Genomic DNA, 113,426 nt, shown 5'->3' with positions numbered 1-113,426 from the left:
GGTCACGATGGGCAGCCTCGCGGTCGAACATCTGGTCGCGCAGATCCAGGGCACGGAAACGGCGCCGAAGGATATCGACACGGGCGTGACAGTCGTGTCGAAGGACAACCTCGGCAGCTACACGAAGTAGTTCGCCAGGCCATCAATCAGTCTGAAACAGGCGCGACAGGACCATGCAGGAACACTTGAAAGGAGCGGCCATGATGCCATTTCTGGAGATGCGCAATATCTCCAAGACGTTTCCAGGCGTCAAGGCGCTCAAGGATGTGAACCTGCAGGTCCACCGCGGTGAAGTGCTTGCGCTTGCCGGCGAGAATGGCGCCGGCAAGAGCACGCTGATGAAGATCCTGACCGGTGTATTCGGGCACGACGGCGACGGCAGTATCCTGATCGACGGCACGCCGGTGGAGCTGCGCAACAACAATCATGCACGCGACCTGGGGATCGGCATCATCTATCAGGAGCTCTCGGTCGTCGAGAATCTGACGGTCGCGGAGAACATCTTTCTCGCGAAGGAGCCGCTCAGCCGCTTCGGGCTGCTCGACATGCGAAAGATGAACGACGAGGCGCGCGCGGTGCTTGCGACGCTCGACATGGACCTCGATCCGACCGCGCGCGTGAGCGAGCTGAGTGTCGGACAGAAGCAGATGATCGAGATCGCCAAGGCGATCTCGTATCAATCGAAAGTCATCATCATGGACGAGCCGACTGCGTCCCTGAGTCATCATGAAACACGTACCCTGCTCGAGATGATCAAGCGCCTGCGCGCGCAGGACATCGGGATCGTCTATATTTCGCACCGTCTCGAGGAAGTGTTCGAGTTGGCGGACCGCGTGGTCATCCTGCGCGACGGCTCAACGGTGGGCACCCACCCGATCGCCGAGATGACGCGTGAGCTGCTCGTGCGGGAGATGGTCGACCGCGAGCTCAGCGAACTCTATGCGGCACCCGTCTCGCACTCGACCACGGAAGTCGTGCTCGAAGTCCGTGATCTCGCGATGCGTCACAAGGTCGCGGCGGACGCGCGCATCCGCGATATCAACTTCAGGCTCCATCGCGGCGAGATTCTTGGTATCGCGGGCCTGGTCGGTTCGGGCCGCACGGAGATCGTCGAAATGATCTTCGGCATGCGGCCCTATACGGGGCAGATCCTCGTCGACGGCAAGCCCGTGACGATTCGCAATCCGCACGACGCGATCGCGCAGGGCATCGGTTTCGTCACGGAAGACCGCAAGGCCCAGGGCCTGGTGCTCGGCATGAGCGTGCGGGAGAATTTCAGCCTCACCCATCTGGAACACTACTCGCCGTTCCAGTTCATCGATCGCGCGGGCGAGGATGAACGTTGCCGTGAGTTCGTCGACACGCTCGGCGTGAAGACGCCGACGCTCGAGCAGAAGGTGGTCAACCTGAGCGGCGGCAACCAGCAGAAGGTCGTGATCGCCAAATGGGTCGCACGCAATCCGCAGGTGCTGATCGTCGACGAGCCGACACGCGGCATCGATATCGGTGCCAAGGCCGAAGTGCATGCGCTGCTCGCGCGCCTTGCGGCCCAGGGGATAGCCGTCATTGTGATTTCGTCTGACCTGCTCGAGGTGCTCGCGGTCAGCGACCGGATTCTCGTCGTGCGCGAGGGGCGCATCAATGGCGAACTGCCGCGCGCCGAGGCCACGCAGGAACGCGTGATGGCCGCGGCGACGGCTTGAGCCGCTCCGCCCGGGACGTGCATCGAAGGTATTTGAATGTTTTCGCCGCGCTGGCAGCCGTCGCGGCACCAGCGAATGGGCACTTACTGGAGTTGTTGAAATGACCACGATTGTCGTAGTTCACACGGGTTCCGTGACGGTGCAGCCGATCAAGGACCAGTTCAAGGAAGTGATGGCCGATGCGCGCATCATCAATATCGTCGACGACAGCCTGCTCAATGACGTGCGCGCCGCGGGCCACCTGACCCCGGAAGTCACGAGCCGGCTCTACACGTATATGTCGAATGCCCAGGCCATGGGCGCCGACATCATCCTGAACGCATGCTCGTCGGTCGGCGAAGCGACCGACCTGCTGCGCGACATGATCCGCACGCCGATCGTCAAGGTTGATGAATCGATGGCCGAGGAAGCCAGCCGGATCGGCTCGCGCATCGGTGTCGTCGCGACCGTGCAGACCACGCTCGAGCCGACCACGCGCCTCATCCAGAAGAAAGCCGCGGAACACGGCCGCTCGATCAGCGTCACCGAACGAATTGCCGAAGGGGCGTTCGAAGCGCTGTTGGCCGGCGACGGCGAACGCCACGACACGATCCTGAAGCAGACCATCATGGCGCTCGCCGAGCAAGTCGACGTCGTCGTCCTGGCCCAGGTCTCGATGGCCCGACTGGTTCCGGCACTCGGCAAGACGCGCGTGCCGGTGCTGTCGAGCCCGCGTAGCGGTGTCGAGGCTGTCAGGCGCGCGCTAGCGGCGCTTTGAGTTGAAGGCCCTGGCCGCCGTTCAGTTCCACGCGCGGCCGGTTGGGCGTCAGGGCGCCGCCGGGGGCAAGCTGATCCGGCGCCCGCATGAGCGCCGGCAGATAGCGCGCGACGAATTTGCGTGTGAGCACCACCTTGCGCTGGTAGATATCGACCATGCCTTCCGCCCGGAGATCCTTGAAATGGCGGTTGACCGATTCGCGCGAGGTGCCGATGAAATCGGCGAGCTTGTCCTGCGTGATCGACAAGTCGATCAGCACCGCGTCGGCATTGCCGTGATGGCTGAATTCGCAGCCAATCTGCTTCGCGAGCATCACGAACATATTGGTCAGCCGCTTGCGCACATCGTGCAGTGACAGGTTCTCGATCAACTGCTGCGCTTCCGTCCAGCGCCGGTAGTGGCTCTTGAGGATGAACTGGTTGATCACGTCGTAGCGGTTCAGCAGATCCCTGAAGTCCGCACGGCGTACATGACAGATCACGCTCGGCCCGAGTGTCTGCGCGTGGTGTGAATAGCGGGCTTCGTTGAGCACGTCGCCGTCGCCGAACATCATGCCGGGCTTGATGAAAGACAGCGTGATCTCCTGGCCGTCCTCGGTGAGACGGTACAGGCGGACGCTGCCGCTCTTGAGCACGTAAACGTAGTTGCTTTGATCGTCGGGCGTATAGACGACGGTGTTCTTGCGAACGGTCCTGTGATCGCTGAAGGCGGGCATTGCCTCGTCAAGGCAATTGCGTTCGATCAGCGACAGCAGCTCGATTTGTCCGGCGAACCACATCGCACATCTCCTTGCATCGTCTGACCGATGCGTGGTTGTACTTCGCTTGCAAGTGCGGGGCGCACTGACTGCACCGCACCGACTCCGTTTCTACGTGCTCACGTCCCTACGTCCTTCACTCCTACCGCGCTATGTCACGACCACGCCTTGAGCCACGCGAGCCCGTCGGACGTCTTGCCGCGCGGGATATATTCACCGCCGACCCAGCCGTCGTAGCCGAGCGTGTCGATCAATTTCATCAGATACGAGAAATTGACTTCGCCTTCATCGGGCTCGTGACGGTCGGGCACTCCCGCGACCTGGATATGGCCGACATCCGGCATGAATTGCCGGAGCTTGACGGCGAGATCCCCCTCGACGATCTGCGCGTGGTACAGGTCGAATTGAACCTTGAGGTTCGCCGCCCCGACTTCGCGGCGGATCTGGTGTGCATCGTCCTGCCGGTTCAGGAAGTAACCCGGCATATTGCGTGTGTTGATTGGCTCGATCACGATCATGAGCTCATGCGCGGCCGCTTCGCCCGCCGCGTAGGCGAGATTGGTCAGATAGATGGCGCGATGTCTCGCGCGATCGCCATCGGGACCGACGATGCCCGCCATCACATGGATTTTCTTGTTGCCGAGCGCGAGCGCATAGCGGATCGCCGTTTCGACGCCGCGCCTGAACTCGTCCTCGCGACCCGGCAAGATGGCGATGCCGCGCTCGCCTTTTGCCCAGTCGCCAGGCGGCGCATTGAACAGCGCCTGCGTCAGGCCATGTTCGCGCAAGCGCGCGGCAAGCTCGCCGGCATCGAACTCATAGGGAAACAGATATTCGACGCCCTTGAAGCCGTCGCGCGCAGCCGCGCCGAAGCGGTCGAGAAACGCGTGTTCCTGGTACATCATCGAAAGATTGGCGGCAAATCTTGGCATGTCGGTGGGGCGCCTGGTCGCTTGGTCAGTTCATCAGATTCGGTTGATCGGGTTCACCAGCGCACCGCGAACACGGTACGCAGTTCTTCGAGCTGTGCCTCGCTCAACGCAGCAGGCCGGGGTTCGGTCATGAGCCACAGCCGCGCGGTTTCCTCGAATTCTTCGATGGCCCATGCGGCCTGCGAAACGCTCGATCCCCACATGACGGGGCCCAGTCTTTCGAGCAGCACGCCGCGGACTTCGCCTGCCAGTTCGCGCACGCGCAGCGCGACAGCCGGGTCGCCGGGCCGGCAATACGGAATCAGCGGGATATGGCCGACTTTCATCACGTAGTAAGGCGTGATCGGCGGGAGTACATCGTTCTCGTGCCAGACGCCCGCAAGCGTCAAGGCGACGAGATGGGTCGAATGGGTATGCACGACGGCCTGCATCGACGGATGGTGATCGTAGACTGCGCGGTGCAGCGCGAGTGTTTTCGACGGCTTGTCGCCGCCGATCCATTCACCGGCCTGATTGACCTTTGAAATCGCCGCCGGGTCGAGGTGGCCGAGGCAGGCATCGGTCGGCGTGATCAGCCAGCCGTCTTCGAGCCGCGCGCTGATATTGCCGGCCGACCCGACGGTGTAGCGGCGTTGGTAAAGATCCGCGCCGGTCCGCGCGATTTCCTCGCGCAGTGCGTTTTCGGTCATGCTTCGCGAAGACATGGTGGTGCTCATCGTACGGACAGCTCGCAAGCCGCGAGTGCCTTGCTGAAGAAATCGGTGGTGCCGAAATTGCCGGACTTCAGTGCGAGGGCGAGGGGGGGAGCGCCGAGCGAAGCGGTCCACGGTACTCCCGGATCGATCTGCGGACCGATCTGCAGCGCATTCACCCCGAGTGCCTTGACGACCGCGCCCGAGGTCTCGCCGCCGGCAATCACGAAGCGGCGCACGCCGAGTTCGCGCAGACCTTGCGCGATCGCCGCAAGCGCATCTTCAACAAGGGCACCCGATGCCGCCGTGCCGAGCTTGTGCTGGACCGCGATCACTTCCTCGGGCGTGCTCGTCGCATAGATCAGCACAGCTTCGTGCGCGATATGCCGCGCGGCGAACGACAGCGCCTCTTCAACGACAGCCGGGTTCGAGGACAGGGCGAGCGGGTCGATCCGGAACGCGGGCCGGCCCGCGTCGGTCCAGTGCGCAACCTGGGCGCGCGTCGCGCGGGAGCAACTGCCCGACAGCACGGCCGAGAGGCCGTCGATCGTGGGCAGGTCTTCGGCGTGCCCGGTTTCGGGCAACAGTCCCGCGCGTGCAAAATTGGCGGGCAGGCCGATCGCGAGGCCCGAGCCGCCGGTCAACAGCAGATCGTCCGCGCAGGCGGCGCCGAGCTTGTACAAGTCGTCGTCGGAGATCGCGTCGGCGATCGCGAGACCGACCTGCTGCGCGACGAGGTCCGCGCGCGCGGCAGCGATCGCTTCTGGACCGCGCTGCACGGTGTCATAGCGCAACAGGCCAACCTTGATCTGTGTCTGCTGCTGCAGCACACGCACGAGATTGGCGTCGGTCATCGGCGTGAGCGGGTGGTTCTGCATGCCCGATTCATTGAGCAACATGTCGCCGACGAACAGGTTGCCGCGATAGATCGTGCGGCCTGTTTCGGGGAACGCCGGGCAGGCGATCGCGAAGCGCGTGCCGAGCGCTGTCATGAGCGCTTCGGCGACGGGCCCGATATTGCCCTCGGCGGTCGAATCGAAGGTCGAGCAGTACTTGAAGTAGAACTGTCGGCAACCCGCGGCGCGCAGCCATTCGAGCGCAGCCAGGGATTCGGCGACCGCGGCTTCGCGCGGCGCCGTGCGCGACTTCAACGCGACTACGACGGCTTGCACCGGCTGGTCGAGGGGCGCTTGCGGTACGCCGATGGTCTGCACCGTGCGCATGCCGCCGCGCACGAGCATGTTCGCAAGATCGGTTGCGCCGGTGAAATCGTCGGCAATGCAGCCGAGCAGGACAGGAGCGGACGTCATGATGAGAAGGAAGGGTTCGGGTTCCAGGAGGGGCGGGTCTGCACCGTCGGCTCAGGCTGCGACGGTGGAAGCGTCGGCGATGAACGCGCGGATCACGCTGTCGAAGCCGTCGTCGTGCACGAAGCCCAGGCTGCGCGCGTAGCGAGCCGAGAAATTGCCGGGCCATGAGTTGACGATCCGCTCGATCGCGGGATCGGGCGTGAAGGCGATGCGTGCGGCAACCTCATCGCCCGCGATACGCCGCAAGGAGGCCACCATGTCGGCGACCGTGATCGACAGACCCGGCATATTGATCACGCGGCCGGCGCTCAACTGCGCGGCGGGGAGTTCGTGGCCATGGATCAGATTGTCGATCGCGCGCAGCGGCGACATCAGCCAGAGCACGGTCCGCGGATCGACCGGACAGACTGCGGGCTCGCCGTTCAGGGGCTCGCGGATGATGCCGCTCGCGAAGCTCGAGGCCGCGCGGTTCGGTTTGCCGGGCCGTACGACGATGGTCGGCATGCGCAGGCTGCGACCATCGACAAAACCGCGCCGGCTGTAGTCAGCCAGCAGGAGATCGGCGAGCGCTTTCTCGGTGCCGTAGGAACTCTGCGGTGCCCAGACCTGACTGTCGTCGACGCAGGCGGGGAGTGCGCCACCGAATACCGCGACCGAACTCGTCATGACGAATTTCGCCCGCTGGCCGAGTGCGCGCAGGCGCTCGAGCAAGGCCCGGGTCGCATCGAAATTGACGCGCATGCCAAGATCGAAATCCTGCTCGGCCTGCCCCGACACGACCGCGGCAAGATGGAACACGCTGTGCGTGCCCGCGTCGACCAGACGTTCGAGATGGGCCGGGTCGGCAAGATCGCCGGTGCTGACCTGCACCCGCGCGTCATCGATGCCCTCGAGCGGCACCACGTCGAAGGCGGCGATGTGTTCGATCGGCCGGCGCTCGCCCGCGCTGTCGGTCATGCTGCCACGCTCCAGCAGGGCACGTATCAAGCGCTTGCCTAGAAAGCCTGCTGCTCCCGTCACCACGATCTTCATGGGCTTGTCTCGCTCCAGAGGGGCGACAGATCTTCGATCCCGTCGGGGCTGATATTGCCTTATTGGGAACGATTGCCATCGCCAAGTTGTATGATGATCTTATATTGTGTTGGCGTGCGTGGCAATAACCTGCGGCATCTCCATCTGAATGAATCTCTTGCGGGCATTCCGATGGGACTGCCGTCCGTGGGGCGGCGCGCGCGAACGTGCGTCGCCTCGTCGCGCGCCACGGGTCGCTCCTTGCCGTGCCGCCCAAGAACACCGCCGATGTGATCCTGATGGCTCGCGCAGGACGAGGCAAGCTGCGTCGTGTTCGGCATGCCGAAGGAGGCGATCAAGCGCGGCGGTGTCGAGCGCACCGTGACGCTCGACACGATCGCACGCGAGATTCTGAAGCAGCTTTGAGGCGGGCTTTGTTTGCAGGCCTAGGCCAGATTCAAAGCAGCCCTCCAATCGTGCGGCCCGCTCTGCGGCTCAGCACATTTCGGAATTTATCGAGAGACAGGGGCTTGGTCAGATGAAAGTCGAAGCCAGCCGCAAGGGCGCGCGATTTGTCCGATTCGGAGCCGTAACCTGTCAGCGCCACGAGCAGGGTCGAGTCGAACTCGGCACGTGCCCGAAGCATATGAGCAAGTTGAAAGCCGTCGATACCCGGCATGCCGATATCGACGAGCGCGACTTCCGGCACGAACTCCCGGGTTATCTCCAGCGCATCGGCGCCGCTGGATGCCGTGCGGACCTCATGCCCGTCGAGTTCGAGCAACATGCCCAATGCCGCGAGTGCGTCAGGGTTGTCGTCGACGAGCAACAGCCGCGTTGGCGGTGCCTCGAGCGTTTCGACCTGCGCGACACGGTCGGGCTTGCGGCTCAGAATCGGCAGCCGCAGCGTAACGAGCGTCCCCTTGTTGGCCCCTTCGCTCACGATTTCGATCGAACCGTCATGCAGGTCCACGATGCGCTTCACCAGCGCGAGCCCAATGCCAAGACCGCCTTCGGCGCGCGCATTGCTTGCGCTCGGACCCTGCGCGAAGAGTTCGAACACCTTGGGCAGCACGTCCGCATCGATGCCCACGCCGTTGTCCCGAACCGTGATGGTCACCACACGGTTCTCCGCCGTCGGCTCGACGTCGTCGGCGAGTTCGCTCGCGCGCGAGTGCACGGCGACTTCAATGCGTCCGCCGGTCGGCGTGTATTTCGCGGCGTTCGACACGAGGTTGCCGATCAGTTGGCTCAGCCGGACATGGTCCGCGAACACGAAGGTCTTGGTTTCAACGCCCTTGAGCACAAGCGTGTGTCGCCGCGCATCAATATGATGCTGCACGCCTGTTAGCGCATCGAACACGACTTCGTTCAATGATGTGTGGCTGCGCTTCAATGCCAGCTTGCCTTGTCGTACCCGTGCGGCGTCGAGCAGATCGTCGACGAGGGTTCGGAGTTGCCGCATCTGCCGTTGGGCAATCGTCAGCGCACGCACAGCGACTTCGTCGGCGGCCACCGAGCGCTTGGCAATCGCAATGGCGTTTTCGATCGGCGACATCGGATTGCGCAGCTCATGACCGAGCATGGAGATGAATTCCTCGCGTCGCGCGTCGGACTGCTCGAGCGCCCGACCCGCGCGATGCGTTTGCTCGGCTTCGACCTCGGCCTGCCTTCTCGATTGGCGCAAGCTCAGCGCAGCACTCGCGAAACGTGCGAGGCTGTCCAACACGCGGCAGTCTTCGCGGTCGAATTGCTTGTCTTCGCTGTGCGAGGCGACCCAGAGGGTCCCGTGGGCTCCCTCACCGGCGGGGATCACGACGACGAGTCCTTCGACGATGTCGGGCCTGGACGTGCTCAGATAAGAGAAATGCTTTCGTGGATAGCTGAAAAGCTGGGGCGCATTTAGCGTGACCGTGATTCCGCTTGCGCTGTCTTCAAATGGAAACGTTGCATGGCGAGAGGGTCGGCACAGGCCCGCCGCAGCAACCCAGTCGAAACAGGGACCCCCTTCGTCCGGCGCGCGCAGCACGCTGACACCCGAACTTTCGGCGTGACAGAGCACGAGCGCGAGTTCGGCGAGGAACTGGAGAAACGATTCGTCAGGGCCAGTCAGCGCTTGAGCGAGCGCCACGAGCGCGGCGTTCTCGGCCGCGAAGTCCGGGTCGCGCGCCGGGCGCATCGTGAGGCGTTCCGTAACCAGCACACCGGCTTCGCGCGCGCGAACTGCCGGACTGGTGGGTGACTCGCCACCTGCGTTCATTCCATTCTCCTCCACGAGGACGCGGGCAGTGCTTCCGAGTGAGCTAGCCGTTTACGATTATAGAACGGGTTGATTGACGTTTCGCTGACGCGTGTCAATGATGCCTGTGGGGGTCGACCCTCCTCATTGGCGAACGTGGCGCGATGGTCTTCGTGCGGCAGCGTGTCGCCGGACGCTTGCGCACAGACACCTGCCCATTTCCGGTTGTCCCTATTTTGGTAGTTTTCGACAAGCCAACAACGCGGGGCCTCGATATCGTTCTTGTTTCCTGTTGAGTCGATGTCTTTGGATTGGGTTGTCACTTGACAACCTTGAGATGGTCACGTACCTTGGAGGGCATGGATGATTCGAGCAAACCACCCGAAGAAAGAGGTTGAACACGCGCTCAGGTATGCCGAGGCCAACAACTGGCGTATTGCGGTGGGTGGTGCTCATGCCTGGGGGAGATCTATTGTCCCTACAAGGACGATGATTGCCGCTGTGGGGAGTTTTGCATCGCTTGCGTGTGGAGTACCCCAAAGAATCCTGGCAATCACGCCCGCGCCTTGAAGCGTGTCGTCGACAACTGCGCTGCCCATCGGAGTCGGCAAGCCCGCCCGAAAACCCTTGTGCCTCAGGAGTAATCAAGTGGAATACACGTTCACCTTCAAATTCCAGCTTTCCGAAGAAGACTGCGACCACGACGAACTCGTGGAGCGCCTGGGTGCGGCAGGCTGTGATGACGCTTTGATCGGGGTGGGCCAGCCCGGTCGCATCGCGCTGGAATTTACCCGGGAGGCCACGAGTGCGGAGGCTGCGCTCGTGAGCGCCTTGTCGGACGTCAAGGGTGTGATCCCCTCGGCCAGGCTGATCGAGGCGGCGCCCGACTTCGTCGGTCTGACCGATGTGGCTGAAGTCGTCGGCGTATCACGACAAAACATGCGCAAGCTCATGCTCACGCATGCCACGAGTTTTCCCGCGCCGATCCATGAGGGGAGTACGACGGTGTGGCATCTGGCAGCCGTGCTTTCCTGGCTGAAGAGCAAAGGCAACTACGAACTGAAGCAGCAGATCTTCGATGTCGCAATGGCCGCCATGCAGATCAATCTTGCCAAGGAAGTCCTGCAAATTACCCCGCGCATTCAGCGCGAGGTGCGGGCATTGGTGGCCTGAACCCGGGACAGCGCAGGTGTGCCCTGGTCGCGCGATGGGCGTTCAGGCAGACGCTTGCACAAGACTGCCGCTCGAGCTGAACGAACCTTGATTGAGCGTGCCCTCGAGCGTCTGCAGGAATGTCTGCAACGATGTTCCTGAAGTTTCGCCGTTCGAACCGAAGAGATTGTTGAAATCCTGCTGGAGCGTCGAGATTGCCGAATTGCTCGACGCGTTCGACGAATCAGCCCCTCCGTCGGAGCCGGACCCCGATTCGTCCTGTGCGTCCGTCGTGCCATTCTGACTGGAGGCCCCCGCGTTCGATCCGACGGCTTGGGCGAGCGCGTTGAGCGCGGTGCTCAGGCTGTTGTATCCGGACATGGGCGAGCTGCTGACTGCATTGCTCGATTGGTTTTGATCGGAGCCCGGTGAATTGCCTTGTGCACCTTGCTGCAAGCTCGAAAGCGCCTGGAAGAGTGCGCCGATGAACTGCTGCATGGCCGGGTTGATGGAATTGGCAGAAGCGGTGGACGACGGGTCGTTCGCGGCGGTCGAATCCACTGGGTCATCGAGGCTGTCCCCCACGGCGCTCGTGGAGGATGAGGCCGCCACACCCGCCGAGCCGCTTGCGTCGGGCGATGGCGTCAGTCCGACCGTGGCAAGGGTTTGTCCGATAGTCTGCAGTAGCGAATTGCCCGATTGCGAGCTGCTCGGGTTTCCAAGCGATACGAGTTGCGTTGTACTGGTAGAGGGAGAAGTCGCCGTCGTGGTGACACCCAGGCTGGCGAGTGTGCTATTTGCGGGTGGCAAACTATGAATGTGCATTCTTATGCTCCAGGAAGGTGATAGAAATATAGGCCTCGCATGCCCGTCCAATCCAACGAATAGACCGTCTTTCGCATTCCATTACAAGCCCGGTAACCGAGCGTAATGGAGTCGGGGCGAATGGGAGTCTATGCAAACGCCGTACTCCACGCTGCCGTGGGCACACCGTGCCTCTCAATCAACCGTGTCGCTGATGCTTTCAAGAACTTGCGGCCGGTCCGAGCGGCAGCAGGCGTTTCGTTTTTGCGGCATGCTTGAGGTTTCCACATCGATGCCTGTTGCGTGAAAGTTCGGTAAACACGCTCGGCTGCGGCGGACGCCCCGTCGAGGCCATGCCTTGCGCAGCGCTGGATCGGGCGACCAAGTACCGGCATCGACTCTCTCTCACAATAAGGAAGCTAACCCATGGCGTCATCATCGTTGCCTGTATGGTTCATTACCGGTTGTTCGACGGGGTTCGGCAAGGAACTGGCGAGGCTCGTCCTCGCGCGCGGCTGGTGCGCAATCGTGACGGCACGCGACAAGACACGAGTCGCCGATCTCGTGACCGGTGCCGAAGATCGCGCCCTGGCGCTCGACCTCGACATCACCGACGCGACTCAGGTTGCCGCCGCCGTCAAAGCCGCACAGGAACGTTTCGGCCGGATCGACGTGCTTGTCAACAATGCCGGCTATGGTTACCAGGCGTCGGTCGAGGAAGGCGAGGAAGCCGAGATTCGTGCGCAGTTCGACGCGAACGTGTTCGGCCTGTTCGCGATTACGCGAGCCGTGCTGCCGCTCATGCGTGCGCAGCGCAAGGGGCATGTGATCAACATCACGTCGGTCGCGGGCCTCGCGGGCTTCCCGGGCTCCGGCTACTACGCGGCGAGCAAGCATGCGGTCGAAGGCTGGTCCGATGCGCTCGCGATCGAATGCAAGCCGCTTGACATCAAGGTGACGTGCATCGAGCCGGGTCCCTTCCGTACCGACTGGGCAGGGCGTTCGCTCAAGCAGACACCGAATCGTATCGAAGACTACGCGGACACCGTCGGCGCACGTATGAAAACCACGGCGCAGAACAGCGGCAAGCAGGCGGGCGACCCCGTGCGCGCCGCCGAGGCCATGATCAAGGTCTATGAGGAAGACAACCCGCCGCGGCACCTCGTGCTCGGGGCCTGGGGAGTCGACGCGGTCAAGACGACACTCAAGCGGCGCCTCGGGGAAATCGAAGCGTGGAGTGCGGTCGGCATTGCCACGGATTTCCCGGCCAACTGAATTTCACACGGCCTCGCCCGCCTCGCCGGAGATCACGCAGCGGACTTGCGCGCTTTCGAGCAAGCTTGGAAAAGGCGGCGGCGGGGGCGCATCCGTGAACAGGCAGTCGATCTGCGAGAGGTCGGCGAGCTGGACCATCGCGGCCCGGTTGAACTTGCTTGCATCGGCGGCCAGCCAGACTTCGCGCGCCTGGGCAATGATCGCCTGAGCGACCTTGACCTCGCGCAGGTCGAAGTCGCGCAGCGAGCCATCGGCTTCGATGCCGGAGATGCCGATCACGGCGATGTCGACCTTGAACTGCCGGATGAAATCGACCGTGGTCTCGCCGACGATGGCCCGATCGCGCGAGCGTACCGAACCTCCTGCGACGATCACCTCGCATGCGGGGTTGTCACTCAGGATCGTCGCGACATTGAGGTTGTTCGTGATGACGCGCAAGCCGCGGTGATGGAGCAGGGCCTTTGCGATCGCCTCGGTCGTGGTGCCAATATTGAGAATCAGCGAACAGTCATTGGGTACTTGCGCGGCGACCGCTCGCGCGATGCGCGCCTTGCCATCCGCGTTGAGTGTTTCACGCTGTTGATAGGCGAGGTTTTCGATGGTCGAGCTAGGTACACGCACGCCGCCATGAAAACGAGCCAGCAACCCCTCGTCCGCAAGACGCTGGACATCGCGGCGCACGGTCTGCAAGGTTACGTCCAACATTTCGGCCAATTGCTCGACCGTGACCGAGCTTCGGGCCCGCACGGTTTCGAGCAGCTTGATCTGGCGAGGATTGGGATTCATGGCGTAGGCGCACAGCGTAGACTGCGCCACTCTACACGAACCCAAACGAATGCGGATAAGGGAAAACTCCGAGATCAAACGCGCGATATCGAAATGCAATGAACGCATACGAAAACGCGTTACGTAAGCGCCCCTTCCGCTGCTCGATCGCCACCTGCGAGGCCGATGAAAAAGCCGCGCTCAGAAATGAGTGCGGCTCTTGATGGCGTTGCTCAGCTGACTGTGTAGCGTTCGAGCCAGTGCGCGTACGGTGCGGGAAGTGTCCACGAAGGACGATCGATTCCGAGATTGCGCGCAGCGCGATACGTCCAATGGGGATCCGCCAGATGCGCGCGCCCGACCATCACGAGATCGAGCTGGCTGTCCTTGACTGAGCGATCGGCGAGTGCAGGCGTATCGATTCCCCAAGCCGATGAAACCGGGAGCTGCGCCTCACGACGTACGCGCTCGGCAATCGGCGCGAGGAATGCGGGCGCCCATGGAATGTTCGCTGCCGGCGTGGAAAAGCCGACGCTCACGCTCAGCATGTCCAGGCCTTCCCGCTTGAAGTTCTTCGCCAGTTCGATGGATTCGGCGAGTGTTTCCTCATCGCGTCCGTCGTACTCGATCACGCCGAAGCGGGCTGTCAAAGGCAGATGCTCGGGCCAGACCTTGCGCACTGCGGCCAAGGTTTCGAGCAAGAAGCGGCTGCGGTTCTCGAGGCTGCCGCCGTAAGCGTCGTTGCGTTGATTGGAGTGTGTCGAGAAAAAGCTCTGACCGAGATAGCCGTGAGCAAAGTGCAGTTCCAGCCATTCGAAGCCGGCATCGAGAGCGCGTTTGGCTGCCGCAACGAAATCCTCACGAACGCGCGCGATGTCCTCGAGAGTCATCGCCTTGGGCACTTTAGGCAGGTGGGCGCCGAAGGCAACGGCCGAGGGCGCAATCGTCTGCCAGCCGCGCGCATCGTCTGCGGCGATATGGTCGTCACCTTCCCACGGCCGGTTGGCGCTGGCCTTGCGCCCGGCGTGGGCGATCTGGATGCCCGGCACCGAACCGGCTGCCTTGATGGAAGCGACGACCGGCGCGAAGGCCTGCGCCTGCTCGTCGCTCCAGATCCCCAAGCAGCCCGGCGTAATGCGACCCTCAGGCGAGACGGCCGTCGCTTCGACGATCACCAACCCTGCGCCACCGCGTGCGAGGCCGGCGATGTGCACACGATGCCAATCGTTGATCAGACCGTCGACAGCGGTGTACTGACACATCGGCGGAATCGCGATGCGGTTGCGCAAAGCAACGTCTTTGAGCTTGTAGGGTTCGAATAGTGCGGACATCAGGCGGCTTCCGTGGATAAGGTCGTTCGATACTTCGATGAAAATCGAACGAACGAGTATCGCAGAAACGACTTACATTTGCAGGATGCCCAACCACTACCATTCCGGCCCCAGGATGTACCCTTGAGCGGATCTTCATGCTCTGTGCCACGCGGTGCGACATCTGTCTCGTGTGAGCGAGGCCCCTTCCGGTGAACTTGGGGCAGGCCGTCCCAAATCGATCATCTCGCGCCACTTCCGCGTACTGCGCGAGGCGGGCCTCGCTGAGCCGCGCGTCGCTCGGGCAGTGCATCAGACACTTTGTGATTCTCTTCGAATTGCGCACGATAAATGACACTCAAGGATTCGCTCCCTTCATTACATGCAGATCCATTCTATTGAGACTGTGCCGATCTCTTTGGGGCATCGATCATGGAGTTGCGTGCTGGAGTCGACGCGTGATTGGCCATTGCTGCGGCGCTTTCCCGGTTCTCTCTAACGTCGCGATTTAGAGGCTTATTTCGGGTGTTCACGTTGTGTTCTTAATCGTGGTTTTGTTTGTCTTTTTAATTGTGCTGATGCTACACTGCCCCGGGGTATCGCAATTCGTTATTGACAAGCCTAACAATCATTATCAGTCAATGGCCTGCAGTAGCGTGACTCTGCGGTCGGTTGGGCCGTTTTCGGCGTATCACTACTGTTCGCATCCGTTGTTTCCAGGTCTTTCGGCCTGCAACTCAAGCAACGGGCAAGCAATGCATAAGCAAATGCCTTGAGTCCACTGCCTGAGGGCGATTTACCAGTATTGGGGAGCCGCCGCGGCAATGCCTTCACGCCATAGCGCTCATATTCGCAAGACGCTGTCCCATCGAAACAATCGTTGTGTAATACCCCTTGGGGAACTACGGTGATGAGCGGTATCTACAACCCTTTAGTGGTTTTTCTCTCTTTTATCATTGCGTTCCTTGCCTCTTACACGGCCTTGGAGCTATCCGGACGACTCGTTTTATTGCCCAATGCAAGGCAACGCTTTTGGTGGCTACTCGGCGGTGCCGCCGCCATGGGCGTGGGCATCTGGTCAATGCACTTTATCGGCATGATTGCCTTCTCGTTGCCCATTCCGGTTGGATACGACCTTTTGACGACGGCAGTTTCGCTTCTGGTCAGTGCTGCGACATCGCTCCTCGCACTAGCCACCGTGAGCGGGAGAGCCGTCTCGCGCATGCGTCTGTGCGTCGCCGGAACCATCATGGGCATGGGCATCGCCGGCATGCACTACATGGGGATGGCCGCGATGCAGATGTGCCCGCCGATTCGTTACACATCCTGGGTCGTGATGGCGTCGGTCGCCATTGCCATTGCGGCGTCGATGACGGCGCTGTGGTTGGCCTTCACGCTACGCACATCCGAGCAACCCAACCTCGTCTTCAAGCGGCTCGGTGCCGCGATCGTCATGGGGTTGGCCATCGGCGGCATGCACTACACGGGAATGGATGCGGCGAACTTTGCTGCGGGAAGTCTCGGTCTTTCCACCCATCAGATCGATGCGGATTGGCTCGCGCTGGCGGTACTGGCGAGTTCAATGGTCGTATTGATCGGCACGCTCATTTTCATCGGACTTCACACGAACCGTTTGTCTGACTCGCTCAAGCACGCACACAGCCAGTTACAGTATCTCGGTACGCACGACCCATTGACCGAGCTGCCAAATCGCCTGCTGCTCACCGGGCGCATTCAGCAGGCGATCGATGCCTGCGCCCACGGCGGACAGATGTTTGCCGTGTTGTTCGTCGACCTCGATGGCTTCAAGTCCATCAACGACTCGCTTGGCCATGCCGTCGGGGACGATCTGCTCAAGACCTGCGGTGACAGGCTGCGGCGGATCTTACGGCACGATGACATGATCGCGCGGATCGGCGGGGATGAATTTGTGATTGTCATGGATCGATTGCTCGAAGCGTCCGCAGCCGGAGCAGTCGCGAATAGCGCCCTGCACGAGCTTTGCCAGGAAATCGAAATCAACGGCGTGCGGCTGCGGGTGAGCGCGAGTATCGGAATTGCAGTGTTTCCGCGCGATGGTCACAACGTCGAGACATTGCTGCATAGCGCGGATGTCGCGATGTACTCTGCCAAACAGAGCGGGCGCAACACCTTCCGGCATTTCGAGCCCTCGATGAATACGTCTGCGCTCAAGACGCTGATCCTTCAGCATGACTTGCAACGCGCGCTGGAGGAGGGGCAACTGAGCGTTTCGTTTCAGCCCAAATTCAGAATCGCTGATCGCTCACTGAGTGGGGCGGAAGCGCTGCTTCGATGGCACCATCCCGATCTCGGTGATATTCCCCCTCTGGAATTCATACCGGTTGCGGAACGCTCCGGGCAAATCATCCAGATTGGCGATTGGGTCATCAAGGAAGTCTGTCGCATGATCTCCGACTTAGATGCGAGCGGACTACCGGCGATCCAGATTGCGATCAACTTGTCGCCGATACAGTTCAACTTGCGTGACCTGGTCGAACGAATCGATGACATCGTCCGATCGGCGGGCATTGCTCCTGAACGCATGATGTTCGAAATCACCGAGAGTGTCGCTATGCAAAACATGGACAAAACGTCCGCGACCATCCAGAAATTCCGGGCATTCGGCTACGATATGGCCATCGACGATTTTGGCACGGGCTATTCGAGTCTGGCGTACCTGCAACAATTCTCGATCAAACAGATCAAAGTGGATCGCATTTTTGTCCAGGGGCTGGATGTACATGAAAGAGAGGGGCTCGCGCTCGTGTCGACGATCGTGAACCTTGCGCGTGCCCTCGATATGGATGTGGTGGCGGAAGGCGTCGAAACGGAAACGCAGATGGAAAGGCTTGCCTCCCTGGATTGCGATCAAATGCAGGGCTTTCTGCTCAGCAAACCGCTGCCTGCCGCGGCCTTTCAACAATTTCTGAGTGGCGTCGCCGGCCTTTCTCATCATGAACTGCAGCCCGCGTGAGAGGTTGATCCCGCGACGCAGACAAGTCGCGCCTGTACCAGACCAACTGGAATGGATAACTGGGAGACCCGCATGAATCAGCCGGATGAGTTGCTGCATACGGTATATGTAAAAGCCGACAGGCTCCTGATTGCCGTCGTTTGGGGCTTGTTCGCGATCTCTTGTGTGCTGGCGACACGCAACTACAACCTGAACGCCGTACTGTGGGTCGGGCTGCCTACCGCCGCGGTCGCGTCGATGCTGACTTACTGGCGCGCAGGTGCACTCGTGACGCGCCTCTTTCTGGCCGCCAGTCTGATGACGTTCGCTACATTGCAGATTCATCAGGAACGCGGCCTGAGCGAATTGCACTTTGGCGTCTTTGTGCTGATGTCGTTCCTGCTGGCCTATCGGGACTGGCGACCGATCCTCTGCGCCACCGGCGTCATCGCGGTGCACCACTTCACGTTCAACTATCTCCAGCTTGCCGGGCTGGATGTCTATTGCCTCACACAGCCGGCGTGGTCGACCGTGCTCTTGCATGCGGCCTACGTTGTCGTCCAGGCCGGGTTGCTGATCTTCATCTCGCTGCATATGAAAGCCGATGCCCAAACGGGCCTGGAACTCGCCGTCCTTGGCGAAAACCTCTCACGGCAAGCAGGCAAATTCGATCTGCGCCTCCCGCCCATGAAGCTCGAAGGGAGCAGCAGCCGCACCTTCAAGGACACCCTCGACGCCATCCACGATACGATGCGCGAAATCACGGCGACGATCGACTGGATGACCGGTTCATCGGACAACATCGCTGCCGAAAACCACACCTTGTCGCAGCAATTCACGACACAAGCCGAAACGCTCAATGCGACCAACACCGCGATGGAGCACATTGCGCAGCGGGTCAGGGAAAGCGCGCAACATGCGGCATCGGCAAACAGCCTCGCGCGGCAAACGTCGATCGTGGTACAGCAAAGCGGACAAGCCGTCGGCGAGGTCGTCGACAAGATGAACGAGATCGATCAGGCCGTGCATCGGATGGGCGACATGATCGCCATGATCGAGAGTATCGCGTTTCAGACCAACCTCCTGGCGCTGAACGCTTCGGTCGAGGCGGCCCGTGCGGGTGGCCACGGACGAGGTTTCGCGGTGGTGGCCCAGGAGGTCCGTACGCTCGCCCATCGAAGCGCGAGCGCCGCACGCGAAATCAAGGACCTGATCGGGGATTCATTGCAGCGCGTCGAGCACGGCTCGACGCTCGCGACACGTGCCGGCGCGGCCGTGCAGCAGGTTGTCGGCCATGTGGAAGACGTCGCCAGGCTGATCGAGCAGATCAGCACGTCAAGTGATGCCCAGAGCCGCGATGTCGATCAGTTCAGTCAGGGCATGGGCAAGATGGACGCGATGCTGGAGCGCGACGTTCAGCACGTCAAGGGCGTGGCTTCGGCATCGGCAGGCTTGCGCGAGAAAGCGCGGACATTGCGCGAGGCGATGTCGATTTTCCTGGTCGAGCACGACACGAACTCATGCAATATGCAATCGGCTCAAGAACCAGACGGTGGTCCTAGGAAGGTGACTTTAGTATAAGGGCCATTGTATGACCGTTCCACTGCGACTTCGTCGTGACGCTCAGCGCGCACTCACTTGACGGCGTCGTGCGACATCTCCTGCGTTCAACATGACGCCTGTCATTGCATCAACCGGTTAAACTCGCACTTGGAACGGCACCACGAGACGATTACGCGAACGTATTGATCATCGTCCCTAGCGTGCCGCCGCTGGCGAGCGAAGTGGATGCAGCCGTCTCGACCAGGGCTAGCGCATCAGTCTGCTGCGTGTTGACCCCGGCACTGAGATGCGCCTGCGCATTTTGCTGTGCGATGACTTGCAGGGCCATGCCGGAGGCGGATGGTGCGACGTTCATGGTTGTTATCCTTTGTTAGAAGGACAAGAGACTATCACGATGGCTGATGCGTTGCTTGGCAGCAGAGTCGTCGTGCGGGACAGGCCCAGAGATATACTTCCTGCATGGAACTCGACCCCCGCGATCTCGACAAGATCAGTGCCGTCACGTTGCAGCACTACGAGGTGCATGCGGAAGATTTTCGCATCGGCACCTGCGACCATGACGTCACGCAGAACATCGCGGCGCTGCTGCGCCATATCGAAGTCGAAACCCCTCTTACGATCCTGGATTTCGGCTGCGGGCCGGGGCGAGATCTCAAGGCCTTCACCACACTGGGCCATCGCGCGATCGGCCTCGATGGCGCCGAGCCCTTCGTTGCGATGGCGCGTGACGCGACGGGCTGTGACGTCTGGCATCAGGATTTCCTGCATCTCGATTTGCCGGCCGAGCACTTTGATGGCGTTTTCGCCAACGCCGCGCTGTTCCATGTCCCGAGTCAGGCATTGCCGCGCGTGTTGCGGCAATTGCACGCGACACTGAAGCCCGGCGGCGTCCTGTTCAGCTCCAACCCGCGCGGCGCGAATCAGGAAGGCTGGAACCAGGGCCGCTACGGTGTCTTCCATGATCTCGAAGCATGGCGCCGATACATGGCGGACGCGGGCTTCGTCGAACTCGAGCACTATTACCGGCCTGCCGGCTTGCCGCGTGAGCGGCAGCCGTGGCTCGCCAGCGTGTGGCGCAAGCCGGTTGCCTGAAACACCCGATCGGATAAGATACGGCTCGCCAAGTAATTTTCCGAACAAGCGGAGTGTTTGCAGTGATTCGACCGAGCAACGTATTCAAGGATAACCTCGCCCAACTGCCTGCCATCGACGGTATCGAGCGTATCGATCTGGTCGACGGCAAGGGCACAGTGGTGTCAAGCATCGAGAATAGGCCGGGCAAGCAGGGCTCATTGGCGGTGTACCACTATCTGCTGCAAGCGTTCGGTACGCTGGACGCCAAGGCAGCCGAGCATGGCCTCGCGGTGTTCGCCGAGCACACGGCCGACGCGCGCAACCGTCCGGGTGCGCATCCGAACGTCGATCGCCTGCTCGCGATCGCAGCCGGTGGGGAAGCGTTGCGCATCGACGTCGTCGTCGCGGCCTGAACGCACAACCGTGCACGGGGGAGCTCGGCTCACGCACGGCGAGCGGAGCCCCCGGAAGTGGCTCAGTTCGCGTGCGATTGACAGCTTGGGTTTGCAACGCTCTCACGCTTGGCTTCGAACGCGGCCTTCACGACGGGGTCACTTCGAGGACATGGTAGCTCCATGGCGGAAGATCCACGTAAAGACCGCGCGCAATGAGGTCCTTACCGTCGCGATCAAAACCGGCCGACCCCATCATGTCCTTCATCCGCACTATACGGCCGGCCACGTCCGAAAACGGGAATCGGACATAACACTGGCTCTGGTTGCCAGCATAGTTGACGATAATGAGTCGCCGCTCGCCCTCGTCTCGCTGCCAGGACCACGCGATGAAACAGTCCCAGGTCCAGTTGCCCTCCCAGGCCGGCACGCGTTCGAGCAAGCTCCACGCGCCGTCTCGAAAGATCGGCTGCCGCAGCACCGCCATGAGGTTCTCATAGAAACCTTTCAAGCTCGCGTCGACAGGCTCAAATGGCGCGCGGACCAGGTGTGGCGAAATGCGTTTCCTGCGACCCTCGAACTGGCCTTGGTGGAACAAGCGCAGGCCGGGTGACAGAAACGTGATGATGGCCGCGGCTTCGTGTCTGCCGGTTTCGAAGGTCGCCGCGGCTCGGGGCTCGTCGTGGTTTTCCAGGAAGCGGGCCAGCTTGTCCTGACAATCGAGCCCGGCTTGCAAATGCTCGCGTAGCGGCACGGCGTACGCATCGCGCAAGCGGTCATACAGTCGCTTGTCATAGGCGTAGTCGAACCCCTGCTGCTGCATCGTCCATTCCAGATCCCAATAGACCTCGGCCATAAACAGGAACTGCGGATGCTTGCGCCGCACCGATTCAATGGCCGTCGGCCAGAAGGGATCGGCTCGGATGCCCCAGGTCCGTTCGAACACGTCGGGCAAGACCAGCATGGCCATGTCGCAGCGCACCGCGTCACATTGCCCGGCAATTCTCTCCAGCTCACCGATCATCGCCTGCTGCAGGTCCGGATTGCCATAGTTGAGCTGCAGCGTGTCGGGCCAGCCATCGAAGTACGGATCTCGGCCATAGGCAAGCAGCAGCGGTCCGGCTCTTGTTTGCACCCTGCAGTAGTTGCGCGGTGAACGAGCCAGGTCAGTCTCGTTGCCATGGACAAAGTAGTCCGGATGCTCGTCGATCCACGGGTGATCCGGAGCCATGTGGTTCGGCACGAAGTCGAGCATCAACTTCAGTCCGCGTTGTTGCATCCGCTCTCGCAATCGTGCCAGCGCAGTAGCGCCGCCCAGATCGCGATGGACAGCGTAGCTCTGAATCGCGAACCCAGAGCCGGCGATGTCTTCTTCCTTGAGGTCCGCTAGCGTTTCGGCAAACTCTCGACACCATTCGGTCTTCGCTCGCGAGATCGCCTGCGCCGCAGGGCCGGTCTGCCAGACGCTCAGCAACCAGATCCAGTCAAAACCCAACTCGGCAAAGTGATCCAGTTCGGTATCCGGAATATCGTCCAGCGTCGCGCTCCTGCCCAGCACGCGAGACAACTCAGTCAACCATACGCGTGTGTTGATTTGGTACAGCACCGGGTAGCGCAGCTCGAACATACTCGCTCCTTCACGACTCGCCTATGCCTTGGCCGTCTACCCGTTCCCTTATGATCCCGGCCATCATGCGCCCGCGATCGGTTTCCAGCACGGTTTTGGCGTCGACACGCCCAAACAAGTCCAGCAGAGGGGCGACGAGACCCGTCCAGCCTGTCTGGTGGCTGGCCCCAAGGCCCGCGCCATTGTCGCCGTGGAAGTACTCGTAAAACAGGAGCAGGTCGCGCCAATGCGGATCATTCTGGAACTTGGCCGTTCCGCCGTAGACCGGTCGTCGCCCGTTGGCATCGCGCAGGAACGTGCCCGTCAACCGGCGGATGAGCTCCTGCGCCACCTCGAACAGCGTCATGTGCTGCCCTGAACCGGTCGGACATTGAACCTTGAACTCATCGCCGAAAAAACTGTAAAGGTTCACCAGCGCCCGGACGATCAGCAAATTGACCGGCATCCACACCGGACCGCGCCAGTTGGAGTTGCCGCCGAACATGCCGGTATTCGATTCGGCCGGCAGGTACTGCACCTTGTACTCTTGTCCCCCGACCTGAATCACAAACGGATGGTCGAGGTGATGGCGAGAGAGCGAACGGATGCCGTGCGGCCCCAGGAACTCGTTCTCGTCGAGCAGGTAGCCGAGCACGCGCTCGAGTTTCCGCTTGTTGAGGATCGATAGAAGCCGCCGTTCCCGATGGCCGATGTAACCCGCATCGGTCGGGGCCACATGGGCAACCAACTCGGGGTAGCGGCGCCGAAACTGTGCGATCAGCTCCATCAGTTTCGGATAGTGAATGACGGAGTCCGCTTCGAACACTGTCGATGCGCACAGCGGCAACAGCCCCACCATCGACCTTATCTTCAAACGCATCGTCTGGCCATCGGGGAGCCGCAGCAGATCATAGAAAAAGCCGTCCTGCTCGTCCCACATCTCGTCTTGATGTTCGCCGCGCCGGTCCATCGCATAGGAAATCCACATGAAATGCTGGACGAACTTGAAGGCGACCTCCTCGTAGACCCGGTCGTGCTCACTCAGAATAATGGCGATCTCCAGCATGCTCTGGCAATAGAACGCCATCCATGCCGTCCCGTCCGCCTGCTCCAGCGATCCGCCGGTCGGAAGCTGCGCGCTGCGGTCGAATACACCGATGTTGTCCAGACCCAAAAAACCTCCGGCGAAGACGTTGCGCCCAGCAGGGTCCTTGCGATTGACCCACCAGTTGAAGTTGAGCATCAATCCCTGAAACGAGCGTTCGAGGAATTTCGGGTCAGCCCGGCCCAACTCTCTCTCGTACTTGTACAGCCAGAGCGTGGCCGCGGCATGCACCGGCGGATTCACATCGCTGAAATTCCACTCGTAGGCGGGTATCTGCCCGCTTGGGTGGAGGTACAGGGTACGCAGCATCAGCAGCAACTGCTCCTTGGCGAAATCGAAATCCACGAGTGCCAGGGAGACCGTGTGGAAAGCCAGGTCCCAAGCCGCGTACCACGGATACTCCCACTTGTCCGGCATGGAGATCACGTCGGCGTTCAGCATATGGAACCACTCCGTATTGCGCACGTCGTGGCGAACGGTGTCGAGCAATGGATGACTCCCGTGCTCGCGCAGCCAGTGCTCCAGGTCGAAGTAGTAGTACTGCTTGCTCCACAGCATTCCCGCCAACGCCTGGCGGTGCACCCGGCGCTGATCTTCGCTCAACGATGGCGGCGCAATCCGCGCGTAGAACTCATCAGCTTCGGCGATACGCCGATTGAATACGTCCTCGAAGTCGCCAAAGGCATTGTCCACTCTGCTTGCACTCAGGCGCAGCCGGATGGTCATGCTGGCACCACCTGGCACGTCACAGACATAGTGGGCCGCAGCCTTGGTTCCCGTCTTGGCGGGATTCACCGCGCCGCTCTGTCCCGAGATGACGTACTCGTGGAACGCATCCTTGACGTAGGCAGACGCGTTGGGCTGACCCGAGAGACGCTGCGCATTGCTCTCGTTTTCGGTGAAGAGCGACTCCGGGGAGCCATCGCAATGGAGCCAGTACTCGCCCAGCTCATGATGGAGAGCCCGAATGGCGCCAGGACCCGCATCGCTCAGCGAGGGCTTGCGATCGTCCTCACCCCACGACCATGTGTTGCGGAACCATAGTGTCGGCAGGACCCGCAGTCGTGCCGCTTCCGGTCCGCGGTTGTGCACGGAAATACGCACGAGGATGTCTTCCGGACCCGCCTTGGCGTATTCGACGAACACGTCAAAATACCGGTCATCATCAAAGATACCCGTGTCGAGCAGTTCGTATTCGGTCGTCTCCCGGGATCGTCCCCGGTTGGTCTCAACCAGGTCCCGGTAAGGATATTCTCGCTGAGGGTACTTATAGAGGTACTTCATATAGGAGTGGGTGGGCGTGCTGTCGAGGTAGAAGTAATACTCCTTGACGTCTTCGCCATGGTTGCCCTCGCTGTTCGTGAGGCCGAAGAGACGCTCCTTCAAGATCGGGTCGTGTTCGTTCCACAACGCCAGTGCAAAGCACAGCCGCTGCTTGTCGTCGCAAAGTCCGCCGAGCCCGTCCTCGCCCCACTTGTAGGCGCGTGAGCGCGCCTGATCATGACTGAAGTAGTTCCAGGCGTCGCCGCCGTCGCTGTAGTCCTCCCGGACCGTCCCCCACTGCCGCTCGCTGAGGTAAGGGCCCCACTTTTTCCACGGTACTTGCGCCTCACGCGCGTCGTTCAGGCGCTTTTGTTCCACTACGTCGACGATTGCAGGGCCCATGCTTTTCCTCCGTCACCGGTGAGAACTCAACTCGACACAAGGCACGCGGACCATTTGCCTTCAGACGCCCGCCCCAAACGTGCGTAACCGGTGAGGCAGAGCGCGCAGATGAGCCATGAGCGATTCGGAGAATTCAAAGGCGACATGGTGTGAGCCTGCCCGCGTCAAATCGGCTTCTGCTCGTCTGGTTCACCACTTGGCGACGGGTCCTCAACCCACTGCCAGAACAACTTGTAGCCCACCGCGAGCACCACTGGACCAATAAACAGGCCAATGACGCCACCGGTGACCATGCCGCCCAGAGCGCCGATGAGCACCACCGGCATTGGCACGTCGACGCCACGGCCCAGCAACAGGGGCTTGAGCACGTTATCGGCCAGCCCCGCGATGAACACATAGATCGAGAAGACGATGGTCGCCACGCTTGCACCCTCCGTGGCAAAGACGAAAATGATCACCGGAATGGTGATCAGCGTCGCCGGCAGCTGGAGGATTCCAAGCAGCAGCACCGCCAAAGCCAGCAGGCCGGCGCCAGGAATACCCTTGATCACGAAGGCGACGCCAATCAACAGCATCTGGATAAAAGCGATGCCTACGACCCCCTGGGCCACCGCGCGAATGGTGGCGGTGCACAGCACGGCGATGCGCGGACCTCTCTCCGGGCTGAAGATGCGCGAGGTAATCTGCACGGCACTGCGAGTGCCCTTCTCGCCATACGCCATGAGGATGCCCGCGATGATCAGGGCGAAGACGAAGATCAGCAGTCCCTTGCCCAGGTTCGCGACGATGCCAAGCAGCACACGGCTGATGTCCTTGATCTGCGGTGCGAGTCTCTGCGCCAGGCCGGTCATGTTGGTGGCGGCTTGCTGCCAGAAGTCATGCAGACGTGGGCCGACCAGCGGCCAAGTGGCGATCGAGTCGGGTGGTGGCGGAATGGGCAAACCTTCGGTCTTGACGATGGCCATGCCATTTGCCACGGATTCGACCATGGCGACGCCCAACAGGTAGGTGGGCACGATGATGATGCCGATCGCGATCAGGACAATCAGCGTGGCGGTGTATCCGTCTTTGTTGCCCAATTTGGGCCTCAGCCTCACCTGCAGCGGGTAAAGGGTGACCGCCAGGATCAAGGACCAGACGAGCAGGTTGAGGAACGGGAGGACGACCTCAAAGCAGAAAATCGCCAGGACAGCGATCAGTCCGGCCCGGATCAGCGCATCGAGCAGTCCACGGGACAGTACCTTCTCGGAAGTGGGCGTGGGCAACATCGATGGGCTCCCTGCACGTCGTCACAACGGTTCACATCGGTAGGCCAGGTAACAGGCTCAACGGGCGGCCGAGGATCGCCCGCAGCGGCGTGCCAAACCGTGGCAAGTCATTGCTTGCCAGTCACCCATGTGCAGGCAACACGATACGTCTGGGTACGTGTCCATCGAGGAGTCCGTTGCCACGCACGGAGTTCGATGAAATCAATATTGGTAGTGACGCTGGTCGAGCGCAATTGGACTTTGGTCCAATGGAGCGTGAGATCTCATGGCGTCACACAAGGAATTGCAAACGCAGATTGATGGGCTCACGCGCCAAGCTGAAGAGGTGAGGGTGGCAGAACCGCACGCCGTAGTCGAGGACGCTAAGCAGAACGCCCAAAGGAGGTTCGCGTCTGATGCGCCCGTCTATATTCGTTGATGCGGAGTTTAGATGACTATAATCAACATAGCAGTGCTACCGGATGGACAGCGCGTTGGCGCACCTCGCCTAGCCGCTGCGTGGTTTTTGGCCGCAACACGCTCATGTCGCGCGGGGGTCTCGTGAAACTCAGCCAATGGAAAGCGCAGGCAAGTCCTCAACAACGCACGCGGGCACGGAACAAGCTGAGGGTTGTGATTGCCGCAATCGGCTCGCTAACGGCTGTTGCCGGCATCGGCATTTGTATAAACGGCCTGGTCGAATTCAATAAAACAAAGGTCGCGGTTGGCGTCTGCATCATGGTCATCTCAACAGTCACCTACATTGTGATGCTCACGAGAGCGAGCTAGATTATCTATCGGCATTTTTTCCGGCTTGACGAAGTAAGCGCGCGTGAAGAGATCCGAAACCCACATGCGCGTGCTGGCTTCGCGGGGAACCGGTGAGGACGCTAATCAAATTCGACCCCTGTGGGCTTAGGTCTCATTCGGAGCGTTCCGTCAAGACCTGCACGGTGATCGTCCGATTTTTCCAGAACATATTGTGTACTCGGGGCTGCAGGCGGCGCAGCGTTTCCGGACCAACCTCCCCGAAGCTCAACAGGACGGCGGGGCGCGAACCCTCGCTCGCGATATGCTGGATGTCATCGAAGGGCGGGAACCCATATGTGCTCAAGAATTCCTTGATCTCCTCATCGGTGGTGTCTGGATCGACATTGCCTATCCATAACTCTGCCATGATGTTCCTCCGAATCCTTTGATTGCAGTCGCCACGCTCATCCGCCGAGTGCAATGATCGCCACGGTCAGCGCGACGCCGAGGGCCACCATCGCCACACCCGCTCTCCACCCGCCGAATCCTGCATGGCGGCCTAGCGCGATGCCAGCACAGAACAACATGACGAACGTCAGCACACGCGAGACAAACAAGGCAGTCGAGGGGTCCCTGAACAGGACGAACGGCAATGCCACCGGGAAGGTCGAGAGCACGATAAGGGCAAAAATCGCCACCGCGCCGATATAGTCATTGCGCCTCAGCCGCGGACGGTGTGGCAGGGTCGTCATGGTGGCAATACGCGCGCGGATAAGCTCCAGTTCACTATCGGCAACGAGCGGCTTCATCGTCTTCGGCAACGCGTCGCGGAGCGCCCGAACCCCGGCGGCCACGGCCGGCTCGTTTTTTACAGTGAGGGCAAGCGTGAGTAGCCTACCGCGATTCGTCAGGGTGCGCACGAGATACATGACAGCGTCGGCCAATCCCCATGCGAGGTTGCAGCCAAGTGCCGTGTACAGCATTTTTCGACCGGCATCTTCTCCTGCCGTGGCAGCCGACACGGCGCCAACGAAAGTCAGCGCCATGAACAATCCGAAGCACGCTTCTGAAACCCGATCGACGGTATCGAGGATCGGCTCGCGTGTTTCGACGTCGTCCAGATGGGTCGGGCCGGTACCGCTCATGAACGCTCCTAGTGCGGACGGACAATCACCGGGTGGTGTGGCTGGAGGACCGATCCATGAAGCGTACGACGCTCGGGGCGGTCACGGTATTGGACCAAGGTCGCATTGCCGCTCTTCGTCCGTGCGCCTAAATTGTGAAAGGACCTTCAAAAAATGCCCATAGGTCAGCGTGCGCAGCATGGAGACGGGAATGGCAAAGACTGAGCTCAGGAAGGACGGGTCCCTGGAAAGCAAGAACCTGTCGTACAAGGACTACAGGAAGGCTCTATTCCAGTTGCATGTGGAACTGGTCAAGCTCCAGGAATGGGTGGTGCAAACCCGCAGCAAGGTTTGCATTGTCTTCGAAGGACGCGACGGTGCGGGCAAGGGCGGCACCATCAAGGCGATCACCGAGCGCGTCAGCCCGCGCATATTCCGCGTGGTCGCGCTGCCCGCGCCTACCGAACGTGAAAAGAGCCAGATGTATGTTCAACGCTACCTGCCGCACTTGCCGGCTGGAGGCGAAGTCGTGATCTTCGACCGCAGTTGGTACAACCGCGCAGGCGTCGAGCGGGTGATGGGCTTCTGCTCCGAGGAGGACGTGCAGCACTTCTTGAGGGCGGTGCCGCTGGTCGAGCAGGCGATCGTCGGGTCCGGTATCGTCCTGCTCAAATACTGGCTGGAAGTCAGCCAGGAGGAGCAGACTCGCCGGCTCGAGGAGCGCATCCATGACGGGCGCAAGGTCTGGAAACTATCCGACATGGACCTGAAATCCTATAGTCGATGGTATGACTACTCGCGTGCACGCGACGCGATGTTCCGCGCTTCCGATAGCGCGATCGCCCCGTGGTTCGTGGCTGTTTCGAACGACAAGCGGCGTGCGAGGCTGAATATCATCAGTGATTTGCTTCAGAAGATTCCCTACGAAGCGATGCCCCGCAAGAAAGTGACTTTGCCCAAGCGGCAAAAGCCAGACGGCTATGAAGAACCCGACTATCCGTTTAAGTACATAGCGGAGAGATTCTGACTCTGGCGAATCACTGCTAACCCCGGGGCACGGAGAGAACGCCATGAATGTTCTTGTGCAACACGGCTTCCTGGTGGTGAGCATTGCAGCAGCGCACCAAAGCTGTACGCGCGAACGATCATGAACGAGACATGCTCGATGGTTTTTGTCGTGGACCACGACGACGACATGCGCGGCGCATTGGCGCGGCCGCTTCGCTCGGCTGGTTATCGGGTCGAGGCATACGATTGTGCGGATACGTTTCTGGGGTATGCCGATCTCGCTCATTGTCCAGCCTGCGCGTTGCTCGACCTTCAATTGCCCGAGCGCAGTGGATTGACCGTGCAGCGCAAATTGCATGCGACACTGCCGATCATTTTCATTTCCGGACATCGGGATGTCAGTGCGGTCGTCGAGGCAATGAAGGACGGCGCGACAGACTTCTTGCTCAAACCGGTGCGCGATAGCCTCCTGCTCGATGCGACCGGGCGTGCACTTGAACGCTCGCGCAGGATGTTGGAATCACGGCGGGAACTGGCTGACATCCAGCATCGTGCAAGCCGGCTGACGCCTCGCGAGCGTGAGGTCATGACGCTTGTCGTGGCAGGGTGCCTGAACAAGCAGGTTGCGAGCGAACTGGGTACGGCGGAGAAGACCATCAAGATACATCGCGCGCGCGTCATGGAAAAAATGAAGGCGAAGTCGCTGCCAGAACTGGTGCGTCTCGCCGACAAGGTCTTCGCAGATACCGATCGGGTTTCATGATAGGGATAGCAGTCGCGCCGCAGACCATCGGTCAACGGTCGAACCCGCGATATTGCGGCGCGAGCGAAATGGGCTATGACGAACTAACGCCGGCCACCGCCACGTCCGCCTCCGCCTCCGCCTCCGCCTCCGCCTCCGCCTCCGCCTCCGCCTCCACCACCACGGGCTGCGCCGCTCCCACGGTTATAGTTCGAGGCCTGCTGGCTGGTTTGTCCGCGATTGTAGTCACGCTGCGTCGCGCCGCCTCCGCCGACGCCCTGGAATGCCGAGTCGCGGCTGCCTCCCGAGTAAGCTTCGCCACTTCTGTGACCGGATTGCGCGTTTGACGAACCGGCACGAGTGGGCGTTTGCGCGCGATTGCTCGCTGCGGCACTTCGGTTGGACGACTGTGCGCGATTGCTCGCTGCGGCACTTCGGTTGGACGACTGTGCGCGATTGCCGGCTTCGGCGTTGCGGTTGGACATCTGTGCACGATCGTTGGCTGAGGCAGTGCGGTTGGACGTCTGTGCTCGATTGCTGGCTGTAGCACCTCGATTGGCCCGGTCGGACCGATCGTTGACACCCGCGGTTCGGCCTGCGCGGTCGGCAGCACTCACGTTGTTCTGGCGACCCGCGCGATTTCCGGCTTCCGCCCGATTGGCGACGCTCGCACGCTCGGTCGCGCCGCCGGTGCGCCCGCGATAGTCGCGTCGCGCGTCGGCGCCCTGCGCACCTCTGGCGTACTTGTCACGCGTCGCGTTGTCGCGGTAGGCGACGCCCTGACGATGACCCGCGTCGTGGTTCCACTTGCCGCCCTCTACCTTGGTACGATCGAAATTGCGGGAGATATTGGCGGCCTTGTTCACGTTGATGTTGACGTCATTGTTGTTCCAGTTGCAATTGCCGAAGATTGCGCCTGCTGCCGCGATGCCGACCCCCCATGCAAATCCGCTCGCGAGTGCGGCGCCGGGGTAGTAGGCCGGATACGGCGGCCAGTAGGTCGGCGGGTAAGCGGGAGCGCTCCAGCCGCCGTAGACGACGCTCGGGTTGTAGGAGGGCACGTAGATCACCTGGGGATTGGATGGCTCGATGCGCACAATGGTTTGCGGCGCCTCGGCCGCCTGGCCGCCCTGGCTCGGGGTAGGTGCTTCGACAACCACCTTCTGTTGCGCGTTGGACGTCAGGTGTCCGGATTTTTGTGCACGCGCCCTCAATCGCTGCACGGCGTCGAGCACGTCCTTTTCATTGGCAAGGAACGCATCTCCGAGCCTCTGGGTCCAGTCGAGCTTGTCGTTCATCGGTTCCAGCACTTGCGGAAATGCCACCAATGACTTGACGCTGACGTCCCACGGCTGGTCCTCCACCGCTTTCACAGCGGCTTCACCCTTCAGGTCCTTGTGCGTTCTCACCCAGCGGGCAGCATGCACGACTTCGAGCGGATAGGTCGACGCCATCAGGATTTGCGATAACAGCGAGTCGGGATAGAGCGCAATCGGCGCGACCAGCGCCTCGATTTCCTCCGGTGGAAATTGCTGGGCCTGAGGCTCGGGCGTCGAGGCCGGAAGTGGCGCAGACGCTGCGTCCGCAACAGAGGCTGCGGCTGGAGCAGGGGCCGGGGCTGCGGCCGGCGCCGCGACAGGCGCCGAAGCGGGCTGAGTCTGAGCCTGCTGATCCTCTTGCTTCGATGGGCAGCCAGCCAATAGGACGACGAAGCCAATGCTTAAGAGTCGTGCAATCCTTATCGTCATGGTCACTCCCCGTTCGTTCCGTCAGGCAGCGAAATGTTCGTGGGCTTCAATCCCACAGGGTCGCATGATGAGGCGGATGAATCCGCTGACCGGTCGAAGCGGCGACGCTGCACTGTGAGCAGATGCTGGAACGCATACTAGATTAGTACTTGCCGTCCGATCGGTACAGTTAGATGTTATGTGATCGAGCATTGCCAGGCTAGAAAAGACCGGACACACAGTGCACTCCATCGAGGTGTTTGCGCGAGTGCGGAATGCCGCAGATCATTTGACGACGCACGACCGTTTGCGTTATTGGACCAAGGTCCAATAACGCCCGGATGACACAGCGCATACACTGAAAAGAGCCCATCAGGTGATTGGAGGGTCACGCTCGCCCTTCATGTCGGATACGTGTGCGCAAAGGCATGAAAGGCTGCGGACCCAGGGCTCATTCCCTGGAGCGCAGAAATGAAGACCAAGGAAATTATCTTCGCGGCCGCCCCTGTGGTGATCTCCTATCCGGCTGATCTGGCGATGGGTGAAAGACCAGCCGCAACCTGAGCGTGTCCAGGAATAGACGCAGCCTTGAGGCTGCGGGGACAAATCCCGTGTTGCCCTTAATGCGCCCATTCGGAATGGCGGTACTGCTCGGGGCAGCTTGCCTGAGCGGATGCATGCAAGTGGGACCGGACTTTCATCCGCAGCATGAGAGCTGGAGCGAGCACTGGAGCAGTACGTCGATCGAGCAGGTCACGCAGCAGGGGACCCAGCCTGACACACGGCAATGGTGGCGGATTTTTGGTGATCAGAATCTCGAACGTCTGATTGCCGAAGCCGATGCGAACAACGGCGACCTGAAGATTGCCGGCCTGCGCGTGATCGAGGCGCGCGCCCAACTGGGCATCGCGCTCGCGGGACGCTACCCACAGTTGCAGCAGGCCAATGCTGATGTGCTGTACTCGGCGCGCAAGCGTTCGGATGGATTCAACCCGCGCTCGGGCGGCTACTGGCAGTACGGGATGAGCTTCAGTATCGGCTGGGAACTGGATTTCTGGGGGCGATTCAGCCGCGCGATCGAGTCGGCCGACGCCACATTCTTTGCCGCGCAAGCCAATCGGGATGACGCTTTGGTCCTACTGCACGCGCAGGTTGCCGATACCTATTTCACGCTGCGTACGGCTGAGGCGCGTTTGCGTATCGCACGCGAAAATGCCCAGTTGCAAAAGCGCAGCTACGATATTGCGCAAAAGCTCTTCAAGAGCGGTGAAAGTGATGAACTCGACCTTCAGCAGGCGAAGACGCAGTACCTCGGCACACTGAGCAGTATCCCCGATTTCGAGAGCCAGATCGTGCTCGCGCGTCATGCGCTGTCCGTGCTGATGGGGCGGCCGCCTGGTCCATTGGCGGAGCTCGATGTGCAAGCGGGCAGGGAAGGCGTGATTCCCCTCGTCGACCGGGCCGTGCTGCAGGACGTCCCGGCCGATCTGCTGCTTCGCCGCCCGGACGTTCGCGCGGCCGAACTGCAGATGGCCGCGCAGTCCGCGCTCATCGGCGTGGCGAAAGCGGATCTGTACCCGTCCGTGTCGCTGTTGGGCTCGCTTTCCTGGAGCGCCAGTTCGCTCACCGGTGCACCGAACACGCTGGCCGTCGTCGGCGGTCCAAGCGTCACGTGGAATCTGTTCGATCACGGCAGGATCACTAACAATGTGCGGGTGCAGGACGCCCGCCTGCAGGAGTTGACCGTTGCCTACCAGAATACCGTGCGCGAGGCGGCCCGCGAGGCCGACGATGCTGCCACGGCACTGATTGCCGCGTTGCAACGGGACACTATCCTGAACGACGCGCAAGGGGCCGCGCGCCGCTCGCTCACGCTCGCGAATACGATCTATCGGGAGGGGTACTCGGACTTCCAGCGGGTCCTCGATGCGCAGCGCGCCTTATTCGCGCAGCAGGACGCGTACGTCGTCAACCGCAGCAATGCGGTGGGCAGTCTCATTGCGCTCTACAAGGCACTCGGCGGAGGCTGGTACACGGAGCAGCCGCTCGTCGATCCCGCGACCCGCCAGCAGATGCAGCGACGCACCGACTGGGGCGAATTGCTGAACGAGCTTGATGCGCCGTCCTCCACCCCCGGCCCGTCAGAAGGTTCGTCCCGATGAGCGACACGCCCGATCCCTCCGCCGCCACGCCATCGTCTGCCGCCGACCCTTCGGGCAAGGCGGTGAAGTGGGTCGTCGGCCTGATCATCGTGAGCCTCACCTGGTACTTGCTCGCCGATCGCTTTACGCCTTACACGCAACAGGGACGGGTGCAGGCCTATGTCGTGCCCGTCGCCGCGGAAGTATCGGGACGCGTGATTCGCGTCCTCGTGCACAACAACCAGGATGTCAACGCAGGTGATGTGCTGTTCGAGGTGGACGGCGAGCAGTACCGGATCGCCGTCGATCGCACGCGGGCCGATCTCGAGTCGACGCGCCGACAGATCGGCGCGAGCACAGCGGGTATCGATTCGGCGCTCGCATCGTTGCGCGCGTCGATCGCGAACGAACTCAAGGCGCGCCAGGACAGCGAACGCCTCGAAAGGTTGTACCGGGAAGATGAGGGCACCGTCTCGCTGCGGCGCCTCGAAGTGGCGCGTGCGACGCGCGAACAGGCACAGAGTCAGGTTGCGGCAGCTCGTGCCGAGGTGGTACGCGCGCGCGAACAACAGGGCGGCAGCGAGAGTGAGAATGCGCAGTTGCGCAGTGCCACCGCTGCATTGGAAAAGGCGGAGCTCGATCTTGCGAATACCCGGACAAGGGCGCGCTCGGCGGGCGTCGTCACGGATCTGCGCACCGAAGTCGGCCAGTTCGCGGCGGCGGGCAACCCGGTCATGACGCTGATCGCGATCCGCGATGTGTGGGTCAGCGCGGATATGACCGAGAACAACCTTGGCCACCTTCAGCCGGGCACGCCCGTGGCCATCGCCCTGGACGCGCTGCCAGGCGAGATATTCGAAGGGCGGATCCGCAGTATCGGCTACGGCGTGAGCGTGGGCCAGAGCACGCCGCCCGGCAGTCTGCCGAGCGTGCAGAACAGCCGCGACTGGCTGCGCCCCGCTCAACGCTTTCCGGTGATCGTCGAGTTTGAACAAAGCGAGCGTGCGCGTCTTCGCAACGTTCGTGTAGGCGGGCAGGCCGAGGTGATGGCATTTCCAGGTCCGGGCAATCCGCTCAATCCACTCGGCCGCATCTTCTTTCGTGTGATGAGCTGGCTTTCCTATCTTTACTGAGACGACCATGCAACCCGATTCCCAGCGCCTCAGTTATCGTGCGCTTCGCATTGCTGTCGGTACGGCGCTTTGCCTCGCAGTCAGTTTTGCGCTGGACCTGCCGATTCCGGTCGTCTCGCCGGTGTTTGCCGTCTTCTTGCTCGCGACGCAGAACCGGCCGTTGTCGCTCAAGGCAGGCTTGGCTTTCACGCTGGTCGTGGCGTTGACAACGGGCAGTGGCCTGTTGCTCGTCCCGGTGCTTCGCTATTACCCGGTTGCCGGCGTGTTGCTGATCGGTATCACACTCTTTCTCGCTTTTCGCTATGGTTTGCGCAGCGGGAATAATCTGGTCGCCACCTTTCTGGTGGCCGGGCTGACGATGGTTTCCGCAGCGGGTACGGCTGACTTCCAGTTGGCCGTGACCGTCGTCGGCGCGCTGGTGAAGGGGCTGTTGCTCGCCGTGCTGGTATCGGGATTGACTCACGGACTGTTTCCCGAACCCGTGAGCGCACGGCCGGAGCCTGCCGCCCGCATCATGCCGGATAACCAGACTAGCCGGATCGCGCTACGCGCTGCGCTCGTCGTCATGCCCGCGTGGCTGCTTGCCATGAGCGACCCCGCTGCTTACATGCCCATCATCATGAAATCCGTGAGCCTCGGCAGACAGAGCTGCGCAACGACGGCCCGGGGTGCGGCGCGCGAGCTGCTCGGCTCTACGTTGCTCGGCGGTTTGCTCGCCATTGTGTTCTGGTTTGCACTCAGGTTCTTCGTGGATCTGTGGATGTTCTTTTTGTGGATGCTGCTATTCGGCTTGCTGGTCGGGCGCAAGTTGTATGGCATCAGCCCGAGCCGATATTCGCCCGGCTTCTGGCTCAACAGCCTCGTCACGATGATTATCCTGCTGGGCCAATCCGTACAGGACAGTGTGGCGGGGAAGGATGTCTACAGGGCGTTTGCAGTGCGAATGGGGCTCTTTCTGGCGGTCACGGTCTACGCGTGTCTGATGCTCCAGATTTTTGAGAACCGGCAACGCGTACGATGACGTCGCACACACTCGTTGTGCAACGTCATGAGATGTCTAAGTGGTCCAGCACATTCTGGTCTGGACGACCGGAAATGTGACGGGCGACGCCAGTCGGATGTCGGTCATCAACCTGGGAAGCAACCTACGCGTCAATTGACAGGAGCGAATGATGCGGCTTCGGACCATTGAGTCGGCTTGCAGTCGACACGGCGATCGGCGAGGACTCCAGGAGAGGACCACCCTCCGGCGGCAGCGGTGGCGTTGCACATTCTGTTGGGGGATGAGTGTGGGTCTGCTCCTTACCTCGTTGCCGTTTCAGGCTCACGCCCAGGGAACACCGGGTCAACTGTCGAGCCGCACCATTGTCGGCGGCAACGTGAAGCAGCACGCCGACGCTGTGCTTGCTGTCATGACCTACACGACAGTCCCCGATGTCACCACCAGTTCGCTCTCGATCAACAATGGTGCCACCGACAACCCAGCCTTCGGTCAGTCGCAACTGGGAGGCGGATTCGCACTCAGCAAGTCCTTTCCGTTATATGTTGAGGGCACGCTTGCCTATAGCCGCTATGACCCGACGTTCATTGCCACGGACGGTGCCGAGCAGCGTCCGTTGCCGACCCGATGGAACACCTTGAGTGGCACGGTCGGTATCGGCTGGGATTTCCGGGTCACCGATGAACTCGTGTTCCGTCCGATTCTCAACGGTACGATCGGACGCGTTTCGAGCGATCTGAAAGTAGGGCAGTCGATCATCAACCGTGTGACGGACAGCGACCTCCAGTTCCTCGAGAACGGGTCGCTGGACGCATATGGCTATGGTGGCTCGCTGATGCTCGACTATGAACACTACCGCGAAGCATACGAAATTGACGCTGAATTGCGCGCGACCGATATCTACCTGCGCAGCTTCGGTGGCTCTTCCGACGCCGTTCAGGGTTCGGCCATGGCGCAGCAGGTGAGCCTGTGGACGCGCTGGCGCGCGCCTACAGGCTGGCACGCCCTGGACCGGCCGATCCGCTATGTGCTGGAATTCGCCTACTCCCGTTACTTCGGTGACAGCGCGGGGGTACTCGGTTTCAACGATCTCACGTCGTTGGGCGTAGGTCTGGAACTGGATAGCAGCACCTATCCCATCGTCATCACCCGCACGCGTGCAGTCATGAGATACGTCTTTGGACACAATGTGCACGGTGTGTCGTTTGGATTTGCCGTGAGTTTTTGAGTCCAGGGAAAGGTCGATCACGACCGCTGTCCGTGGGGGAGAGCCTCTTCGGATGCACTGCCATATTTGTCGAGGTAGTCATCGACTGCACTTCCCACGGTAGGATGGAAGCGCTCATCGCCGATGACGTCGATCAGCCCAAAACGTCTGAGCTTGTCGCGCACGGGATCCTTCATTTCGGCGAAATGAAACGCGATGCTGCGCTCATTCAGTATGCGGCTCAGCTCCCGCAACATGTCGGCGGACGTAACGTCCACGCTGGTCACGGGTTCGGCCGCGACCACCACCCACTTTACGGGCGATGGCGATTCCTCCACGGCTTCCAGTAGGCGCTCCTGGAAGAGTTCGGCGTTGGCGAAGAATAGAGGGGCATCCCAGCGAAACAGCAGGAGCCCCGGGATTCTCGTGGCGTGCGGATAGCGCTTGATGTCGTGATATCCGCGCAAACCTTCGACGCGACCGAGAACGGCGAAATGAGGCCGCCAGCCGTCCCACAGAAATTCGATGATCGCGATCGCCACCGCCATGCCGATGCCCGGAATCGCGCCGAAAACCGCGACACCGGCGAAGCAGGCGAGCGAGAGCCAGAACTCCCATTGCTGGATGCGATAGATGCGCTTGAGGTCCGCGATTTCAAACAGGCCGAGGGCCGCGGCTATGACGACGGCAGCCAATGCACTATTGGGCAGATACCGCATCAGATTCGGCGCTGCCATCAGAAGGGTCGCCACCGCCAACGCGCCGACCACGCCCGTCAATTGCGTCTTCGCACCTGCTGCTTCGGCCACGGGTGTTCGCGAGGAGCTGCTGCTGATCGGGAAGCCCTGAAAGAACCCTGCCGCCAGGTTGGCCGCCCCCAAACCTACCATCTCCTGGTTAGGATCGACGCGACTATGAAAACGTGCCGCGAAGGTTCGCGACAGCACGCTGGTGTCCGCGAACGATATCAGTGCGACCGCGCAGCCACCGAGCAGTATCTTCACCAGATCAGCATCACTCGCCCATGGCAACGCAAAAGTTGGCAGGCCCTGCGGAATCTTTCCGAGCACTTTCACGCCAACGCTATCCAGGTTGAACACGGTGACGCACAGCGTCGCCAGGACGACCGCGATCAGGATAGATGGCAGCTTCTCGAATCGCTTGAGCAACAGGATCAGTACAAGACTCCCCGCGCCCACCGCGAAGCTGTACCAGTTGGCTTTCCCGTCAGCAATGGCATTGACGAGACTCAGGAGGTCTCGCAGCGGTCCCTGCTCGTCAATCGAAATAGCGAAGAGCTTGGGCAACTGGCTGATCAGGACGGCTAACGCGATTCCATTCATATAGCCGTAGCGAATCGGCTTGGACAACAGTTCCGTAATAAAGCCGAGTCGCAATAGTCCCATCACGATACAGAACAGGCCGGAAACAATCGCCATCATGCTGGCCACAGCAATAGCACGCGATGGATCGTTGCTCGCGACTTGTACGACGATGGCAAGTATCGGTGCTGCAAGTGCGGAGTCCGGACCCAGGACGAGAATTCGGCTGGGACCAAAAATGGCATAGGCGAGCAGCGGAACGATCGTCGCGTAGAGGCCATAGACGCCGGGCACTCCCGATGCCTCTGCATAGGCAATGCCGACGGGTACCAGCATGGTGGTCAATACCAGGCCGGCAGCCAGATCCTTTGGCAGCCAACTGGCTTGATACGTCTTGAGCATCCCCAGGCCCGGCAGCCAGCGGAACCATCCCGGCGCCGTGTTTGCCGCTTGCCTGCCTTCAGGGGTTGGCCGATCGGATGACATGTGTCTGATGGAACGCGTGAAAGGATGGGGGCCATCGGCCGGAGGGGCCAGCTTCTCGCACCCGTGCTTATGTGACGGCGTACGATGGACTTTCAGCCATCGGCTTGTGCCTCGATCCGACCTTCCCTGATCGCCCTGATGAATGCCCGATAGTCGCTCCGGTTCTGAGAACTGTATTCAGTCGCGAATTCGCCGACCGCATCGTCGAAGGTCTGCCCGGAACCCATATAGCCGGCAATCATCGGAGCATCACCGGAGCGGGCATGGGCGCGAGCCAGCGCATGCGCGCACATCCTCGCGTATTGTCGTAACAGTCCCGTATCCCAGTCCTCGATGATCGCGGACATCTTCATGTCGCGAAGCTGACGAACGTAGAAATCGCGGCCGTTCATGCCGCGGGTCCATCCGAGAAACACGTCGCTCGCGGACTGCATCATGCGTTGGCCCACGACGACGCGCTGGCCATGATTCGGATGCAGGCTCTTTCCGGCATACGGCTCGAGAACCGAGGCCCGAGCCTCCTTCACTTGAAGGAATAGCGGATCGTTGTCCGAGGCCATGAACAGGCCCACGCCGCACATCGTCCCGACGCTTCCCACGCCGACGACCTTGATTGCGAGGTCGGCCAGGTGGAAGCGGTCAAACAGCGTCCGGATATGTTCGGGCAGGCTCTCGCGATACACGGCGAGGGCTTCCGAATAACCCGACTCAAGTCCGGGAGCCAGGTCCGGAGTCGGGTGGAAAATCAGCGGGGGCTCGTCCTTGATTCTGGGCCGTATTCCTTCGTCGGAGACGAACTTTGGATACACATGCTCAGGTGCCGTTTTGCGCTTTTCCGCTTCGATCCGTTCCGCTATCCGCCTGCGCATCTCCGCCATGACGACAGGATCGGCAGACCGATCCTCGTATTTTTGGATATCGATCCTGTCGTACCAGACCTCGAGCACGCGCATCGATGCGTAGTCGACCATCCGTTCGCGGTATTCGCGCACGAGGTCAGTGGCCACACGTCCGGCGTCGCTGCGCGGAAGCTCCAGGTGTTGCGCCGCAATCACGACACTCGCAGCAAGCCGCTTCAGGTCCCATTCAAAAGGTGCCGGCAATGTCTCATCCAGATCGTTGATGTCGAAGATCACATTGCGCTCCGGCGTGGCGAACCCGCCGAAATTCATCAGGTGGGCGTCGCCGCACGCCTGCACACGAATTCCGCTCGTGGGCGTCGTCGCGAGGTCCGCCGCCATCAGCGAGGCCGAACCACGGTAGAACGCGAAGGGTGACGCCGACATGCGTCCGAGGCGGATGGGGATCAACTGGAGCATACGGCCCGCATTCGCCTCGCAGATGAGTTCGACCGGATCGCGGCGATCCTCCCGCGGCTTCCATCCGGCGTGGGACGTACGCGGCACTTGGTCGCGGAGCGCTCGCCCTTTGGCAGCACGTTCGTCAGCGGATAACTTCGGAATCACGGTTCCGGGCGCAGCGCCCGGGTGCTTCCGCGAAACTGTCTTGTCCATACCGATCCCCTTGGTCCCTTCGTACGGCGCGGACCGACGCGTCCCGAACCGAGCGGCGGATGGTTCGCCCGAACGACAATGCCAGATTCGTCATCGAGTAGTGTAGGCGGCGATCTGCCGGAATGTTGTCTTCATCGCCGCGTCTCGCGCGAGTGATAAAGGTCGAGGCGTTCGCTCTGGATCTATCGGACCAAAGTCCTATTGTCGCGTGACAAGTCGTAAGCCATCCTTTGAGCATGCATATCCATCGGCTGTCGAGTCTGGTCAACGAAAAAGCGAAGGATTGCCGCCAGGTGACACACGCCAGTCTCATCCGGACAAGGTTTCGTATTCCTTCATACGGCGCCGAAAAATAAAGTGAGTTAATGATTCATTTACAGATACCTCTCACATTCTGTGTGATCGGGGGTAACCACAGACGAGGGCTACCATGTCCTGGCTAGCAGACACATTACGGCAGTATCCCGAGATTGCAATATTTCTGTCTCTTGGCATCGGCTACTGGGTTGGCGGGAAGAGCTTCAAGGGTTTCAGTCTGGGTGCCGTGACGGCAACCCTGTTGGTGGCCATTGCGATCGGGCAGCTTCACATCACGGTTTCGCCCAATGTCAAATCGGTTTTCTTCCTGATGTTCCTGTTCGCCGTGGGCTACGGGGTCGGCCCACAGTTTGTGCGTGGTATCGCGAAAGACGGCCTGCCACAGGCACTGTTTGCTGTCGTTCAATGTCTGCTGTGTTTGGCCGCCCCGATTGTCGCGGCGAAGCTGGCAGGCTATGACATAGGATCGGCCGCGGGACTCTTTGCCGGCTCGCAGACGATTTCGGCCTCGATGGGACTGGCGACAGACGCCATCAACCGGCTCGCGCTGCCCCCCGAGCAGGCCAAGGCCTTGCTGGATGCGATGCCCACCGCCTATGCCGTGTCGTATATCTTCGGCACGATAGGCTCGGCGGTGATCCTTGCGACGATCGGACCGAAGCTGCTGCGCATCGACCTGGTCGCAGCATGCAAGGAGTACGAGGCCAGTCTGGGCGGTACCACGGAACTGGGTGGTGTGGGCCAGGCCTGGCACCGGTATGAGCTGCGCGCCTATCGGGTTCAGCCAGAAAGCGTCGTGTGCGGCAAGACGGTGAGCCAGGTTGAAGCACTTCGGCCCGAAGGGACGCGGCTGTTTATTGAGCGCATCAGGCGCGGGGGCGTTATCCACGAGGCAAGCCTGGATTTCGTGCTGCAGTCTGATGATCTGGTTGCGGTAGCCGGCCCCCGCGAGCAGCTGCTTTCGGCGCTCGGGGCAGGGGGCACGACTTCCGGCAACGGCGGTGACTCGTTCGTCCCGGTCCGCAAGGGGAGAGCGGTGGAAGTCGACGACCCGGAACTGCTGGCAGTACCGGTAGAAGGGGTGGACGTGTATGTGACCAGCAAGGAAGTGGAGGGAAAGACCTTGCAGGAACTCGCCGGCTTGCCGCTTGCGCGAGGCGTCTTTCTCAGGAAGATCAAGCGAGGCCCCACGGAAACGCAGATTCCCATTTTGCCAAGCACAAAGCTGCAACGGGGCGACACGATAACGATCGTCGGACGCACGCAGGACACGAGCGCCGCCGCGAAAGTGCTCGGTGTACTGGATCGACCGACCAACCTGACAGACGTGGCGTTCGTCAGCCTGGCAATTACCGTTGGCGCGATGGTGGGCGCCATCGTCATCCATGTCGCCGGCATTCCGATCACGCTGTCGACTGCCGGTGGCGCACTGATAGCGGGCATCGTGTTTGGCTGGCTGCGGGCGATACACCCCACCTTCGGCCGTATCCCGGAGCCTACGGTCTGGTTCATGAACTCGGTCGGACTCAATGTGTTCATCGCCGTGGTCGGCCTCACCGCGGGACCCGGCTTCGTTGCCGGCCTGCAGAACCTCGGTGTCAGCCTGTTCTTGTGGGGCATCTTCGCCACCACCATTCCACTGATCCTTGGCATGTTCATCGCGCGCTATGTGTTCCGCTTCCATCCCGCCATCCTGCTGGGCGTGTGTGCCGGAGCGAGAACCACGACGGCGGCATTGGGGATGATCTGTGACTCTGCGAAGAGTCAGATCCCGGGACTGGGATACACCGTGACCTACGCAGTCGGCAACACGCTCCTGACTATCTGGGGCATGGTGGTCGTGATGATTCTGAGTTAGCCCGCAGGCATCGGTGCCGCCGAGGTCCGGCCGCAAAACCAAGTTCTGGAGGAAGCACATGTCCAAGTCGGAAAAGATGGAGGCCGGGAAGGCCGCAAGGCTCGCGGCACTCAGTCCGTTTGAGTTCAAAGACGAATTGATCAAGGCGGCGGGCGGTGGCGCGGTTCAGCGACCGGCGAACCTTTCGATGCTCAATGCCGGCCGCGGCAATCCGAACTTCGTCGCGACCATTCCGCGCCATGGCTTCTGGCAACTCGGTCTGTTTGCGATGCGCGAAGCGGAGCGTTCGTTTGCCTATATGCCGGAAGGGCTCGGCGGCTTTCCGAAGCGCGACGGGCTGGCCGAGCGGTTCGAACTGTTCCTGCGCGAGAACAAAGGCGTGCCGGGCATCGACTTCCTGGCGAGCGCCGTGTCGTATGTGCGCGATCAGCTCGGATTGTCAGAGGGCGACTTCCTGTATGAGATGTGCGAGGGCATTCTCGCCTCGAACTATCCGGTGCCGGACCGGATGCTGAAATTGTCCGAGATCATCGTCGGGCAATATCTGCGGCGGGAGATGATCGGCAGGCATCCGTTCGTCGGCGAATTCGACCTCTTCGCCGTTGAGGGCGGTACCGCGGCGATGACCTATATCTTCAACACGATGCGTGAAAACCGGCTGATCAAGCCCGGCGACACGATCGCGCTCGGCATGCCGATCTTCACGCCATACATCGAGATTCCGCGGCTCAACGACTATCAACTGAATGTCGTGAATCTGAACGCCGGCGTCGAAAGCAACTGGCAGTACTCGAAGAAGGAACTGGACAAGCTGCGCGACCCGAAGGTGAAGGCGTTCTTCCTCGTGAATCCCAGCAATCCGCCGTCGGTGAGAATCAGCGATGAAAGTCTTCAGCAGATCGCGGATATCGTCAAGGAACGACCTGATCTGATTCTGCTGACCGACGACGTATACGGCACCTTCGCCGATGACTTCGTTTCGCTCTTCGCGCTCGCGCCGAAGAATACGATTCTCGTGTACTCGTTTTCGAAGTACTTCGGCGCGACCGGCTGGCGACTCGGCACGATTGCGACGCATCGCGACAACGTGCTCGATCGCCTGATCGCCGAATTGCCGAAGGACGTGAAGAAGGAACTGCACACGCGATACGAGTCGATCACGACGGAGCCGGACGAGCTCAAGTTCATCGACCGGCTCGTCGCCGACAGTCGCACGGTCGCGCTGAACCATACGGCCGGCCTGTCGACGCCGCAACAGGTGCAGATGGTGCTGTTTTCGCTGTTCTCGCTGATGGACACGCCCGATTCGTACAAGTGTGCGTTAAAGCGCCTGATCCGCAATCGCAAGCGCGTGCTCTATGAAGAGATCGGCATTTCCTTCGAGGACGACGATCCCAATCAGGTCGATTACTACACGATCCTGGACATGGAGTTCCTCAGCGAGCGCGCGTACGGCCGCGAATTTGTCGAGTGGATCATCAAGAATACCGAGCCATCGGAGTTGCTCTTCAGGCTGGCCCGCGAAGCGCGCGTCGTACTCCTGCCCGGACGCGGATTCGGCACGCCGCATCCGTCCGGACGTGTGTCGCTCGCCAATCTGAACGAGTCGGATTACCGAAAGATCGGGCAAGCCATCCGGACACTGCTTGCCGACTATGTCGATCGTTACAACAACGCGACCGGCAAGAAACTCGACAAGAACAAGGTCTTATAGACATCAGGCCCTGGATAGTCTGGCGATCCTGCCAACTGCTCACGCCTTCGTAAGAAACTTCTTTTCACGATGAGGAGCGCCGGATGAGTACGCCAATCGAGAAGATCACGCCTTATGACGAATTCAACTACTCGATCCCGGAGGACGAGTTTCCGAAAGACGGAATGTCCGCACGTGCAGCGGCAGCAGTTGCCATCAGCGCCGAATGGACCGATGCGAACCCCATGCTGAACATGTCATCGTTCGTGACCACGTGGGCTGAACCGGAGGCCGCGGAGACGGCAAAGCGAAACATATTCAAGAACTACATCGACCACGACATGTATCCGCAGGTGTTCGCGATGGAAACGCGGATGGTGAAGTGGCTGCATCAGCTCTGGAACGGCCCCAAGGGCGTGGAGCCCTACGGTACGGCAACGGTGGGCTCCTCCGAGGCGTGCATGCTGGCCGGTCTTGCGCACAAGTGGAACTGGCGGCAGAAGCGGGAAAGGGAAGGAAAGGACGCGAGCAAGCCCAATATGGTGACGGGCGGAAACGTGCAGATCGTATGGAAAAAATTCTTTCGCTATTTCGACGTCGAGCCGCGCATCGTGCCTTTGCGGCCGGGGAACTATCGATTGACGGCGGAAGAGCTCGACAAGTACGTCGATGAAAACACAATCGCCGTCGTGGCGATTGCCGGGCAGACCTTCACTGGCGAGGACGACGACATCCAGGGCATTCATGACTGGCTTGACGCCTACGAGAAGAAAACCGGCATCGCGATTCCCATGCATATCGACGGCGCATCGGGCGGCTTTGTCAATCCGTTTCTGTACCCCGACTACAAATGGGACTTCCGGTTGCCGCGCGTGCAGTCGATCAATGCCTCGGGACACAAGTATGGCCTTGTGCCACCCGGCCTTGGGTGGGTCATTTTCCGCGAACGCAAGGTGTTCAACGAGGACCTTGTCTTCTATGTCAATTATCTGGGCGGCGAAATGCCAACCGCGACGCTGAACTTCAGTCGCAACGCCTTTCAGGTCGCTGTTCAGTACTACATGTTCCTTCGGCTCGGCTTCGAAGGCTACAGGAGAGTCATGCAGCATACGCTGGACAATGCGATCGCGTTACGAGAGATCCTTGTCAAGAGCGAGTACTTCACTGTCATGAACGAGGCGCAGCGGATACCCGTGGTAGCGGTGACGCTCGCCAAGAGAATCAAGAATTTCAACGAATTCGATGTATCGAACAAGGTACGCGAGAAAGGCTGGGTGCTCTCGGCTTACTCTATGCCGCCAAACGCCGAGGAGGTGACGAGCCTGCGGGTGGTGGTCCGGCCGCACATCAACCGCAATGTGGCGGAGCTTCTCGCGAACGACATTGTCAATGCCTGCGACTTCCTCCAGACACACGGCGGAAACGCTACGCCGCCGGCGTTGCACGCGCATGCGGAGGAGAAGACTACGGCAACTAAATGTTGAGAACTTTTATCGTCCCATACGACGGTCGTAGCTGCGCGAGATGCGCTGAAGCAATGTCGGGTCGCGTCCGTCACTGGAGTCGAACTGCACCCGTACGCTGCCATCGGTCTGCTGGCGCACGCTGGCCGTCACGATGCTTCTGTCGAAATTTCCAACGACGGTGCCGTTCGCCGGGTCCTGGACGGTGATAGCCAGTCCTTCGTCGCGCATGGCACCTGCCGCGGCGGCGAACGAGCGATCGTAGCTGGCTGGCGTCATCACGACGGTGCCGGCCGGGGCGGTGTAGTAAGTGCATGCCGATAGCGCGACGAGGGCGCCGCAGGCAGCGGCGAGCAGAAGGCGCATCAAGGTGACACCTTTGCCCACCCGGGGCCGGGGTCGAATGACTTCATCGCCGCCGCCTTCGCCGCGCCGTCGGGGCCAAGATCACGCTCGTAGACCTGCCCCACGTGACTGACCATGAAGCTCTTGATGCCGGTATCCCCATAGCGAACTGGCCAGGCAATGACGGCGAAGCCGCCAAAGAGCTTGCCGTCTGCGATATAGCTGTACGCCCCGCCAGGGGCGTGAGGGCCTTGCGAGGTGAGCAGCTTGTAATGGTAGCCGTAGTAGCCGGCCTGCCCGGCCTTCGCGCCCGCCGTCACGAAGGCGGCCCCAAGCGGGCTTGGCTTTTCATCAGGACCAGTCGGCCAGTACAGGCCGTCCCGCTTGCCAGGCGAACTCGATAGCTTCTTCGCATAGGCGAGCACGCCACTGCCGTCGTGGTCGGTCTCGGCATATTCGCGCTGCGCATCGTAGACCGCCAGCATCGTCTGCATGACGGCAAGCTCGTTGCGTCCGATGCGGCGCAAGCGCATTTCCTCGGCTCCGGCGCGCGTGTCGAAATGCCAGCCTTTGGCCGATTTCACGAGAGGGATGGGAAGCGTCCAGCCATCGTTGCCCACCGTGATATCGGCACGTTCGCTGTCCGTCGCCTGAACGGCATGTGATGTGTTCCAGGCCGTCAGAAAGCGGCTCCGGGCCTCGGCACCCACGGGCGGGATGAGTGTCCGAAAGTCGGCACCCAGCAATTCCTTCAATGTTGCCTCGTCGTCTTTCGCAACAGCATTGCCGAGCGAAGTCATGGCTTCTTCAGGCGACTTGAAGTCCTTCTGCGCCCAGGCAGCAAGCGGCGACCCGAGGCTGAGTGCCAGCGCAACGGCGACCGAACTGCTGATAGCGGCGTACCGGGCCGCCGGAAATCGTAGTAGTGATTTCATGCTCGTGCCTCCCTAGCGCCTGCCACGTCCGCCACCGCCCGAGCGCATCCCGCCCCCGCCGCTCGGTCTGCTGAAGCTCGAAGACTGCGCGCTGGATTGTCCTCGGTTGAAGTCCCGCTGCGAGGCACCCCCGCCGCCTACACCCTGGAAGGCATTGTCGCGGCCGCCTCCGGTACTCGCGCGGTCTGCTCCCGCGCGATTGCTGACACCGGCGGTATTCGCTCCACCAGCGCGATTGCTGACGCCGGCTGCATTCCCTCCACCGCCGCGGTCGCCCATACCGGCGTTGTTCGCTACACCACCGCGGTCGCCTACACCGCCTCGGTCGCCTACGCCGCCTCGGTCGCCTACACCACCTCGGTCGCCTACACCACCTCGGTCGCCTGCGTCACCGGTGCGGCCACGGAAGTCACCGCGCGCGTCGGCGCCGGAGACATTCTTTGCATACTTCTCGCGGGACGCGTTGTCGCGGTAGGCGACACCCTGGCGATGGCTCGCGTCATGCTGCCACTTGCCACCCTGAACATTGGTGCGATCAAAGTTGCGATCGATATTGACGGCCTTGTTGACGTTGATATTCACGTCCCCACCCCCCCAGTTGCAGTTGCCGAAGACGGCTCCCGCTGCGGCGAGGCCAACGCCCCAGGCAAATCCGGTGGCGAGCGCGGCGCCGGGATAATAAGCCGGGTACGGTGCCCAGTAGTATGGAGGATAGGTCGGATAGCTCCACGCGCCGTACACGACCGTCGGGTTATAGGCTGGCACGTAGATCACCTCCGGGTTCGCCGGTTCGATGCGTACGATGGTCTGTGTGGCCTGCCCGCCAGCCGGCGCAGGTTCCGTGATCACTTTCTGTTGCTCATTGGACTTCAGGTTGCCCGATTGCTCAGCACGCGCGCGCAGTCGCTGCACCGCAGCGAGCACGTCGCTTTCCTGCGCGAGGAAGGCGTCGCCAAGCTTCTGGGTCCAGTCGAGCTTGTCATTCATGGGCTCGAGCACCTGCGGAAAGGCGACAAGCGATTTCACGCTGATATCCCAGGGCTGGTCCTGTACTGCCTTCACCGCGGCATCGCCTTTGATGTTCGGATTGGCCTTGACCCAACGCGCGGCATGCACGATTTCGAGCGGATAGGTCGAGGCCATCAGAACCTGAGACAAGACCGAGTCCGGATAGAGCGCGATCGGTGCAACCAGCGCCTCGAGCTCCTCTGGCTTGAAGGTCGGCTGCTGCGGTGGACTCTGGGCGCTCACGCCGCTCGAAACCATCATCGCTACAACAAGGAACCCCATGCACACCGCTTGCGACAGTCTTTCACTCCACCGTTTCATGACTGCTCCTTCCAACTGATCACGATGCCAGGTGGTGCGCCGATTTCTTATTGCCGGTGGCGGGTCCCTGCTGGTGACTGCGCCTGTCCCGTCGTGGCGCTGCCGCACTACCTGCGATAGCGTACGACGGTCAGGGCGGTCACGATATTGGACCAAGGTCGCATTGCTGGTCTTCGTCCCGACGCCTAAATTATGAAAGGATCTTCAAAAAATGCCTTAGGTCAGCATGCGCAGCATGGAGTCGGGAATGGCTATCCGTTTAAGTATATAGCCGCGAGTCCTGACCCTGGCCGCTCCCGTCGACAAGCTCCATGAAGCCAGAATGCGCTAGACGTCAACGAAGGCTTCCTAGCCAGTTGGACCGCCGGCCGCTGCGATTTTCGACGGGCAGTATCCGCATGCCTTTCCCGGAGTGGCTTCGCGATTACAAGAGCGCGTGGTTCAGGCCGGATATCGTCGCGGGGCTGACCGTGGCCGCGGTCGTCATCCCGAAGGCGCTCGCCTATGCGACGATCGCTGGCCTACCGGTTCAGGTCGGTCTGTACACCGCCTTCGTACCGATGCTGATCTATGCCTTGCTGGGAACGTCGCGCGTCCTCAGCGTGAGCACGACGACAACGATCGCGATCCTGGTCGCGAGTGCGCTTGACGGCGTGGCGTCCGCGAACGATACGGCCCGTCTGATGACGGCTTCGGCGACACTGACATGCGTGGTGGGCGCGATCCTGATCGTCGCGAGACTGTTGCGGCTGGGCTTTGTCGCGAATTTCATTTCCGAACCGGTGCTGATCGGCTTCAAAGCAGGCGTCGGGATCGTCATAGTCGTGGACCAGGTGCCGAAACTGCTTGGCATCCATTTTCACAAAGGCTCGTTTCTACACAACCTGCTCGCCATCGTGCAGGGGGTTCCGCAAGCGTCATGGGCCACTGTGGCTGTCGGCGCCGTCATGATCGGCCTTCTGATCGCCATGGAGCGTTTACTCCCGCGTGCGCCTGCGCCATTGATCGCGGTGGCGGCCGGGATTGCCTGCGTGGACCTGTTCGGCCTGTCGGCGTACGGGGTGGAGACGGTGGGCCATGTCCCGACGGGACTGCCTGCGCTCACGTTGCCGGATCTTCCGATGATGATGGCGCTTTGGCCGCCGGCGCTAGGCATCGCTCTGATGAGCTTTACCGAAACCATCGCGGCCGGACGCGCGTTCGCGAAGCGTGGCGAGCCGGTGCCACAGCCAAACGAAGAGTTGCTGGCGACGGGGCTGGCGAATCTTGGTGGCGCGTTTCTGGGCGCCATGGCCGCCGGCGGAGGGACCACGCAGACTGCTGTGAGCCGCTTGTCGGGCGCACGATCTCAACTGTCCGGACTGTTCACCTCGTTAGCCGCGCTTGGCACGATGTTGTTGCTGGCACCTCTCATCGGGCTGATGCCGGAAGCCACGCTGGCCGCAGTGGTCATCGTGTACTCGGTCGGGTTGATCCAGCCGTCGGAGTTCCGGGATATCCTGAAAGTCCGACGCACGGAGTTCATCTGGGCGGTGGTCGCGCTGGTCGGTGTGGTGCTCGTCGGTACACTGGAAGGGATTGTCGTCGCGATCATTCTGTCGCTGGTGGCGCTCGCTCACCAGGTGTCGGATCCACCGGTTCATATTCTTGGCAGGAAGCCCGGCACGAATGTGTTCCGTCCGCAGTCGGGCGAGCATCCCGAGGATGAAACCTTTCCCGGCCTGCTGATGCTGAGGCCGGAGGGGCGAATTTTCTTTGCCAATGCGCAGCGTATCGGCCAGAAGATTAGGTCGCCGATTACCGCGGTGAGGCCGAAGGTGGTGGTGCTCGATCTCGCGGGAGTCTTCGATCTGGAGTACACCGCATTGAAGATGCTGATTGAAGCGGAGAAGAAGTTGCGCGAGGACGAGGGAATCACGGTCTGGCTCGTCGGCCTGAATCCCGGCGTACTGGTGATGGTCCGGCGCTCTCCCTTGGGAGAAACGCTCGGGCACGATCGGATGTTCTTCAGCATGAGCCATGCGGTTGCCAAGTATCACGCCGGTGAGACGGGTGGTTGACGCCACAAGCGCATGTCAACGGAGTCGACGTGAACGGGCGGACGCTATACGATCGGGATCGAGATAAAGCGCGCATGCGTGAATGACAGGAGCTTTCACACCGCTCACCCCTTCGTCGCGCCGAAAGTCAGACCGGCGACGAAATGGCGCTGCATGGCCCAAAAGATCGCGACGGAGGGCAGTGCCGCGAGGATCGACCCCGCCGAGACGAGATTCCATGCAGTGGTCCATTGCCCCTTGAGCGCGGCGACACCGACTGTGATCGGGGCAGCTTCATCACCCTGTGTCAGACACAGCGCCCAGAAGTAGTCATTCCACACGAACGTGAACACCAGCACGGCCAGCGCCGCGAGTGCGGGACGAATCAGCGGCAGCACGATCGTATGGAACACGCGCCATTCACTCGCACCTTCGATGCGCGCCGACTCGACCAGCTCGAAGGGCAACTGCTTGATGAAGTTGCGCAGGAACAGCGTGCAGAACCCGGTCTGGAACGCGGTGTGAAACAGCACGAGCGCCCACACGGTGTTGTAAAGTCCGAGTTGCAGCGACAGATTGCGCACCGGAATCATCAGGATTTGCACTGGCACGAAGTTGCCCGCCACGAAAATGGCAAACAGCAGCGCATTTCCGCGGAATCGGTAGATCGCCAGCGCAAAGCCAGCCATCGACGCCAGCGCGATCGAGGCGAGCACGGACGGCACCGTGATCAGCACGCTGTTCCAGAAGTAGTGCAGCACGGGCGACGTGGTCAGCGCGTCGCGATAATTGGCGATCAGCGAGAGATGCTCGGGCCAGCCCCAATAGTTGCCGCGCGCAAGTTCGTCGGCCGAACGCAGGGAGGTCACGAGCACCGCGAGCATCGGCAGCAGCCAGATGAACAGGGCGATCGGCAAGGAGATCCTGTAGAGCGTGCGGCTCGCCGGCGTCCATTTTTCAATTGGCAGCGGATACATTCTGCATTCTCCTTCAGCGTTCGTTCCGCAACATCCGGCGCAGGTGGTAGACGATATAGACGAGCATGATCGCGAACAGCACGACGGCGATCGCCGCCGAGTAGCCGATCCGGTAGTACTTGATCGCCTGGTCGTACATGAAATAGGCGAGCACGGTCGAACTCTCGTATGGGCCGCCGCCGCTCATCACCGCAATCAGGTCGAAGCTGCGCAAGGCGCCGATGATCGTCACGACGATCGCCATGAAGGTCGCCGGCCGCAACTCAGGCAGCACGACATGCCAGAGCATCTTCCAGCGTTGCGCACCATCGATGCGCGCGGCTTCGAGCACTTCGTTGTTGATCGACGTCAGGCCGGTCAGATAGAGAATCATGCAGTAAGCAGTCTGCGGCCAGAGCGCGGCGAAGATGATCCCGAAGTTCACGTAGCGCGCATCGCCGAGCACCGGTATGCCATGGCCGAGGATTTTCGCGAGCAGGCCGAAGGTGGGATCGTAAAACCAACTGAAGATCAAGCCGACGACCACGCCCGACAGTACGAATGGTGCGAAGAACAGCGATTTGACCACGCGCATGCCGCGAACTTTCTGGTTCAGGTACAGGGCGACGGCCAGACCCGCGGGCGGGGCGAGCAGGAAACACACGAGCCACAGCACATTGTTCCTGAGCGCGGTGTAGAAGGTCGGCGCGCGGAACAGTTCGACATAGTTGCCGAGCCCGACGAAGGTCTTGTCGGCCATGCCGTCCCAGTCGTAGAAGCTGAGCCAGATCGATGAAAGGATCGGATAGACGACATAGACCGCCACCATCAGGCAGGCCGGCAACAGAAACAGGAAGGCGGCGCGACGGTGGCTGCCGGCATAACGATCGCGTCGACGGGCGGGTTCTCGGCCCGGCGCGTGCGCCAGCGTATGCGGGATGGTCGGCATGTATCCTCCTGAAGCCCTGCCGGGTGCACGCGCGTGAACGCGGCAACCGGCAGGCAATGCGGATGCCGCTCAGGACTTGTGGTAAATCCGCTTGCGGGTCACTTCGAGCTGGGCGAGCAAGGCATCGATCTTGGTCGGATCGGCGATGAACTGTTGCATGGCCTTCATGCCTTCGTCCGCCATTTCCTTGGTCATGTCGCGATCGTAGAACTGCGCGATGCCGCCCTTCGTACCGGACAGGATCTGGAAACCGATCTTGTTGATCGGATCGGCCGGCGCAGGCGACTTGCTGTTCGCCGGCAAGGAGCCGAGCCCTTCGGCAAGCCGTGCACTGATTTCAGGCGTACCCACGAAGGCGATGAACTTGCGTGCCTCGGCCTTGTGCTTGGCCTTCGACGGAATGTTCAGGCACTCGATGGGACCGTCTTCCGCGGTCGGCACTTTCGAATCGATGATCGGAAACTGGAAATAGCCCATCTGCTCCTTCACGCTTGCCGGAAAACCCGCCGAGATGAAGGTGCCCATCAGCATCATCGCCGCCTTGCCCTGGAACAGGAAAGGCTGGGCGGCATCGAGATCGTACGACAGCGAGTTGTCGATGAAGTCCTTGTCGTCGATGAGTTGCTTCCATGTGGTGTAGACCTTCTTCACACGCGCATCGGTGTAGGGCACGTCGCCGGCCATCAGCTCCTGGTGGAATGCGTTGCCGTTGAGTCGCAGATCGAGATAGTCGAACCAGCCCGCAAGTGTCCATGCATCCCGGCCCGCGACGGCGATCGGCGTGATACCGGCGGCCTTGAGTTTTTTCGCGGCGTCGAGGAATTCATCCCATGTCTTCGGCTCGGCTGCGATGCCGGCCTTCTGGAACAAGTCCTTGCGATAGAACATGCCCCACGAGTAGTAGACCGTCGGCAAGGCGTATTGCTTGCCATTGAACGTCGAGGCCTCCTTGGTCGACGCGTATGCGTCGCTCCAGCCGTTCTTTGCCCAGTCGGTGCTCAGGTCCTCGAGCAGGTTGCGCCGAGCGTAATACTTCATGCGTTCGCCGTTGTGCCAGTTGACGATGTCCGGTGCGACGGTCGACAGCCACTGCGGCAGCTGGACCTTGTACGCTTCCTCGTCGATATACGAAGCCTTGACCTCGATATCGGGGTTGGCCTTGTGAAAATCATCGAACACCGACTGCCAGACAGCGCGCTGACTGGCCCCCTTGAACGCGACATTCACGTCGAGTTCACCCGCATGCACAGCGCTTGCCAGACCCACTGCGGCGAACGTCGCGGCAATGACCGCCAACCGAAACTTCCTCATGCTCGTGTCTCCTGTCAATGTTTTTGTCGATGTTCGCGTCACGACGCTGCGGCGGCTGTCGCCTCCTTCACTTGTCCGGGCTGGCCAAGCGCGGCCGGCCGGAATACCGTCACCTGCTGCGGGCCGACCTGGGCTTCTCCGAACAGCAACGTCGCGTCGGGCGGCACGGCATAAGTCGAATCGCCATAGTTGAAGACAAACGTCAGGCCCGCACGGCGCGCGAGGCGCACGCCCTCGTCGAGCCTTTCGACCTGCAGGCCCGCGGCGCGCGCGGCATCGCGCATCACGGCGCGCGTGGTCGCTTCATCGAAGAGACTGCCGAGGTAGAAACAGTGGGAATGGCGGATCACCGCGGCGCCGCCGTCCGGGTAGGTCGACAGTACGGCGGCCTCGACCGGCACCTCGATGAACTCGCGCCAGTGATGAGCCGTGCCGGGTTTGCCCTGGTACATCAACTCGAGCGCGGTATTCGGCCGCAACGATTCGACCCGCCAGATGCGCAAGGGCAGGAGGGCGGTGAGGGGGCCTGGCGGCAGGTTCGAGGGAATCGACAATACGTCGGTCTTCGAGCCGGTCCGCGGCCCGAAAACGAGCTGCGCACCGCTTTGGCCGAGACGCGTGACGAAGTCGTCGCTGACGATTGCCATCGACGGAACGACGATCAGGCGATAGCCGTCGAACGAGGCCTCCTTCGAAACGATATCGACATCGAGCCCGAGCGAACGTAGCGCCGAGTAGTATTCGAACGCGAAGCGCGTGTAGTTGAAGTCGATGCCTTGCGGCTGGATGTCCAGCAGCCATTTCGACTGATAGTCGAACACGAGCGCGACTTTCGAGTGAGGCTGCTCGAGCGTCGCCGGCAATACGGCGATCTCGCTTGCGACCTGACGCGCTTCGCCGGCCCCGATGTCGGGCTGGTTGTCAGGTGTGTTCAGGCCCGCATGCATCTGTTCCTGTGCGAACGGCACTTGCCGCCAGCGAAAATATGAGACGCAGCCCGCGCCGTGCGCGAACGCTTCCCAGCTCCAGGTCCGGACCATGCCCGGCAGCGGTGCCGGATTCCAGCGCGCCCAGTTCACCGGGCCCGGCTGCTGCTCCATGACCCAGAACGGTTGCCTGGACATGCCGCGATAGAGATCATGGTTGAAGGAGGTGTAGTCGGGATGGCCGGTGCGCAGCCAGCGCGCCTTGGTCGGCGCATCGAACCACGCTTCTTCGAGGCCACCGAGCGGATAGCTGTCCCACGCGGCCACATCGAGGTCCGCCGCGACGCGGTAGTGATCGAACTCGGAGAATAGCTGCATGAAGTTATGCACGACCGGGCGGCCCGGCGAATGCTCGCGGACGATCTCGACCTGCATCCGGTTGAAGCGCACGACCTCGTCCGAAGCGAAACGGCGGTAGTCGAGACGATGGGCGGGATGCGCCTCGGTGACTGTGCCGACCGGGGCATCGATCTCGTCGAACGTGCGGTACTCCATGCTCCAGAACACCGTGCCCCACGCTTCGTTGAGTGCCTGGATCGTTCCGTAACGCGTGGCAAGCCATTGCCGAAAGCGCGTGACTGCATGCTTCGAATACGACAGCACCGTGGAGTGGCAGCCGAACTCATTGTCGATTTGCCAGGCCGAGACAGCCGGATGCTGGCCGTAGCGTTGGGCAACCTGGCGCGCGATCTTGCCGGCCGCCTCAAAGTATTCAGGCGACGAGAAATCGTAGTGACGGCGCGAACCGAATGCCCGGGTATGTCCGTCGGCGCCGACCGGGAGGATCTGCGGGTGGGCGTCGATCAGCCATTTAGGGGGCGTGGCGGTCGGCGTGCACATCACGATCTTGAGACCGGCTCCGGCAAGCCTCTCGATCGCGCGATCGAGCCAGGCCCAGTCGTACTGGCCGGGCGAGGGCTCCATGCGGCTCCAGGCGAACTCCGCGATGCGGACCTGCTCGATGCCGAGCTCGCGCATGCGTTGCGCATCGGCTTGCCAAATTGATTCGGGCCATTGCTCGGGGTAATAGCAGACGCCGAGACGCAGATCGGACATGAGGGGAGTTCTCCAGGACGATGCGCTAAATCTGTGGCGCAGAATGTAGCCCAAGCGTTAAACGCGGCTCAAGAACAATTAGGTAGGGCGCACGCCTTTACGATGGTGCAGAGCCGTACTATTTCGAGAATATGACCTCACTGATCGAAGCCGCTTGCCATGCCGGGGGTTACGCCGGCGACTGTTTCGAACGCGATGCGCGATCGTGGTAAGGTCGGTGCGACGATGCGCAAGCGTGTACTTGCGGCAGTTGCAGAGAATTCGGCCACCGGCCGAAGCTGGCCATGCGCCGTACCTCCAATTTTTGCGACATTTTTTCTTGCGACGCACAAACGGTGAACCCTACACTGGGCGTGGAAAGATTGCACCGAGAGTGTCATGTCGAAATCGCTCGAACTCGTCAAAACCCTTGTGTGGGCCGCACACGGCTGTCGCGGTATGGATCGCCTGGTGTTGCGTCGCTTCGATCCGGCTCGTGATTCGCTCGATGAACTGACTGAGATACTGCACCGATCGTTCGCCCGACTTGGGGCGATGGGGCTCAATTGCACCTGTGTGGATCAGTCTTGTCGAACGACGCTTGAGCGGCTCACACGCGGCGACTGCTATGTCGCCGTATGTGACGATCGCCTCGTCGGGACCATGACATTGAACGAGCCCGATGAAAACGCGCGCTGTGAGCTTTACAGGCGCAAGGACGTCGCCAGCATCCATCAGTTAGGCGTCGATCCAGCGTATCAGGGCAGGGGAATCGGCAAGTCGCTGCTCGCACTCGCCGAGGGCTGGGCAGCGATACGCGGCTACAAAGTGCTTGCACTCGACACACCGTCGCCCGCATCCCACCTGATCTCGTTTTACGAAGGCAGGGGTTTCGGCATCGCCGGCTCGGCCCATTTCGAAGGCAAGCACTATGTCAGTGCGATCCTGAGCAAGACGGTCGCGTCCACGCGCGGGCTGGCACTGGCTACCTACGTGCCCGATGCCGAAAAATCGCAGGCGAGCGACATGCGCGCCGCATGACAATGAACGACAAAACTCCCCTCAAAGACCACTCGCGCAAATACCTCACGCTGATCGTGCCATCCAGAACAGTCATGCGACTGAGGGGAATGCTGAAGGTCATTCTTGCCTCGATCATCGCCAACGAGATTCTGATGACGGCGTTCCTGTACCTCGCGGGGATGATCGACCCGAACGTACCGCACAGGGTCGTGTCGGTGTTCAGTTTTGTCACGTGCTTCCTCGTCGGCTCGTGGCTCCAGTCGGATGCGCGACGCGCGTACTCCATGGCTCGCGAGAAGGGCCTCATCGCACCGGTCGACGATACCCACCGGTCACTGGGCATCACCGCGGATTGCCCTAAGCGATGGCTGGTGATCCTGCACATCGAATTGAACCCCGCGGCAGTCGGCCTTTGATGCGCGCTGCCTCGATCTCCAGGCCAGGTTTGGGCAGGCGCGCTTGCTCGTGAGACACGAGAGGCAGGTTACACTTCGGTCTTCGGAAAGGCCCGACGCGGCATTTCCGAAATGACGAGAGCGATCGGCAACGACCGGCGCCTGAAGAAGTACAGACCAATGCTACGAGAACATCATGAAGAAAATACTTTTCACCGGGGTTGTGATGGGTATGGTCGCGGCTGTTTACGCACAGTCGTCGGACGACGGACAGTCGGGAACGCAACAGCACGGCTGGGGCGCGAGTACCCAGTCATCGGATTCCGGTCCGCATGGTTGGAGCGACAGTAAAGCGAGCGCCGAGAATGGACGTATGACAGAGCACGGTTGGGTTCCGCCGGTCAAGAAAGACTGCTCGTTCAACGGTGCCGAGATCTCGGGGAGCGCGCAACTGCGTTGCATGAAATAGCGGCATCTGATGCCGACTGCCGCGGGTTCTTACGCGGCGCCGCAGCCGGCAACTGCGCCTTGCAGGATGCCGGCCGCCTCAACGCAGGATCAATGCGTGCGGAAGACCCCCACGGCAGTCCGCAACTCGCGGGACTGCTGGTCGAGCGACAGCGCTGCTGTTGACGTTTGTTCCACAAGTGCCGCGTTTTGCTGCGTCGTCTCATCCATATGAGCGACGGCGCGGCCGACCTCGTCGACACCCGAGGCCTGTTCGATCGATGCCTGCGCAATCTCGTTGACGATGCCGTTGACGCGGCGCACGGAAGTCAGGATCTGCGACATCGCACCCGCCGCACCCTCGATTTCGGCCGCACCTTCATGGACACGCTTCACCGAGTTGCCGATCAATACCTTGATCTCCTTCGCCGCGCTCGACGAACGCTGGGCCAGCGAGCGTACCTCGGTCGCCACCACCGCGAAGCCGCGCCCTTGCTCGCCCGCCCGCGCAGCTTCGACCGCCGCGTTGAGCGCGAGAATATTCGTCTGGAACGCGATGCCCTCGATCACCGACGTGATGTCCGCGATCTTGTTCGATTCCGCCGTGATGCCGCTCATGGTTTGCACGATTCCTTGAACCATGTCACTGCCACGCTCGACTTCGGTGGCCGTCGTCGAAGCGAGCGTGCTCGCCTGCTGCGCATTGGCCGCGTTGTTGCGCACGGTGCCGGTGACCTGTTCCATCGATGCCGCGGTCTGTTGCAGCGATTGCGCCTGGCTTTCCGTGCGCTGCGAGAGATCGGCGCTACCTAGCGCGATCTGTTGGCTTGCCGACGACACACCGTCGGCATGGTGCAGTACGTCGTTCACTACCGTGCGAAGCGCGGCCTGCATGCGGCTCAGCGATGCCAGGATGCTGTCGGTGTCGCCGGCGCGCAGGGTGACCGGTACGGCAAGATTGCCGTCGCCGATTGCATTCGTGATTCGCTTGACGTCGTCCGGCTCGCCGCCGAGCGCGCGCGTAATGCTGCGAGTGATCGTCCAGGCGACCATCGCACCGAATGCGATCGCCACGGCGGTCAAGGTCAGCATCAGGAATTCGAAGTGCACGCCGATGGAGCGTGCCTTCTTGCCCTGAATTTCGTTCAGGGTTTCTTCCATGTCGATAAAGCCGTTGACCGCGGCGAGCCAATCGACGAAGGCAGGGCGCGCTTTCTCGAGTACCTCCTGCCTCGCCCCGTCCGTGTCGCCGGCTTTTTGCAGGGCGATCACGTCATGCATGAGCGGCATCGCTTTCGCTTCGGCAGCCTTGATCTTCGCGAGCTGCTGGCGTTCCTCGTCAGACACGGGCATGCTGGAATTGAAGAACTTGTCCAAAGGCTCGGCGGATGCCTGGTAGTCCGCTTCGAGCCGCGCGACGTGTGCGATCACCGATGGCAGTTCGGCGGCCGAGACCAGCGTCAGGTCACGAACCGCGATCGACCGGTCATGGACGCTGCCGCGAAAATTGATCGCGTAGCGTTCCTTGACGCTGTTCACGTCGTTGATTGTCGTCAGGCTTGAATTAATGTGGTTGACCTGAACGATGCCGACCGTTGTGAGGATCACCAGGGCGAGGAGCAAGACAGAGAAGCCGCCTGCGATCCGTGTTCCGACTGAAGTTGTTTTCATGAGGTGGGGGGGTAGGGACTTCGGCGCTTGCGACGCAACGGGAATCTGTTTGTGTTATCGGCCGGTTACGGGAAAACTTTAGGGAAAACCCTTAAAACGGGCGTCCAGTGGGCTGTGGCGGCGCACTGAAGGCGCCGCGATGGGTGACTCGTGTGTCCGTCCCTCATTCGAAGGTGGCGTCGATGCTCAGCAGACCGCCGGTCCCCTTCGGCCGATTCTGGTTATTGGCGTATTAATTTATCGGTTTGGCTCAACATCTTCCGGGCAATCAAAGAGATTTGATGCCCGTTCGCCAATTTGGTTACGAAGCGGTCATCTGGGACATTTTTGCCAATCTGGTGCTTTCCTTCCTGATGCCGGACAAGATGGCATCCGCAAGTTCATCAGGGAAGCCCGAAGGCAAATGAGCTTCTACGGAACCGATTACCTTATCCGTCGAGTCGACGACGTCTTCCATGATTTCCTTGGCAATGCCGTCCCCAAGCTTCACCTGACGCGCTTGCGCGATCCAGTGGCGAGGCTGGATTTTGTCGATCAGATAGTGATGGCTGCTGCCGCGTACCGCCATCGCGAGCTTCGCTTTCTGCCGGGCTATCCGGTTTCGACCGCTGCCGATGATCGGGTGCGCGGAAAGTACGTCATAGAGCGGGGTAGATCGATAGAGGCCGCCCGGCAGATGGGCAATACTGAAATTCTTGGCGTGGCCATCGGTTGCGGCAAGCAGCCAGAACACCATCTGTGCCTTGAAAAAATGACGTCTGTCCTGATTCGCGTTTTCCGATCCGAGCAGCAGATCCATGATTGCGGCGATGCCAGGCCCTCCATCCGCTTGGTACTTGTGCAAAGGAGACGTACCTGTGGCCTGGCACATGTCCTCCTGCGGAAGGCGAACAATCCAGCTTCCATCAACGGACAACCTGCGGTCGAAGCGTTCGACGATGAGTACCTTCTGATCTTCGAAACTGGCGATTTCGCAGGGAGCAACAGGTAGGCCGTATGCGGCTACGATTCTCGAGCAAAGCCACTCGTTTTCGACGGAGGTTCGCATGTCCGCCTGCATGTTGCCTACCAGGCCGAGCGGCAGCTTGAAGATATGGGTGGTCGGCGTGCTGCCTGCCGGAAGGAGCCACTGCCCGTCATGCCGCAGAAGCGCCGTTTTCTCCTGTGCGCCGGCAATCGATATTCGCAAATCTTCGTCATGATCATATTGTCCGAGCGGCGCCGCGCTCGTCGCATTGCGCAGTAGACGCGCGATGTCAGCTTCGGCCAACGGCTCTCCCGCAATGCCATAGAGATCCGCCGGACTATCTTCTGGAGCGAGCAGTTGTATGGCGCCGACGCAGTCCCGGCCCAGGGCGGCCAGGAGGTCGAAGGGCCGGGTGCTTCCCGTCTGGTGACGTTGCGCCAGCCGGCGCCGGATTGCATCACTGTCCGGCAGCAGGTTGTCGAAGAAGGCGGTGACAAGCTCGCCGCGATAAGGCTGATTGCCGGGGGTAAAGGGAAGCGACAGCGAGAGGGGGCGGCCTTGATCGTCGGCGATCCATTCGTCGAAATAGCCTAGACCTTCCCCGTCCCGGCCTTTTTCCCAGTAGCCCACTGGAATGCCGTTCATCCAGAGATTGAGTCGCTGCGTACGAGATTGACGGCGCATGCTTACCAATTTTCCTTCTTCTTCATTGCGACGACGACGGGGGGAGGCCGGGTCGGGGCGGCCGCTTTTGCGGCTTGTGTCTTGACCCCGGTCGTCCGGGGCTGGCGGTTTTCCTTCTTCCGACTCACCCGTGTCTGATCGGCGCTACTAGCGCGTTTTGCCACGAGTTTGGCAGCGGGTTCGGCCTTGGACTGCGGAGATGCCGCATACGATAGCTGTATGTCAACATCCAGCAGACGCAGGATCTTGAACAGCCGCTCCACGCTCGCAGATGCCGGTTTGGCCTCCAGTTGGGCATAGCTTTGCTGGGTGATTCCCAAGCGCTCCGCCATCGCCGCCTGGGTCAGGCCGGCCGCCTTGCGAAAACCCTGCAGGATGGGGCGAAGCTGGCTTAGCGTCTTGACGGGATAGTCCATTGCCTCCTCCGGCCACGTCTTTTCATTGATACAGTCTATGATCTGTATAGAGAAAATACAATACATGGCCTGTATTAGGACATTACAGGCGTTGGGCTGTAAAGTGAATTTACAGACCACGACTTGTATAAGAAGCATTTCCAACCTGGCTGCCGACCGGAAACCCGCAAGCTTCCGGCCCGGACCGACTTTTGCTGAGAACGTGGATCAAGCGCGGGCGCGACACGCTCACCTCGGTCAAACCCGCTCGCGCGGCGGAGGCATCATGCGGCCCCTATTCGATCCGTTCTTCCGGAATGTGGCGGAGCATCCCTTTCAATTCCTGATGCAAACCCTGAAAGCCTTTCGTGCCAATCAGGGCATGCTGCTCGCGGGTGCCGTGGCCTACTACGCGCTCCTGTCCATTGTCCCTTTGCTGATCCTCATCGTGATCGGCCTGTCGGGGCTCGTCGAACAGCAAGTCCTGCTCGACTCGCTCGCCCGGCTACTCGAATGGCTGGTTCCCGGGCAGGCCAAGGCCGTAGCCGGCGAACTCGCGAATTTCGTGGCACATCGCGCCGTGATCGGTTGGGTGCTGCTCGTGACGATGATCTTCTTCAGTTCGCTCGCCTTTACGGTGCTGGAAAACGCGATGTCGATCATTTTTGTCCATCGCGTTGCAATACGGCGGCGCCATTTCCTGGTGTCGGCCTTGCTGCCGTACTGCTATTGCCTGTCGCTCGGTGTCGGGGTGCTGGTCGTTACGCTCGTGTCGAGCTTCCTGCACGCGGTGGGCGCCGAGAGCATCGATGTATTCGGATGGCACATGCCCTTGAGCGGGCTGGCGCGCGTGCTGCTCTATTTTCTCGGCGTCGCCGGGGAAATCTTCGTACTGACTTCGATCTACCTGGTGATCCCAGTCGGCCGTCCGGCGCTCAAACATGCGCTGGTCGGTGCAATCATAGCGGCGATCTTGTGGGAAATCACCCGGCACGTGCTGGTGTGGTACTTCGCCACGCTGTCACAAGTCAGTGTCGTGTACGGCTCGCTGACGACGGCCATCGTGGTTCTGTTCAGCCTGGAGGCGCTGGCCGCGTTCCTGTTGTTCGGCGCCCAGGTTATCTCTGAGTATGAGCGGCAAGCCGCCCACCCCGGGGATGTACGTCCTAAACCGTTCCATGTCGGCTAAGTCCGACGAACCGGTGGACTTGGCCGGCAGTATCGAAGTCGCACCCGTGAACGCACCGTTCGGTTTCCGGCCCGTCTACTTCTTCGGCCGGCAGCGTCACGACAGCAAGATCTGGTCGTCGGCGCAATTCATCAGCTTTGAAGGGGAGCAATAGCGAGCAATCAACCCAACACACGTCGTTTGGCAGCGACAAATGCGGCCAGGCAGCGGTCGCGCCATGCGCGCCGCGCGGCGAGGCCGCTTGCCTGGGTGCGCTCGCGCCGTTGCCGTTCGATGGACTGGACCAGTTCGGCACTCCATTCACGCGGGTCGGCCTGTTCCCGGGCGAGACCGTAGTACATGGGGCCGAGGTTCTTGCAGTATTCGGCGATACCATTGGGCGCGTTCAGGTCGATGGTCTCGAACGGGCCCATGAAGAACCATCGAAGTCCCAGTCCATCCGAGATGGCCTTGTCGACATCGGCAGCACTGCAAATGCCGTCTTCGACCAGTCGGAATGCCTCGCCCAGCAAGGCGCTCTGCAGCCGGTTGACGACGAAGCCGTTGATCTCGCGAGCCAGCCTGATCGGAGCCTGGCCGACGCGTTCCATCAGCGCGGCCGCGCGTTCGACCACGGCGGCATCGGTCCACGGCGCAGGCACCAGTTCCACGAGAGGGACGAGGTGCGGCGGGTTGATCGGATGCACGACCAGGCATCGTGCCCGATTCGGCAGGTGGTCTGTAAAGGAGGAGGCCGGCAGCCCGGAGGTCGAGCTCGCGAGAATCGTCTCCGGCGAGGCGATGGCGTCGAGCCGCACATACAGTTCACGTTTGATCTCGACCCGCTCGGGTGCGCTCTCCTGCACATAGCTGGCACCCTCGAGCGCTGCTTCGAGCGAATGCGCGGGCTTCAGCCGCGCGCATACGGTCTGCACATCCTCATCGCCACCCAGACCCTGTGCGGCGAGATCCTCGAGCGCTGCGCGCACGAACGTCAGCGTACTTTGTACGGCCGCCGGCGACGCGTCGTACACGGACACCTCGAAACCGGCACGCGCGAACACGAGCGACCACGAGGAACCCACCACACCACATCCCACTACAGCGATACGAAACATACCTGTACGACTCCAATGAATAAGTAGTTACGATCGACCCAGTATCTCAAGCCGTGCTCGTGCAGGTCAGCGATAAAAATCCGAGGCGTGCCTACGTGCGCCGGTCTGCCAGTTCCGCTCCCTGGCGCAATGCTTCGAGCAGGCTGCGTTCATCGGCTATGCCTTTGCCCGCGATATCGAAGGCGGTGCCGTGGTCGACCGAGGTGCGGATCACTTCGAGTCCCACCGTGATGTTGACGCCGGCCTCGAGGCCGAGCACCTTGACGGGGCCATGCCCCTGGTCGTGATACATCGCGACCACGAGATCGAAATCGCCGCGGCCCGCGCGGTAGAACAAGGTATCCGCGGGCAGCGGACCCGTTATGTCGAGGCCGCGTGCCTGCAGTATCGCGATCGCCGGAACGATCTTCTCTTCTTCCTCGCCATAGCCGAACAGGCCGTTTTCGCCCGCATGCGGATTGATGCCGCACACGCCGATCCGCGGTCGTTCGATACCGGCTTTCATCAGCGTCGCGTTACCGCGCTCAATGGTGCGTTGGACGAGGCCCGGTTCGATCTTGCGAATCGCGTCGATGATGCCGATATGCGTCGTCACGTGGATCACGCGCAACTGCGGCGCGACGAGCATCATCGACACTTCGGGTACGCCGGTCAGTTCGGCAAGCAATTCAGTGTGCCCCGGGTATTTGTGGCCCCCTGCGTGCAGCGCTTCCTTGTTCAGTGGGGCGGTGCAGATCGCGTCGATCTTCCGCGCCTGGGCGAGCTCCACCGCGCGTGCGATGTACTGGTAGGCTGCATCGCCGGCCACGGCCGACAGCTTGCCGAACGGCAGGCCGTCGGGGATCAGGTCGAGATCGATGCAGTCGATCGTGCCCGGCTGCGCATGCGCTTCCGATGCATCGCGGATGCGCCGGACCTTCATGCCTGCTCCGACAATGGCGTTGGCCTCTTCGAGCCGGCGTGCATCGCCGATCACGAGCGGACGGCATTGCTTGAACACGATGTCGTGCGTGAGGCTCTTGACGATGATTTCCGGACCGACGCCCGTGGCGTCGCCCATCGTGATACCGATTATGGGAAGTTGGTTGCTCATGATGTGATGCCTCGTTTCCTTTGCTTCCTGTCGCCGGCGCGCCCGAGGTTCGGCCGCGACCCGGCATGAGTCGGGTGGGTGTGGGGTGGGTGCGTGCTACGCGCGCTTACACATAGGTCGAATCACGCAGGTGCCGCCATGCCGCATGCAGCGATTGCGCGGTGCCGAAGGCCCCCGCCTTGGTCACGATGCAGGGGCGATGCGCGTGGCCCTCGCGAGTGCGCGCATCGAGGGGTCTGCCGATTGCGACACCGGGTTCGACTTCCGCGACGAGTTCGAGGCTGTCGATGCCCGTCGCATGGAGTGCCGCGCGCGCGGTTTCGCCGCCGGTGGCGATCAGGCCGCCGATCTTGCCGAAGTGCGGCGCGATCAGGTGGCCGAGCGCGGTGCTCAGGTGCGCGCCCTGGGCCGGGTCGAACAAGTCGTCGCGGCCGATGCGCAGCAGCAGATCGGCCTGTGACGCCAGATGCGCACCGATGCGCGCCTGCAGGGCGGGCCATTGCATATGTTCGGGGCCGGCGCGAAGGACCGCGGGCGCCACCACGAGTTCGGCAATCCCGGCAGCGTCGCGCAACATCGCGCACTGCGCATCGGACACCGCCGACAAGGTTCCGACCAGAACCAGGATCGGGCCGCTTTGCTGCAATGCGGACGGTGCGGGCGACGCGGGCGATACGTGAGAGGCGGCGTGCCCGTTCGCGGACGCGCCGAACAGGTCGGGCAATAACGCCATTTCGCGCGCCAGGCCGGCCGACCCGACCCAGAACAGCGCCTCGTCCATCGCGGCGCTCGCTTGTGCGAGCAGCGCCAAATCCTTGCTTGTCTGGGTATCGACGATCAAGGCCTGGATTCCGCGCATCGCGTGCATCGCAACCGCGCGGACCAGCGACTCGCGTGTGTCCCGGGCCGCATCGAGCGCGAGCACGGCGGTCGAAAGCCCCGCGTTGCCCAGCCGTTCAGCGATATCCGCTCGTTGGCCCGCATTCTCGAGTTGCCACGTGTCCGTGGTCTCGAGCGGCGAGCCGTTGACGAACACGCGCGCACCGCGTGTCGTGCGCCCGGTCGCGGGAAACGCGGGTGCGACGATCGCGAGTCCCGCAAATGGCTGCAACGCGGCGACTTCGGCGGCCCAGTTGCCACGTAGTGTCGAATCGATCTTCTTGTAGAGTCGGCGGCCGGGCGTATGCAGCGTCCGCCACGCGTCGACGGTATGACGAGCCGCGGCCTCCGGGCTCGATCGGCGCGTATCCGTGTCGGTCGCGATGACGTCGATCGCGGCGTGCGTGTTGGGTGCGCGCGTGCTGTCGAGCGTCACGACCGTGCGATGCCCCGCGCTCGCGAAACCGATCGCGCAATCGGCGGCGCCGGACAGATCGTCGGCAATGATCAGCAGGCTCGTCGCGCTGTTTTTTTCGTCGCTGGCTGGCTGGATGATTCTCATGCGGTCAATGCGTTCTTCATGCGTTCTAGCCTGCTTGATGATACCGATCGTGGGCGAGGGCCCGCGCGCGATCTCGATGCATTTCCATTGCCCAAGGTTGAGTCGCCGGATCGCGGTGGCGTCAGCTCGCTGAAATGCTGGTGACGATCGCGGATGTCTGTCGAAGTCTGAGACGAGAGTTTAAGGCAAAATGATTGAATCGATCATTAAGTAGTTAACCTAGCGCTTGGATCGGTCAATTTTTGCTGGGGTTTTGCTTCGCTTTAGAGGGGAGCGGTCCCCGCAGCCCCTTCCACGCCCAGCCAAGCGGCCAGAGCGGGGCCGCTCGCCCTCCGCGGAACATGCTGCGGGCGACCGGCCCCGCTCCGTCCACTCTCTCAGCCCCATTTCGGGTTGGAAGCTGGATTTGGCCTCGCGGTGGGTTTGGCGTGAGTGCCGGGTTTCGCCCGAGTGTCGAGCTCGGCCTGCCTGCCGGCTTTGAACTGCCTACGCCGCGGTATCGATCGTTATTTCGTTGCGCAACGCAAATGTCACCAGCTCGGGAGCATTTGGGGCGGCGTCGGTGATCAACGTCCAATGACGTTCGAGCGGGGTCCAGTGCTGTTGGCTCGCGTGATCGAGTTTGTGCGAGGTCACGAGCACGAAGACGTTCGCGGCCTGCCGAATCACGCATTCCTTGAGCCATGCCTGTTCTGCGCTCGCTTCGCATAAGCCTCGCCCGGCTACGACGCCGTCGGCGCCCAGGAAGGCTTTGTCGAAAGATACGCGGCTCAGCGCGACTTCGGCCAAAGGGCCGAGGGTGCTCAGGCTGCTCGGCCGCACGTCGCCCCCCACGAGGGTCACGCGGACTTCGCTCGGGGCAAGGATGCCGACGGCAAGCAGGTTGTTGGTGACGACATGGACGTCGCGCCGCGCGACAAGATAGCGGGCAAGGGCGGCGGTGGTGGTGCCGCCGTCGAGGAAGATGGTGTCGCCGTCCTTGATGTGCAGGACGGCGGCGCGCGCAATGGCTTCTTTTTGCGCGCGAAAGCTTTCTCGGCGGATGTCGAGGGATTCCTCGGGCTCGTGGGTGCCCACGGAAGGGGCGGCACCGCCGTAGGTTCGCAAGATTCGCCGTTCGTCGGCCAAGGCGCGCAGGTCGCGCCGGACGGTGGCCTCGGACATGCCAAAGTGTTCGCACAAAGCGCTGACGTCGCTGGTGCCGGACAACACGGCTTTGAGCATGGCCTCACGGCGTTTTGCAACTTTCATGGTGATTGGGGCGGGTGGGGTGGGCCGGCTGCGCTGCGATCGAAGGGCGCGGGTATGCGCATAGTGTATCGAATCAGAAGTGGGTGGGGTTTATTTTGCGCGTTTCGATCATTTTAGAGGGCGGCAAGTCGGGCACGAATTCGGGAAGCGGCTGAAGTGATCGGCATGGACTCGAGGGCGACGGTAGCCATTTCGGGCAGGGCTTCGCTCGCGAGTAGTGTGAGGGTTCGGCCAGGGGGCATTTCCACGAGCACGCGCATGCCGAGTTCGCTGAGTGCGATGGTCGATTCGTGCCATCGGACGGGGTAGCGAAGGTTGGTGGCGAGGTCTTCGCGAATGGCGTCGGCTTCGCGTAGTACGCGTGCGCCGCGATTGCCGATGTACGGGATGCGAGGCTTGTTGAAGGTGATCTCGCTCGCGGCCCGGCTCAATTCCTGGGCGGCTTTGTCGAGCAGTATGCAGTGCGATGGGACGTTCATCGCCAAACGCTCGGCTTTGCGTGCGCCCTGCTCGAGGGCTCGTTGACGTACGCGTGCGAGGCTTGTGTCGCTGCCTGCAACGACGATCTGGCGGGGGGCGTTCAGGTTGCCGAGGTAGGCATCGTCGCCGAGTAGACGTCCGACTTGTTGTTCGCTCAGGCCGACGATGGCGAGCATGCCGTAGCCGGAGGGATAGGCGGCTTCCATCAATTGGGCGCGGAGCTGTACCAGGTTCAGCGCATCGGCGAACGCGATGGCGCCGCTGGCCACCGCGGCGCCATAGGCACCGACGGACAGGCCGGCGACTGCGTCGGCTTCGATGCCTTCCTTGCTGAGTGCCCTCGCGGTTGCGACGCCGGCGACGACGAGTGTGATCTGCACGGCGACGGTGGAGCGCAGGGTCTCTTCGTTGTCGAGCGCGAGGATGTCCTGTTTGAGGATGTCGGACGCTTCACTGATCGCCGCCACGGCCTCGGGATGGTCGAGTGCATGCAGGAAGCCGGCACGCTGGGCGCCTTGGCCGGGAAACAGGTAGGCGATCATGGGGTGGTCTGACGGGCGTTCTGGCGATTGGCGATCACGGGGCGGTCTGCCGGGTGTCATGGCTGTCGGCGATATCGCGCGTCGTCGTGCCATGGGTCGGCGACGAGCCGGGGGCCGTCGGTATGGCGCAGCAGTATGTGTCGGTGGGGACGGGCATATTCGGCGAGAGAAAAGGCGCCGTTCGGTGTCTCGGCCTGGATGTCGATCCGGATGTGCTGGGTGCGCGCGGCCTGGGTCAATGTGTCGAAGAGCGCGGTGGCATCGGTTTCACGCATGGGGGTCGGCATGCGTATCACGAGATCGAGATCGCTCGTCTCGCTCAGGGTCGGCATGCCGCTTGCCAGTTCGAAGCCCGCGCTCCCCGTAGGGCCCCATGGGAGGGCGGTGGCGCTGCAGATCGGGATGATCTGCCTGAGCAGGGCAAAGGCGGGAAGGTCGCGCCGTGGCTCGATTGCGAGAAGGTCTTCGGGCTTGGTCGTGTTCAAGACCTGGTTCTCGTCAACCCATGTGCCGAAGCGTTCGCTTCGGGTCGAGCCTCGCAGGCCGATGGGTATCCGGCCGTTCGAGAAAAGAGCCCGGCGTACGACGGCAAAAGGGGCGCGTATCAGCGCTGCTTCGACCCACGCGGGCGCATCGCTCCATGAGGACGGCGCGATGCGCAGCAGGTCGTGCAGTTTCAAGGCGCATTCCATTGTTCGGCAAGACGCCGGCGCACTTCGATGGATGCGGCACGCATGCGCTGGGCGTCGGGCGATCGCAGGCGGTTCGACAAGTCGTTCGGGCCGTTGCGTGCGTCTTCGATCGCGGCGATCAGGGCGCGGCGTACGCGTTCGATCCCGGTGGCTCCCGGCTGGTCGGCGTCGATGCCTTCGATCAGTTCGTGCAGCAGGCCGAGTTTTGCGTAGGCGCTCATCTTGTAGGACATGGGCAGCACGGTGTCGCCGAGTGCGTCGAGGCCTTCGACGCTGCGTCGCGTGACGCGGGCAGCCGCCTCCTTGCCCATCGCATGCACGCTGATGCCGGGGGCGTCGAGGGCGAGGATGCGATTGGCCTGGTAGCCATGCGCGAGGTAGGCGCCGGACATCGCGGGGCCGACGATCAGGCCGATCACGGGATGACCTGCCAGACGCGCGCTCGCGTAGGCGTCGACGGGAGCCGCGCATGCGAGATGAATGCCGAGCAGTTCTTCCCGGCGTCCGTAGGCCTGGCTCTTGAGGTCGATGATCGCGATGAGGGGGCGTTTCACAGGGGCATCGCGATCGGCATCGATTGCCTCGCGAACGGCGCGTGCGAGGAGCCATCCTTGTTCGAGGCCCATGACGTTGTCGGTCGCACGGGGGAAGCGATTCTGCGGATCCGGTACGACGGCCAGGTAGCGCACTTTCGAATCGCCCAGGGTTGCGTCGGCATGGCGGATCGGTCCGCTCTGGTTTGTCTGGCATGCGCTCAGGGCATCGAACCAGATCTGGCCACGAGAGAGGGAGGGCGTTGTCATCGTGCGGCTCCATGCCAGAGGTCGCGCAGTATCGCGGGATCGATCGCGGCCGGGTTCACTTGGGCGAGGCGTTCGAGTTGCTGTTGTACCTGTGCGCTTCGGTGTTGTTCGGGTACGCCTCGTTCAAAGGCGGCGATGGCTGCGGCGCGGACCTGTCCGGCGTCGTCTTCGACGAGGGTATCGGCGAGTCCCGTGCTCACGCGTTGTTCGCCACCGATCATGGACCAGATCAGGCGGCGATCTGCCGCATCGAGTTCTTCGAGGCCGGCTTCCTGCTCGATCACTTCGGGTCCGTTCATGCCGAGGCGTGCCTGACGCGTCATGACGAGTTCGGTACACAGAGCGGCGGCGAGCGACATGCCGCCGAAGCAGCCGACCATCCCGCCGATGATGCCGATCACGGGGACGTGGCGCCGAAGCGCGACGATGGCTGCGTGGATTTCGGCGATGACGGCGAGACCGAGATTCGCTTCCTGCAATCGCACGCCACCGGTTTCGAACAGGATCATCGGGCGAATGTCGCGCCCTGCTTCGAATTCGAGCAGAGCGAGTTCGAGTGCGCCGGCGATCTTCGCACCGGACACTTCGCCGATGCTGCCACCCTGGAAGGCGGGTTCGATCGCGGCGATCACGGCCGCCTGGCCATCGAGCTGACCGCGTGCGACCACGACGCCGTCGTCGGATTGGCAGACGATGTCCTGCATGGCGAGCCACGGGGATTCGAGCCGGTCGAAGGGACCGAGCAATTCACGAAAGGTACCGGGATCGAGAAGGGAGCGGGCGCGTTCGCGCGCACCCATTTCGATGAAGCTGTGCTGGGCGATGAAGGTGTCGTGCGCGTTCATGGGGTATCGCCCTCGCTGGCTTCGACAGCCTCGGCCAGACGCAGCATGACGATGCCGGGCGTCGCGCCGAAATCATTCAGTTCGAGCCGAACGGCACCGTCGTAGCGAGTAAAGAACCGGTCGAGCACGCTTTTCCAGACATGTGCATACCCGTCGACGCTCGTGCGAATCACGACTTCGGCGTCGGCGGAGCCGGACGGAGACAGGAGGACTTCGAGATCCCCCGAGCCGACCACGCCGACATGGGCACGCCGGGTGACGGGGCGCGTAGCGGGATAGTCGTAGCGTAACTGTTCCATGGTGTGTTTCCTCGCGTGTGTTTATTGCGTCAGAGCGAATCGACAAACAGTGTGGCGGCGAGCAGGTCGGCCGAGCCGCCGGGCGATGCGTTCAGGACGAGCAGCCGGCGGTCGAGATCGGCGTAGGCGGTGCGGCCCGCATCGGTGGCGAGACCGCCTTCGCCGAAGACCTGTGACGCGCCCTGCTGTGCGGCTTCGAGGGCGGGGTGCCCGCCACGATGCAGAAGGCAGGTGTCCTCGAGTCTTGCCATGATCGAGAGCAAGGCTTCGAGGCGTGCGTCATTTTCGTTCAGGCCCGCATCGCGTGCGCGTTGCAGGGCGGGCAAGCCGACCTCCGTCACATGCGGGAAGCCGTCGTGCGCTTCTCCGCGCGCGCCTTTTGCGCCGTACTGCCGGGCGACGCGCGCACCGTTGCTGCTGGAGACGACGGCCGGCGCATGGCGGTCGTCGAAGCGGGCAATGTGGGCGGCCGTGGAGAACAGCGCTGCGCGGTTGCCGGACGCGGATGCGCTGTCGTTCATACAGTAGGCGGCGCCGGCGCACAGCAAGCCGACGATCCAGATTGCGCCACGGTGTGCGTTGCTGCGGCCCGTTGCACGCAGCATCGCGGCTTCGCCGTCGCGGCCTATCTGCGCCAGGCGTTCGCGCAGTGACTGGGATGGCGGTTCGTGTGCGCTGGCTTGGGCAATGGCGTTGAAAGTGGGATGCAGCGAGCGCGCCGAGCGCAACATCGTATCGAGATCGAGATCGCGATGTGCGCCGCTGCCGCGCTGATCGACCAGTCCGGGTTTCGGTGTCAGGCAGGCTTCATCGATCAAGGCGCGCACGGCGTGATCAGCGAGATTCGAAATACTCACAAAGGCGCCTCGATGAGGTGAACGCGGTATCGAAGCATCGACGCGGTCGGCTCGAGGCGTCCCGGAAGGAACCGGGGCGTCGGAGCGGGCGGCTTTGGCATTGGCGAGAGCGGGCATGAGGTTCACCAGCTCCTGAAGCGTGCCGGCGGCTCGTACAGACCGCCCGACCATGCGACGAGGTCGTCGATGCTGCGCGCGGCGAGCATCGAACGTTTGGCTTCGCCGCGCCGCACGCCGAGATCCTCGGGAAAGGCAACGATGCCGCGCCGTCTGAGTTCGGCTGTCTTCGCAGGGTCGGCACGCATGCCGACCGGGGTCACGCCGGCGACGGCCGACAGCGCCGCCCGCCGTTCTTCCTGCCCTTGCGCCGCATGCAGATACGCAATGCCTTCCTCGGTGACGACATGGCTGACGTCGTCCCCGTAGATCATCACGGGTGCGATCGGCATGCCGCTCTTCTCGCCGACGGCAATCGCGTCGAGGGTGTCGACGATGGTCGGTTCGCCACCTTTCTTATAGGTCTCGGCGGTTTGCACCACGAGCTTGTGGCCACGGCTGACAGGCCCGGTGTCTTTCATCAACGCGAGCCATGCTTCGCTCGAATGACGTCGCCCGCGCGGATCGTGGCCCATGTTCGGCGCGCCGCCGAAACCCGCGAGCCGGCCGAGCGTGACGGTCGACGAATTCGCGTCGGCATCCATTTGCAGCGTCGAACCGATGAACAGGTCGACACCGTATTGCCCGGCCAGTTGACATAACACGCGATTGGACCGAAGGCTGCCGTCGCGTCCCGTGAAGAAGACATCCGAACGCGCCGCGATGTAGTTCTCCATGCCGACTTCGCTGCCAAAGCAATGCACGCTGTCGACCCAGCCGCTTTCGATCGCGGGAATCAGTGTCGGGTGGGGGTTGAGTGCCCAGTTGGTGCAGATTTTTCCCTTGAGCCCGAGCGAAGCGCCATAGGTCGGCAGTAACAGCTCGATGGCGGCCGTATCGAAGCCGATGCCGTGATTGAGTGTCTTGACGCCGTAGCGCTCGTAGATGCCGCGCAGGGTCATCATCCCCATCAGGATCTGCAGTTCGCCGATATGCCGCGGATCGCGCGTAAAGAGCGGCTCGACCGCGAAGGGCTGGTCTGCCTGAACCACGACATCGACCCACGAAGCCGGGATGTCGACACGCGGCAGCTCGTCGACGATTTCGTTGACCTGCGCCACCACGATGCCGTGCCGGAACGCGGTTGCCTCGACGATCGTCGGGGTGTCCTCGGTGTTCGGGCCTGTGTAGAGGTTGCCGTGCCGGTCGGCCTGCACGGCGCAGATCAGCGCGACTTGCGGGGTCAGGTCGATGAACATGCGTGCATACAACTCGACGTAGGTGTAGATCGCCCCGATCTCGAGCAGCCCGTCTTCGAGCAGTTGCGCGACGCGCAGGCTTTGCGGTCCCGCAAATGAAAAATCGACCTTCCGCGCGATGCCGCGTTCGAACAGACTCAGATGCTCGGGGCGACTGATGCTCGAGATCAGTAGATGGACATCGTGCACGCGCGACGGATCGACTTTCGCAAAGGCGCGCGACAGGAAGTCCGCCTGCTTCTGGTTGTTGCCCTCGAGGGCGACGCGGTCGCCGGGCGCGATCAGGGCTTCGAGTGCATCGACGATGCGTTCGCTTTTCAGCGCACCCTCGTCGAGCCAGCCTTCGATCTGTTTGAGGCGGCGCGCTTTTTCGAGCGCTCGGGTGTTCCACTGCCGGGGTGACGCTGAGGGGGATGAATGCATCGTTGGCCTTGGCCTCATTTGGAGAGCGCGCGGCGTTTTCTTGCCCGCTTGGGTGGCGTGAGGATCTGCGCTTCGTTGAGAAAGCGATAGATCAGCTCGCCCGTCGCGAGCAAATGCCGCGCGACAAGTGTCTGCGCCGCTTCGATGTCGTGTGCGACCAGCGCTTCGAGGATCGCCGCATGTTCGCCGTCGGATTCGCCCTTGAACGAAGGGACGACGAGCTTGAGGCGCAGATAGCGTTCGCCGCGCCGATGCATGCTGCCGAGCAGTTCCATCAGGCGAGGGCGGTTGACGGGGGCGTACAGGCTCATGTGGAACTGCTCGTTGCGCACCACGTAAAGGGTGGGGTCGGGCTCGTTCGCCGCGGCGTCGAGCAGCGCGCGGCATTGCGCGAGGGTCTGCGGGGTATGCTGATCGATGGCGATGCCGATCGCGAGACTCTCGAGCGACGCACGGATCTCATAGATCTCGCGCGCTTCGTCGGCCGATTGCAGACTGACCGAGGCGCCGCGATTCGGCTCGGTCGTGACCCAGCCCTCGCTTTCGAGTTGGCGGAACGCCTCGCGAACCGGTATCGCGCTGACCGAGAACTGCCGTGCGATGGCGTCTTGCCGCAGCGGCTCGCCCGGCAGCAGCGAGCCTTCGACAATGGCGTTGCGCAGGGCATCGGCGATATAGCGCGAGGTGCTCTGACGGGGCTCGAAACGGGCCTCATGAAACGTCGCGGACTCTGCCGCGCCCACGGAGTCGATTGACATGGACTTGACGATAGTAGGTAGAAGTGCGGAGTGGCCGCTGCTCGATGTTCAAATATTATATATAAAAATGCACTAGCACAAGCTGCGCGATGTCCGGCTCGCCCGAACATGATCAGTACAGCGAAAGGTGCGTTGACATTTTTGCCTACTGGAGAGCAATGCCATGCCGAGCGCACCCGATCACATCGCAACGACCGCGCGATCTGCGCGCACGCCCCTGAACCGCTCGCAGATTACCGGCTTCTGGGGTGCGTGGACGGGCTGGACGCTCGATGGCATGGATTCGTTCATCTATGCGCTCGTGCTGGCCCCCGCCCTGACGGAACTACTGCCGAAATCCGGCTACGCAGCGACACCCGCCAATGTCGGCCTGGCGGGATCGATCCTGTTCGCCTTGTTCCTCGTCGGATGGGGCCTGTCGTTTATCTGGGGGCCGCTTGCGGATCGGTTCGGGCGCACCAAGGTGCTGGCGGCGACGATTTTCACTTTTGCGATCTTCACGGGGCTCGCGGCCACTTCGCAGTCCGTATGGGCGCTCGGGATCTATCGTTTTCTCGCGGGCATCGGCATCGGCGGAGAGTGGGCCCTGGCGGGAACCTATGTTGCCGAAGCGTGGCCCGAGGACCGCCGCAAGATGGGCGCCGGGTATCTTCAGACGGGTTACTACGCTGGCTTCTTCCTCGCCGCGGCGTTGAACTACACGATCGGCGCGACCTATGGATGGCGTGCGATGTTCCTGGTCGGCGTGCTGCCCGTGATCGTGTCGATCGTCGTGCTCCTGCGCGTGAAGGAAACGGAGAAGTGGGAGCGCAACGTGGCCCATGCGGTCAGGCAGGTGAGCCCTCTGCGCGCGATATTCTCCAGGCAATACAGGCGGCGCACGCTGGTTGCGGCGACCTTGCTGACGGTGGCCATCATCGGATTGTGGGCGGGCGCCGTCTATGAGCCCTCAGCCGTGATACAGCTTGCGACGAAGGCCGGGATGGCGAAACCCGATGCGGTGCGTATGGCATCGATTGCGACGGGCCTGTTGTCGATCGGCACGATCATCGGTTGTCTTGCCTTGCCGCCGATCGCGGAGCGTATCGGGCGGCGATGGACTCTCGCCGTGTACTTCATCGGCATGGCGGTATCGATCGCGCTTGCGTTCGGCTGGGCGTTCTATTTGTCCAACGGGCTTTATCCATTCATCGCGCTGTTGTTCGTGCTTGGATTCTTCGGCGGCAACTTCGCGCTCTTCAGCCTGTGGCTGCCCGAGCAGTTCGAGACACGTGTGCGGGCAACGGCGTTCGCATTCTGTACCTCGGTGGGGCGATTCTTCGGCGCGATCGTCAACTTCGGGATCGGTGCCATGGTGCTTCACATGAAGACGCTCGGCGTGCCGATCGCGCTGACGGCGATTGCGTTCATCATCGGTCTTGCCGTGATTCCGTTTGCGCCGGAGACGAAGGGCGAAGAGTTGCCGTCGTAGGCGCGGGTAATCGAGGGGCGCTTAGGAATGCCGGATCATTTTCCGGACCGCCTCGCGCCTTCCGGGCCGACGTTGAACAAGTGCGCGGCAGTCCTTCTTCAGAGGGAGGAAGGACAGCGCGGACGGCATCGCCGACCTTTCTGACGCTCAATGCGGCGTTCGCTGTTGCTCACCGTACTTTGCCTGCCGGCTTCGGAAACAGGGGATAGGCGATCAGCGGGCAGGCGGCTGCCGCAAACCATACCAGCGCCCAGGATCCAGCGGCAAGCAGATGCGGAATCAGCAGCGGCGTCAGGAACAGGCCGAAATACACCGTCGTGTTTGCCATACCGAGTGCTGTGCCGGCTCGCTCCTTGCCGGCCAGGGTGGCAAGTTCCTTCGATCTCGCTTCGTTGCGCACGTTTGTCGTGGGCATAAAGCTCGGCAGCTTCGCCAAGGCTGCCGACCGTGTCGGCCGGTCGACGTCGGCCGTGAGTGCGCAGATCAAGAAACTCGAGGAGCAGGCGGGCGCGCCGCTCTTTGTGAAGGCGGGCCGCAATCTCGCGTTGACCGAAGCGGGCGAGACGATGCTCGGCTTTGCACGCAGGCTGGTTGAGCTCAATGACGACGCGGCTGGGGCGATGCGTCGCCCCGTTCTTGAGGGCTGGGTCCGACTCGGGCTTCAGGAGGATTTTGGCGAGGCGATGCTGCCCGATGTGCTGGGACGATTCACGCGTGCCCATCCCAAGGTCCGGATCGAGGCAAGGGTTGCGCGCAATCAGGAGCTGATCGAGCGGATCGATACGAACGATCTCGAGCTTGCGCTGGTCTGGGGCAGCACCGATCCGGCCGGGCTCGAGGCGAGGGCGGCGGGTCGTAACGAACAGTTGATTGCCAATCCGCCGATGTGCTGGATCGTCTCGTCGTCGTTGTCGTGGCGCGTGGATGCGGGTGAACCGTTACCACTGGTCGGATTCGACAGGCCCTGTGTGTTCTTCAGCGCGGCGACGGCGGCAGTTGATCGCAAGGGTATTGCGTGGCGGCTCGCGTTCACGAGCCCGAGTTTGTCGGGCTTATGGGCGGCGACGGCGGCTGGGCTCGGTTTGACCGTGCGCACGCGCTATGGCTTGCCGCCAGCCGTGCGGGCGCTCGATGCGCGTACGTATGGACTTTCCACACTACCCTCGTTGCCGCTCTCGCTCGTGCGTGGCTCGGCGGTCATGGCACCGCCTGTGGAGGAACTGGCTTCGATCATGCTGGAATGCGTGCGTCGCGGGTCGGCGGACTGGACGCGGCTCGCGGCGTGAAGATGGCTCGACCCTCCAGGCAACCTGTACTAATATACTCGGTGAGTATATTTCAGGAGATCCGTGTGCCGACCATCAGCGCGTTTTTCGGAATCGTCATCAGCATGTACTGGCGAGACCACAACCCTGCATTTTCACGCCCGATACGGGGACTTCGAGGCGTTGATCCGCATAGACACGCTAGAAGTCATCCGGGGTTCACTGCCAAAACGGGCACTCGCGCTGGTCTTGGAATGGGCCTCGGAACACCGGGCCGAACTCAACGAGGATTGGGAACTGTGCCGCGCGCTGGCGACACCGAAACCTATCTCCCCCTTGGAGTGAGCATCATGATTGCATGGAACGTGACGGCGTTGACGGTGTTGCCTGGTCATCGCCTCGAAGTCGGCTTTGCAGACGGATTAAGGGGCGTCGTGGATATGTCGAAGGACGATTTCAGGGGCGTGTTTGCCCCGCTGGCCGACGAGTCCTATTTTGCGCTGGCGACGATCCGCGATGGGGTGGTGGTCTGGCCGAACGGCGTCGATATCGCGCCAGATGCGATGTATGACGAAGTTTGTGGGCACAAGTCGGGGGTCGTAGCGTGAAGAGGGGTATGCCACAAACGCAGCAGGAGTTTTTGCGTCATGCGATGAGCGAGCTGGGCATGACGCGTGAGCAGTTCGCGGAGCGGATCGGAACGAAGAAGCGCACGCTGGATAACTGGCTGCTTTCGCCTGATTCGAGCGAGTTTCGGAGCATGCCAGATATGGCTTGGAAGTTCGTCCGAGAGATTCTTGAGAATCGAAGTGAAAGCGCTTGACGCTACTCATTGAGTACATTCAAAGGAAGGGCGACATCAATAAGGCACAAGAACTTGGCGCAGAAGGTCGGCGCTCATCAGAAACGCCGCTACGGGGAAGGCAACGCTGTTTCCATTGAACAGGACAGCAAGCCCAACACGACGGTCAATCGGAACCCTGACGGTAGCGCCATCAAGTGCGTTGGCGCTGTCCTCGCTGCCGCCTGGTCATTCACACGGAAAAGTACTTGGCGCGAGAGCGCCCCGTATGTCGGCCGGCACCTGGGACTGGACGCGGCTCGCGGCGTGACGGTGCTGCTGAGGTTCCCCCCGATAAAGTGCAAAGAGTCGCACCACAAAAACCAGTTGACCACCTCCTGAAACAACCTTAAATGTACATACCACGTGCATGTACATAGGAGTATGGAAATGGCTGCTGCAACGGAGCGGATTGTCGTGCAGGTAACGGCGGTTCAAAAGCGCGCAATCGTGAGTACCGCAAAGCGTCTCGGCCTGGACGTGAGTGAGTTGATGCGCCAGGCTGCGCAGGGATTTACCCCATCAGACGACGAACAGGAAATCAATGCGCCGATCGAGCGCGTGAATGCCTCCACCAAAGAGGCGAACGACGCACTGGATGATGCACTGTCGTTCGTCGCGGAATCGAACAAGCGTATTGCCGCTATGGCTGAAGGGAAGCACTGATTGGCGTCACTGACAAGGTGTGGGACGCAAAAAACAGGTTAGGACATCATAGGAAGACCGTAGCCCTTTCCATAGTGGGATAACGAGGAGAGCGACATGAAGACGATGCGAAGGTTGGAGGTAGCGAGTGGTGCGTTCCTTTTCGCGATATCGCTTCACGTACAGGCACAGTCCGCGGCAGATCAAGCGGTCAGCGAAGCCCCTTCGAAACAAGCTTCCGAGGCGGCGCAGGCTGCCAACTGCGCACTCGCGAAAGAAGTACTTTATGCCGTGGTGAGGGACGGTGCCATTGATGCGGTACAGGTTTATGTGACGGCGCGCGACGGAGCGGTCGTTCTCATGGGCGCTGTCCCCGAAGCGTCGCAGGCGGAAAGAGCCGCGCAGATCGCAAAACGCGTACCCGGTGTGCAGTCGGTAAAAATCTTTCTCACGCTTCGTATGGAGGCCTAGTTAGGCAACAGAAAACGCATGGCGAAACTTTATTGACAGAGCAAGGCGCGGAAACTGACCTCGGTGGTGGCTGAAGTCGCTCCCTCTGTCGTGACGACTTCTCCGGGCCTTAAAGTCGATTGGCTCGACAACGAGAACGGCGACCTGCGCATCGCGGCCGACGTCGACATGAGGGACCCGCTCAGCGCGCTTCGCCTGACTTGGCGATCAGCATCTGCACGAGTTCGATATGCACCTGTGCTGGCAGGCGGTCTTGAATTTTCGAGTGCCAGTCGTCCTTGACGATGCGCTTGGCGGCCGGCGCGTACCAGCTCGTCTCGGTGACCTCACCCGAGCTGGTCTGGCCGGCGGACTTGACCGTTCCCGAGCCCTCGATACGATAGGCCTTGAATGTACCGGCCCGGGTCTGTACCTCTTCGAATCCCACTACTTGACGATTGAACGTGAAGTGAAGCGGGCCGAGATCATAGTCAACCGTCCAGCGCATGCCCACCGACATCGGAAACTTGAGCCGGCGGTCAGTCGGATTCGGAAGATAGTTGAGCGAGCGCACGGTATTGCCATCCGCATCCAGCGCTTTTTGCCAGGTGTGGCCTGCCGCGTCATCGACCCGGAGATCGGCACCATCGGGTGTGCGATGTGTGATCGTCTCCGTGAATCGTATATTGCGGGCAGGGGAAAGCGCGTCGACGGAAACGAAGGACCACGCGTCCCCGATCCTGTACCGGGGCGCAGCAGTTTCTTCTGCGCAGGCGGAATGCATGCTCAGGCTCACGGCGAAGACCGCGAGCAAAAACCGACCGAAGTATTTCATTACCGAGGTCCCGGATATTTGCAGCGCGGAAGCCGTGCAATGACCGGCCCCGCCTAATCCAGTATCGGCTTCTTTTCACGTAAACGAAACCTGGAGGTCACGACCCGGGTGGCCGTATTTCGAACTGTCGTTCAACCCACAGAATCTCTTCGTGGAAACTGATGGTGAGGGTGTAGGCAAACCACAGCAAATACATTCCGGCCAGGCGGATGAAGATTGGCGTTATTCGCACGCCTTTGCGGACCGCGGGGAGAAGCGCGAAGTTCGAGTGAATGAAATGCTGCAGATGCTTCGGCCTCGCCACGGACCATAGGCCAACAGCGAATAAAACGAGACAAACAAAAAGCTGAAAAAACAGAATGACCAGACCGAACATGACCCCTGCCTTTGACCTTATCCGGACCGGCCTTCGGTCGGCAAGTCCACAAGAATGTTAGTCGAAGCGGCGGGGGCGAGCTGTCAAGAACGCGTAAAAACAGCGCATAAAAAAGGAATCGGTAAAACGAGCTCAAAGCTCAAACGGAGTCCCGCGGCGCAGCATCCGGCTTGTCCGGCGCGAGGCGAGCGCGTCGCCTCGCCGGGATATCCGCCAGGCGAATCCCCTTCGGGAAAGCGAAGTGCTTTGGCTGCCCGAGCCGCTGTGCGCGGTAAATGCCGGTATGGCCGGAGAACAGATACGCCACGATGCAGGCCGTACCGGCATAGACTCCGATATGGCCGCCAAAAAGCTCGATGGCCATAATCGTCGAGGCAATGGGCGTGTTGGCCGCACCCGCGAATACGGCAACAAATCCCAGGCCCGCAAGGACCGGAAACGGCAGTGAAAGCACATAGCCGAGTGCGTTCCCCAGGGTGGCGCCGATATAGAACAGCGGCGTGACCTCGCCGCCCTTGAAGCCGGATGCCAGCGTCACGACGGTAAAGCCGAACTTCCCGAGAAAATCATAGGCGGGCAGGGGGTGCTGAAATGAACTGACGATGGTGGGAATGCCGAGCCCGAGGTATTGCGGGGTATCGAGCGCAAGCGCGAAGGCGACTACGACGATGCCGCCGACGACAGGCCGAAACGGCGGGTACGTGATCCGCTTCTTGATGAAGCCGGAAAGGAAGTGTGTCGTATCGGCGAACAGCATCCCGACGATGCCGCAGGCGATACCGGCGAGCGTGGCCGACACGAGGCCCATCGCCGAAACCTCGGGAATGAATGGAATCGTATAGAGCGTGTGATGAACACCCCAGAGTCGCGTGACCTGATCAGCGACGACGGCAGACATGAAGCAGGCGAGCAAGGCGTCATAGCGGAGCCGGCCGATTGCGAGCACCTCGAGTCCGAAAATCGCTCCGGCCAACGGGGTGCCGAAGACAGAAGAGAAGCCGGCTGCAATACCGGCCATCAACAAGGTGCGACGGTCTTCACGATTGAGCCGCAATGTGTGCGTGATGCGGTCGGCGAGTGCACCGCCCATCTGGACTGCGGTGCCTTCTCGACCGGCCGAGCCGCCGAAAAGATGGGTCACGACAGTGGCCGCGAGCACGAGCGGGCCCATGCGTTTCGGTACCACCTTCTTGGGGTCGTGAATCTCATCGATGAGCAGGTTGTTGCCGCCTTCGACGCTTTGACCAACACGGTAGTACACCCATCCGGTCACGAAGCCCGCCACGGGTAATAGCCATAGGAGCCACGCGTGAGAAACACGCGTATCGGTCGCCCATTCGAGCGCGACGAGAAAAAATGCGGAGGCAGAGCCGGACAAGCCACCGAGGAGAACAGACAACGCAAGCCAGCGCACAAAATGCGGTAGCAGCGCGACCTGTTCGATAGTCGCGAGACGTTTCATGGAATCAGAGGTTTGAGGAAACAAACCTGGGCAGCAGAACGCCGCAGAAAAATGCCTACGGCTCCCGTCCAGGGATACGTAGGCATCATCAGCCGGCTTGCGCCGGCGGTTAATGGAGGAATGCCATCTCCGTGGCACGCATTTTAACCGTGTCTGACCTGAACGTCCAATCGCAAGCAAATCAAGGCATTCGATATGAGCAGGGCGCACAGTTTCTGTACAAAAGCCTTGTGCACGGGATTGGATGCCTGTCGCGAAGCGGTAACGCCAGTCTCGCGAGTGTCCCCGCCTTAGTGCTTGCGGCCGAAGTACGCCTGAGCGGCTTCGGCGGGAGACAGACCGACATTGAAGTAACCCCGAAGACGCTCCAGGCCATCGGCGTCGGCGTGATAGGGCGGCTGGATGAATTCCGCCTGGACGGCTTGCTCATACCAGGCCTTTGTCCACTGCTCCAGTCCCTGCATGTCCCATGCGCACGAGAAGGACAGGAGTATCGAGTCGTCAAACATAGTGCTCTCCAATTTTCAGCCGGTCTCAGAGGGGGCAATCTTCTCAGCCATCGGAAGAGACGTTGCTTCGCTTGATGGTCTCGCGTATCAATACCAACACGAATGCGAGAATGATGAGAAAGCACAGCATGCCGGCATCAGGATGGTCGTCATAGTCTCCTCCGGGATAAAAAACCTATACAAAAGGATCCTTCGTGCGGCAGGTAGCTCATTGCCGTAAGCTGGCAAAAGAATCACTGGCGTCTTTGGTGATTCCGTCCTTTGATAACCGCATGAACCGTGCCATCTCTTGCAGGCTCGGTATTTTCTGCCAAACGTTTGATTGGGTTGATGTTTTGTGCAATGTGCGCGAGTTGCGCAATGCAATCGAGGGTGCCGTGCTCATCGCCCTCGATGGGACGATCGCGATGGATGACCTGCCGCCCGAAATCCGGGCGGCAGCAGGCGATGTCAATGGCCGAGATGCTTGTCGAAGAACTCGGTGATCTCACCGAATGCTTCCCGGTCCTCGGGAATGCGGTCATCAACCTGGTATTGGGCGTGCGACATGCCCTCGAACACTTCGAGTTGCGCGTCGACGCCGGCCTCGCGAAGCTTGCGGTGCACACGCACCGTGTTGCTCAGCAGCAGGTCGCGAGTCCCAGTGGTCAGGATGGCGGGCGGAAAGCCGTGCATGTCGCCATAGACAGGCGACAGCAGAGGATCCTTGAGATCATGACCGTGCGCGTAGACGACCGCTGCGGCATCGCAGAACCCATCCCGGGATACCAGGACGTTGTCGACTTTCTCATTCGTATAAAACGAATCGCCCGTCTTCGTGATGTCCGACATGGGAGTGCCCGGTGCAATCGCGCCCGGCATCCGCAGCCCTTCTTGCTTTGCCCGCAGCATCATCTCGAGCACCAAGGCACCGCCGGCGGAGGTGCCGAAGACACCGAGGTTCTTCGGATCGGTTGTCGTCAGCGATGCCTTGTAGACCTTCATCGCATCGTCAAGGGCCGCGGGGAAGTACGCTTCAGGAGGCATCCGGTAGTCGACGGAGATCACCTTGTAATGGCCAAGTCCCGCCATCAAGATCGCCTCGGTCGTTCCCGACGCGCCGGGAAACAGCTCGTAGCAGCCACCGTGAACATGAATGAGCAGCTTGTCGCGGTGTTCAGGCGGAATGAAATCGGGTGTGACCTCATAGACCTTGACCCCGTCGATCGTCTCGGACTTCTCGGTGACATGCAGGCGTTTGAGCATGGCCGGAAGGGTCGTGACGACCTTGGCGGCCTGCGCATTGGCTGCGGTTCTCCATTGCTCACCCGTCGTCCACAAGTCGTTCCAGGCGGGGTTGAGCGGTGCCGCTATGAGCTTTTGCAACTCAGGACTGACATCCGTTGGCACAGGCAGCGACTTCGCCGGTACCTGCAAGGTTGCAGGCGCGCCATTGTCGGCCATTGCGATGCCCTGGGCCGCCGCAAACATGGCGCACGCTAACACAAAAGACTGGGTGAATTTCATTGATAAAGTCGTTTTCGTCGTTCTTGTTGAGGTGAATCGAGCGGGGACGCGCCGGCTGACTCGGCTTGAGCGTTTGCTCAGGAGGACTTGCCGAGATCCCAAGTTGCGTCGCCCAGTCTACAAGTGGGAGCTTACGTACAGCTTGATGCACTTGTGGCAAGCGGAACCGGACGTCGGCGTTGCCCTCGAATGCTCCCGTCAGGTGCGTGAGTTGAATTGAAAGTGTCTGATCCGCGCTCACAGTGCAGAGGCTCATGCGCACGCCAGCATGACGCGCTTGTAATCCGAGCGTCACGTCGCCGACCGTTCGTGCGTCCCAGAATGACTCCGTGGGAAAACGCGACTCGGACCGTTTTCCGACCGTTGACAGAAGGAAGCAGATGGGCACTAGAGCAGTTGCACGTGCGGCGGATTTGACCGTGTTGCCGGATCGCAAAAGCCGGCGCGAAGAGCCGCGCAAAGCGTCCAGATCGTTGCCCGCGTTGGAACGGGTCGCCAACCTCGTTCTCAGGACGGCGCAAGAAGGTATCGCGCAGGTTCGCACCACGCCGATCCGTGCAATCTCGCGGCAACAGAGTGCCGCGAATGCAACGGCTGACGGGAAAGTTCGGTTGGACTCGGATGGCAATCCCAGTACGGCTGTGATCACGGTCGTCGAGCGCCAGAGCAGTTCGACCGTGCTGGTCTCGTGGCGTGACTCGACCTTCTGCCACTATGTCGAGCAAACCTGGAGATTGGGCGTTGCTCGCTGCGAGGGCATATGCGCGTTGTCAGGATCTCCCATACGACTAGGGGATTCGATCTATCGTCCGCGCAGTGGCGGGGCGGAACAACCGATCAATGCCAATGCGATGATTCTCGACGCCGCAATCCGCGCTAGCCTGGACTGACTACATGAAGTTGCGGGTATGTAGCGACGTAAGCTCTCTTGCCTTGTCGCGCTCGAAACCGAGCCTGACCAGTCTCGCATAGCGACCATCGGCCATATCGAGCATCAATCTCTGCACGCGCGCATAGCCGCGCGCGACGGCGGCCGGTGCGAGTTCACCGGCCGCCACGAGAATCAGCGCATCGAATACCTCTTCGTTGAGACCACCACTTGACCAGCAGATGCGCACCGGAATCGAAGCCGAGGGCCTCAATATCGATAAGCGGGGTTGGCAATGCGGCCTTGGTCGTCATAGAAGTTCTCGTCCGTCACCGCGCGTTCGAGCAGGGCGTAGCCGCTCGCGCGCCCGGGCTGCCAGGCCTTGAGGCCTTCCAGTTCGAGCAGCGGGCGCACCTGTGCCTCGTTCCAGTCCATCGCGAGCAGAATGTCGCCGAAGCGGCGGATGTCTTCCTGCGCCACGCCCGGGCTCACCGTCATGTTGCAGTGATCGAACGCTGCGGTGGTGGCGACGATTCGCGTGCCGCCCGCCGGCAGTGTGCCTTCGTTCGCAAACAGCCGGTAGTTGCCTGCGATCATCCACGCCGCATCGATCTCGCCCCGCATGAGCGCGGCCGCTGCATCGCGTTCACCGCCGATATGATCCCCGTGCTTGCCACCCAGGGCATCGAAATTTTGCGCCGCATAGTCGCGTCCGGCAACGAGTCCGCCGGCATGGCGCAGATGATCCAGCGGTATCAGCGTGGCCTGCGGTGAATCGATCGCGCCGAAACCGATGGTCGTGCCGCGCAATCCGGCGAGGTCTTGCACGGCACTTCCGGCAGATACCACGAGTATCGAATGCAGGTCGATGTCGCTGTCGCGCATCGCAAGCGGCAGGACGGTTTTGCCACGCGCGCGTGCGATGCGTTCGGCCCGTACCCAGGCGAGTGGCGAGTTCCACGCGAAGGCGATGTCACCCGCGAACTGGGCTTCGACCTGTCGTTCGTAATTCGAATAAAGAAGATAGTCGAAGGCGCAGCCGCGTTCTGCGAAAAAAGCCTTGAAGCCTTCCCAGATCGTGACGACCTTGGGCGCATAGGCGACCGCACCCAGCATGAGGGGGACATGTTTGGACATAGCGTGTTTTTCCAGGTCAGGCGAGCGGCATATCGCAGAGCACACGGCCGATGAAGTCGTACAGCACGTCCGAGGTCGGCGCCATGATGGAGGCGGCGCGCGCGTCGCGGAACAGACGCTCGATGCCGACTTCCTTGCGAAAGGCCGCCCCGCCGCAGATACGCATGGCGGTGTCGGTGACTTCGAGCGTCGCTTCCGCAGCCGATGCTTTCACTTCAAGCACGCGCAGCATCGTATCGGGTCGGCCCGCTGCCATCGCGGCCAGCGTATCGTCGCGCAGGGTGCGCACCGCAGGCGGAGCAATTATTGCACGGGTGTGCTTTTCAGGGAGGGCGGGGCTTGCGAGATCGGCGTGCGGATCGGGTGGCGAACCGGGTCGCGCGGGAAGACCTCCCGCGCTTGACTCAATCAGGCGTCGCCTTCATGCGAACGGCGCATTGCTGAGTGCTGTCTTTCGTCCAAAGCTGGCGAGCGCGGCAAGCGCCAGCAGAGCGAGGGTGCCGCCCAAGATGAAATCGGCGGGAATGCCGATTTCGTCGACCACGGTGCCGCCAACCAGGGAGCCGACGGCAATGGCGACCTGGATCGTGCCGATGAAAAGCGCCGAACTCGCTTCCGGAAGATCGGGCGTCGAACGCTGGGTCCATACGCTGAACACCAGCGGAAGCGCACCAAACGAAGCGCCCCATGCCAGGACGACGAGTGTCACCCCCAATGGCGAATGCCGGATGAGCGGCATCGACAACAGCGCGAGCAACATGAGCGAAAGGATGACCGCGATCGACGCCTTCAGGCTCCGGTCGACCGTCATGGAAGCGGCAAAGTTCGAGACAAAGCCAATGATGCCGAATCCAAGCAGCACCCACGTGATGGTGGACATGCCGAAGTCCGCGTTGTGCAACAGGAACGGCGTGATGTACGTGTAGGTCGAGAAATGCGCACCGAACGCAAGCACCACCATGAGCATGCTTTTGCGGGAATGCGGTTGCCTCATGAGCGAGGCAAGATCGGAGAAGCGCAGAGCGGCGCTCGATGGCAGTGGCGGAACGAAGCAGAGCTGCGCCACGAGCGCGACGGCCACGAGTACACCGGTCGCCATGAAGGACAGGCGCCAGGATGCGAAACCTGCAATGAAAGTACCGAGAGGAACCCCGATCACCGTCGCACAGGTCACGCCGGCCAGTATCGCAGCCGTCGCCTTGGCGGCGTCTCTGGGCTGGACGAGCCGCCCGACCGCAGCCGTTGCGAGGGTCCAGAAACCACCGAGGGAGGCACCGAGCAGCGCACGCCCCAATAGCATCAGCGGGAAATTCGGCGCGAACGCCGATAGCAGATTGGAAGCCAGCAGCAGGGCCATCAGCCACAGAAAGACCTGTCGACGGTCCATGCGTCCTGCTCCGAGCATCAACCCCGGCGCAGAGAGGGCTGCAATGATGCCGGGTACCGTGACCATCAAACCGGCTGTGCCCGGTGAAACGTCCAGCGATTTGGCGATATACGGCAACAGACCGACCGGGAGGAATTCGGTGGTGACAAACGCGAATGCACCTACTGTGACTGCTCCGACTGCCAACCATTGGCGTAGAGACGACGTGTCTCCACCGTCCGGCGCGGGCGTGGCCGCCGGCAAGTTACTGTCCATCAACATGGCTTTGCTTCTATTTAATCGAACAACATGGAAAATAAGGCGGGCTTGCCGGACTGATCGATGCGTTGGGTCAGACTCGCATTAAAAACTGTCGGCACAGTGGCCCCTACGCGGTGCTGAGCCGAATCGGAATGTCCTCGAGCTCAGAAGAGGCGACACCATACCATTGCATTCATTCTTACGCTGACGCGCTCATAAAGGCGCATACATCGTAGGGGTATGGGCTTCGCATTCGTTCTGTTCGCTGTGCTTGGGTGCACGAAGCTTAAACGAAGAATATGACACTCTGTTTCGAGTACGGCGATGATCCCGTTGATGTCGCAGGCGCCTTGAAACGGTAGGTAGGCCGGACCTCGGTTCGGTCCGGCGATCAATTCAAAGGGTCAATTCAAAGGGTCAAGCCAAAAGGGGCGAGCCGACAAGGCTACTTGACATCGACCCGCGGCGCGCGCGCTCCCGCATGTGGCTGCTTTGCCTGCCGGCTCAACATCAATGTCGCCACCGCGGAGACAGCCAGCGTCGCACCGACGACATATAAGCCCGCGGCGTACCCGCCCGTCACGTTCTTGAGCCAGCCGATCGCGAACGGGCCGACGAAGCCACCCAGGTTGCCGACAGAATTGATCATGGCGATGCCGGCCGCCGCCCCGGCGCCCGACAGGAACATGCTTGGCATGGCCCAAAGCGGCGCTTTGGCGGCGCTGATACCGATGTTCACGATGACCAGTGCCAAGACGATCAGCAAAGCCGTGTTGGCCTCACCGGCAAAGACAAAGCCGAGGCAGGCCACGACACACGGTATGACCACGTGCCATGTGCGTTCCTCCGTGCGGTCGGAGTGCTTTGCCCAGAGGATCATGACAACCACGGCCAGCACGCTGGGAATGCCCGCGATAAGGCCGGTTTCAAACGAGCCGAATCCATATTGGCGAATGATCAGCGGAGCCCAGAGGCCGAGCGTATAAAGACCGGCCGAGGTGCCGAAATAGATCAGCGCAAGCGCCAGGACCCGCGGGTCCCGCAATGCGCTCAACGCGCCTGCGGTATGACCGGCGTGCGATGCTCGCGCGTCCGCTTCCGCCTTCAGCCTGGCAATCAGCCACTCGCGTTCGTCGGGCCGCATCCAGCGGGCTTGCGACGGTGCGTCCGTCATGTACCGCAGGACCACGAAGCCGAGAACGACGGCGGGTATCGCTTCCAGGATGTACAGCATTTGCCAGTCGGCCAATCCGGCGATCGGCGTGAGCTTCATGATCGCGCCCGAAATCGGCGAGCCGATCGCGGTGGAGAGGGGCGCTGCCGCCATGAACCACGCTGCCGCCGCTGCGCGCTGCCGGATTGGAAACCACAAGCTCAGGTACAGGATGATGCCGGGAAAGAAGCCCGCTTCCGCGATGCCGAGCACGAAGCGTAGCGCGTAGAAGCTTTGGGGACCGACGACGAAAGCCGAGGCCGCGGAGACGATGCCCCAGGTGATCATGACGCGAGCGATCCACAGTCGCGCTCCGACTCGATGAAGGATCAGGTTCGACGGTACCTCGAACAGGAAGTAGCCGATAAAGAACAATCCACCACCCAGACCAAACGCTGTCGGGGAGAGTCCAATGGCCTTGTTCATCGTCAGCGCAGCGAATCCCACATTGACGCGATCGAGGAAGCTCACAAAATACAGCAGCATCACGAACGGAATGATCCGCAACATGAGCTTGCGGGAGACCCGGGCTTCGATATCGGCAATCATTGTCTCCTCCTTGGAGCCTTCAGCCGTGCCCATCAAAAGTGGAACAAGACTGGGTGGACGCGATGACCGTTCGGTCCGGTCTTTTTATTTTTTGGCGCGCCCGCCGTCGGGCGGGCGCGTGGTGCGAACGGCGGTCCGAAAGCGGGCCTATCGCGCTTGCTTGACCTTCACGTTACTTTCACGCCGCGCGACTCGCGGCAACCGTTGCTTTTGCGAGCTGCGCGCAAACAGCCGCCGTCACTTGTGCCGTCGTCGCCGTGCCACCAAGGTCCCCGGTATGCAGCGAGGTATCGGCCGTGATGGTTTCGATCGCCTGCATGACACGTTTCGCGGCCTCGCGTTCGCCGAGATGCTCGAGCAGCATGACGACCGACCAGAAGGTACCGACCGGGTTGGCCAGTCCTTTGCCCATGATGTCGAAGGCGGAGCCGTGGATCGGCTCGAACATCGACGGATAGCGACGCTCAGGATCGATATTGCCGGTGGGCGCGATGCCGAGGCTGCCGGCAAGCGCGGCAGCCAGGTCGCTAAGAATGTCGGCATGCAGGTTGGTCGCGACGATCGTGTCCAGGGTGGCGGGGCGATTGACCATGCGCGCGGTCGCTGCGTCGACGAGCTCCTTGTCCCACTGGACGTCCGGGAATTCCTTCGAGATTTCGAGCGCGATCTGGTCCCACATCACCATCGCGTGGCGTTGCGCATTGCTCTTCGTGATCACGGTCAGGAGCTTGCGCGGACGGGATTGCGCGAGGCGGAACGCGAAGCGCATGATCCGCTCGACGCCGGCGCGGGTCATGATCGAGACGTCCGTCGCGGCTTCGATGGGGTGCCCCTGATGGACCCGGCCGCCCACACCGGAGTATTCGCCTTCGGAGTTCTCGCGGACGATGATCCAGTCGAGGTCTGCCGGCTTGCAACGTTTGAGCGGCGCATCGATGCCCGGCAGAATGCGGGTCGGCCGGACGTTCGCATATTGATCGAAGCCCTGGCAAATCTTCAGGCGCAAACCCCAGAGCGTGATGTGGTCGGGAATGTCCGGGTCGCCTGCCGAGCCGAACAGGATGGCGTCCTTCTCGCGCAGGGAGTCGAGTCCACGCTCCGGCATCATCACGCCGTGCTTGCGGTAATAATCGCCGCCCCAATCAAAGTCTTCGAATTCGAATGCGAACGCCGGGTCCGCCTTGGCGAGCGCTTCGAGGACCTGGCGGCCGGCGGGAATGACCTCTTTGCCGATGCCGTCGCCGGGAATGGTTGCGATGCGATAAGTTTTCATGCGTGTCTCTGGAGTGCGGTGAGAATGCCAGAACTTTACCTGCCCGCTGGTGTGGAAACTGGTGCTAGACTCAAAGCATCCTTAACTTTGATTCACAAGTGAGGACCATGCGGCCCATTGTCCAGCCATCCGATCTGAGTTTCTTTTCGACCCTTGCCGCTTCAGGCAGTCTGAGCGCCGCCGCGCGCGAACTGGGCCTGACGGCCGCCGCCGTCAGCAAGCACTTGACGCAGATGGAGACGCGCGCCGGCGTGACGCTCGTCAACCGGACGACGCGCCGCATGACGCTGACCCCGGAGGGTGATCTGTATCTGGCACATGCGCGCCGGATTCTCGACGACATGGACGAACTCGCCGAGCTGCTGGGAAGTGCGAAGAAGAATCCGAAGGGGTTGCTGCGTGTCAATGCGACACTCGGCTTCGGGCGCAGCCATGTCGCTCCGGTGCTTGCGCGGTTTGTCGCGACCTACCCGCAAGTGTCCGCGCAACTTCAGTTGTCCGTCACGCCGCCGCCTTTCACCGATGACACGTTCGATGTGTGCATCCGATTTGGCGAACCCCCTGACACTCGGGTGATCGCTCGTCGCCTTGCCGCGAACCGCAGGGTGCTGTGCGCCGCGCCTTCGTACATCGCATCACGCGGGATGCCGTTGACTCCACACGATTTGACCCGGCACAACTGCATCGGCATTCGACAGGGTGACGAGGCGTATGGGGTATGGCGTTTGACGTCGGGGCGGGGCGCGTCCCGCAAGACGGAGGCTGTGCGAATCAACGGCAGTCTGACCACCAATGATGGCGAGATCGCGGTGAAGTGGGCTCTCGAGGGACATGGCATCCTGATGCGGGCCGAGTGGGACATCAAACAGTATCTGGCAGAGGGCACCCTGGTCCCGGTACTGCCCGAACACGACACGCCGAACGCTGATATCTACGCTGTGTATTCCCAGCGGCACCAGATGTCCAACCGGGTCCGTGCATTCGTCGATTTCATTGCACTCGATCTCCGCACCGAATCGGACGAGCTCGGCCTGCCTGCGCAGGGCGGTTCATCTCAGCCCGCTTCGACGTGACCAGGGAACGACACTTCGACTGTGAGCCCGCGCCCAGCGATGCCCGTGCCGAGGTTCAGTCTTGCATCGAAATGCTCCGCGATCCGCGCGACGATCGAGAGGCCCAGGCCGCTGCCCGTAGCCTGAGTGCCGGGTGCACGGAAAAACCGGTTCGTCAGATAGCTGAGGTCGCCTGGCGCGACGCCGGGTCCGTCGTCGCGGACCGTGATCCGCACGCGGTCGTCAGCATGGTGGACAGCGACTTCGACGCTACCGTTCGCGCGCCCGTACTTGATCGCGTTATCGAGCAGATTGTCGAGCAGGATGCCGATCAGCACCGGTTCGGCGTTGATCTCGGCGTGTGGGTCGCCGCTCAGCGTCACACGAATGTTCTTCTGCCGCGCGTTTCGCTCGTTGGCCAGTAGCGCATCTTTTGCGACCATGACGGGCTTGAGTGGGGTGGCCGACATGCTCTCCTGCACATCGAGACGCGCGAGCAGCAGCAACTGTTCCGCCAGCCGCGCGCTCCGATCGACGCCTTGCACCACACGCTCCATCGCCAATTGCTTTAACGCGGCGTCCGGTTCGGCCAGCGCGACCTGTGCCTGGACCTTGATTGCGGCGAGCGGCGTCTTCAGTTCGTGCGCGGCGTCGGCGGTAAATGCGCGTTCGCGTTCGACCGAGTGCCGCAAGCGTGAAAGCACCAGATTGATCGCATCGACGAGTGGCCGCACCTCGATTGGCACGTGGCCGATGTCGACCGGTTCCAGCCGGTTGATGTCGCGCACGCGGATCGCGCCTGAAAGGGTCTTGAGTGGCGCCAGACTCCAGCCGATGCTGAACCACACCAGCAGAGCCAGCACGGGTAGCGCGATCAGGGTGGGCCGGGCGATCCGGCTCGCGACGCCGCTCACCAGGTCGCTACGCGTATTGGCCAGTTCGAACACGCGGACGGTGTGGCCGAGCGCGGTGTCGCGCAAGGTGAACGAATGCCATCTCTGGCCGCCCAGTGTGATGTCTTGCGTCCCGCTTTTGGGCGGCACCGGCAGATCCCACGCATGCAAAGTATGCAATTGCGGGCTGCCTGCCAGCACGTCGCCGTGCGCGCCTCGTACCTGGAAGAGTGCGTCACGAGGCAGCGTGTCGTCGTCGTCGCTGTCGCTCGCGCCGGGGTCACCGCCTTTTTCTTCTTCCCGAACGTCGATGCGCGCATTGGCGAGCGTGTTCAGGTTGGTTTGGTCGAGCAGCGCGAGGATTTGAGCAAGCTCCGCGAGGCGCGCTTCTTCCCATTCGCCGACTTCGCGCGTGGCCTGGCCGTAGCTTGACAGGAGCGTCATGCCCCATATCAGCACGATGCTGGCGAGGACCAGCAGCACCAGGCGCCAGCGGATCGAAGCCGACATCAAGCTTTCTCCATCATGTAGCCGATATTGCGCAGCGTTCTGATCAATTTGGCACCGAGCTTTTTGCGCAGGTTGGACACGTGCACCTCGATCGCATTGCTCTCGATTTCCTCCTGCCAGCCGTACAAACTCTCTTCGAGACGAGCACGCGATTGAGGAATCCCCTGGTTGGTCAGCAATTGCATCAGGATCGCCCATTCCCGCGCGGTGAGGGATACACGTGCCCCGCCGTTGTCGACGGTTTGCGCAGCTGTGTTGACAGTCAGATGCTGATAGCGGATCAGATCGACACTGCGACCTTGTGCGCGGCGCAGCAGGGCCCGGCAACGCGCGATCAGTTCAGTCAGGTCGAAGGGCTTGCCAAGATAGTCGTCGGCCCCGGCTTCGAGGCCGCCCACGCGATCGACGACGGTGCCCTTCGCCGTCAGGATCAGCACCGGTACCTCCTTGCCTGAGTCACGCAAGCGCTTCAGGATCTCCATGCCCGATATCCTGGGCAAACCGAGATCCAGTATCACCAGCGCGTAGGCGGTGGTGCCGAGTGCGAGTTCGGTCTCGTTGCCGTCATGAGCCCAGTCGACCGTAAAACCGGCTTGTCGAAGCCCCGCTTCGATGCCACAGCCGATCAGGTCGTCGTCTTCTGCAAGAAGTACACGCATGGGGTCAGAGGTTCCATCCAAAATGTGTTCAGGGCAGCCGCTGCGATCAGGCGATTGCCGGGACGCAGACTCGAAATGTAGCCGCAATGTTTACGGTCCGCTTTCTATCCGGCGTTCCTTAAGGTTTCCTTCAGGTCGAATCGCTATTATCACCGCTCATAAGCCAACTGTCGGAGCGCAGCATCGTCGCTCGAAACATGCGCTTGCAGCCAGGTTCTCGAAATTCTAACGTTAGTACGTCGATGCAATGCACGTCCGGTGCTGTACAAAAATGAATCGCGCCACCCATCATCTCATCAGATCACGAGGCCAAGCGATGAAGCCGGTCATCGTCGACATGCTGCGAGCCCATTTGATGGCGGCTTCGATCACGGCCGTGGTCCTCGAGGCCCTGGTATCCCTGGCGCTGCTGGTCTTGCCGATTTCCGAACAAGTCTTCGCTTCAACCTCGTTCCGGCTAATCGCGCTTGCAGCGATCATCAGCGGCGTGCTTGTGCTGCGCGAATGGGCATACGCCGCATTCGAATTCGCCGTCAAGAGCCACCACGCAAGCTCTGAAAGCTTGCCCACGCGCCCCGTCTCGGTCGCTGCGAACTGCCCGCGACGCTGGCTTGTCATTCTTCATCTGCGCTTTACAGGCAGGCCGTTCGTGCTCGCCGTGCGTTGAGGGAACCAGGCGATGTCGATGCACGTACTGACGGGATACCAGTGGGCTTTGCTAGCCGGCTGCGGTGCCGTTTCGCTTTACGCAATGCTGGCGGCGGTGGCCATGCCGTTTTTCGCGGCACGACGGGAGAAGGTTGCCACGCGTGCGGCGCATCCGATTTTGCCTGTCGGTGTCAGCGTACTCAAGCCCCTCTGTGGCGCTGAACCCCGTCTCTACGAAAACCTCCGAACCTTTTGCGAGCAGCGGCACCCGCATTTTCAACTCGTGCTCGGCGTGTCATCGCCGGACGATCCGGCCATCGCCGTGGTGCGCCGTTTGCAGGCCGCCTATCCATCGCACGACATCGAGCTTGCAATTGACTCGCGCGTACACGGCAGCAATCTAAAGGTCAGCAATCTGATCAATATGGCGGGGCGAGCGCGCCATGATGTGATCGTCATTGCCGATAGTGACATCGCCGTCGAAGCAGATTATCTCGAAACCGTAGCCGCGCCGCTCGCCGATCCGCAGGTGGGGGTGGTCACCTGTCTTTACGTGGCGCGAGGAGTCGGTGGATTCTGGCCGCGCGTCGGGGCCTTGTTCGTCAACGAGTGGTTCGCTCCATCCGTGCGGGTCGCGCACGCGGTCGGTTCGCGACGCTTCGGATTCGGCGCGACCCTGGCGTTGAGCCGTGCGACCCTCGGGCGCATCGGCGGCTTTGAAGCACTGAAAAATTGTCTCGCCGACGACTACTGGCTCGCCGAACACGTGCGCGCGCTCGGACTGCGTACGGTGCTCTCGCGCGTGATGGTGGTCACGGATGTCGTCGAGCCGAATTTCTCCGACTTGTGGCAGCGTGAAACGCGCTGGCTCCGCACGATTCGCTCGGTGAATCCGCTGGGCTTCGCGTTTCTGTTCATCACTTTCCCGTCGCCCTGGCTCTTTGCCGGGGCGTGGCTGACAGATCGCCTCGCGACGGGTCCGTCCGCCGGCTTGCATCCGTGGGCGACGCTGGCGAGCGGCGCCACCATAATGTGTGGCTTTGCCGGGCGCATGCTGCTGCATCTACGTGCCGCGCGTCGTGATCGCACATTCTGGCGCGACTTGCCGCTCACGCCGCTGCGCGATACGTTGCTGGCCTTGCAGTGGCTCGCGGCCGCATTCGGATCGCATGTGGTGTGGCGTGGCGCGCGCGTGCCAGTGGGGGCCTCCACGTCCGTGACACGTGGCAGGGACGCGCCGCCGGGTGCGATGGAGACATCCGATGGAGCCTAAGTCGGGCGGACTGATCATTACCGCAGACGATTTCGGCCTGCATCGACGGGTCAATCTGGCGGTCGAGCGGGCGCATCGGCACGGCGTGCTGACAACTGCGAGCTTGATGGTCGGCGCGCCAGCGGCCGCCGATGCGGTGGCGCGGGCGCACGCCTTGCCGGAATTGCGGGTCGGCCTACATCTGGTGCTGGCAGATGGCGATGCCGTCACCCCGCGTGCTGAAATCGCGGCGCTGCTCGACGAGCATGGCCGTTTCGGCAGCAATATGGCGCGTGACGGCGTACGGTTCTTCTTTTTACCGCACGTGCGAAAGCAGCTCGAGCGCGAGATTCGGGCGCAGTTCGACGCCTTTGCGAAGACCGGATTGACACTCGATCACGTCAACACGCACAAGCACTTTCATATGCATCCTACCGTGCTGGGGTTGATCCTGAAGATCGGCCGCGACTATGGGATGCGCGCCATGCGTCTGCCGTTCGAGATGAGCGCGCCGCTGTGGCTGAGGCCATGGATAGCGATGATGCGAGCCCGACTGGACCGCGAAGGCATTGCGCACAATGACTATGTCGTTGGCATCGCAGGGACCGGACAGATGGATGAAGCGACCTTGCTGGCCGCGCTGGCGGAGTTGCCTGCTGGCGTGGGGGAGCTTTATTGCCATCCCGCTGTGGATGGGGATCTCCCCTTGAGCCAAGGGATGCGGTTCTATCGCCACGCGGATGAACTGCAGGCGTTGATGTCGCCAAGGGTAGCGGCAGCGATTGCTAGTGCGAATGTCAGCGTTGGGGGTTTTTCTGATCTGCTGCGCATGCCTTTGCCACCGCCCCGGCATCCGCTTGAACGCGATCGGGGCTAGCTTGAAGGACAGCTCGGCATTTTGAGTTCATGCATAGGGTCTTCAAGGGGAAAATGAAGTGTGCTCGCGGCACTCACGCTTCCGCAGATAGATCCCCCTCATGGGATCATCAGTGATCCAAGTATTCGCGCCGAAGCGAGCCGCCCGCTGCCACAACTGCAGCACCCTATTGAGATACTGTTTTTCCGCGCGTGCCAAGTGCGTAGGCGGGGCCCAGGCGTGATTCGACAATCCGTTTCAGATCAACGGGAGTCGAAGCGGATTCGGCCAACTGCTCCAGCAAATCCGTGGCTCTCTTTTCGTCTTTCGGTCCACCGTCGCCAAGCGCCAAACTGGTCGACAGGTTGAGTATCGACCGGGGCAGTCCTCGCGAGGCCAAAGCCTCGAGGAGGCGACGAGCCACTTCGGGTTCTCGGTTTCGATTGCCGCTTAGCAACTCATCCGTAATCGCTTCCGCATGTTTCAGCAAGCTTTCGTTTTCTGTTCTGTGTATGCCTGTGATGAGCGCGTGCTCGAAGTCGCCAACCGGATGGTGCACGGCTTCAGCCAAGGTGCTTAGCGCCTCGTGAAAACTCAGATCTTCCTTTGAGCCGGCAAACGGCGTTGCTGTCGAGCCCCCGCCCAGTTCCAGCGGATGCGCGGCCGATGGTTGCCACCACTGGACAAAGTCATCTGAGGACTCACCGTGAAGATCAACTGACGATGCAAGCAATTGCGACGCCTGATATTTGCGTCTCTCGGCCAGAGTCGCGCTGTCACACGCCTCGTCAAGCGCGGAAGCTGCCTTGCTGCCCAGTTCGTTGTGGAGGTCCGTCCAGTCTCTATAGCCGAAGACTTCGGAGGTGATCTGTCGTGCTTGGGATTCCTTAAGAGAAAGCCGCTGTTTTAGCCGCTTGACGGCCCGCGTCGGGATAGAGGCGTCGTGGAAGGAGATACGCATGGCTTCGGTCCGAGGTTCTGTGCCGACAAGCCTCCACAGCCGGCACGGAATCAAAAGGGACTGTAAGGCGGCGTGGGGGACATGGTACCCCGCGAGAAAAGATACCGCCGGTACCTCATGCAGTCAATCCCATTCCACGAGGTCGTGCCCAGGCAATTTCCACATCTGAGGACTGCCTACCCATTGGAGGGGGCGGCTTAAGGTTTCTCCTAGACATTTGTCGGGAGTTCCCCCTTCCAATTGCATCAACGCTTGTGCAGATCATGGATAACACCTTCACCGACGACGAGCCGCGCGCCTGGGGCCACCAAGCGAGCGGCTGCATTCGCGCGTATCCTCTTCCATTCCCTTCCAACCCAGCATCGTAAGCAAAGAAAGAATGCAAAAACACACCATCGGAACCTCGAACCTTCAAGTTGCCCCCCTCGTCTTCGGCGGCAACGTTTTCGGCTGGACGGCCGATGAGCGCGCGTCGTTCTCCATCCTCGACGCGTTCGTCGACAACGGCTTGAACTTCATCGATACCGCCGACTGCTACTCGCAGTGGGCCGAGGGCCATCCGGGCGGCGAATCCGAAACGATCATCGGCAAGTGGTTCAAGGAAAGTGGCAAGCGCGACAAGATCGTGCTCGCGACCAAGGTTGGCATGTGGCGTACGCGGCCGGGGCTGTCGGCCGCCAACATCGAGGCAGCCGTCAACGATTCGCTGCGCCGGCTGCAGACGGATTACATTGACGTCTATTTCTCCCATCTCGACGACGACAAGACGCCGTTCGAAGAGACGCTCGGCGCGTATCAGAAGCTGGTCAAGGCGGGCAAGGTGCGAGTGATCGGTGCGTCGAACTACACGGGCAAACGGCTCGAGGCAGCACTGAAGGTATCGAAGGAGTCAGGCTTGCCGGCGTATGAGGTGCTTCAGCCCGAGTACAACCTCTACGATCGGGAGGGTTATGAGACCGATCTCGAACCGGTTGTGCAGGCGCATGAACTGACGGTGGTCACGTATTTCAGTCTGGCGAGCGGTTTCCTGAGCGGGAAATACCGTTCGGCGGCGGACATGGCGAAGGCTGCGCGCAGTGCGTTGGTGGAAAAATATCTCAACGACCGCGGGCTGCGGATCGTCGACAAGCTCATCGAGGTGGCAAAGCGCAACGACACGACGCCCGCGACCGTGGCTCTCGCCTGGATCATCGCGCGGCCGAGCGTGGCGGCGCCGATTGCGAGCGCAACCTCGGTGGAACAACTGGAGACCCTGGTGGCGGCGACGCGCCTGCAACTGTCTCCGGAAGACCTGAAGCTGCTTGACCAAGCCAGCGCCCTGGCGAAATAACCGGGTCGCGCAGAACGGTGGGCGGGCCGCTATCTTGACGACTTCCTGTCAACGGAACGTTGGCACGGTAGCTGCCGGCCTTATCTGCTTCACACGCTGACCCTGCCGTTTCACTCGACTTTCAGCTTGTGCCTTGCCCGCAACACGAAGCTCGCGATACGGCGGTGCTTCTTGGGCGGCAGGCCCGATGCCACGCGCGCGGGGCCCACCGCGCTCAGGTCGATGGACACGGCGTCCACGCACCATTGGCCGTGCAGATCCCTGCGCATCACCCATTTCTGCCCGTGGCAACGGATCACCAACACATCGTCGCCGGCATATTCGAGAACCGAGGCGTGCCAGCCATCCTGCACTTTCAGGCCAGGACGGTATTTGAAGCTGTCGACGGTCGCCTTGCATCGATTGCAATAGGGTGCGCTGCCATCGTTCGGGATCACGCCGGGAAATGCGCTCCGCTTTTGGGTCGTCGTCATTCGATTGCCCTTGCTTCGGCGCTCGTCGCGCCATGCTGCCACTACGATTAACCTGCCGTATTAAGCAATTTACGCTACACCGACATGACTGCGCCACCCCCTCCCTCAGGGACGCAGCCGGCGCGGGCAGAATCGACCGCGGAGACGGGGGCCGGGACGTTTGCTATTCTCCCGATCATTTCCTCGTTTGCGATCGCGTCGACCTATGCAGACCCAGTATTCGATTCGCCGTGCGCTCGCGTCCGACTTGCCCGTGGTCTACATCGGCGAGCTGGATTCGATCCGGCAAAGCGAACCGCAGATCGAAGTGCCCTGGAAGGACGCCATGCGCGTCCATCTCGCGCAATGGATGGCTGCGCTCGACCGCATGTTCATCATCGAATCCGGATCGGAGGCCGCCGGCTATTGCTTCTGGGTCGCCCAGGGGCGCGCGGCGGTGCTGACGTCGATCTACGTGCTGCCGGAACGGCGCCGCAACGGCCTTGGCCGCCGGCTCCTTGACTATTGCATCACCGATGCCCGCGCGCAGGGTTTCGACAAGCTGATTCTCGGCGTCCGGCCCGACAGCTTCGCCCGGCTGCTCTGCGAGAAGGTGGGCTTTGTTCACACGCACGATGTGGGCCACTATCGGCACTATGCCTATTCCATGACTGAATGACGTCATAAAGGGTGCCTCTTGTCATGCCAAGGGGCGAGCCGACCCTCTGAGGATGATGTCGCAGTCGAGAATGATCGCGCGGCTCGCCCTCGGGTCCGGCCGGGCGAGCCGCGCGGCGATCACGTTGGCCATGGCTTCGGCAATACCTTCCACCGGCTGGGCGACGGCGGTAATTCCTGGCTCGTGTAGACCGAACAACGGCACGTCGTCGAAGGAGACCAGGGAAATCTCGCCCGGCACCTTGCGGCCCTGTTCTTTCAAACACCTCAGTGCACCGACGGTCATCGGATAGTTTGCCGAGAAAATCGCGGTCGGCGGTTCCTCGAGTTCCAACAGCCGTTTGACGCCGTCGGCACCCCCCAGCATCGTCCAGCCTCCCTGCACGACGTATTGCGGATCTACGGGAATCCCACGTTCCCCGAGTGCATCGACATACCCAAGATATCGCTCCAGCCCAGAGCTGTCATGCTGATCGCCCGACAGGATCGCAATACGGCGGTGGCCCAGGTCGAGGAGGTGGCGCACGGCGCGCTGGCTTGCCTTGCGGTTTTCGACAAACACACGGTCCGCGGGCAAGCCCTTCAGGTCGTTGTTGTAGAACACGACAGGCAGCCCGCTGCCGATCAACTCGTCGACGCGGTCATAGACCTCCTCGGCACCGGCCATGATCAGCGCGTCGATGCGCTGGGTCGCGAAATAATCGAGCGCTTCCCTCATGATCTTCGGATCCGCGCCGTGGCAATAGATAAGCAACGCTCTTCCGTCGCGGCGAATTGCCCGCGACAGGTGCTCGAGCAGCACGCCGTGGAACTCATCGAAGGTCGGCACGAGCAGGCCGACAAGATGGCTCAGCTCCGACTTCATGGCCGCTGCTACCGCATTGCGCTTATAGTTGAGCGCTTCGATCGCCGCTTCGATCTGTTCGCGATTGCCGCGCCGGATCGTATATCCGTTCAAATACCGCGACACCGTGCCGACTGCGACATTCGCTGTCTTCGCGACATCGAGAATAGTTGCGGGACGTCGCTTCGCGGCGTCACCGCCAAGTTCTTCGATCATAAAACATTGCCTGCCTGCAAGCCTTCCAATGACCCGTGCCACCGCTTTTTCAAGGCCGCATTATGCACTTTCGAAAACCACTGCCGCGTGGATGTGAAGGCGCGGCAGAGTGACACTGACCCTCCCATCCTCGCCGCGTGTCCAGGTGAGGTCCCTGCCGGTCAGCGCATCGTAGACCCGGGAAGGTGCCCCATCCAGCCGTACGGCCGCCGTTACCGGACCGATCGCCGGTACGTCCTCGATCATCTCCATCACGCGTGAGCTGCCGTCGTCACCCCGCACGTCCTTGCCGCGTATCTGCGGCGTCGCATAGAGCAGATGCAGGATGTGACGGTTTTTGCCGGCCTGGCGCATCAGTGTCGCGCGACCCGCCGACGGCAGGTCGGTGGTCAGTGCGGTGTCGGGCAGCAGGCGGTCCAGCAGACCTCGCACGACGTATTTATAGAGCGGCTGTCCCATCGCGCGATAGAGTCGGAACACCGGATGAGCGAGATAACCGATACCTTTGTACTCGGTGACGGCCGCGCCCAAAGCGGCTGCGCAGGGGTCGTCGGGGGCATGCTGGTGCGAAGCGTAATGCTTGAACGTACGATTGAAGTAGGAAGGGTGGATTTCGGCCAGAACGGTTGCGCCGGCCGCCGTGACGGTCTCTGCTTCGTCATAGAACACGAAGGCGCTTTCAGGCATTGCGCTGTCGAGTTCCGGGCTTGCCTTCACGTAGTTGGGCCGGTAGGCGACAGCCTGTGCGCCACGAACGATGCCGGCATCGATCGCGAACGCGCCGCTGGCATTGAGTCCGGAATGCCAGGAGGCAATCAGCTTGCCGCCCGCCGCGACGAAGTCCGCCAGGCGGAGGGCAAGCGCAGGGTCGACGGGAATGACGTCAGGCAGGATGATCAGGCGATATCGCGCGAACGGTGCGCTCAAATCGATGACATCGAAAGGGCGTTTCAGTTCGAGCAGCATCTGCACCGCGCCGTCGTCGCTTGGATGATTGCGTGCGCCGACCGGGTTCATGTGTTCGGCTGACAGGATGGCGATCTCCGCGACTTGCGTCGCGCCTTCGAGAAACGGTTCGAGTGCCTTGACGCGAGCATAGGCCGGCGCGATGCTCCGATAGGTATCGTGGTTGATCGCGCCGTTCGGATGGAGCTGGTCGCCGACAAGACATTTCGAACCGAGCGCGACCATCTGCGCGCACTCGTAGTCGAGCGCCTGCGGATGCTTGAACCCGCCGAATTCGCCCCAGCTCGTGTGAAATTTCCCCGTATGGGCGAGGAAGTCGATGCCAAGTGTCGCGGCGTAGCGCGCACTCGACGGAAAGTGATCATAGCCCCAGCCACCCGTCGGCAAGCTCTCGAGTTCGAGATGGGTATAGGTCTTGAAACGGTCCGGCCCCTGCTTGCCGATGTGGCCGGCGTTGTAGAAGATCCGCAATGCGGGGAATTCCGCGAGCAACGTGTCGCTGATCTCGCGGCGGAAGTGCTCGTTGACCGCCTCGTCGTTCCTGCGGCGATCGAGCGGGTTCTCGGGATCGAGTCCGTGCGCGTCCATGCGGGCGAGACAGGCGGCACAGACGCAGTCCGGGGTCTGGATGATGTCGAAGAAGAAGCCTTGCGTCGTGTAGCGCGTGGCGACTTCTCGTGCCTGGCCGAGGATATAGTGTCGGAAACCCGCGTGGTTGAGACACATCGTGTGCCATGCGGGACTCAGTTGCCTGCTGCTCGACGTGTCGCCGGGCATCGCATGCTGAAAACGGTTGGTCGCGCTCATCACACGCCATTCCGGATGTTCGCGCGCGCTCAGCTCGTCCCACTGGACCGAGATGTAGACGGGACTCTCGATGCCCGCGTCAGCGAGGGCTTTCAGCATGTCGCCCATCAGGTCGGGGCGGCGCAGGTGCGGATGCGGCTTGCCGACCTCGGTCGGATAGTACGACCAGCCGTGATGACACTTTGCGAACACGGTAACCGAGTCGACATTGGCCGCCTTGAACGTGGCGGCGAAGTCGGCCGCATCGAAGTCGGCGCCGACGTCCGGGATGTGTTCCGAAGTATGAAAGTCGAGATGGATGTGTCGGTAGCGCAGCGGGGTGGTTTGTCGATCAGGCATCACTATTCCTTAGTGCCGCTTCGGCTGGTCGAGCCGCCGGCAAATTGACGTTGAAAGATAATGAAGATGATGAGCGGCACGATCGTGGTCACGATGGCCGCGACGGCGCGCAGGTTCCAGTTGGAATCGAACGTCCCGGAGATCTGGGCGAACACCACCGGAAGCGGAATCTGCGAGCGCAGGTAGAGCAGGGGTAACAGCAGCGAATTCCAGGTCCAAAGGAATTGCAGGATGCCAACGGCGAAGATCGGCGCAACTGCGTTGGGCAGCACGATATGAAAGAACGTCGCGAGCGGCCCACAACCATCGATCTTCGAGGCCTCGATCAGCTCGCGCGGGAAATCCTCGAGGAAATTCTTGACGAGGAAGATTGACCACGCGAACGACAGGCCCACATACGGAATGAGCACGGACAGGCTGTTGTCGATCAGCCCCCAGTCGCGCCACAACTGGAACAGCGGAATGATCACGACCTGCTGCGGCAGGACGAAAGCGTTGATGATGATGATCAGCAGAAACCGGCGCAGCGGGAACCTGAGAAAGTGAAACGCATAGGCCGCCGCCGGTGTCAGAATCATCGTTGCAAGGGTCGCGGTGCCGGCGAGCTTCAGCGTGACCCAGAACGCTTGGGCGAGCGGATATTGCTTCCAGACCGTGACCCACGCATCGAACGTGAAGCTGATCTTCTGCATGGACCACCAGCCGAGTACGACTTCGTCGACCGGCCGCAAGGACGTGATGATCACGCCGATGATCGGAATGACCCAGATGAACGCAACGACGCCCGCCGTGACTGGAACCCATCGAGGTGCGCGAATGATCATCTTGCTCCCGCCGTGCGCTGGATGATCGCCGGGATCGACACGACGAGCACGGCAATCAGCAGCACCACCGTAGAGGCCGCGCCGTAGCCGAGCTTGAATTGCGTCATCGACTCGCGAAACATGAAGAAGCCGACCGTTTCGGTCGAACGCACGGGGCCGCCGCCCGTCATGACGAAAATCGTATCGAATGCGCGAAGGCTGCCGAGCAGGTTGATGAAGATCGCGACGCGTACGCCGGGAAGTGACAGGGGCATGACGATGTGGCGCATGACGGAGAGTGTCTTCGCACCATCCATATAGGCCGCTTCGATGATCGATTGCGGAATGGCCTGCGTCGCGGCGAAGCACAGCATCAGTGGCAAGCCGACTTGCGCCCACGAGTAGGCGACGATAAGCGCGCCGAGCGCGGTCGACGGATCGCCGAGCCAGGCATGTGAGAGCCCGCCTAGACCGGTGGCGGTGAGCATCGCATTGAGCAGACCTCCGGCGTCGGGCCGGAAGATGCCCAGCCAGATAAAGCCGGTCACCGTCTCGGCAATGCCGTAGGCCGCGAAGATCAGGACGCGCGGCAGGGCAGTCGCGAGCGGCGCGAACGAGCAAATGATCGCGAGAAACCAGCCGATGCCGACGGTCAGCGCAGTTGTCGCGAGCGTCCAGACCAACGTCGTGGACAAGGACTGCCGGAAATTGACGTCCCGGAACAGCGTGGTGTAGTTGCCGAACCCGAAGAAGCGAGGCCGGCCGAGGCCCTTGATGTCGTAGAAACTCAGGCGGATGGTGTCGAGCAAGGGATACACCACGGCGAACGCGAACAGCACGAGTACGGGCGCGAGCAGCAGGTAAGCGGCCGGCGTTTCACCGAGCCGCCACCCGTGCATGCTGCGGCGGCGCGCGGTGTCGTGCGTTTGCTGCGTGCCGGAGGCGGCCGTGGCGGTCTTGCCCACGGCATCGGCCTCGCTTTCGCCGCTCGCCCGCCGCCCGCTATCTGGCCCGCCGTGCCGGTCATGAGCGGGGCCCGTCATTTGTATGACTCGGCCGCCTTTGCTTCGATGGCCGCAAGGACCTTGTCGATATTGGCATCCGACGGGTCCTGCAGGAAGCGCTGTAACTGCACCCGGTACTCATCGACGAGATCGCCGGGCAGCAGATCGCCGAGCACGAACTGGGTCTTCGACGATTCGACCGCCTTGATCGAAGTTGCGATGACCGGGCCATAGAGCGAGGGGTTGGTCTTCTTGCTTGGCGATGCCGCGCCGTGCTTTGCAAGAATGGTCACCGCCTCGGCACCGGTCACCCAGCCAAGAAACGCCTCTGCGGCCGCCTGGTTCGAGCCGGAATTGAGCTCGAGGAATTCCTTCGTGTCGACGCTCGTCGTGTCGTCATGACCGAGGCCCATTGCGGGGAACTGGAAGAGTGCGTAGTCGGTGCCTTCCTTGAGCTTGTAGTCGGCCTGCGCGCGTGTGTTGACCCACATCCCGATCAGGTCGTAGCCATGCGTGCCGGACTTGAGCACCTCGTCGGCGGCGTTGTCCCAGTCGGTCGCAAGCATCTGGTTCGCCGTCCCGCAGCAATTGGCCTTGAGCATTTCTGCAAATCGCTGGAGCGCCTTCTTGACCACTGGATCGGTCCACGCGATCTTGTGCGCGGCCAGTTTCGAGGCGGTCTCGACTCCGCCCGTGCGCAGCAGCAGGGTTTCGAACCAGTCGGCATGCGCCCAGACCTTGCCCGGCATCGCGATCGGCGTGACGCCGACCGCGTTGAGCTTTTTGAACGAGGCGAGGAAATCGGCCCAATTGGCTGGCGGAGTCGCGATGCCGGCTTTCTTGAGGACATCGGGCCGATAGAAGATGCCGCTGCGGTCGCCGTATGTGTAGGTGACGCCATACGTCACGCCATTTGATTGACCGAGACGCCGCCAGCCGTCCGCGAGATTATCGCTCCACTTGTTGGCGTCCCATGGCTTGTCTATGGGCCGCAGCATGCCGGCGCCGGCCAGTTCGGCGCGGAATGCGGGCCATGTGTTGATCAGGAGATCGGCTTTTTCGCCGCCCATCAGCGAGGTGCGAATCGCTCCGCGCGCATCGCCTTGCACGGTAAGACTGATTTCGCGGAACTTTACACCGGGGTGCGCCTTGACGAAGGTCGCTTCGAGGTCGCTGATCAGATCACGCTCGGAACCCGATGTGTAGTCGATGACGACAAGCTCGCCCCTCACGTCCGCAGCGACGGCCGGTGGCGACCACGCAAGCACCGCGGCGAGGCTGACACTGGCGAGCAAAGCTCGCTGGCAATGGATCGGCACGGCTTCGCTGAGGACAGTCATACCCTTGTCTCCGTTGACGATGACGCTTAAGGGTCGTTCTTATCTTCAATTGGTGTTGAAACATTATCAACTAAGTTGGTTGATCGCAAGCAAGCAAATCACCTAGACGGCGTGCCGACGTCCAGGGAGGCAGACGCATAAGGGATTCAGGAACCATGACCGCTCACGCCGCCAGCTTGCCGCGCAATGTCTTCGCGGCCTGCACCATATTGGCGAGCGCGGCTTCCGTTTCCGGCCAGCCCCGCGTCTTCAGGCCGCAGTCCGGGTTGACCCAGAGGCGTTCCGCGGGGATGACTTCGCATGCACGCAGGAGCAGCCGCTCGATCGCCTCGACACTCGGCACGCGCGGAGAGTGGATGTCGTAGACGCCGGGTCCAATTTCATTCGGATAGTCGAATTCACCGAATCCGTCGAGCAATTCCATGGCTGAACGCGACGTTTCGATCGTGATGACGTCTGCATCCATCGCGGCGATCGACGGCAGAATGTCGTTGAACTCCGAATAGCACATATGCGTATGGATCTGCGTTTCGTCGGCGACCGACGCGGCGGAGATTCTGAACGCGCGGACTGCCCATAGCAGATAAGCCGCCCAGTCGCCCTTGCGCAAGGGCAAGCCTTCGCGGAAGGCGGGCTCGTCGATCTGGATCACCCGAATGCCCGCGGCCTCGAGGTCGCGGACTTCGCTGCGAATCGCCAGCGCCAGTTGCAGCGCGGTGGTCGAACGCGGTTGATCGTCGCGCACGAAAGACCATTGCAACATGGTCACCGGGCCGGTCAACATGCCCTTCATGTGCTTGCGTGTCAGTGACTGGGCATAGCGTGTCGTTTCGACGGTCATCGGTTCCGGCCGATAGACGTCGCCGTAGATGATCGGCGGCTTGACGCAGCGCGATCCATAGCTCTGCACCCAGCCGTTCTCGGTGAACGCATAGCCCCACAATTGCTCGCCGAAATACTCGACCATATCGTTGCGTTCGGCCTCGCCATGCACGAGCACATCGAGCCCGAGCGCTTCCTGCCGGCGCACGGTCGTTTCGATTTCGGCACGGATGCGTTCGAGATACTCGAGCGCGCTCAGCTCGCCGCGCTTGTATGCGGCACGGGTCTGCCGGATCGCCGGCGTCTGCGGAAACGAGCCGATCGTGGTGGTCGGCAGCGCAGGCAGTTGCAGTGCGTCGCGCTGGCGGCGGTTGCGTTCGGCAAAGCCACTCTTGCGGGTGGCCATGTCGTCTGTCACCGCAGCCAATGTTCGCTGCACCAGTTGATTGACGACCCGGCTCGATGTCCTGCGGGCGAAGCGTGCCGCATCCGAAGCCGACAATTGCGACTCGACGGCAGCTTCGCCTTCGTTCACGGCGCGGGCGATCACGCTGAGCTCGTCGAGTTTTTCGGTCGCGAAGGCAAGCCAGGACTTGATCTCGGCATCGAGCTTGCGTTCCGCCCCGAGCGAGACCGGTGTGTGCAACAACGAGCAGGAAGGCGCGATCCACAGGCGCTCGCCGAGCTCCGCCTGCAGCGAGGCGAGCGATCTTGCAATCTTGCGCAGATCGGAGCGCCATATGTTGCGTCCGTCCACCACGCCGACCGACAGGATGGTCTGTGCGGGCAATACGGCCCGCCACGCATCCAGCTGTCCCGCGGCACGAACAAGATCGATATGGACGCCCTGGACGGGCAGCTTCGCGACGAGCCCGGCATGGTCGGCGGCCGTTTCGAAGTAGCTTGCCAGGAGGATCTTGAGACCAGCGGCATCGAGCGCTTCATACGCCGCGGTGAAGGCATCGAGCCATTGCGGCTCGAGATCGAGGCATAAGGCGGGCTCGTCGAGCTGAACCCACTCGATGCCGCGTTCCTTCAGCCGCTGCAGGACGCGCGAATACCCGGCGACGAGCGCGGGCAGCAAGGTCAGCCGGTCAAAGCCGGTCACGTGCGATTTCGACAACCGCAGATAGGTCACGGGTCCGATCAGCACCGGCTTGACGGGCAGGCCCAGCGCGAGGGCTTCGTCGATCTCCTCGAACAGCCAGTCGACACCGTGGTCGAAGGTCGTTTCCGCGTCGAGTTCCGGCACGAGATAGTGGTAGTTCGTGTCGAACCACTTCGTCATCTCCATGGCGGGCTGCGCCTTGTTGCCGCGGGCGAGCTCGTAGTACTGCGCAAGCGACAGTTCGGCCGGGTCGAAGCCGAAGCGCGCGGGCAGGGCACCCAGCAAGGCACTCGTGCTGAGCACCTGGTCATAGTAAGCAAAGTCGCCTGCCGCGACGAAGTCGAGCCCGGCGGCGCGTTGCAGTTCCCAATGGCGCCGACGCAGTTCCTTCGCGACGCCGAGCAGGCCGGCTTCATCGGACTCGCCGCGCCAGAACGACTCCTGGGCGAACTTGAGCTCACGGTTCGCGCCGATGCGAGGAAAACCGAGTAGATGGGTGCGGGCCATGTGCATCTCCAGAGATTGAATGGCGTGCAGTGTGTGGTTCACGCTACTATTCATCAAGCGACATGTTTTCATCCTGGTATGAATGTGGTTCATATCAAGGATAGGCGCCTTCACTGTATCTGCCTCCACTGCATCGATCATCGAAAGCGACCCTCATGCTTGAACTTCGCCATTTGCGTTCGCTCGTGGCCATCGCCGAATCGGGCAAATTGGTCATGGCCGCCGAGCGCGTCAATCTGAGCCAGTCCGCGCTCTCGCATCAGATCAAGGACATCGAGACGCACTACGACGTCTCGCTGTTCGAACGGACACGGCAGGGGCTTCGCTTCACGATCGCGGGTGAGCGTTTTCTGGCGCTCGCGCGAGAGACCATGGCCGCGTTCAGCGCGGCGGAGCGGGATATCGCACGGCTCAAGGGCGACACGCGCGGCGAGTTGCGCATCGTGCTCGAGTGCCACACCTGCTTCGACTGGCTGATGCCGGTCATGGACGAGTTTCGCAGCCGCTGGCCCGAAGTCGAAGTCGATCTCGTCGCGGGTTTTCATGCGGACCCGATCAGACTGCTGGCCGACGGCAAGGCCGACGTGGTGATCGGATCCCTGCCGGACACGAAGAAAAGCATTCACGTTTCACCGCTGTTTCGTTTTGAGATCCTTGCGGTCATGGCGAATGAACACCGGCTGCGCGGCAAGCGGCGACTGGTGGCGGAGGATTTTCGCGGCGAGACGCTGATCACCTATCCGGTGCCGGAAATGCGCATCGACCTGATCCGCGATGTGCTGGAGCCTGCCGGCATCAAGCTGGAAAGACGGACAGCGGAATTGACCATCGCGATCATGCAGCTGGTTGCCAGTCGTCGCGGCATCGCGGCGTTGCCCAATTGGGGGGTGAAGAACTATGTCGGCCACGACTATGTGCTTGCCAAGCGGATCGGTGCACGAGGCTTATGGAGCGAGCTGTATGCGACGGGCACGAAGAGCTTTGCGAACCGGCCTTTCTTCCGCGACTTCGTTTCGATCGTGCGGGACACTTGTGCCGCACAGCTCGATGGTATTGAACTACTCTGAGGGTAAGAACCTTTCGAGGACCCTACCATGACGATCTCCCCTCATCACCGAGGCAACGATCTGCTTGTCCGGCTCGGCATTGCGGTGCCGATCATCCAGGCGCCGATGGCCGGTGTCGGCACGCCCGCGCTGGCCGCGGCGGTTTCGAACGCGGGTGCGCTCGGCTCGCTCGGGGTCGGTGCGATGAACGCCGACGGCGCCCGGGCCGCCATTCACGAGATCCGCGCAGCGAGCAACAGGCCGTTCAATGTCAATGTCTTTACCCATGTACCCGCGGTAGCCGATCCGGCGCGCGAGGCACGTTGGCTTCAGTACCTTGCGCCGCACTTCGCGCGCTTCGGCGTGACTGCGCCGGCTTCGCTGCGCGAGATCTACACGAGCTTCGTCGCGGACGAGGCGATGTTCGAGATGTTTTTGGATGAGCGTCCCGCAGTGGTCAGTTTTCATTTTGGATTGCCATCCGCGAAGAAAATCGCGGCACTGAAGGACGCAGGCATCGTGCTGCTGGCGAGTGCGACCAATCTCGACGATGCGGCACAGATCGCGGCGGCGGGCATCGACGGCATTGTCGCGCAGGGCGTCGAAGCCGGCGGTCATCGCGGCACGTTCGATCCTGCCTTGCGCGATGAAGCACTCGGCACGATGGCGCTCGTGCGGCTGATCGTGCGGGAAAGTCCACTACCGGTGATCGCTTCGGGCGGCATCATGGACGGCGCAGGCATTGCAGCCGCGCTCGCGCTGGGTGCGCAGGCGGCACAACTTGGCACCGCGTTTGTCGCGTCACCGGAATCCGGCGCCGATGCCGCCTATCGTGCGGCGCTCGTCGATCCGCACAGTCGCACTACATTCATCGAGGCGATCTCGGGACGTGCCGCGCGCGGCATCGAGAACCGCATCAGCGAACTCGACCACGATCCGCAACGCCCCGCAGTACCGGACTACCCGATCGCATACGACGCCGGCAAGGCGCTGCACGCAGCCGCAAAGGCGCAAGGCAATTCAGAATATGCGGCACAGTGGGCCGGCCAGGCCGTGCGGCTGTCACGTGCATTGCCCGCCGCGGAATTGGTCGCCGCGCTCATGCGCGAGACCGTCGAGACGATCGAGGGCTTGAACAGCCGCTTCGCTCCATCGGGCCTCGCTATCCCCGGGATTTGATCAATCAATGTGACGTGTGCTTGCCCATTTGTGACAATCGGGGCAACACACTCACACAGGGGATCATCATGGAACGCAAGAGCCACGATCAAGGCGTGCGCATCGAACCGGCCGGCTCGGGCAGCAACTGGTCGACCCTGCGCACACTCTTCGTCGAATTGCTTGCGTATCACGCTTGCTCGGCATGATGGGCAGGCGCATCACATCCACTAAGTCCCGCTTTTCGCCACGCTGACGAGACGTTCAGCGGCGAACCGGTGCTCCGGCGTGAACAGTCGAAGATAGGTCAGCATCACCGCGCCGACCGTTCCGAGTCCGGTGGATGCGGCCAGCAGGAACATGACGACGATCTGATACCGCACGGCCTGCAAAGGGGATTGGCCGGCCAGTACCTGGCCCGTCATCATGCCCGGCAGGCTGACGATGCCGACTACGGCCATCTGGTTCAAGGTCGGAATGAGGCCGGCTCGCACCGCCTGCCGCATCGCGTCCTGGGCTGCCTCCCAGCGCGTGGCACCGAGGGCGAGCGACATCTCCACCAGGCCGCGCCCGGCCGTCAGTTCCTGCGTCATCCTCTCGATGCCGAGTGAGACGCCGGTCAGCGTGTTGCCGAGAATCATGCCGAGCAGGGGGATCGCGTACTGCGCCTCGTACCAGGGGTGCACGCGAATGATGACGAACAGGCAGATCGCCCCGACCAGCCACGAACTCCCCCAGATCGAGGCGATGCTATCGACGCGCTGGCCCCGGTACGTGCGCTTGCCGCGGTTCGAAGCGGTCAAACCCGCGATCAGCGTCATGATAGCGATGACAGGCAACACGACATACCATCGGTCGAAGGCAAAGATGCGGTCAAGCAGGTAGCCGATCAGGAGCAATTGCGCGACCGTGCGGACCGCCGCCCAGGCGAGCTTGCGTTCGAGATCGAGCTTCAGCGCAATCGACAACGCGCCGTTCACAAGAATCAGCGATGCGGCGATAGCCAGGTCAAGGAGGCTCAGGTTCTGATATCCGCTCATCGTGGGCTCGCCTCGACGGATTCCCGCAGAACGCCGCCGTTCATGAACAGATGGCGCCGGCCTACGCGCTGTGCCTGCGCGTCGTTGTGCGAGATCCAGATGGCCGCGCGTCCGCTGCCGCCTTCGAGCCATGTGTCGATCAGGGCCTCGATGTCCCGCGTCGAGGCGGGATCGAGCGCGGCCGTTGGCTCGTCGAGCAGCAGCACTTCGGGATCGAGCTGGAGGACCCGGATCAACGCGGTGATCTGGGCCTCGCCCCCCGAGAGGTCGCCCGCGGGCTTGCCGAGGAAATCCGCGCCACGGCCCGCGGCGGCTACGAGCCCGATCGTGGCTTCGTGCCGGAACGCCAGGTCGCGATATACCTTCAGGGAAAACGGATAGCGCAAATTGTCTTCGACGGAGCCGTCGATCATGGCCGGTCGTTGCGCGATATAGCTCACGCGGCGGCGAAAGGCCGGGATGTCGTGGTGCCCGACGGGTGCGTGGCGCCAGGCGACGACACCGCCATCGAGCCGGTCGAGCAGGGCGAGCGTACGCATGAACACGCTCTTGCCCGAGCCGGCCGGGCCGGCGATGACGACGCGGTCGCCTTCGCACAGCGTGAAGTCGGTGGGCGACAGCAGGGTCCGGTCGCCCTCGGTGCTGCGGCGCGTGACGCCGGAGGTGGAGAGAAGTACGTTGTCGGTATGGGGCATGGGGTTCGCCGCAGCGGGTGTGTTCACTCTGAACGCTCGACGGCGCGCAGTCCTTCGACTCTTACAACAAGCCCTCCCGCGTGGCTGCGCTTGCGAATCGACAACGTGGCCCGATGGCGCAGGGCGATCTGCCTCGCGATCGCGAGACCGAGGCCCGAACCCAGCTGCGTCACGCCTTCGCCTCGATAAAAGCGGTCGAATACGCGCTCGATTTCGCCCTCTTCGATGCCGGGGCCGTTGTCCGATACCTCGATGCAGACGCCGTGACCGTCGCGCTCGATCGATACGTCGACCTTGCCGCCGCGCGGGGTGTAACGGATGGCATTATCGACGAGATTGCCGAGCAGCACACCGATGGCATGGCTTTCGCCATCGATCTGGCAAGATGCCGTGTCGGCGGCCAGCCCCGAGGGCTCGAGCCCGAGGTCGATCTGCTTTTGCTCGGCGAGGATCGAAGCGTCCGCGACGATCTGGGCAGCCAGCGCATGAAGATCGAATGATGCCGTCAGCGCGTTCATGGCGGCATCTTCACGGGCCAGCGTGAGCAGCTGATTGACGAGGTGGATGGTCCGCTTGAGGCGTTCGTCGAGTTTCGCGAGCACGGCCGGGTCGCCGCTCACCGTCCCGGCGCGCACGGCGAGTTGAAGCTGCAACTGCAGCGCGGTCAGCGGCGAACGGAGTTCATGGGCGGCATCGGCGATGAAAGTGCGCTGGCCCTGGAGTGCGAGGTCGAGCCGCCTGAGCAGGTCGTTGAGGCCGTCGACGAGGGGGCGCAGTTCGACGGGCACGTGTTCGGGCGGATCGATCGGATGAAGCACATTCGCCGAGCGCGCGCCAAGCGCGCGCGAGAGGGCGTGCACGGGGCGCAGCCCACGGCTCACGACAACCAGCACGAGGATCAGCGCACCGGGCAATAGCAGCGCAAGCGGCCACAAGGTCCGCGCGGCGAGCCGCAGGCCGAGGTCGTTGCGCACCGAGATGGGTTGCGCGACCTGGACGAAG

At 61.8% G+C, this 113,426-nt stretch carries 109 protein-coding genes, 2 pseudogenes and 1 riboswitch (1 of these 112 running past the window's edge); of the genes and pseudogenes, 46 read left to right on the top strand and 65 right to left on the bottom strand.

Features of this window, described 5'->3' with window-relative positions; genetic code table 11:
- The 3 genes from HV670_RS14030 to HV670_RS14020 all read left to right on the top strand — a co-directional run.
- On the top strand, positions 1-130 hold the final stretch of the coding sequence (locus HV670_RS14030) for a sugar-binding protein (RefSeq protein WP_425511425.1). It extends 770 nt beyond the left edge of the window; 130 of the gene's 900 nt are visible here — the last part of the coding sequence; its start codon lies beyond the left edge, outside the window; it ends in the stop codon at positions 128-130.
- Positions 131-200: 70 nt separating this feature from the next.
- Positions 201-1,703 carry a sugar ABC transporter ATP-binding protein gene (locus tag HV670_RS14025; protein ID WP_175105392.1) on the top strand — a complete coding sequence of 501 codons (1,503 nt, stop codon included), beginning with the start codon at positions 201-203 and terminating at the stop codon, positions 1,701-1,703.
- 100 nt (positions 1,704-1,803) lie between these two features.
- A complete protein-coding gene (locus HV670_RS14020; RefSeq protein WP_175105391.1) occupies positions 1,804-2,460 on the top strand; it encodes an aspartate/glutamate racemase family protein in 657 nt (218 codons plus the stop codon).
- On the opposite strand, the gene HV670_RS14015 is transcribed toward HV670_RS14020, so the two are convergent.
- From HV670_RS14015 to denD, 5 genes are all read right to left on the bottom strand, one after another.
- Positions 2,435-3,238, bottom strand: a complete 804-nt coding sequence (locus HV670_RS14015) for a Crp/Fnr family transcriptional regulator (protein WP_175105390.1) — start codon at positions 3,236-3,238, stop codon at positions 2,435-2,437. The genes HV670_RS14020 and HV670_RS14015 overlap by 26 nt on opposite strands.
- A 134-nt stretch (positions 3,239-3,372) precedes the next feature.
- Positions 3,373-4,149: a 2-oxo-tetronate isomerase gene (gene otnI / locus HV670_RS14010; protein ID WP_175105389.1), complete on the bottom strand. Its 777-nt coding sequence runs from the start codon at positions 4,147-4,149 to the stop codon at positions 3,373-3,375.
- A gap of 53 nt (positions 4,150-4,202) precedes the next feature.
- Positions 4,203-4,853, bottom strand: coding sequence for a 3-oxo-tetronate 4-phosphate decarboxylase (gene otnC, locus HV670_RS14005; RefSeq protein ID WP_246257387.1), 651 nt, complete (start codon positions 4,851-4,853; stop codon positions 4,203-4,205).
- 8 nt (positions 4,854-4,861) lie between these two features.
- Positions 4,862-6,151 (bottom strand): 3-oxo-tetronate kinase, encoded by a 1,290-nt coding sequence (gene otnK / locus HV670_RS14000; protein ID WP_175105387.1) that lies wholly within the window; start codon positions 6,149-6,151, stop codon positions 4,862-4,864.
- A gap of 51 nt (positions 6,152-6,202) precedes the next feature.
- Positions 6,203-7,183, bottom strand: a complete 981-nt coding sequence (denD, locus tag HV670_RS13995) for a D-erythronate dehydrogenase (protein WP_175105386.1) — start codon at positions 7,181-7,183, stop codon at positions 6,203-6,205.
- Between the two features lie 282 nt (positions 7,184-7,465).
- On the opposite strand from denD, the pseudogene HV670_RS13990 reads away from it, so the two are divergent.
- A pseudogene (locus HV670_RS13990) lies at positions 7,466-7,588 on the top strand (chemotaxis protein CheB); the annotation flags it as partial.
- A gap of 31 nt (positions 7,589-7,619) precedes the next feature.
- Here the strand turns inward: HV670_RS13990 and HV670_RS13985 are convergent.
- Positions 7,620-9,422: a hybrid sensor histidine kinase/response regulator gene (locus tag HV670_RS13985; RefSeq protein ID WP_175105385.1), complete on the bottom strand. Its 1,803-nt coding sequence runs from the start codon at positions 9,420-9,422 to the stop codon at positions 7,620-7,622.
- 342 nt (positions 9,423-9,764) lie between these two features.
- Between HV670_RS13985 and HV670_RS30990 the strand changes: the two are divergent.
- A pseudogene (locus HV670_RS30990) lies at positions 9,765-10,045 on the top strand (hypothetical protein).
- Positions 10,046-10,049: 4 nt separating this feature from the next.
- Complete coding sequence (locus HV670_RS13980) at positions 10,050-10,574, top strand: helix-turn-helix transcriptional regulator (protein WP_175105384.1); 525 nt, start codon at positions 10,050-10,052, stop codon at positions 10,572-10,574.
- 42 nt (positions 10,575-10,616) lie between these two features.
- On the opposite strand, the gene HV670_RS13975 is transcribed toward HV670_RS13980, so the two are convergent.
- The gene (locus tag HV670_RS13975) at positions 10,617-11,378 is read right to left on the bottom strand and encodes a hypothetical protein (protein WP_175105383.1); all 762 of its coding nucleotides are present in this window, start codon (positions 11,376-11,378) and stop codon (positions 10,617-10,619) included.
- 405 nt (positions 11,379-11,783) lie between these two features.
- Between HV670_RS13975 and HV670_RS13970 the strand changes: the two genes are divergently transcribed.
- Entirely contained in the window at positions 11,784-12,632 is an 849-nt protein-coding gene (locus HV670_RS13970; RefSeq protein WP_175105382.1) for an oxidoreductase, read from the top strand.
- Positions 12,633-12,635: 3 nt separating this feature from the next.
- Here HV670_RS13970 and HV670_RS13965 read toward each other — a convergent pair whose 3' ends face one another.
- Together HV670_RS13965 and HV670_RS13960 are read right to left on the bottom strand one after the other, a co-directional pair.
- Positions 12,636-13,418 (bottom strand): DeoR/GlpR family DNA-binding transcription regulator, encoded by a 783-nt coding sequence (locus tag HV670_RS13965; protein WP_175105381.1) that lies wholly within the window; start codon positions 13,416-13,418, stop codon positions 12,636-12,638.
- A gap of 212 nt (positions 13,419-13,630) precedes the next feature.
- The gene (locus HV670_RS13960) at positions 13,631-14,728 is read right to left on the bottom strand and encodes an NADH:flavin oxidoreductase/NADH oxidase (RefSeq protein WP_175105380.1); all 1,098 of its coding nucleotides are present in this window, start codon (positions 14,726-14,728) and stop codon (positions 13,631-13,633) included.
- A gap of 889 nt (positions 14,729-15,617) precedes the next feature.
- On the opposite strand from HV670_RS13960, the gene HV670_RS13950 reads away from it, so the two are divergent.
- On the top strand, positions 15,618-17,702 hold the full coding sequence (locus HV670_RS13950; RefSeq protein WP_175105379.1) for a putative bifunctional diguanylate cyclase/phosphodiesterase: 2,085 nt from the start codon (positions 15,618-15,620) through the stop codon (positions 17,700-17,702).
- Positions 17,703-17,774: 72 nt separating this feature from the next.
- The gene (locus HV670_RS13945; RefSeq protein WP_175105378.1) at positions 17,775-19,262 is read left to right on the top strand and encodes a methyl-accepting chemotaxis protein; all 1,488 of its coding nucleotides are present in this window, start codon (positions 17,775-17,777) and stop codon (positions 19,260-19,262) included.
- Positions 19,263-19,413: 151 nt separating this feature from the next.
- Here HV670_RS13945 and HV670_RS13940 read toward each other — a convergent pair whose 3' ends face one another.
- Entirely contained in the window at positions 19,414-19,599 is a 186-nt protein-coding gene (locus HV670_RS13940) for a hypothetical protein (RefSeq protein ID WP_175105377.1), read from the bottom strand.
- A gap of 104 nt (positions 19,600-19,703) precedes the next feature.
- Between HV670_RS13940 and HV670_RS13935 the strand changes: the two genes are divergently transcribed.
- Positions 19,704-20,336, top strand: coding sequence for a class I SAM-dependent methyltransferase (locus tag HV670_RS13935; RefSeq protein WP_175105376.1), 633 nt, complete (start codon positions 19,704-19,706; stop codon positions 20,334-20,336).
- Between the two features lie 62 nt (positions 20,337-20,398).
- Positions 20,399-20,731 (top strand): DUF2322 family protein, encoded by a 333-nt coding sequence (locus tag HV670_RS13930; protein ID WP_175105375.1) that lies wholly within the window; start codon positions 20,399-20,401, stop codon positions 20,729-20,731.
- A 127-nt stretch (positions 20,732-20,858) separates the two neighbouring features.
- Here the strand turns inward: HV670_RS13930 and HV670_RS13925 are convergent, their stop codons facing one another.
- From HV670_RS13925 to HV670_RS13915, 3 genes are all read right to left on the bottom strand, one after another.
- The gene (locus HV670_RS13925) at positions 20,859-22,337 is read right to left on the bottom strand and encodes an alpha-amylase family glycosyl hydrolase (RefSeq protein ID WP_175105374.1); all 1,479 of its coding nucleotides are present in this window, start codon (positions 22,335-22,337) and stop codon (positions 20,859-20,861) included.
- Between the two features lie 10 nt (positions 22,338-22,347).
- Positions 22,348-25,086 carry an MGH1-like glycoside hydrolase domain-containing protein gene (locus HV670_RS13920; RefSeq protein WP_175105373.1) on the bottom strand — a complete coding sequence of 913 codons (2,739 nt, stop codon included), beginning with the start codon at positions 25,084-25,086 and terminating at the stop codon, positions 22,348-22,350.
- A 164-nt stretch (positions 25,087-25,250) separates the two neighbouring features.
- Positions 25,251-26,354, bottom strand: coding sequence for an AI-2E family transporter (locus HV670_RS13915; protein ID WP_175105372.1), 1,104 nt, complete (start codon positions 26,352-26,354; stop codon positions 25,251-25,253).
- 540 nt (positions 26,355-26,894) lie between these two features.
- Here HV670_RS13915 and HV670_RS13910 point away from each other — a divergent pair.
- On the top strand, positions 26,895-27,122 hold the full coding sequence (locus HV670_RS13910) for a DUF2964 family protein (protein ID WP_246257385.1): 228 nt from the start codon (positions 26,895-26,897) through the stop codon (positions 27,120-27,122).
- Between the two features lie 133 nt (positions 27,123-27,255).
- Here HV670_RS13910 and HV670_RS13905 read toward each other — a convergent pair whose 3' ends face one another.
- A complete protein-coding gene (locus tag HV670_RS13905; protein WP_175105370.1) occupies positions 27,256-27,510 on the bottom strand; it encodes an RNA recognition motif domain-containing protein in 255 nt (84 codons plus the stop codon).
- A gap of 37 nt (positions 27,511-27,547) precedes the next feature.
- Positions 27,548-28,228 (bottom strand): VIT1/CCC1 transporter family protein, encoded by a 681-nt coding sequence (locus HV670_RS13900; protein WP_175105369.1) that lies wholly within the window; start codon positions 28,226-28,228, stop codon positions 27,548-27,550.
- A 190-nt stretch (positions 28,229-28,418) separates the two neighbouring features.
- On the opposite strand from HV670_RS13900, the gene ppk2 reads away from it, so the two are divergent.
- Together ppk2 and HV670_RS13890 are read left to right on the top strand one after the other, a co-directional pair.
- Positions 28,419-29,234, top strand: coding sequence for a polyphosphate kinase 2 (gene ppk2 / locus HV670_RS13895; protein ID WP_175105368.1), 816 nt, complete (start codon positions 28,419-28,421; stop codon positions 29,232-29,234).
- A gap of 120 nt (positions 29,235-29,354) precedes the next feature.
- Positions 29,355-29,978: a response regulator transcription factor gene (locus HV670_RS13890; protein ID WP_175105367.1), complete on the top strand. Its 624-nt coding sequence runs from the start codon at positions 29,355-29,357 to the stop codon at positions 29,976-29,978.
- 83 nt (positions 29,979-30,061) lie between these two features.
- Here the strand turns inward: HV670_RS13890 and HV670_RS13885 are convergent, their stop codons facing one another.
- Positions 30,062-31,705, bottom strand: a complete 1,644-nt coding sequence (locus HV670_RS13885) for a DUF3300 domain-containing protein (protein WP_246257383.1) — start codon at positions 31,703-31,705, stop codon at positions 30,062-30,064.
- A 602-nt stretch (positions 31,706-32,307) separates the two neighbouring features.
- On the opposite strand from HV670_RS13885, the gene HV670_RS13880 reads away from it, so the two are divergent.
- The 4 genes from HV670_RS13880 to HV670_RS13865 all read left to right on the top strand — a co-directional run bounded on the left by HV670_RS13880 (position 32,308) and on the right by HV670_RS13865 (position 37,186).
- A complete protein-coding gene (locus HV670_RS13880) occupies positions 32,308-33,846 on the top strand; it encodes a TolC family protein (RefSeq protein WP_175105425.1) in 1,539 nt (512 codons plus the stop codon).
- The gene (locus HV670_RS13875) at positions 33,843-34,958 is read left to right on the top strand and encodes an HlyD family secretion protein (protein ID WP_175105366.1); all 1,116 of its coding nucleotides are present in this window, start codon (positions 33,843-33,845) and stop codon (positions 34,956-34,958) included. Before HV670_RS13880 ends, HV670_RS13875 begins: the two co-directional genes overlap by 4 nt.
- A gap of 7 nt (positions 34,959-34,965) precedes the next feature.
- Positions 34,966-35,979 carry a DUF2955 domain-containing protein gene (locus tag HV670_RS13870; RefSeq protein WP_175105365.1) on the top strand — a complete coding sequence of 338 codons (1,014 nt, stop codon included), beginning with the start codon at positions 34,966-34,968 and terminating at the stop codon, positions 35,977-35,979.
- A gap of 262 nt (positions 35,980-36,241) precedes the next feature.
- Positions 36,242-37,186 carry a hypothetical protein gene (locus tag HV670_RS13865; RefSeq protein ID WP_175105364.1) on the top strand — a complete coding sequence of 315 codons (945 nt, stop codon included), beginning with the start codon at positions 36,242-36,244 and terminating at the stop codon, positions 37,184-37,186.
- A 17-nt stretch (positions 37,187-37,203) separates the two neighbouring features.
- On the opposite strand, the gene HV670_RS13860 is transcribed toward HV670_RS13865, so the two are convergent.
- Both HV670_RS13860 and HV670_RS13855 read right to left on the bottom strand, forming a co-directional pair.
- On the bottom strand, positions 37,204-38,973 hold the full coding sequence (locus HV670_RS13860; RefSeq protein ID WP_175105363.1) for a SulP family inorganic anion transporter: 1,770 nt from the start codon (positions 38,971-38,973) through the stop codon (positions 37,204-37,206).
- Between the two features lie 92 nt (positions 38,974-39,065).
- Entirely contained in the window at positions 39,066-40,487 is a 1,422-nt protein-coding gene (locus tag HV670_RS13855; protein ID WP_175105362.1) for a DUF2252 domain-containing protein, read from the bottom strand.
- 430 nt (positions 40,488-40,917) lie between these two features.
- On the opposite strand from HV670_RS13855, the gene aspT reads away from it, so the two are divergent.
- The 3 genes from aspT to gad all read left to right on the top strand — a co-directional run bounded on the left by aspT (position 40,918) and on the right by gad (position 45,840).
- Entirely contained in the window at positions 40,918-42,663 is a 1,746-nt protein-coding gene (gene aspT, locus HV670_RS13850) for an aspartate-alanine antiporter (RefSeq protein WP_175105361.1), read from the top strand.
- 58 nt (positions 42,664-42,721) lie between these two features.
- The gene (locus HV670_RS13845; RefSeq protein WP_175105360.1) at positions 42,722-44,377 is read left to right on the top strand and encodes a bifunctional aspartate transaminase/aspartate 4-decarboxylase; all 1,656 of its coding nucleotides are present in this window, start codon (positions 42,722-42,724) and stop codon (positions 44,375-44,377) included.
- An 83-nt stretch (positions 44,378-44,460) separates the two neighbouring features.
- Positions 44,461-45,840, top strand: a complete 1,380-nt coding sequence (gene gad, locus HV670_RS13840) for a glutamate decarboxylase (protein WP_175105359.1) — start codon at positions 44,461-44,463, stop codon at positions 45,838-45,840.
- Positions 45,841-45,846: 6 nt separating this feature from the next.
- On the opposite strand, the gene HV670_RS13835 is transcribed toward gad, so the two are convergent.
- Genes HV670_RS13835 through HV670_RS13825 form a run of 3 tightly spaced genes read right to left on the bottom strand, consistent with a single transcriptional unit; the run spans position 45,847 to position 48,428 of the window.
- Positions 45,847-46,185, bottom strand: a complete 339-nt coding sequence (locus HV670_RS13835; protein ID WP_175105358.1) for a hypothetical protein — start codon at positions 46,183-46,185, stop codon at positions 45,847-45,849.
- Positions 46,185-47,099: a DUF2950 domain-containing protein gene (locus tag HV670_RS13830; RefSeq protein ID WP_175105357.1), complete on the bottom strand. Its 915-nt coding sequence runs from the start codon at positions 47,097-47,099 to the stop codon at positions 46,185-46,187. Before HV670_RS13830 ends, HV670_RS13835 begins: the two co-directional genes overlap by 1 nt.
- A gap of 12 nt (positions 47,100-47,111) precedes the next feature.
- Positions 47,112-48,428: a DUF3300 domain-containing protein gene (locus HV670_RS13825; RefSeq protein WP_175105356.1), complete on the bottom strand. Its 1,317-nt coding sequence runs from the start codon at positions 48,426-48,428 to the stop codon at positions 47,112-47,114.
- A 398-nt stretch (positions 48,429-48,826) separates the two neighbouring features.
- Between HV670_RS13825 and HV670_RS13820 the strand changes: the two genes are divergently transcribed.
- Positions 48,827-50,488 (top strand): SulP family inorganic anion transporter, encoded by a 1,662-nt coding sequence (locus HV670_RS13820; RefSeq protein WP_246257381.1) that lies wholly within the window; start codon positions 48,827-48,829, stop codon positions 50,486-50,488.
- A 104-nt stretch (positions 50,489-50,592) separates the two neighbouring features.
- Here the strand turns inward: HV670_RS13820 and HV670_RS13815 are convergent, their stop codons facing one another.
- From HV670_RS13815 to HV670_RS13800, 4 genes are all read right to left on the bottom strand, one after another.
- Positions 50,593-51,444, bottom strand: a complete 852-nt coding sequence (locus HV670_RS13815; RefSeq protein ID WP_175105354.1) for a carbohydrate ABC transporter permease — start codon at positions 51,442-51,444, stop codon at positions 50,593-50,595.
- 13 nt (positions 51,445-51,457) lie between these two features.
- Entirely contained in the window at positions 51,458-52,372 is a 915-nt protein-coding gene (locus HV670_RS13810; RefSeq protein ID WP_175105353.1) for a carbohydrate ABC transporter permease, read from the bottom strand.
- A gap of 69 nt (positions 52,373-52,441) precedes the next feature.
- The gene (locus HV670_RS13805) at positions 52,442-53,683 is read right to left on the bottom strand and encodes an ABC transporter substrate-binding protein (protein WP_175105352.1); all 1,242 of its coding nucleotides are present in this window, start codon (positions 53,681-53,683) and stop codon (positions 52,442-52,444) included.
- A 38-nt stretch (positions 53,684-53,721) separates the two neighbouring features.
- Positions 53,722-55,716 carry a beta-galactosidase gene (locus HV670_RS13800; protein ID WP_175105424.1) on the bottom strand — a complete coding sequence of 665 codons (1,995 nt, stop codon included), beginning with the start codon at positions 55,714-55,716 and terminating at the stop codon, positions 53,722-53,724.
- A 168-nt stretch (positions 55,717-55,884) separates the two neighbouring features.
- On the opposite strand from HV670_RS13800, the gene HV670_RS30985 reads away from it, so the two are divergent.
- The 4 genes from HV670_RS30985 to HV670_RS13780 all read left to right on the top strand — a co-directional run bounded on the left by HV670_RS30985 (position 55,885) and on the right by HV670_RS13780 (position 57,591).
- Positions 55,885-56,064, top strand: coding sequence for a LacI family DNA-binding transcriptional regulator (locus HV670_RS30985; RefSeq protein WP_425511423.1), 180 nt, complete (start codon positions 55,885-55,887; stop codon positions 56,062-56,064).
- 39 nt (positions 56,065-56,103) lie between these two features.
- Positions 56,104-56,745, top strand: a complete 642-nt coding sequence (locus tag HV670_RS13790) for a GNAT family N-acetyltransferase (RefSeq protein WP_425511422.1) — start codon at positions 56,104-56,106, stop codon at positions 56,743-56,745.
- 2 nt (positions 56,746-56,747) lie between these two features.
- On the top strand, positions 56,748-57,143 hold the full coding sequence (locus HV670_RS13785) for a hypothetical protein (protein ID WP_246257379.1): 396 nt from the start codon (positions 56,748-56,750) through the stop codon (positions 57,141-57,143).
- A 175-nt stretch (positions 57,144-57,318) separates the two neighbouring features.
- Positions 57,319-57,591, top strand: a complete 273-nt coding sequence (locus HV670_RS13780; RefSeq protein ID WP_175105350.1) for a hypothetical protein — start codon at positions 57,319-57,321, stop codon at positions 57,589-57,591.
- Between the two features lie 89 nt (positions 57,592-57,680).
- Here HV670_RS13780 and HV670_RS13775 read toward each other — a convergent pair whose 3' ends face one another.
- The 3 genes from HV670_RS13775 to HV670_RS13765 form a co-directional block, all read right to left on the bottom strand.
- Entirely contained in the window at positions 57,681-59,240 is a 1,560-nt protein-coding gene (locus HV670_RS13775) for a methyl-accepting chemotaxis protein (RefSeq protein ID WP_175105349.1), read from the bottom strand.
- A 301-nt stretch (positions 59,241-59,541) separates the two neighbouring features.
- Positions 59,542-60,891: a type II toxin-antitoxin system HipA family toxin gene (locus tag HV670_RS13770; protein WP_175105348.1), complete on the bottom strand. Its 1,350-nt coding sequence runs from the start codon at positions 60,889-60,891 to the stop codon at positions 59,542-59,544.
- Positions 60,892-60,893: 2 nt separating this feature from the next.
- The gene (locus HV670_RS13765) at positions 60,894-61,307 is read right to left on the bottom strand and encodes a helix-turn-helix transcriptional regulator (RefSeq protein ID WP_175105347.1); all 414 of its coding nucleotides are present in this window, start codon (positions 61,305-61,307) and stop codon (positions 60,894-60,896) included.
- 265 nt (positions 61,308-61,572) lie between these two features.
- On the opposite strand from HV670_RS13765, the gene HV670_RS13760 reads away from it, so the two are divergent.
- Together HV670_RS13760 and HV670_RS13755 are read left to right on the top strand one after the other, a co-directional pair.
- Positions 61,573-62,475, top strand: coding sequence for a YihY/virulence factor BrkB family protein (locus tag HV670_RS13760; protein ID WP_175105346.1), 903 nt, complete (start codon positions 61,573-61,575; stop codon positions 62,473-62,475).
- A complete protein-coding gene (locus tag HV670_RS13755) occupies positions 62,465-62,629 on the top strand; it encodes a hypothetical protein (protein WP_175105297.1) in 165 nt (54 codons plus the stop codon). The genes HV670_RS13760 and HV670_RS13755 overlap by 11 nt, the downstream gene beginning before the upstream one ends.
- A 7-nt stretch (positions 62,630-62,636) precedes the next feature.
- On the opposite strand, the gene HV670_RS13750 is transcribed toward HV670_RS13755, so the two are convergent.
- From HV670_RS13750 to HV670_RS13695, 12 genes are all read right to left on the bottom strand, one after another.
- Entirely contained in the window at positions 62,637-63,572 is a 936-nt protein-coding gene (locus HV670_RS13750; RefSeq protein WP_175105345.1) for a 3-hydroxyacyl-CoA dehydrogenase, read from the bottom strand.
- A 91-nt stretch (positions 63,573-63,663) separates the two neighbouring features.
- The gene (gene pdxA, locus HV670_RS13745; RefSeq protein ID WP_175105344.1) at positions 63,664-64,665 is read right to left on the bottom strand and encodes a 4-hydroxythreonine-4-phosphate dehydrogenase PdxA; all 1,002 of its coding nucleotides are present in this window, start codon (positions 64,663-64,665) and stop codon (positions 63,664-63,666) included.
- Between the two features lie 106 nt (positions 64,666-64,771).
- Positions 64,772-66,106, bottom strand: coding sequence for a four-carbon acid sugar kinase family protein (locus HV670_RS13740; protein WP_175105343.1), 1,335 nt, complete (start codon positions 66,104-66,106; stop codon positions 64,772-64,774).
- 486 nt (positions 66,107-66,592) lie between these two features.
- Positions 66,593-67,357 (bottom strand): DeoR/GlpR family DNA-binding transcription regulator, encoded by a 765-nt coding sequence (locus HV670_RS13735; protein ID WP_175105342.1) that lies wholly within the window; start codon positions 67,355-67,357, stop codon positions 66,593-66,595.
- 113 nt (positions 67,358-67,470) lie between these two features.
- Positions 67,471-68,379, bottom strand: coding sequence for a malonate decarboxylase subunit epsilon (mdcH, locus tag HV670_RS13730; RefSeq protein WP_175105341.1), 909 nt, complete (start codon positions 68,377-68,379; stop codon positions 67,471-67,473).
- Between the two features lie 56 nt (positions 68,380-68,435).
- Positions 68,436-69,059, bottom strand: coding sequence for a malonate decarboxylase holo-ACP synthase (locus tag HV670_RS13725; protein WP_246257377.1), 624 nt, complete (start codon positions 69,057-69,059; stop codon positions 68,436-68,438).
- Positions 69,056-69,874: a biotin-independent malonate decarboxylase subunit gamma gene (mdcE, locus tag HV670_RS13720; protein ID WP_175105339.1), complete on the bottom strand. Its 819-nt coding sequence runs from the start codon at positions 69,872-69,874 to the stop codon at positions 69,056-69,058. The genes HV670_RS13725 and mdcE overlap by 4 nt, the downstream gene beginning before the upstream one ends.
- Positions 69,871-70,719 (bottom strand): biotin-independent malonate decarboxylase subunit beta, encoded by an 849-nt coding sequence (locus HV670_RS13715; RefSeq protein ID WP_175105338.1) that lies wholly within the window; start codon positions 70,717-70,719, stop codon positions 69,871-69,873. Before HV670_RS13715 ends, mdcE begins: the two co-directional genes overlap by 4 nt.
- Positions 70,716-71,018: a malonate decarboxylase subunit delta gene (locus HV670_RS13710; protein ID WP_175105337.1), complete on the bottom strand. Its 303-nt coding sequence runs from the start codon at positions 71,016-71,018 to the stop codon at positions 70,716-70,718. The genes HV670_RS13715 and HV670_RS13710 overlap by 4 nt, the downstream gene beginning before the upstream one ends.
- A gap of 29 nt (positions 71,019-71,047) precedes the next feature.
- Positions 71,048-71,875 carry a triphosphoribosyl-dephospho-CoA synthase gene (locus tag HV670_RS13705; RefSeq protein WP_343054430.1) on the bottom strand — a complete coding sequence of 276 codons (828 nt, stop codon included), beginning with the start codon at positions 71,873-71,875 and terminating at the stop codon, positions 71,048-71,050.
- 122 nt (positions 71,876-71,997) lie between these two features.
- The gene (gene mdcA / locus HV670_RS13700; RefSeq protein WP_175105335.1) at positions 71,998-73,653 is read right to left on the bottom strand and encodes a malonate decarboxylase subunit alpha; all 1,656 of its coding nucleotides are present in this window, start codon (positions 73,651-73,653) and stop codon (positions 71,998-72,000) included.
- A 14-nt stretch (positions 73,654-73,667) separates the two neighbouring features.
- Positions 73,668-74,411: a GntR family transcriptional regulator gene (locus tag HV670_RS13695; protein ID WP_175105334.1), complete on the bottom strand. Its 744-nt coding sequence runs from the start codon at positions 74,409-74,411 to the stop codon at positions 73,668-73,670.
- Positions 74,412-74,574: 163 nt separating this feature from the next.
- Here HV670_RS13695 and HV670_RS13690 point away from each other — a divergent pair, with 163 nt between their 5' ends.
- Entirely contained in the window at positions 74,575-75,882 is a 1,308-nt protein-coding gene (locus tag HV670_RS13690; protein WP_175105333.1) for an MFS transporter, read from the top strand.
- A gap of 169 nt (positions 75,883-76,051) precedes the next feature.
- On the opposite strand, the gene HV670_RS13685 is transcribed toward HV670_RS13690, so the two are convergent.
- Positions 76,052-76,297, bottom strand: coding sequence for a hypothetical protein (locus HV670_RS13685; protein ID WP_425511426.1), 246 nt, complete (start codon positions 76,295-76,297; stop codon positions 76,052-76,054).
- On the opposite strand from HV670_RS13685, the gene HV670_RS13680 reads away from it, so the two are divergent.
- The 7 genes from HV670_RS13680 (at position 76,200) to HV670_RS13655 (ending at position 79,104) form a co-directional block, all read left to right on the top strand.
- Entirely contained in the window at positions 76,200-77,168 is a 969-nt protein-coding gene (locus HV670_RS13680) for a LysR substrate-binding domain-containing protein (RefSeq protein ID WP_175105332.1), read from the top strand. The two genes, HV670_RS13685 and HV670_RS13680, sit on opposite strands and share 98 nt — an antisense overlap.
- 63 nt (positions 77,169-77,231) lie before the next feature.
- Positions 77,232-77,492 (top strand): DUF4160 domain-containing protein, encoded by a 261-nt coding sequence (locus HV670_RS13675; RefSeq protein WP_246257374.1) that lies wholly within the window; start codon positions 77,232-77,234, stop codon positions 77,490-77,492.
- 5 nt (positions 77,493-77,497) lie between these two features.
- Positions 77,498-77,755, top strand: coding sequence for a DUF2442 domain-containing protein (locus HV670_RS13670; protein ID WP_175105331.1), 258 nt, complete (start codon positions 77,498-77,500; stop codon positions 77,753-77,755).
- An 8-nt stretch (positions 77,756-77,763) separates the two neighbouring features.
- Entirely contained in the window at positions 77,764-77,970 is a 207-nt protein-coding gene (locus HV670_RS13665) for a transcriptional regulator (protein ID WP_175105330.1), read from the top strand.
- Positions 77,971-78,024: 54 nt separating this feature from the next.
- Positions 78,025-78,330, top strand: coding sequence for a hypothetical protein (locus HV670_RS30560; protein ID WP_217478420.1), 306 nt, complete (start codon positions 78,025-78,027; stop codon positions 78,328-78,330).
- 48 nt (positions 78,331-78,378) lie between these two features.
- Complete coding sequence (locus tag HV670_RS13660) at positions 78,379-78,654, top strand: plasmid mobilization protein (RefSeq protein WP_175105329.1); 276 nt, start codon at positions 78,379-78,381, stop codon at positions 78,652-78,654.
- Between the two features lie 96 nt (positions 78,655-78,750).
- Positions 78,751-79,104 carry a BON domain-containing protein gene (locus HV670_RS13655; RefSeq protein ID WP_175105328.1) on the top strand — a complete coding sequence of 118 codons (354 nt, stop codon included), beginning with the start codon at positions 78,751-78,753 and terminating at the stop codon, positions 79,102-79,104.
- Between the two features lie 181 nt (positions 79,105-79,285).
- Here HV670_RS13655 and HV670_RS13650 read toward each other — a convergent pair whose 3' ends face one another.
- The 4 genes from HV670_RS13650 to HV670_RS13635 all read right to left on the bottom strand — a co-directional run bounded on the left by HV670_RS13650 (position 79,286) and on the right by HV670_RS13635 (position 82,265).
- Positions 79,286-79,918, bottom strand: a complete 633-nt coding sequence (locus tag HV670_RS13650; protein ID WP_175105327.1) for a TapB family protein — start codon at positions 79,916-79,918, stop codon at positions 79,286-79,288.
- A 97-nt stretch (positions 79,919-80,015) separates the two neighbouring features.
- Positions 80,016-80,294: a hypothetical protein gene (locus HV670_RS13645; RefSeq protein WP_175105326.1), complete on the bottom strand. Its 279-nt coding sequence runs from the start codon at positions 80,292-80,294 to the stop codon at positions 80,016-80,018.
- A gap of 139 nt (positions 80,295-80,433) precedes the next feature.
- Positions 80,434-81,756, bottom strand: a complete 1,323-nt coding sequence (locus HV670_RS13640) for a voltage-gated chloride channel family protein (protein WP_175105325.1) — start codon at positions 81,754-81,756, stop codon at positions 80,434-80,436.
- A 72-nt stretch (positions 81,757-81,828) separates the two neighbouring features.
- Positions 81,829-81,896: riboswitch (Fluoride riboswitch) on the bottom strand.
- Between the two features lie 150 nt (positions 81,897-82,046).
- On the bottom strand, positions 82,047-82,265 hold the full coding sequence (locus tag HV670_RS13635) for a hypothetical protein (RefSeq protein ID WP_175105296.1): 219 nt from the start codon (positions 82,263-82,265) through the stop codon (positions 82,047-82,049).
- Between the two features lie 194 nt (positions 82,266-82,459).
- Here HV670_RS13635 and HV670_RS13630 point away from each other — a divergent pair, with 194 nt between their 5' ends.
- The gene (locus tag HV670_RS13630) at positions 82,460-82,750 is read left to right on the top strand and encodes an AAA-type ATPase lid domain-containing protein (protein ID WP_175105324.1); all 291 of its coding nucleotides are present in this window, start codon (positions 82,460-82,462) and stop codon (positions 82,748-82,750) included.
- Here the strand turns inward: HV670_RS13630 and HV670_RS13625 are convergent.
- Entirely contained in the window at positions 82,716-83,771 is a 1,056-nt protein-coding gene (locus HV670_RS13625) for an alpha/beta hydrolase (protein WP_175105323.1), read from the bottom strand. The genes HV670_RS13630 and HV670_RS13625 overlap by 35 nt on opposite strands.
- Before the next feature lie 380 nt (positions 83,772-84,151).
- Here HV670_RS13625 and HV670_RS13620 point away from each other — a divergent pair, with 380 nt between their 5' ends.
- A complete protein-coding gene (locus HV670_RS13620) occupies positions 84,152-84,661 on the top strand; it encodes a DUF3331 domain-containing protein (RefSeq protein WP_175105322.1) in 510 nt (169 codons plus the stop codon).
- Here the strand turns inward: HV670_RS13620 and HV670_RS13615 are convergent, their stop codons facing one another.
- The 6 genes from HV670_RS13615 to HV670_RS13590 all read right to left on the bottom strand — a co-directional run bounded on the left by HV670_RS13615 (position 84,662) and on the right by HV670_RS13590 (position 90,438).
- Positions 84,662-84,913: a hypothetical protein gene (locus HV670_RS13615; RefSeq protein ID WP_246257371.1), complete on the bottom strand. Its 252-nt coding sequence runs from the start codon at positions 84,911-84,913 to the stop codon at positions 84,662-84,664.
- The gene (locus HV670_RS13610) at positions 84,910-85,776 is read right to left on the bottom strand and encodes a phosphate/phosphite/phosphonate ABC transporter substrate-binding protein (protein ID WP_175105321.1); all 867 of its coding nucleotides are present in this window, start codon (positions 85,774-85,776) and stop codon (positions 84,910-84,912) included. Before HV670_RS13610 ends, HV670_RS13615 begins: the two co-directional genes overlap by 4 nt.
- A 16-nt stretch (positions 85,777-85,792) precedes the next feature.
- The gene (locus HV670_RS13605) at positions 85,793-86,185 is read right to left on the bottom strand and encodes an acyl-CoA dehydrogenase family protein (RefSeq protein WP_281362398.1); all 393 of its coding nucleotides are present in this window, start codon (positions 86,183-86,185) and stop codon (positions 85,793-85,795) included.
- 12 nt (positions 86,186-86,197) lie between these two features.
- Positions 86,198-87,424 carry an MFS transporter gene (locus HV670_RS13600; RefSeq protein WP_175105320.1) on the bottom strand — a complete coding sequence of 409 codons (1,227 nt, stop codon included), beginning with the start codon at positions 87,422-87,424 and terminating at the stop codon, positions 86,198-86,200.
- Between the two features lie 424 nt (positions 87,425-87,848).
- Positions 87,849-89,165, bottom strand: a complete 1,317-nt coding sequence (locus HV670_RS13595) for an MFS transporter (RefSeq protein WP_175105319.1) — start codon at positions 89,163-89,165, stop codon at positions 87,849-87,851.
- Between the two features lie 178 nt (positions 89,166-89,343).
- Positions 89,344-90,438, bottom strand: a complete 1,095-nt coding sequence (locus HV670_RS13590; RefSeq protein ID WP_175105318.1) for a tartrate dehydrogenase — start codon at positions 90,436-90,438, stop codon at positions 89,344-89,346.
- A 107-nt stretch (positions 90,439-90,545) separates the two neighbouring features.
- On the opposite strand from HV670_RS13590, the gene HV670_RS13585 reads away from it, so the two are divergent.
- Entirely contained in the window at positions 90,546-91,511 is a 966-nt protein-coding gene (locus tag HV670_RS13585) for a LysR family transcriptional regulator (protein WP_175105317.1), read from the top strand.
- Here HV670_RS13585 and HV670_RS13580 read toward each other — a convergent pair.
- On the bottom strand, positions 91,493-92,896 hold the full coding sequence (locus HV670_RS13580; protein WP_175105316.1) for an ATP-binding protein: 1,404 nt from the start codon (positions 92,894-92,896) through the stop codon (positions 91,493-91,495). The two genes, HV670_RS13585 and HV670_RS13580, sit on opposite strands and share 19 nt — an antisense overlap.
- On the bottom strand, positions 92,893-93,552 hold the full coding sequence (locus HV670_RS13575) for a response regulator (protein WP_175105315.1): 660 nt from the start codon (positions 93,550-93,552) through the stop codon (positions 92,893-92,895). The genes HV670_RS13580 and HV670_RS13575 overlap by 4 nt, the downstream gene beginning before the upstream one ends.
- Before the next feature lie 316 nt (positions 93,553-93,868).
- On the opposite strand from HV670_RS13575, the gene HV670_RS13570 reads away from it, so the two are divergent.
- Genes HV670_RS13570 through hpnK form a run of 3 tightly spaced genes read left to right on the top strand, consistent with a single transcriptional unit; the run spans position 93,869 to position 96,329 of the window.
- Complete coding sequence (locus tag HV670_RS13570; protein ID WP_175105314.1) at positions 93,869-94,219, top strand: hypothetical protein; 351 nt, start codon at positions 93,869-93,871, stop codon at positions 94,217-94,219.
- A gap of 12 nt (positions 94,220-94,231) precedes the next feature.
- Positions 94,232-95,473, top strand: a complete 1,242-nt coding sequence (hpnI, locus tag HV670_RS13565; RefSeq protein ID WP_175105313.1) for a bacteriohopanetetrol glucosamine biosynthesis glycosyltransferase HpnI — start codon at positions 94,232-94,234, stop codon at positions 95,471-95,473.
- The gene (hpnK, locus tag HV670_RS13560) at positions 95,463-96,329 is read left to right on the top strand and encodes a hopanoid biosynthesis-associated protein HpnK (protein WP_175105312.1); all 867 of its coding nucleotides are present in this window, start codon (positions 95,463-95,465) and stop codon (positions 96,327-96,329) included. The genes hpnI and hpnK overlap by 11 nt, the downstream gene beginning before the upstream one ends.
- A gap of 166 nt (positions 96,330-96,495) precedes the next feature.
- Here the strand turns inward: hpnK and HV670_RS13555 are convergent, their stop codons facing one another.
- Entirely contained in the window at positions 96,496-97,269 is a 774-nt protein-coding gene (locus HV670_RS13555; RefSeq protein ID WP_175105311.1) for an SEL1-like repeat protein, read from the bottom strand.
- Between the two features lie 379 nt (positions 97,270-97,648).
- Between HV670_RS13555 and HV670_RS13550 the strand changes: the two genes are divergently transcribed.
- The gene (locus HV670_RS13550; RefSeq protein WP_175105310.1) at positions 97,649-98,599 is read left to right on the top strand and encodes an aldo/keto reductase; all 951 of its coding nucleotides are present in this window, start codon (positions 97,649-97,651) and stop codon (positions 98,597-98,599) included.
- 110 nt (positions 98,600-98,709) lie between these two features.
- On the opposite strand, the gene HV670_RS13545 is transcribed toward HV670_RS13550, so the two are convergent.
- Positions 98,710-99,072: a hypothetical protein gene (locus HV670_RS13545; RefSeq protein WP_175105309.1), complete on the bottom strand. Its 363-nt coding sequence runs from the start codon at positions 99,070-99,072 to the stop codon at positions 98,710-98,712.
- A gap of 205 nt (positions 99,073-99,277) precedes the next feature.
- Between HV670_RS13545 and HV670_RS13540 the strand changes: the two genes are divergently transcribed.
- A complete protein-coding gene (locus tag HV670_RS13540; protein ID WP_217478419.1) occupies positions 99,278-99,730 on the top strand; it encodes a GNAT family N-acetyltransferase in 453 nt (150 codons plus the stop codon).
- 21 nt (positions 99,731-99,751) lie between these two features.
- Here HV670_RS13540 and HV670_RS13535 read toward each other — a convergent pair whose 3' ends face one another.
- The 6 genes from HV670_RS13535 to metE form a co-directional block, all read right to left on the bottom strand.
- Positions 99,752-100,789 (bottom strand): LacI family DNA-binding transcriptional regulator, encoded by a 1,038-nt coding sequence (locus HV670_RS13535; protein ID WP_175105307.1) that lies wholly within the window; start codon positions 100,787-100,789, stop codon positions 99,752-99,754.
- 60 nt (positions 100,790-100,849) lie between these two features.
- Positions 100,850-102,901 carry an alpha-amylase family protein gene (locus HV670_RS13530; RefSeq protein ID WP_175105306.1) on the bottom strand — a complete coding sequence of 684 codons (2,052 nt, stop codon included), beginning with the start codon at positions 102,899-102,901 and terminating at the stop codon, positions 100,850-100,852.
- Positions 102,902-102,903: 2 nt separating this feature from the next.
- Positions 102,904-103,725, bottom strand: coding sequence for a carbohydrate ABC transporter permease (locus tag HV670_RS13525; protein ID WP_175105305.1), 822 nt, complete (start codon positions 103,723-103,725; stop codon positions 102,904-102,906).
- Entirely contained in the window at positions 103,722-104,747 is a 1,026-nt protein-coding gene (locus HV670_RS13520) for a carbohydrate ABC transporter permease (RefSeq protein WP_217478418.1), read from the bottom strand. The genes HV670_RS13525 and HV670_RS13520 overlap by 4 nt, the downstream gene beginning before the upstream one ends.
- The gene (locus HV670_RS13515; protein WP_175105304.1) at positions 104,744-106,048 is read right to left on the bottom strand and encodes an ABC transporter substrate-binding protein; all 1,305 of its coding nucleotides are present in this window, start codon (positions 106,046-106,048) and stop codon (positions 104,744-104,746) included. Before HV670_RS13515 ends, HV670_RS13520 begins: the two co-directional genes overlap by 4 nt.
- A 163-nt stretch (positions 106,049-106,211) precedes the next feature.
- Positions 106,212-108,485: a 5-methyltetrahydropteroyltriglutamate--homocysteine S-methyltransferase gene (metE, locus tag HV670_RS13510; RefSeq protein WP_175105303.1), complete on the bottom strand. Its 2,274-nt coding sequence runs from the start codon at positions 108,483-108,485 to the stop codon at positions 106,212-106,214.
- 155 nt (positions 108,486-108,640) lie between these two features.
- Here metE and HV670_RS13505 point away from each other — a divergent pair, with 155 nt between their 5' ends.
- Positions 108,641-109,552 (top strand): LysR family transcriptional regulator, encoded by a 912-nt coding sequence (locus HV670_RS13505; protein ID WP_175105302.1) that lies wholly within the window; start codon positions 108,641-108,643, stop codon positions 109,550-109,552.
- A 27-nt stretch (positions 109,553-109,579) separates the two neighbouring features.
- Positions 109,580-110,710: an NAD(P)H-dependent flavin oxidoreductase gene (locus HV670_RS13500; protein ID WP_175105301.1), complete on the top strand. Its 1,131-nt coding sequence runs from the start codon at positions 109,580-109,582 to the stop codon at positions 110,708-110,710.
- Positions 110,711-110,919: 209 nt separating this feature from the next.
- On the opposite strand, the gene HV670_RS13495 is transcribed toward HV670_RS13500, so the two are convergent.
- The 3 genes from HV670_RS13495 to HV670_RS13485 form a co-directional block, all read right to left on the bottom strand.
- The gene (locus HV670_RS13495) at positions 110,920-111,729 is read right to left on the bottom strand and encodes an ABC transporter permease (RefSeq protein WP_175105300.1); all 810 of its coding nucleotides are present in this window, start codon (positions 111,727-111,729) and stop codon (positions 110,920-110,922) included.
- The gene (locus tag HV670_RS13490; protein WP_175105299.1) at positions 111,726-112,424 is read right to left on the bottom strand and encodes an ABC transporter ATP-binding protein; all 699 of its coding nucleotides are present in this window, start codon (positions 112,422-112,424) and stop codon (positions 111,726-111,728) included. The genes HV670_RS13495 and HV670_RS13490 overlap by 4 nt, the downstream gene beginning before the upstream one ends.
- 23 nt (positions 112,425-112,447) lie before the next feature.
- A partial coding sequence (locus tag HV670_RS13485) for a sensor histidine kinase (protein ID WP_175105298.1) occupies positions 112,448-113,426 on the bottom strand: 979 nt, incomplete at its 5' end.

Source organism: Pararobbsia alpina, from assembly GCF_902859895.1.
Lineage (GTDB): Bacteria > Pseudomonadota > Gammaproteobacteria > Burkholderiales > Burkholderiaceae > Pararobbsia > Pararobbsia alpina.
This window is presented reverse-complemented; position numbering and strand designations above follow the sequence as displayed.

Coding starts and splice junctions, on each gene's coding strand:
- HV670_RS13935 (WP_175105376.1), top strand. CDS start 19,704: ATGGAACTCGACCCCCGCGATCTCGACAAGATCAGTGCCGTCACGTTG.
- HV670_RS13570 (WP_175105314.1), top strand. CDS start 93,869: ATGAAGCCGGTCATCGTCGACATGCTGCGAGCCCATTTGATGGCGGCT.
- HV670_RS13555 (WP_175105311.1), bottom strand. CDS start 97,269: ATGCGTATCTCCTTCCACGACGCCTCTATCCCGACGCGGGCCGTCAAG.
- HV670_RS13640 (WP_175105325.1), bottom strand. CDS start 81,756: ATGAAACGTCTCGCGACTATCGAACAGGTCGCGCTGCTACCGCATTTT.
- HV670_RS13650 (WP_175105327.1), bottom strand. CDS start 79,918: ATGAAATACTTCGGTCGGTTTTTGCTCGCGGTCTTCGCCGTGAGCCTG.
- HV670_RS14020 (WP_175105391.1), top strand. CDS start 1,804: ATGACCACGATTGTCGTAGTTCACACGGGTTCCGTGACGGTGCAGCCG.
- HV670_RS13970 (WP_175105382.1), top strand. CDS start 11,784: ATGGCGTCATCATCGTTGCCTGTATGGTTCATTACCGGTTGTTCGACG.
- HV670_RS13880 (WP_175105425.1), top strand. CDS start 32,308: ATGCGCCCATTCGGAATGGCGGTACTGCTCGGGGCAGCTTGCCTGAGC.
- HV670_RS13975 (WP_175105383.1), bottom strand. CDS start 11,378: ATGCACATTCATAGTTTGCCACCCGCAAATAGCACACTCGCCAGCCTG.
- HV670_RS13925 (WP_175105374.1), bottom strand. CDS start 22,337: ATGTTCGAGCTGCGCTACCCGGTGCTGTACCAAATCAACACACGCGTA.
- HV670_RS13685 (WP_425511426.1), bottom strand. CDS start 76,297: ATGCCCACGACAAACGTGCGCAACGAAGCGAGATCGAAGGAACTTGCC.
- aspT (WP_175105361.1), top strand. CDS start 40,918: ATGTCCTGGCTAGCAGACACATTACGGCAGTATCCCGAGATTGCAATA.
- HV670_RS13865 (WP_175105364.1), top strand. CDS start 36,242: ATGAGTGTGGGTCTGCTCCTTACCTCGTTGCCGTTTCAGGCTCACGCC.
- hpnK (WP_175105312.1), top strand. CDS start 95,463: ATGGAGCCTAAGTCGGGCGGACTGATCATTACCGCAGACGATTTCGGC.
- HV670_RS13505 (WP_175105302.1), top strand. CDS start 108,641: ATGCTTGAACTTCGCCATTTGCGTTCGCTCGTGGCCATCGCCGAATCG.
- HV670_RS13905 (WP_175105370.1), bottom strand. CDS start 27,510: ATGGCAGAGTTATGGATAGGCAATGTCGATCCAGACACCACCGATGAG.
- HV670_RS13645 (WP_175105326.1), bottom strand. CDS start 80,294: ATGTTCGGTCTGGTCATTCTGTTTTTTCAGCTTTTTGTTTGTCTCGTT.
- HV670_RS13945 (WP_175105378.1), top strand. CDS start 17,775: ATGAATCAGCCGGATGAGTTGCTGCATACGGTATATGTAAAAGCCGAC.
- ppk2 (WP_175105368.1), top strand. CDS start 28,419: ATGGCAAAGACTGAGCTCAGGAAGGACGGGTCCCTGGAAAGCAAGAAC.
- HV670_RS13620 (WP_175105322.1), top strand. CDS start 84,152: ATGGGCACTAGAGCAGTTGCACGTGCGGCGGATTTGACCGTGTTGCCG.
- HV670_RS13790 (WP_425511422.1), top strand. CDS start 56,104: ATGTCGAAATCGCTCGAACTCGTCAAAACCCTTGTGTGGGCCGCACAC.
- HV670_RS13770 (WP_175105348.1), bottom strand. CDS start 60,891: ATGCGCCGTCAATCTCGTACGCAGCGACTCAATCTCTGGATGAACGGC.
- HV670_RS13690 (WP_175105333.1), top strand. CDS start 74,575: ATGCCGAGCGCACCCGATCACATCGCAACGACCGCGCGATCTGCGCGC.
- HV670_RS13500 (WP_175105301.1), top strand. CDS start 109,580: ATGACGATCTCCCCTCATCACCGAGGCAACGATCTGCTTGTCCGGCTC.
- HV670_RS13830 (WP_175105357.1), bottom strand. CDS start 47,099: ATGAAATCACTACTACGATTTCCGGCGGCCCGGTACGCCGCTATCAGC.
- HV670_RS13785 (WP_246257379.1), top strand. CDS start 56,748: ATGAACGACAAAACTCCCCTCAAAGACCACTCGCGCAAATACCTCACG.
- HV670_RS13940 (WP_175105377.1), bottom strand. CDS start 19,599: ATGAACGTCGCACCATCCGCCTCCGGCATGGCCCTGCAAGTCATCGCA.
- metE (WP_175105303.1), bottom strand. CDS start 108,485: ATGGCCCGCACCCATCTACTCGGTTTTCCTCGCATCGGCGCGAACCGT.
- HV670_RS13585 (WP_175105317.1), top strand. CDS start 90,546: ATGCGGCCCATTGTCCAGCCATCCGATCTGAGTTTCTTTTCGACCCTT.
- HV670_RS13900 (WP_175105369.1), bottom strand. CDS start 28,228: ATGAGCGGTACCGGCCCGACCCATCTGGACGACGTCGAAACACGCGAG.
- HV670_RS13535 (WP_175105307.1), bottom strand. CDS start 100,789: ATGATCGAAGAACTTGGCGGTGACGCCGCGAAGCGACGTCCCGCAACT.
- HV670_RS13845 (WP_175105360.1), top strand. CDS start 42,722: ATGTCCAAGTCGGAAAAGATGGAGGCCGGGAAGGCCGCAAGGCTCGCG.
- HV670_RS13835 (WP_175105358.1), bottom strand. CDS start 46,185: ATGCGCCTTCTGCTCGCCGCTGCCTGCGGCGCCCTCGTCGCGCTATCG.
- HV670_RS13920 (WP_175105373.1), bottom strand. CDS start 25,086: ATGGGCCCTGCAATCGTCGACGTAGTGGAACAAAAGCGCCTGAACGAC.
- HV670_RS13625 (WP_175105323.1), bottom strand. CDS start 83,771: ATGAAATTCACCCAGTCTTTTGTGTTAGCGTGCGCCATGTTTGCGGCG.
- gad (WP_175105359.1), top strand. CDS start 44,461: ATGAGTACGCCAATCGAGAAGATCACGCCTTATGACGAATTCAACTAC.
- HV670_RS13960 (WP_175105380.1), bottom strand. CDS start 14,728: ATGTCCGCACTATTCGAACCCTACAAGCTCAAAGACGTTGCTTTGCGC.
- HV670_RS30985 (WP_425511423.1), top strand. CDS start 55,885: ATGCCGGGGGTTACGCCGGCGACTGTTTCGAACGCGATGCGCGATCGT.
- HV670_RS13590 (WP_175105318.1), bottom strand. CDS start 90,438: ATGAAAACTTATCGCATCGCAACCATTCCCGGCGACGGCATCGGCAAA.
- HV670_RS13530 (WP_175105306.1), bottom strand. CDS start 102,901: ATGCCTGATCGACAAACCACCCCGCTGCGCTACCGACACATCCATCTC.
- HV670_RS13610 (WP_175105321.1), bottom strand. CDS start 85,776: ATGTCCAAACATGTCCCCCTCATGCTGGGTGCGGTCGCCTATGCGCCC.
- HV670_RS13575 (WP_175105315.1), bottom strand. CDS start 93,552: ATGCGTGTACTTCTTGCAGAAGACGACGACCTGATCGGCTGTGGCATC.
- HV670_RS13595 (WP_175105319.1), bottom strand. CDS start 89,165: ATGATTGCCGATATCGAAGCCCGGGTCTCCCGCAAGCTCATGTTGCGG.
- HV670_RS13540 (WP_217478419.1), top strand. CDS start 99,278: ATGCAGACCCAGTATTCGATTCGCCGTGCGCTCGCGTCCGACTTGCCC.
- HV670_RS13950 (WP_175105379.1), top strand. CDS start 15,618: ATGAGCGGTATCTACAACCCTTTAGTGGTTTTTCTCTCTTTTATCATT.
- HV670_RS13525 (WP_175105305.1), bottom strand. CDS start 103,725: ATGATCATTCGCGCACCTCGATGGGTTCCAGTCACGGCGGGCGTCGTT.
- HV670_RS13635 (WP_175105296.1), bottom strand. CDS start 82,265: ATGTTTGACGACTCGATACTCCTGTCCTTCTCGTGCGCATGGGACATG.
- denD (WP_175105386.1), bottom strand. CDS start 7,183: ATGAAGATCGTGGTGACGGGAGCAGCAGGCTTTCTAGGCAAGCGCTTG.
- HV670_RS13750 (WP_175105345.1), bottom strand. CDS start 63,572: ATGTTTCGTATCGCTGTAGTGGGATGTGGTGTGGTGGGTTCCTCGTGG.
- HV670_RS13870 (WP_175105365.1), top strand. CDS start 34,966: ATGCAACCCGATTCCCAGCGCCTCAGTTATCGTGCGCTTCGCATTGCT.
- HV670_RS13815 (WP_175105354.1), bottom strand. CDS start 51,444: ATGTATCCGCTGCCAATTGAAAAATGGACGCCGGCGAGCCGCACGCTC.
- HV670_RS13495 (WP_175105300.1), bottom strand. CDS start 111,729: ATGAGCGGATATCAGAACCTGAGCCTCCTTGACCTGGCTATCGCCGCA.
- HV670_RS13715 (WP_175105338.1), bottom strand. CDS start 70,719: ATGAACGCGCACGACACCTTCATCGCCCAGCACAGCTTCATCGAAATG.
- HV670_RS13965 (WP_175105381.1), bottom strand. CDS start 13,418: ATGAATCCCAATCCTCGCCAGATCAAGCTGCTCGAAACCGTGCGGGCC.
- HV670_RS13600 (WP_175105320.1), bottom strand. CDS start 87,424: ATGTTGATGGACAGTAACTTGCCGGCGGCCACGCCCGCGCCGGACGGT.
- HV670_RS13985 (WP_175105385.1), bottom strand. CDS start 9,422: ATGAACGCAGGTGGCGAGTCACCCACCAGTCCGGCAGTTCGCGCGCGC.
- mdcA (WP_175105335.1), bottom strand. CDS start 73,653: ATGCATTCATCCCCCTCAGCGTCACCCCGGCAGTGGAACACCCGAGCG.
- otnK (WP_175105387.1), bottom strand. CDS start 6,151: ATGACGTCCGCTCCTGTCCTGCTCGGCTGCATTGCCGACGATTTCACC.
- HV670_RS13490 (WP_175105299.1), bottom strand. CDS start 112,424: ATGCCCCATACCGACAACGTACTTCTCTCCACCTCCGGCGTCACGCGC.
- otnC (WP_246257387.1), bottom strand. CDS start 4,853: ATGTCTTCGCGAAGCATGACCGAAAACGCACTGCGCGAGGAAATCGCG.
- HV670_RS13805 (WP_175105352.1), bottom strand. CDS start 53,683: ATGAGGAAGTTTCGGTTGGCGGTCATTGCCGCGACGTTCGCCGCAGTG.
- HV670_RS13860 (WP_175105363.1), bottom strand. CDS start 38,973: ATGTCATCCGATCGGCCAACCCCTGAAGGCAGGCAAGCGGCAAACACG.
- HV670_RS13740 (WP_175105343.1), bottom strand. CDS start 66,106: ATGAGAATCATCCAGCCAGCCAGCGACGAAAAAAACAGCGCGACGAGC.
- hpnI (WP_175105313.1), top strand. CDS start 94,232: ATGTCGATGCACGTACTGACGGGATACCAGTGGGCTTTGCTAGCCGGC.
- HV670_RS13695 (WP_175105334.1), bottom strand. CDS start 74,411: ATGTCAATCGACTCCGTGGGCGCGGCAGAGTCCGCGACGTTTCATGAG.
- HV670_RS13780 (WP_175105350.1), top strand. CDS start 57,319: ATGAAGAAAATACTTTTCACCGGGGTTGTGATGGGTATGGTCGCGGCT.
- HV670_RS13775 (WP_175105349.1), bottom strand. CDS start 59,240: ATGAAAACAACTTCAGTCGGAACACGGATCGCAGGCGGCTTCTCTGTC.
- otnI (WP_175105389.1), bottom strand. CDS start 4,149: ATGCCAAGATTTGCCGCCAATCTTTCGATGATGTACCAGGAACACGCG.
- HV670_RS13875 (WP_175105366.1), top strand. CDS start 33,843: ATGAGCGACACGCCCGATCCCTCCGCCGCCACGCCATCGTCTGCCGCC.
- HV670_RS13820 (WP_246257381.1), top strand. CDS start 48,827: ATGCCTTTCCCGGAGTGGCTTCGCGATTACAAGAGCGCGTGGTTCAGG.
- HV670_RS13665 (WP_175105330.1), top strand. CDS start 77,764: ATGCCACAAACGCAGCAGGAGTTTTTGCGTCATGCGATGAGCGAGCTG.
- HV670_RS13810 (WP_175105353.1), bottom strand. CDS start 52,372: ATGCCGACCATCCCGCATACGCTGGCGCACGCGCCGGGCCGAGAACCC.
- HV670_RS13890 (WP_175105367.1), top strand. CDS start 29,355: ATGAACGAGACATGCTCGATGGTTTTTGTCGTGGACCACGACGACGAC.
- HV670_RS13655 (WP_175105328.1), top strand. CDS start 78,751: ATGAAGACGATGCGAAGGTTGGAGGTAGCGAGTGGTGCGTTCCTTTTC.
- HV670_RS13755 (WP_175105297.1), top strand. CDS start 62,465: ATGTCGGCTAAGTCCGACGAACCGGTGGACTTGGCCGGCAGTATCGAA.
- HV670_RS13545 (WP_175105309.1), bottom strand. CDS start 99,072: ATGACGACGACCCAAAAGCGGAGCGCATTTCCCGGCGTGATCCCGAAC.
- HV670_RS14015 (WP_175105390.1), bottom strand. CDS start 3,238: ATGTGGTTCGCCGGACAAATCGAGCTGCTGTCGCTGATCGAACGCAAT.
- HV670_RS14025 (WP_175105392.1), top strand. CDS start 201: ATGATGCCATTTCTGGAGATGCGCAATATCTCCAAGACGTTTCCAGGC.
- HV670_RS13855 (WP_175105362.1), bottom strand. CDS start 40,487: ATGGACAAGACAGTTTCGCGGAAGCACCCGGGCGCTGCGCCCGGAACC.
- HV670_RS13550 (WP_175105310.1), top strand. CDS start 97,649: ATGCAAAAACACACCATCGGAACCTCGAACCTTCAAGTTGCCCCCCTC.
- HV670_RS13915 (WP_175105372.1), bottom strand. CDS start 26,354: ATGTTGCCCACGCCCACTTCCGAGAAGGTACTGTCCCGTGGACTGCTC.
- mdcE (WP_175105339.1), bottom strand. CDS start 69,874: ATGACAACGCCCTCCCTCTCTCGTGGCCAGATCTGGTTCGATGCCCTG.
- HV670_RS13760 (WP_175105346.1), top strand. CDS start 61,573: ATGCGGCCCCTATTCGATCCGTTCTTCCGGAATGTGGCGGAGCATCCC.
- HV670_RS13515 (WP_175105304.1), bottom strand. CDS start 106,048: ATGACTGTCCTCAGCGAAGCCGTGCCGATCCATTGCCAGCGAGCTTTG.
- HV670_RS13710 (WP_175105337.1), bottom strand. CDS start 71,018: ATGGAACAGTTACGCTACGACTATCCCGCTACGCGCCCCGTCACCCGG.
- HV670_RS13735 (WP_175105342.1), bottom strand. CDS start 67,357: ATGAAAGTTGCAAAACGCCGTGAGGCCATGCTCAAAGCCGTGTTGTCC.
- HV670_RS13670 (WP_175105331.1), top strand. CDS start 77,498: ATGATTGCATGGAACGTGACGGCGTTGACGGTGTTGCCTGGTCATCGC.
- HV670_RS13660 (WP_175105329.1), top strand. CDS start 78,379: ATGGCTGCTGCAACGGAGCGGATTGTCGTGCAGGTAACGGCGGTTCAA.
- mdcH (WP_175105341.1), bottom strand. CDS start 68,379: ATGATCGCCTACCTGTTTCCCGGCCAAGGCGCCCAGCGTGCCGGCTTC.
- HV670_RS13765 (WP_175105347.1), bottom strand. CDS start 61,307: ATGGACTATCCCGTCAAGACGCTAAGCCAGCTTCGCCCCATCCTGCAG.
- HV670_RS13520 (WP_217478418.1), bottom strand. CDS start 104,747: ATGACGGGCCCCGCTCATGACCGGCACGGCGGGCCAGATAGCGGGCGG.
- pdxA (WP_175105344.1), bottom strand. CDS start 64,665: ATGAGCAACCAACTTCCCATAATCGGTATCACGATGGGCGACGCCACG.
- HV670_RS13885 (WP_246257383.1), bottom strand. CDS start 31,705: ATGACGATAAGGATTGCACGACTCTTAAGCATTGGCTTCGTCGTCCTA.
- HV670_RS13825 (WP_175105356.1), bottom strand. CDS start 48,428: ATGAAACGGTGGAGTGAAAGACTGTCGCAAGCGGTGTGCATGGGGTTC.